A 109,366-nucleotide genomic window follows, 5' to 3' on the forward strand; every position below is an offset into this window, starting at 1 on the left:
GCCTTGGTCGAGCATTCCAGCTTGGTCATCAGCGGGTTCTGCGCGAGGTATCGCGACCTGAGCGATGGGCGGCGTCAGTATACGCAGATCAACATTCCCGGAGATTTCATCGACCTGCATGGCTTCGTGCTGAAGCGGGTCGATCACGGCGTCCGCGCGCTGACCGATTGTCTTATCGCAGAGGCCCCTCACAATCGTTTGCGAACCCTGACCGAGCAGCATCCGCATCTGGCGCGACTGTTGTGGCTGGAGACGGTGGTGGACGCCGCCATGCACCGCGAATGGCTGCTGGCGCTGGGCCGTCAGGAGGCGTTGGAACGGGCCGCCCTGCTGGTCTGTGAAATCTACGCCCGCCTTCAGACCGTCGGCCTCGCCCGCGACGGGGCGTTCCATTTTCCGATCATTCAGGCGGAGATCGCAAATCTGCTGGGCATGTCGGCGGTGCATGTGAACCGCACGCTGAAGGTTATGCGTGAGGCGGGGTGGCTGGAATGGACCGGCCCCGAGGTTCGCATCCTCGCCTGGGACCGACTGGCCGAGGCGGCCGAGTTCAATCCCTCCTACCTGCGATTGGAAAAGCTGCCGGTCTGAAGCCGGGTTCGCCCCGCCGACGACGCGGCGGGGCGGTCGGCCGTCAGGCGGCTTGCATGGCCTCCGCGTTGACCGCGGCGTCGGCGATGGCGGTCAGGTCCTCGTCCGTCTGGCTTTCCTCCTGGAGAGTCTCGTCCAGCAGTTTGACGGCGTCCTTCAACCCCAGCACCTGCGCCCACCGCTTCAGCGTGCCGTAGCGGGTGATCTCGTAATGCTCCACCGCCTGCGCGGCGGCCAACAGGCCGGCGTCGAGCGCTGCCGTGCCCTTGTAGTCATCGGCGATTTCGTCGCCCTCGGCCAAGATGCCCTCGATGGCGTCGCAGGTCTTGCCGCGGGCGGGCTTGCCGATGATCTCGAACACTTGCTGCAGGCGTTCGATCTGCCCTTCCGTCTGCTCGCGATGTTTCTCGAACGCCGCCTTGAGCTCAGGAGATTGAGCCGCGCGGGCCATCTTGGGCAGAGACTTCAGGATCTTCCGCTCGGCGTAATAGATGTCGCGCAGAGTGTCGTGAAACAGGGTCTGCAGTGTTTTCTCGGCCATGAGTGTCTCCTAAAAATGAGTGGGGATCTTCGAAGCGGCGAATACGTGAGAGTGTTCCGGCGTGTCTGCATTTAGACAGAGCCTCTGCGGACGCTCTGCTTCCGCGACGGGTTTGACGTCAGCCGGCCAAGCTGGACTGCACCTGCTTCGCGCGCTGCAGGTGCGCTTCGATCTTGGGCAGGACGGTGCGGGCGTGTTCAGAAAGCGCCGGGGCGTCCGTCTTGTCCGAAAAACCGCGATGAAGCGTGACAGCTTCCTCGTGGGCGGCGACCTGTTGGTCGATATAGGTCTTGTCGAAATTCGCCGCATCGGCCGAGCGGAGGTTATCGATCAGGCCTTGGCGACGCTGATCCAGTGCGCTTGGCACGGCGGTGTCAGGCGCGGCCTGCGCGGCGGCGGTTTTCAGGGCGGTGGCGGCGGCCGTATGATCCGCCTTGATCATCTTGGCCAATTCCTTGACCTGGGCGTTCTGCGACCGTTCCAGGGCGATGTCGGCGGCCTGGATTTCGTACATGTCGCCCATGGCGGCGTTCGGAACATAGGCGCTGACCATGTTGGCGCCCATGGTGGCGGCTGAGGTCTGACCCACCGGTTCGGAAACGGCGTCCTGAACCTTGTCGACGGCGTCAGAGCCCTGTTGCTGGTTGCAGGCCGCCAGGGTGAGAGCGGCGGCCGAAACGGCCACGACGGCGACGGCTTGTTTGATCATAAGTGTCCTCCTTGCGATGGATCAGGATTTAACGGCCATCCCCGGGGAACCGGGGGCCAGCTCTTCGGCCTGAGTTCTGGGCGGCGGACCATCGGCCTGCTGCAGCCCATCGTCAGGCACGTCTCGAATGGACAGAATGGCTTCGTGCGCCCGCATCAGGGGCGCGGCGGCGTCGGCGGCCTGTGCGTCCGTGGGCGAGGCCACCCGCAGGGTCCGCTGGGGTCCGCTGTCGCTGCCGACGACGACTTCATAGAAGCGCATGACGGCCTCCCATGACGGCGGCGGCGGGCAGGCGAGTGCGAAGTCGGTTCATTCTTTCCTCCCTGTGACAGAACGTTAAGCGGCGAGGCGCGGGGCTGTTCCAAACGGTCAAGCTCGCAACCGCCGTCACATGGCGCGCTCCAGGGGCGCCTCCGTACCCGTCATGCGCGGATCTGGAACCTTGGTCTGAGTGCGAAGAAAGCCGGTGGCGGCTGTAGCCAGATACACGACGATCAACAGCGCCAGGACGGCGCCTATAACCATCAGCAAGCGGCGCGGCTGTCGCAGGATCTGAGGCTTTTCCTTGTTCGCGAGGGGCAAGAGGGGACTCCTTTCGTCGCGAAGAGAAAGGAAAAGACGCGCCCCCTGTTCCGTATGGCGCCGGTCGCTTCTGGATTTTCGGGCGCTACGGATAAGAGTCGTCGTCACGCTGGCGAGTTGAACTGGGCGGGGAACGCTCGCCGCGGGTGCGACTTAGGTTGGCACGCCTTCAGTCGTTAAGAGGAGCCGCAATGTCCGACCGCCTGACCATGCAGGACCCCCGTCATCAGTATCCGCGCCCGCCGTTTCCGCGTCAGCCCCAGTCTGCGCCAGGCCTGGTCGCCAGTATGGAGCCCAAGCCGGATCACGGGGAGAAAAGCTATCAAGGCCACGGGCGGCTGAAAGGGCGACGCGCCCTGATCACCGGCGCGGATTCCGGGATCGGGCGCGCAGTCGCCATCGCTTACGCCCGTGAGGGCGCCGACGTGGCGATCTCCTATCTGCCTTCGGAAGAAGCCGACGCGCGGGAGGTGATCGCCCTGATCGAGGCGGAAGGCGTCAAGGCGCTGGCTCTGCCCGGGGACGTACGCGACGAGGCGTGGAACGCCACCATGGTCGCGCGCACGCTGGACGCTTTCGGAGGCTTGGACATCTTGGTCGTTAACGCGGGCCGACAGCAGTTCCGCGAGAATGTCGAAGAGGTGTCGACCGATGATTTCGACGCGACCATGAAGACCAACCTCTACGCTTTGCACTGGCTGTGTCAGGCGGCGGCGCCCCATCTGCCTCCGGGCGCGGCGGTCATCACCACGGCTTCGATCCAGGCCTATGAGCCGTCGGACATCCTGCTGGACTACGCCACCACCAAGGGCGGGATCGTCACCTACACCAAGGCCCTGGCCAAGCAGTTGATCGAGAAGGGGGTGCGGGTGAACGCCGTGGCGCCGGGGCCCTTCTGGACGGTTCTGCAGCCCAGCGGCGGCCAGCCCCAGGAGAAGGTGGAGAAATTCGGCGCCCACAGCGCCTTCGGTCGCCCAGGCCAGCCGGTCGAGATCGCGCCCGTCTATGTGCTGCTGGCCTCGCAGGAAGCCAGCTTCGTCACAGGCGAGGTCTGGGGCGTGACCGGCGGGGCCGGGATCGCCTGAGCCTTCAGACCTCGAACACGCGATACGGGGTATCGCCCAGCGTCCGCAGCACGGGCAGGGCGACGTTGTAGACCGGGACGCCGCGCGCCGTGCGGCCTTCCGGGGCCCCACGATGAGCGTGGCCGTGCAGCACCAGCTTGACGTTCTCATAGCGGTCGACGACCTCGGCCAGGCGCGACGAGCCTAGGAAGGCGTGAATCTCGGGCGGCTCGCCGATCACCGTATCCACGACCGGGGCGTAGTGGAGCAGCACGACGCTCCGCTCGGTGCGTAGGGTGCGGATCGAATTCTCGATGAGGTTGGCGTCTTCCACCGCCTCATTGACGAAGGTCTTGACCGAGGCCTCGCCGAAGGAGCTGAGCATGTAGCGGCCGAAACCGCCGACGAAGCCCTTGCCCCCGGCGAAGCCGACGCCGTCGATCTCATAGGCTTCGCCGGTCAGCATCTTGACCCCTGCGTCGGTCAGCATGCGGCTGACTTCCAGCGGCTGGCCGCACTCATGCTCGTGATTGCCCAGGACGCCGACCATGGGGATGCGGCAGGCGCGCAGGTCTTCCAGAAGGTTCTCAACCTCGACCGTCTTGCCGAAGTTGACCAAGTCGCCGCACAGGCACAGCACGTCTGCGTCCTCATGCACCCGGTCGAACAGGTCGCGATAGGCGCGATGCGAGGTTTCGCCGACGTGCAGGTCGGCCACGGCGGCGACGCGCAGCTTCTTCTTCGGCCCGGACTCCATGCCCGGCTGGGGCGTCTGACCCTCGACGGGAGGCGCTGCTTCAGACGTGTCAGGCGACGGGGTCATGGCGCTCCTCAAGGCCCTTGCCCACCACGTCGCCGAAGCCCCATTCGGAGATGTCGGCGATATAGTCGCGCGGGCTGAACAGACGCCCGCGACACACCTTGACGCGCGGCGGCGGCAGATCGACCTGGGCCTGCAGGCGGCCGATCAGTTCGGTCATCAGCCAGGCGGGCACCAGACCGCGCTCGGTCGGATAGGCGAAGCGGAAGTTGAGCAGGTGCGCCATCAGCACCTCCCAATAAAGGTCCATCTGATCCAGCAGCGACTTCCAGTCGATGGCCTCGGCCTGCTTCAGGATGACGTGGTTCACGTCCGCGCCGTCGTAGCGATAGCGGTCCTGGATAAAGGCCTTGGACAGGATCAGGGCGGTCGGCGGGGTGATCGTCACCTCATGCCCGTAGACGGTGATGCGGTCCGGTCCGAACCAGCTGTCGGACACGGCGATGGTGCCGTTCGACATGGCGAAGATGACGTCGAAGAAGTGCTTGTCATCCTTCCAGACCTTGGCGATCCAGCGTTCGTCCTCCACGTCGGTGCGATAGCCGCGCGCCTGGAAGAAGGCGAGGATTCGAGGGTAATCGCCAGGCTTGCAGAAGACATCGAGATCCTTAGTCGGCCGACGGATTCCCGTATAGGCGGTAACCGCATAGGTGCCCGACAGAAGGAAGGGCACGCCGGATTCCTTCAGCAGGCGCAAGGCCTCCTCGTAGAAGGCCTGGGCTTCGGGCGGTGGTTCAAAGGCCGGGTCGGCGATCGTGTCGGACATGGGATGCGGTTCCTAAACAGGGCAAGGGAACGGCGCATCGCCAAGCCGGGTTCCGCCCGGCGCTTGCGGGGACTGCGCGGTCGCTGACAAGCGCCCCGGCCTGGGCTCGTTGGTCTTCATTTGCGCGGGCAGGACGCCTGGCGACCCGGTTGGCCCGGGACGCCGGTGCTCGAACTTCCACAGGTTGGGTTTCGATGTTCCGGCGACCGAAACGAAGTCATCTGGGCGGGAACCTGGCGGAGATTTAGGCTTTGCCAGTGCATGGCTTCCGGCATCATCTATGGGCGCATTCCAGCCTCTGCGGTGCATCTATGCGTGGACATGCAGCGGATGTTCGCAGAGGAAACAGCCTGGCGGACGCCCTGGATGCCCCGCGTGCTGCCGGTCGTCGTGCGCCTGTGCGAGCGCCGGGCTGATCGCACGTGCTTCACCCGCTTTATCCCCGCGCGCTCGCCGGGCGATGGGCGGGGAGCCTGGCGGCGATATTGGCGTCGATGGGAGTCGATCACCCTCGACAACCTGGGGGAGGAGGGCGTTGAGCTCTTGCCCGAGCTTCAAACCTTCATTCCGCCCGCCCGTGTCTTAGACAAGGCGCACTACTCGCCTTGGATGGGGACGAATCTGGCGTCAACACTTGCGGCGGGACAGGTGGACACGCTTGTGGTGACGGGGGCCGAGACGGATATGTGCGTCCTTGCAGCCGTACTGGGCGCCGTGGATCTGGGCTTTCGCGTGATCGTGGTCTCCGACGCGGTGTGCAGCTCGTCAGATCAGGCGCACGAAGCTCTGCTCAATCTCTACCATGACCGTTTCAGCCAGCAGATCGAAACGGCGGAATGCGATGAGGTGCTGGACGCCTGGACCTAGCCGCCTTTCCGCCTATCCCGGTCGGGATCCCAAATCCAATCGCCGTGCGTGATCGTATATCATCAGCAATGCTGCTGGAGGTCGTCTATGAATATCGCGATTGCCTATCTTTCCACGCTGATCGTGTTCGCCATCATCGACACCGCCTGGTTAGGCAGTATGGGCGACCGGCTCTATCGTCCTTTTATCGGTTCGATGTTGGCCGATAACTTCAGGCTGGCGCCCGCGATCGCCTTCTATGCTCTCTATGCGGCGGGATTGACCCTTTTCGCCGTCTGGCCTGGGCTGGCTGAGGGCGGCTGGAAGAAGGCGCTCTTGTGGGGCGGCCTGTTCGGCCTGTTCGCTTACGGGACTTATGACCTGACGAACCTGGCGACGCTGAAGACCTGGAGCCTGAAACTGTCGTTGATCGACATGGCCTGGGGCGTATGCGTCAGCGCGGGGTCGTCGGCGATCGCGTGCGCCTTCGCTGCGCGACTGTTCCGCATGCTTTAAGGCCTTGGCGGCCGGGGAAAGAAGACGCTGGTGCGGGCGGCGTAGGCCGCGAAGGCCTCGGGGCGCGAGCGACGCATGTGGGCCTCGAGCAAGGGCACGCCCGACACCCGGGTCAGCAGCCAATAGATGTAGGCCGGCCCGCTCAGCGCCAACCACCCCCACGGCCAGCCGCCGCTCAGGTTGAGGGCGAAGATCGGCCAGGCGCACCAGCCGAGCCATTCGAAGAAGTAGTTGGGATGCCGGGACCAGGCCCAGAGGCCGGTGTCGCAGACTTCGCCGCGATTGGCCGGATCGGCCTTGAAGCGGCTCAATTGACGATCAGCCAGACCTTCGCCGCACAGGGCGGCCACGAACACGACGGTCGCAAGGGCGTCCTGGAAATTCAGGCCCGGCGCCGGATTACGGGCGGCGACCAGGATGCTGAGCGCCAGGAGGGCGGCGGCCCCCGCCTGCAGCATCAGGAAGCCGAACATCCGGGGCTGAAAATGCGGCCCCCAATCCTGTCGCAGGCGGGCGTAGCGCGGGTCTTCGTGCGACGAGCGGGCGCGGGCGGCGATGTGCAGGCCTAGACGCAATCCCCAGGCGCCGATCAGACAGGCCGCGAGGGTCTGGCGGGCGGACGGCGCGGCGCTGTCGAGCGGGAAGAGGGCCACCAACACTCCCGCTGCGCCCAGGCCCAGCGACCAGAAGGCGTCCGCCCATCCCCCCTGACCTGTTCGGCGCTGAACCAGCCAAGCGGCCGCCATCACCAGAACCAGGAACAGCGCCGCCCCGGCCCAAAGCGCCAGCAGGGCGCCGATCACAGCCGCACGAAGGGCTGCATCAGGCGGCCCATCCAGCCGTCGAGCTGTATCTGGCCATCCAGAGCCACCACGCAGAGGCAGGGCTCGTCCGAGACCACGCGCGGCCGGTGCAGCACGTCTTCATCAGCTTCTTCCAAATCCCCGACCCCGAACCATTCCTTCTCGGTGGCGTAAGCGCCGGACAGAACGCAGGTCAGCTCGACCCCGCCGTGGGTGTGGCGGGGCGTTTCACGGCCCGGGTCGATTTTCAGCAGGATGACGCGGCAATCGCCGTCGCGCGGCGCATGAACATCGCGCATCCGCATCCCTGGTCCGATCCAGCGCCATGGACCCAGGGCATACCGCCGCAAGGGCTTTGGCAGTTCAGGCATGTCGTTCAGCGGCGGCTGAACCCGGACTTCGCCGGCGTCGGTTTCAATCCGCGCCATGGCTCGGGACAGAGCGCCGTCCGACAGGACCGAGGGGGGCGTCGCTTCCAGAAACTCGCCGCCGACGGACTGCAGCCGGCGGACCCAGGCGTCGTTGGCGGGGCGCAAGGCCAGGTGGGCGGCGACGACCACCGCCTCAGGCGGGCTCAGCGTGCCGGCGGCATAGGCCAGCAGACGCTCTTCGGAAGGGTTGCGGGCGGGGATCACCGGGAGGCCTCCTCGGACGGTTCGAGGAGAGCGCGCAGCTTGATCATGGCGTTGCGGATGCGGGACTTCACCGTGCCCAGCGGCAGGTTCAGCCTTTGCGCGATTTCCGAATGGGGGCTGTCCATGAAAAAGGCCAGGCGCAGGACCTCGACCTGATCGGGCTTCAGCAGCGTTAAGGCCTCGCGCACTCGGCGGGCGTCGTCACTCATGACCAGTATGGCGTCAGGCCGCATTGATTCGTCTTCGTGGGGCTCGATTTCAGGCATGGGCAGGGCGCGAGCGTCGCGTCGCAGCATGTCCAGCCGGCGGTTGCGGGCGATGGTGAAAATCCAAGTCGCGGCGCGCGCCTTGCGGGCGTCGAACAAGTCGGCCTTCCGCCAGACCGTCAGCATGGCGTCCTGGGCGAAGTCTTCGGCCGCCGCCGCGCTGGCGCCGGATTTCATCAGCCAGGCTTTCAGGCGCGGGGCGAAATGTTCAAACAAAAGGGCGAAGGCCTCGCGGTCGCGGCGGAGGGCCACCGCTTCGATCAGCCGTTCGTGCGCAAGCAGATTTTCGGCTCCGTCGCTCATGGCGCCGACGCGCTTTTCAGAGGGTGCGAAAGACGAAGCCTCGACATGCATGGATCCTAATACGCTTTGCGCAAAAGTTTGGATCAATCGTCATCCGTCCGACCGCTCCGCTCGTATCTGTCGCCGAACCTGCATCGCTTTTGATCGTGGGCCGGAGCTCTTATGTCCTTACCGAGTGCTGTCCCTTCTAACGCGCCGCTGAAGGTCGCCGTCGTGGGTTCGGGCGTGGCCGCCTTGTCTTCGGCCTGGCTGCTGTCTCAGAAGCATCTCGTCACCCTCTACGAGAAGGCCGAAAGGCTGGGCGGTCACTCCAATACGGTGACGGCGGGCGCGCTCGGCGCCGAGGTTCCCGTAGATACAGGCTTCATCTGCTTCAACGACGCCACCTATCCCAACCTGATCGCGCTATTCCAACATCTTGGAGTCCAGACCCGCGCTACGGATATGTCTTTCGCCGTGTCGCTGGATCAGGGGCGGTTTGAATACGCGGCGCCGGGATTGTTCGCCCAGCGTCGCAACCTGTTTCGGCCGCGCTTCTGGTCGATGTTGGGCGAAATCCTGCGCTTCTACCGCCAGGCCCCGGTCGATCTGGCCGGGTTGACGGATCCCCGGCTGACCCTCGGCGATTATCTGAAGCGACAGGGCTTCAGCGAAGCTTTCCGTGATGATCACCTGCTGCCGATGGCGGCAGCGATCTGGTCATCCCCGGCGCACACTTTGTTGGACTATCCGGCCGAGGCTTTCATACGCTTCTGCGGCAACCACGGCCTGCTGAAGCTGGTCGGACGGCCGCTTTGGCGCACGGTCGAGGGAGGCAGCCGCGTCTACGTCGAGCGTCTGGCGCGGGCGATCTCCGACATTCGCCTGGACCGCGGCGTGACGGCGGTGCGGCGCACCAGCGAGGGCGTCATCGTCCACGACAGCCAGGGCGGGGCCGAGCGGTTCGACCATGTGGTGATCGGCGCCCATGCGGATCAGGCCCTGGCCATGTTGGCGGACCCGACGGAGCGTGAAACCCAGGTGCTAGGCGCCTTCCGTTACAGCCGCAACCTGACGGTTCTTCATACGGACCAGACCCTGATGCCGCGCCGCCGACGGGCCTGGGCCAGTTGGAACTATATCGGGGCCGACGACGGTCTGTGCGTCACCTACTGGATGAACCGTCTTCAGGGGCTTCAAGGCCAGGACCTGTTCGTCACCTTGAACCCGCCGCGTCCGCCGCGCACGGGCTCCTTGCTGCGCAGCGAACTTTACGAGCACCCGATCTTCACCCCCGAGGCCATCCAGGCTCAGAAGCAGCTGTGGAGCCTGCAAGGGCAGGGCGGCGTGTGGTTCTGCGGCGCCCATTTCGGCGCTGGCTTTCACGAGGACGGCCTACAGTCTGGACTCGCCGTCGCGGAGCAGTTGGGCGGCGTTCGCAGGCCCTGGGCTGTCGAGAACGAGAGCGGACGCATCCATCTGCCCATGTCCGCGCCCAGCGTGCTTGAGGCGACGGCGTGACCTATGGTTCGGCCCTTTATCGCGGAGTTGTCGCCCACAGGCGGCTTCGGCCGCGCGAGCATCGGCTGAACTACCGCGTGTTCTGGCTGCTGCTGGACCTGGCTGAGATCGACGCCCTGGATCGGCGGCTGCGTCTGTTCTCGCGCAATCGCTTCAACCTGCTGTCCTTTCATGACCGGGATCACGGCGATGGCGCGGGCGGGCCGCTGCGGCCGCAGATCGAGGCCTATCTGGGCCGGGCCGGGATAGACATCGAGGGCGGGCCGATCCGCTTGCTGACCATGCCGCGTGTGCTGGGTTATGTCTTCAATCCGATCAGCCTCTATTACTGTCACGGGGCCGACGGTCGGCTCGCGGCGGTGGTCTATGAGGTCACCAGCACCTTCGGCGTGCGGCACGCCTATGTCATTCCCGTCCCGGCGGAAGATCAGGCGGCCGGCCGGATCCGTCAGGGCGCGGCCAAGGCCCTGTACGTCTCGCCCTTCATGGGGATGGAGATGGATTATGAGTTTCGCGGCCATGCGCCGGACGAGCGTCTGAACCTGACCATCGACGGCCTGGACGTCCAAGGCGTGTTGATCACGGCGGCCATGTCGGGAGAGCGTCGCGACCTGACCGACGCGAACCTGTTGTCGGCGGCCGCCGCCATGCCGTTGCTGACGTTCAAGGTCATGGCCGCCATCCACTGGGAGGCGCTGAAGCTCTGGCTCAAGCGTATTCCTCTCACCCGGCAACCGCCGCCGGCCTGGGATCCGGTCACCATTCAGCGTAAGGCGCGAGAGAGTCGTCTTGGCCGGTGACGCCGCGACCCCCGTCATCCTGTGGTTTCGCCGCGACCTGAGGCTGGGCGATAATCCCGCCCTGGCCGCCGCGCTTGCCGCGAAACGGCCGATCCTTCCCGCTTATATTCTTGACGAGAGCGGGGAGGGGCGTGGTCCCGGCGGCGCCTCCCGGTGGTGGCTGGACAAATCCTTGCGCGCCCTCGACGCCGCGCTGCGCCAGCGCGGAGGGCGGCTCATCCTGCGCCGCGGCGACAGCGAGGCTGAACTTCGCCGCCTGATTGACGAGACCGGCGCCGACCAGGTCTTCATGAACCGCCGGTTCGAGCCAGAGGCCTTCGTCCGCGACGCCGACATCGCCCACGACCTGCAGGAAGAGGGTGTCGCCTGCCACGGTTTCAACGGCAGCCTGCTGACACGCCCGGGCGCTGTCCTGACCGGCGCGGGAAAGCCGTACCGGGTGTTCACCCCCTTTATGAAGGCGCTGGTTCAGGCTGCGCCCGAGCGGCCCGCGACGCCCGCGCCGGAAACCCTGGTCACGCCCGAGGGGCCGGCCGGAGAGGACATCGACGCCTGGGGGCTTCATCCCTGCGCGCCGGACTGGTCTCGAGGCTTTGACTGGACGCCCGGAGAGGCCGGCGCTGCCGCCGTCTTGGCGACGTTCATCGAGAGCGGTCTGGCGGACTACGCGGTCGGCCGCGACGTGCCGGGCCGCCGGGGCACGTCGCGCCTGTCGCCGCACCTGCACTGGGGCGAGATCAGCCCGCGCGGGGTGGTGCGGGCCGTCCGCGCGGCGGTCGCCCACGACCGCGTGGCCCCCGCCCAGGCGGACAAGTTCATCGCCGAGATCGGCTGGCGCGAGTTCTCGGCCCATCTGCTGCATCAGTTTCCCTACATGGCCGAGCGCGCTTTCCGGCCCGAGTTCGACGCCATGCCCTGGCGGGCCGATCCCGAGGGGCTTCAGGCGTGGAAGCAGGGGCGCACCGGCTACCCGTTGGTCGATGCGGGGATGCGTGAGTTGTGGGCGACCGGCTGGATGCACAACCGCGTGCGGATGGTGGTCGCCTCCTTCCTGGTCAAGCATCTGCTGATCGACTGGCGCGAGGGCGAGGCCTGGTTCTGGGACACCCTGGTGGACGCCGACCAGGCCAGCAATGTGCAGAACTGGCAGTGGGTCGCAGGCTCTGGAGCCGACGCCGCGCCCTATTTCCGTATCTTCAACCCGGTGACCCAAGGCGAGAAGTTCGACCCTGCCGGGCGCTATGTGCGTCGTTGGGTTCCTGAGATCCGGGCACTGCCGGATCGCTGGCTGCACGCGCCCTGGTCGGCCCCCGCCGCTGTCCTGGCCGAGGCCGGGGTGAGGCTGGGCCGCACCTACCCGCGCCCGATCGTGGATCACGCGGCGGCGCGAGCGCGGGCGCTGGACGCCCTGAAATCGCTCGCCGCGCGACCCTTGGATGAAGAGCCGACATGATCCTTTTTGCCCACAAAGGCCTTATGACGCCATGACTACGACCTTCTACGGCGGCCAGGACGAGAAGAGGGGGGCTTCGCCCGTTCTCGATCTGCTGCTGCGCCTGCTATCCTCGAACTGGACCTGGGGACGCCTGACGCTCGTCCTGCCGGACGGGACGAACCGACAACTGAGCGGTCGATCCACGGGACACGCCGCAGTTCTGGTCATCCGCGACCCGCGCTTCGCCGCTCGGGTGTTGAGAGGCGGCGATATCGGCTTCGCCGAGGGCTATATGGCGGGCGAGTGGGACACCCCCGACCTCGCGGTCCTGCTGGAGACCCTGGTCAACAATTACGACCACATCCGCCGGCTGTTCGACGGAAATCCGCTGATGAACGCCGTAAACTGGGTCGGGCATAGGCTGAACCGCAACAGTCGACGCGGCTCGCAACGCAACATCCACGCCCACTACGATCTGGGCAACGCCTTCTACGCCGCCTGGCTGGATCCTTCGATGACCTATTCCTCGGCGCGGTTCGAGCGGCCCGACCAGCCGTTGCAGGAGGCGCAGCAGGCCAAATACGCCGCCCTGGCGCGCCTGATGGACCTCAAGCCCGGCCACCGCGTGCTGGAAATCGGCTGCGGCTGGGGCGGCTTCGCCGAGTTCGCCGCGCGCGAGGTCGGCGCCCTCGTCACCGGCGTGACGATCTCACGGGAACAGCATGACTACGCCCGCCGCCGCATGTTCGAGGCGGGGCTGGCCGAACGCGCGGACGTTCGCCTGCTGGACTATCGCGATGTGCAGGGGCGCTTTGACCGCGTCGCCTCAATCGAGATGTTCGAGGCTGTAGGCCGGGAATACTGGCCGACCTATTTTCAGAAGATACATGACGTTCTTGAACCCGGCGGACGTGCGGGCCTGCAGGTCATCACCATTCAGAACAGCCTGTTCGAGGAATACGACGCGCGCACGGACTTCATCCAGAAATACGTCTTTCCGGGCGGCTCTCTTCCGTCCGAGGACCGGATGGCCCCGGTGATCGAAAAGGCAGGCCTGAAGCAGACGGCGGTCGATCGTTTCGGTCTCGATTACGCCGACACTCTGGCCGAATGGACGCGCCGGTTCGACGCCGCCTGGTCGGACATTCGGAGCAAAAGCGAGGCGTTCGATAGTCGTTTTCATCGTCTGTGGCGTTTCTACCTGGCCTATTGCGAGGCCGGGTTCCGTTCCGGTCGAACCGATGTCATCCAAATCGCCCTGGATCGGGGCGTCTGAAACCTTTTGAGCGCGGAGCCAGCCATGAACCTGAAACGAACCAGCCTCGTTGTTCTGTTCGCCGTCGGGACCGCCGCCACCTTGTCGGCGTGCGCCACGTTGCAGCGTGGTCCGGTCGGCAACCCAGCCGTGCCCCAACCCGCTAAGGCGGTGGACCTGAACCGATACGCAGGCCTGTGGTACGAGATCGGTCGCTATGAGAACGGCTTCGAACGCGGCTGCGAAGCGGTGACGGCGGAATACGGTCTGCGTGACGACGGCCTGGTCAGCGTGCTGAACACCTGTCGCCAGGGCGCTGTGGACGGACCCGTCAAGACGGCCCAGGGCAGGGCCAAGGTGACGCCCGGTTCCGACAACGCCAAGTTGAAGGTCTCGTTCTTCGGCCCCTTCTATGTGGGCGATTACTGGGTGCTGGATCGGGCGGACGATTATTCCTGGTCGATCGTCGGCGAACCCTCGGGTCGATACCTGTGGCTGCTGAGCCGTAATCCCCAGCCGGACCAAGCGACGCGAGCCGCCATCATGGAGCGGACGAAGGCGCTCGGATATGATCTTTCCCTGGTCAGAGACGTTCGACACTAGGCTGGGCGCGATCCGACGACCCTTCTGCCGCGTAATGGTCTAAAGCAGGAGAAGACGCATGGATTTCAGGATTGCGCGGCTCGCCGTCGCAGCAGCGGGCCTGTCGGCCGCGCTGGGCGCTTGCGCGACCACCGAGGTCAAGCCGGGATCGGGTTTCCTGTCCTCCTACGAAGGACTTGAGCCTCGCACCGACGTGGTGAGGGCTTCGGTTCTGCAGCGTCGCGATGAAGCATTGACCGCGACGGTCGACCGAGTCTGGGTCGCGCCGGCCGAGGTGTTCGGCGTTTCAGACCCGGTGCTTTCGCCGGAGGAGCGGCGGCTGGTCTTGACGGAGGTCGATCGTCAGCTTTGCTATGAACTGAGCGAGCGATACCAAATCGCTGAACAGCCGGATCCAGGCGCCGGGACCGTGCGGGTCGGGGTGACGCATATCCGGCCCACGCACCAGGCGGGCTCTGCGGCTGCAGCGGTTGCGAACTTCTTTATTCCAGGGCCGATCAAGGTCCGAGCGCCCGGCGGACTGGGCGGGCTAGGGGCCGAGGCCGAGCTGTTGACGCCGGACGGGCGGCAGGCCGCAGCGATTGTCTGGCGACGCGACGCCATGCTTGTGGGCACGGACAAGCCTTCCCTTTCTCGAGTCGGCGATGCGCACCAACTGGCCGAGCCCTTGGGCGACATGGTTGCTGACGCCCTTGCGCCGGAAAATCGCGAAGCACGCCCGGCGCCCGCGCCCGATCCGTGTCGACGGTTCGGTCCGCGAATTCGGCCCGAAGGCTTCATCGCCGGCATAGCGACGGGCCTGTACCAGCCCGAGTGGAGCGGCGGACGCGCCGTACCGCCTGACTCGGACTGACGCCAAGGGAGAACGCCCAGGGGGCGGGCGCAGCTCTATGACGCCGCTCTCCGCTTGGCTTGTCGAAGGATGGCGAAAGACAAAAGGCCCGGCGTCGCCGCCGGGCCTCTGTTCAGTCGGGTCTTGGCCTTACAGCCGTTCGACCTTGAACCCGCGCGCCGTCAGCATGTCGATGACGCTGTCCTGATCCATCAGGTGGGCGGTGCCGACGGCGACGAAGGCCGTGCCGGAACCCTGCATCATCGCTTCGATCTGGTTGGTCCAGTCGGCGTTGCGATCGATCAGGGCCGCGCGGTGGATGTCTTCATGAATGTCGCGGGTGTTGATGCGGTTCAGGCGGCCCGCCTCGGCGGCGTCGCCCTTCAGCCAGGCGGCGACGGTGGCATCCAGATTGGCGACGATGCCGTCGGCGTTGCGGACATAATTGTTCAGATAGGCGACCTGCGCCTCTTCGCTCATGCCCGCGATCAGGCGCACCTGGATGTCGGCGGTTTCAAAGCCGTGCAGCGCCTTGCCCTGCGCCCTGGCGCGATCCATCAGCGTCTTGTCCACGCCTGCTTCGGACCGATAGCCCGCGTTGGTCGGGCCCGACATGGAGATCATGAAGGCCGCCAGCCAGGGGCGATAGGCGTCCAGCGCGGCGCCTGACGCGCCATTGGCCTGGGCGGCCTTGTCGAAGGCGGCGAACTCCTCGGTCGATAGGATCGACGACAGAGGGCGGGAGGGATCGACGCCATGCTGCTGGATAACCGGCATGACCACGGCCTGATCGTCCTGATCGGCGACCTCGACCCAGATGTCCGAGGCGCTGGCGAAGGCGGCGTCCACCTTGTCCGAGCCCCAGGCCGTGCCGGGACGCAGCACATGGACCGTGCCGAACAGATAGACGGTGGAGTCCGCGTCCCTGACCACCCACAGCGGCGGGCCGGCGCCCTCGGCGCGAGGGATGGGCGCGGCGGCCGGAGCGGGCGCCGCCTGTTCAGCGTGAGCGGCCCCAGGCGCGGCGGCGAGGGCGGCGGAGGCGGCCAGGGCGGCCAGCAGTCCGGCGGCGAAGCGCGAGACACAGTTGGCCGACTGGCCCATGCGGTGTGCGAGGGTCATTGCAAAGTCCTTGGATTTTAGGGGTTTGGATTAAGGTGAGGCTGGATCAGGCGATGAAGATGGCTTCGATCGGCTGGCCGAAGAGGCGGGAAATGCGGAAGGCGAGGGGTAGGGAGGGGTCGTAGCGGCCCTTCTCCAGCGCCTGGATGGTCTGGCGCGAGACGCCCAGGCGCTCGGCCAGATCGGCCTGGGTCCAGTCGCGCTCGGCGCGGAAGACCTTCAGGCGATTGACGAAGGCGCTGGTCATCGACGGGCGATCCACCAGCCGCACCAGGCGACGCCATAGCCGACGGCCTGGGCGGCGAAGGCGGCGGCGACGCCCAGGGCGATCAGGGCCGCATCGGTGTGCGGCACGGCGGCGGGCAGCAGGTTCACGCCTGCGACGGCGGCGATGACGACGGCCGCGCCGCCGACGACGAAGCCCAGATTGCCGCCCCACCACCAGGCCCATTTGTGCGCCTCCTTGGCGGCCTCATCCAGGCCGCGCCACCAGTAGAGGGTGTGCAGGGCGGTGAAGACGGCCAGTCCGGCGGCCAGGACGACGACGCCGATCGACGGTGCGCGGCCCCAGGCGTCTGGCCAGAAGGGCGTGGCGGCGGTGGCGCTGACGCCCACCACAGTGAGGGCGCACAGAACGACGGTCAGGTCGTCCATCTTCTTCTTGTTACGGGCGGCGGCTGCGCCGGCGGTGGTGATCTCGGTATTCATGACAAGCTCCCCTGTCGTGTTGACAAGTGAGCTTTACCAACGAGGCCGCGTTTACGTCAAGCGCCTTTTACACCGAGACAAGCAGATTTTCCGTTCTTTCGAATTCAGCCTTACAAATCAGGGATCCAGTCGGGCTTCTCGACCCGGACGGGGCGGCCCTCGACGGTCAGATCGCCGTCCATGCGGTCCAAGCGCATCAGGGCGATGGCGCGCCCCTCGGCGCCGGTCATGACTTCGCCCGCCCGCAAGTCCCCGTTCAGCACCTCGGCGCCGCGTTCGGGGGCGGGGCCGTCGAAGGCGATGGCCATCATGCGGTTCTTGATCGTGCCGCGCCGCTTCATGCGCGAGGTCGTCTCCTGACCGATGAAGCAGCCTTTGTGGAAGTCGATGCCGTTCAGCAGGTCGAAGTCCGCCTCGATCGGATATGTCTTGTCCTGCAGCGTGTCGGCCGTGGGGTCCGGCACGCCCAGCGTCAGGCGGTGCGCCTGCCAGTCGGCCTCGGTGGCGTCGGTCTCGCTCTGATCGCCCCAGCGGCGGCCGCCCAGCGCCGGCAGGCGGGGATCGTCGACAAAGCCGTCCGGCCTGTCGGCGCCCCAGGCGACGAAGACGGCGTCGGGAATGGCCATCACATCCACGCTGGAGCGCAGCCTGTACATCGACAGGCGCTGGAGCAGGGCGTCGCGCCGGTCGGCCGCCACATCCAGGATGACGCCGTCTTCCTCGCCCCAGGTGAACAGGTCGAACATCAGCCGTCCCGGCGGCGACAGCAGAGCGCCGAAGCGCAACTCGCCGGGCTGCAGCGTCTCCACGTTCTGGGTGAGCAGATTATGCAGGAAGGGGCGGGCGTCGGGGCCGCTGATGCGGATCAGGGCGCGACTGTCGAGGCGGGCGATGGGCATAAGGCCTAGATAGGCGGCCCGAGCCGCTTCCTCCAGTGCGTCACGCGGCGCCCCCGCCTTATCAGGCGAGACATCTGCTCACGGATTGTTGCGCCTGCAGCCTCGCCTTCGCAGGTGCAGCGCGCTAGTGAGGGCGTCCGTAAGGCGGGACTCAGAATATACCCGCACCCTTATACATATGCGGGGCTGGCACCCGCAGTCAGACCACGGTTCAGGAACTGCGAAATGACCAAGTGGGTGTACGGCTTTGGCGGCGGATCCGCTGACGGCGACGCTTCGATGAAGAATCTTCTCGGCGGCAAGGGGGCGAACCTGGCCGAGATGTCGTCCCTCGGCCTGCCGGTGCCGCCGGGATTCACCATCACGACCGAGGTCTGCACCTGGTATTACGCCAATGAAGAGGCCTATCCGACCGACCTGACCGATCAGGTCAAGGCCGCCCTGGCCCATGTCGAGGGCGTGGTGGGCAAGACCTTCGGCGACGCCGCCAACCCGCTGCTGGTCTCGGTGCGCTCGGGCGCCCGCGCCTCGATGCCGGGCATGATGGACACCGTCCTGAACCTGGGCCTGAACGACCAGACGGTCGAGGGGCTGGCCCAGCTGTCGGGCGACCGCCGCTTCGCCTTCGATTCCTATCGCCGCTTCATCACCATGTACTCCAACGTGGTGCTGGGTCTGGGCCACGACTATTTCGAAGAGGTGCTGGACGACCACAAGGACCGTCTGGGCGTCTCGGTCGACACCGAACTGACTGCCGAGAACTGGGAGAAGGTGGTCGCGGACTACAAGGCTCTGGTCGAGCGCGAACTGGGCCAGCCCTTCCCGCAGGACCCCCAGGCCCAGCTGTGGGGCGCCGTCGGCGCCGTGTTCGAAAGCTGGATGAACGACCGGGCGAAATTCTATCGCCGCATGCACGACATCCCCGAAAGCTGGGGCACGGCCGTCAACGTCCAGTCGATGGTGTTCGGCAACATGGGCGAGACCTCGGCCACCGGCGTCGCCTTCACCCGCAACCCCTCAACCGGCGAGAACAAGCTGTACGGCGAGTTCCTGATCAACGCCCAGGGCGAGGACGTGGTGGCGGGCATCCGCACGCCGCAGTCCCTGACCAAGGCGGGCCGCGAGGAGATGGGCGAGACGGCTCCCTCGATGGAAGAGGCCATGCCGGAGGTCTTCGCCCAGTTCGTGGACGTGGTGGGGCGGCTGGAAAGCCACTACCGCGACATGCAGGACATCGAGTTCACGGTCGAGCAGGGCCGCCTGTGGATGCTGCAGACCCGCAACGGCAAGCGCACGGCCAAGTCGGCGCTGAAGATCGCCGTGGACCTGGCCTCCGAAGGCGTGATCTCTCAGGACGAGGCCGTCAGCCGCGTCGAGCCGGCCGCGCTGGACCAGTTGCTGCACCCGACGCTGGACCCCAAGGCGGCCCGCACCGTGGTGGCGGCGGGCCTGCCCGCCTCGCCGGGCGCGGCGACCGGCAAGATCGTGTTCGATTCCGATGAGGCGGAACGTCTGGGCCAGCAGGGCGACGCCGTCATCCTGGTCCGCGACGAGACCAGCCCTGAGGACATCCACGGCATGCACGCGGCGCGCGGGATCGTCACGGCGCGCGGCGGCATGACCAGCCACGCGGCGGTGGTGGCGCGCGGCATGGGGCGCCCTTGCGTCTCGGGCGCGGGCGAAATCTCGATCGACGAGAAGGCCGGAACCTTCACCGCGCGCGGCCGCACCTTCAAGGCGGGCGAGATCATCACCATCGACGGCGGCAAGGGCGAGGTGCTGGACGGCGCCGTGGCCATGATCGAGCCGGAGCTGACGGGCGACTTCCAGACCTTGATGAGCTGGGCCGACGGCATCCGCCGCCTGAAGGTCCGCGCCAACGCCGAGACCGCTCTGGACGCCAAGACCGCGCGGGGCTTCGGCGCCGAGGGCATCGGCCTGTCGCGCACCGAACATATGTTCTTCGACGAAGACCGTATCGCCGCCGTGCGCGAGATGATCCTGGCCGACGACGAGGTGGGCCGCCGCGCCGCCCTGGCCAAGATCGCGCCGTTCCAGAAGGCCGATTTCACCGAACTCTTCGCGATCATGAGCGGCCTGCCGGTGACGGTGCGTCTGCTGGACCCGCCGCTGCACGAGTTCATCCCGCACACCGAGGCTGAGATCGACGCCCTGGCCGTGCATCAGGGGCTGGACGCGGCCAAGCTGAAGCGCCGGGCCAAGGAGCTTCAGGAAACCAATCCCATGCTGGGCCACCGCGGCTGCCGCCTGGGCGTGGCCTATCCGGAAATCTATGAAATGCAGGTCCGCGCCATCCTTGAGGCGGCGCTGCAGGTGAAGGCGTCCACCGGCGTCGCCCCGATCCCGGAGATCATGCACCCGCTGGTCGCCCTTGGTCTGGAGATGAAATATCTGCGCGAGCTGACCGACCGCACGGCCAAGGCCGTCTTCGCCGAGGCGGGCGACAGCGTGGACTATCTGGTCGGCACCATGGTCGAGCTGCCGCGCGCCGCCCTGCGCGCGGCCGATCTGGCCGAATACGCCGAGTTCTTCAGCTTCGGCACCAACGACCTGACCCAGACGACCTTCGGCATCAGCCGCGACGATTCCGGCCGCTTCCTGCAGGTCTATCTGGACAAGGGCATCTTCGAGAACGATCCCTTCGTCCGTCTGGACCAGAACGGGGTGGGCGACCTGATCCGCATCGCCGAGGAGCGGGGCCGCGCGGCCAAGCCGGGCATGAAGATGGGCATCTGCGGCGAACACGGCGGCGACCCGTCGTCCATCGCCTTCTGCGAAGAGGTGGGGCTGGATTACGTCTCCTGTTCGCCCTACCGCGTGCCGATCGCCCGTCTGGCGGCCGCGCAGGCGGCGCTGTCCGCCCGCTCGGGCGTAGAACGCGAGAAGGATCGCTAGGGTTCGCTCTCAGCATCGATAAGGAAAGGGCGATCCGAAAGGGTCGCCTTTTTCTTGTCTTATAATAGTCGCTCTTGAAGGAACGTCGTGTGTGCTTCCTATTGCACAGTCATCGACTTCTTCATGAAGGGCAAGGAACGTCTGCGGGCGTGCGAGCTTTGTTTCTCCGCAAGGTGATCAGGCCAGTCCTGCTCATCGCAATAAGGAGTGATTGAAGCTCATGCGTAATGTTATTCTCACCGCCGCCGCGCTGTCTGTACTTGCCCTGCCGGCTGCGGCCCAGGTCGTGCAGCCGGGCGGCCCCACCTATTACGGTACGCTCGGCTATTCGCAACTGGACCATTCTGATGGGGACCTGGGCGCGGTGACCGGTCGTCTGGGCGCCAAGTTCAACCCCTATTTCGGCGTCGAGGGCGAGGGCTCGATCGGGGTGAAGGACGACGACTTCACCGTCGCCGGCGCCGAGGGCAAGATCAAGCACGACTATGATCTGGCCGCCTATGCGGTCGGCACGCTGCCGCTCACGCCCAACTTCGAACTGTTTGCACGCGGCGGTTACGGCACGACCCGTATCAAGGGCGAATTGGCCGGGTTTGAGAGCAAGGCCGACGGTGAAAGCTGGAACTACGGCGTCGGCGCCAACTACTACTTCGACGCTCAAAACGGCCTGCGCGGCGATTGGACCCGCCGTGACTTCACCGACGATGGCGGCGAGGTGGATATCTATTCGGTCAACTACGTCCGTCGTTTCTAAGCCGACTTATCAGCGACCGGATGGGGCGCGCTTCTCGGCGGAGCGCGCCCTTCTTTTTGAGATATAGATGTAACACCGTATGTGTCATTGGTGCACCATCGATCTGTATCTTTGATGATGGGTATGGAACGCCAAGTCCCGCCTACCCATTTATCTCTGTGTTGGATGGGGCATGTGATCACAGAAGTCACATCATCTAAGGAGTATGAAATAATGCGTAACGTTATTCTCGCCGCCGCCGCTATGTCTGTTCTTGCCGTTCCGGCGTTTGCTCAATCGAATCCTGAGCCGCGCGGCTATGGCTCGCTGGGCTACACGCACATGGAAGGCGACGCCGCCCAGACCGGCGCGGTCAGCGGTCGCCTGGGCGTCGATCTGAACCGCTACCTGGCCGTCGAGACGGAAGTCGGGGTCGGGGTCAAGAATAAGGACATCACCGTCGCCGGCGTCGATGGCCAGATCAAGCACGAGTGGGACGCTGCCGGTTATGTCGTCGGCAAATACCCGATCGGCGACAAGCTGGAGCTGTTTGCGCGCGGCGGCTACGGCCACACCGAGCTGAAGCAGGAACTGGCCGGCGCCGAGACCAAGGTCGGCGGCGACAGCTGGAACTATGGCGTCGGCGCCAACTACTACCTGGACGGCGTGAACGGCGTCCGCGCTGACTGGACCCGTCGTGACTTCCGCGACGACCGCGGCGAGGCTGACGCCTATTCGGTCAGCTACATCCGACGCTTCTAAGAGCGCTCGCTCTTAAAATGACGAAGGCCCGCTCCGGTCGGAGCGGGCCTTTTTCGTTGACGGAACCCTTAAGGCGTCAGGCGACGTCAGGCGCCAGGGCCCAGCGCAGGGAGCCTTCGCCAAACGGGCGCACGAACAAGTCCCGATATCGCTCGAACACCTCGATGATCTTCATCTTGAGGTCGTGAGTGACCGACTCGCCGCGTTGGCGCTTCAGCGCTGCGACGCAGTTGATGACGATATCCTGATGGGCGGAGCCGCCCATGCGTTGCAACACCGTGGCCACGTCGTGCGCCAGCGGATCACTGAGTTTTTCAGCCCAAGGCAAAGCTGTCTGAGTCATTCGGGCTTCATCCCCCCTGTTTCTCGACGCGTAACGGTTTGCAAAATTTTCCGAACAGTGCAAGCGCCGCCGGAAATAATGATTCCTGATTGGCGGAATCAGGGCCGCTTTTGCACAAAAACCGTGCCCGCTGAATAACCTGCGCCGAAGCTGCAGATCAGACCCGTATCGCCCGGCTCGAAGCCGTCGTTGTGCAGGTGGAAGGCGATGATTGACCCCGCCGAGGAGGTGTTGGCGTAATCGTCCAGGATGATGACGTTCTCGCCGGGCTCAGGCTCGCGACCCAGCACCTTCCTGCCAATCAGGGTGTTCATGTTGATGTTGGCCTGGTGCAGCCACAGGCGCTTGAGCCCATGCGGGTCCAGGCTCAGTTCGGCGGCGTGGTCGAGGATCATCTCCGACACCATCGGCACGACTTCCTTGAACACCTTGCGGCCCTGCTGGACGAACATCTTGTCGCTCAGGCCATCGGCCGCGACCGGCTCATGCCCGTCAGTCGGCAGGGCGGCGCGGTTCAGGAAGCCGAAATTGTTGCGGATGTTGTTCGAGAAGCTGGTCTTCAGCTTGGTCCCGACAATGTCCCAGCCACCCGGTCCGGCCTGATCCTCGGCCTCGATGATGACGGCGGTGGCGACGTCGCCGAAGATGAAGTGGCTGTCGCGATCCTTGAAGTTCAGGTGCGCCGAACAGATTTCCGGGTTCACCATCAGCACGGCTTTGACCGAGCCTGAAGCCACGAAGTCCGCCGCCGTCTTGATGCCGAAGGTGGCGGAACTGCAGGCCACGTTCATGTCGAAGGCGAAGCCCTCGATCCCCAGCGCCTGCTGCACCTCGATGGCCATGGCGGGGTAGGGGCGCTGCATGTTGGACGCGGCGCAGATGACGGCGCCGATCTCGCTGACTGGCTTGCCCCAGGCCCTGATGGCGTCTTGCGCGGCCTTCACCGCCATTTCGGCCAGGATCGACAGCTCGTCGTCGCCGCGCGCGGGCAGATTGGGCAGCATCCGCTCGGGGTCGATGATGCCCGACTTGTCCATGACGTAGCGCGCCTTGATGCCCGAGGCCTTCTCGATGAAGGCTTCGGACGAGGGCGTCTTGGCCTCCAGCTCTCCGGCGGCGATGGCCTGCGCGTTGGCCGCGTTCCAGCCTTCCGCCCATGCGTTGTAGGCGCCGACCAGCTCCTCGTTCGAGATCGACTGTTCCGGGGTGAACAGGCCGGTTGCGGAGATGACGGCTTTTTTCACTGTATGGTTCCCTGACGCTCGGCGCGCGGCGCCTCGCTGCATGAGGAAACATGGAGTCCCCGGCGCTCGACAAGCCTTATGTCGGCGCCTCGCGGCGAAGTTCGGGCGCCTCGCGGGCCGGACTCAGTCCGTTGCGATGACGAACCTCCTCAATAGGCCGGGGGAAGGCTGCGGTCGAGACTGGCCTTTATGCCCCTCCACCAGCGATTGATGCGGCCGCGCGGCGGGGCGGGCAGGGGATGGTCGCGCGCGGCGATCAGGGCCTCGACCAGATCCTCGGCCTCGCACGGCCAGCCGTCCGGCGTGACATAGACGGGATAGCCGATCAGGGCCGCGTGGATCAGGCTCTGCAGGGAGGCGCGACGGGTGCGGCGCTCGAACGTCAGCTTGTCGTCGGTCAGGCCCCATCCGGCATAGAAGGGACGGCCATAGACGCTGACCGGCTTGCCCCGCATCAGGGCCTCGAACCCGGTCAGGGAGGTCAGGGTCGCCAGCCGGTCGCAGGCGTTCAGGCAGTCGATGATGTCCAGATCGTCGGCCGAGGCGTCGACCTCTTCCATCGCCGCATGGTCCAGCAGGCCGGGCCGGTTGCCCGCCGTCACGTCCGGGTGGTTGCGATAGATCAGGAAGGCGTCGGGATGATCGGCCCGAGCCGCCTTCACCAGGCCGGAGTTGGTGCGGATGTCCGGGCCGCAGCCCATCAGGATCGAGCGGTCGTTCTCGACCTGACCCACGACCAGCAGGATCGGCCTTTCAGTCGGCCAATGCACCGGGACGCCCGCGCCCTTCAGATTGTATTTCGACAGGCCCGCCTCGACCACGCGGGCGCGAAGGCGCTCGGCCCGCGCCGCCTGATCCGGCGAAGGCTCGCCCGCCTCGATCAGGCTCTCCAGACGGCTGGGCCGGGTCGGGTCGTAGTAGACGCCCTGATCGTCCAGGGCGACCGACAGGGCGCCGAAGAAGTCGGACCCTAGGCCGCGCGAGCGGATGAAGCCGTCCTCCATGCGCACGACCGGCCCTTCGAAGGCGTCGGCGGCGGCGCGGATCTGCGGCGTCTCCTTGCCGGCCCACCAGATCAGCTTGCCGCCCGTCGCCCGCGCATGGGCGACGGCGGCGGAGGCGCGCCAGAAGTAGCGGACGCGGCCCTTGGGCGAGTTCAGCAGACGGCGCACCGGCGGCCGCTTGGCCGGGGCGAAGCCGACCGCCGCCCAGTCGCCCGCCAGCCGGTCGGCCCGGTCGCGAAGGGCGATCAGACGCTCCAGCGCCTGTTCGGCCTCGCATCGCTGGCCGGTGACGGGATCGACATAGCGGGTGTAGGCGATCAGGGCCGCCGCCGCGACCTGATCCAGATCGCGCGGTACGCCGCGCCGCCCGGTCTGAACCGCATCCGCGGTCAGCCCCCAGCCGGAATAGAAGGGCGCGCCGAAGCAGCGCACCGGCAGGCCGCGCAACAGCGCCTCGAACCCCAGCGCCGAAGTCACGACATAGACCGCGTCCACCGCCGCCAGCAGGTCGGCCGGCCGCACGTCCGTGTCGATCAGGGTGACGCCTTCAAGCTGGTCCGCCGGGATGCAGCCCGATTTGCGCCCCGCCGCCACGGCCGGGTGGCGCTTGACGATCAACTGGGCCTCCGGCTCGTCGCGCCGGGCGGCCGCCAGCATGTCCGAGAAGCTCTGCTCGGTCGCCAGCCCATAGCCGATGGAGGCGTCGCCGAAGGTCTGGTCCACGAGCAGCACCCGGCGGCCCGGCTTCAGCAGGCTCGTGTCCAGCGGCCCGCCCATATTAGTCTTGGACACGCCCGACGCCACGATGCGGTCGATCAGACCGCGCGCGCGGGCCTTCACGGCGGCGTCGCACCAGTCGGGGGCGGTCTGGATCAACTGCTCCAACCGACTGGGCCGGGTCGCATCGTAATAGACGCCCAGATCATCGACGATCAGGCTCAGGCTGGTCGCCCCGCTCTCGCCGATGCCGACCGAGCGCAGGAAGCCATCCTCCAGCGCGACGTAGGGTTTGCCGTGCTTCGCCGCCCAGCGTCGTCCTGTCGCCGCCGTCGGCTTCATGCCCCAGCCGAGGACGGCCTCGGTCGACAATCCCGGCAGGGCGGACAGATCGTAATCGGGCAGGAAGGCGGAGAGGAACGGCACCTTCAACACCCCCGGCGCACAGACCCAGGCGCGGGTTTTAGACGAGGGCGGAAGCGGTGCGATCATGAGGCTGTGTCTAAGGTCTGCCGTAGAAGGATGCCACCCCGCTCTTCCTTCTCCCCTTGTGGGAGAAGGTGGCAGGCGGAGCCTGACGGATGAGGGGTGTGTGCGGTCCCCTATCCGAAAAGGGCTCCAAGCGACGCCGCCAATCTTCCGCCGTCGCGCCGACACCCCTCATCCGAGCGCCTCCGGCGCCCACCTTCTCCCACAAGGGGAGAAGGGTCAGAGGTCGGCCAGAAGGGCCTGCGCCTGCCCCAGATGCAGCCGCTCCACCATCTCGCCCTCGACGCGGATGACGCCCAGCCCCGCGGCTTCGGGCGTGGCGAAAGCGGCGACGACCTTGCGCGCCCATTCCACCTCCTCGACCGACGGGCCGAACGCCGCGTTGGCCCTCTCGATCTGCGAAGGGTGGATCAGGCTCTTGCCATCGAAGCCATACAGCCGCCCTTGCGCGCACTCGGCGGCGAACCCCGCCTCGTCCTGAATGCGGTTGAACACCCCGTCGATGACGCTCAGCCCGTTGGCTCGCCCATGGGCCACGACCGCCGCCAGCCAGGGCTTCAGCGGCTCGCGGTCGGGCGAGGCGCCGGTCTTCAAATCCTTGGCCAGGTCGTTGACGCCCAGCATGAGGCCGCTCAGCGCGCCGTCCGCTTCGGCGATCTCGCCAAGGTCCACCAAGGCGCGCGGCGTCTCGATCATGGCCCACAGGGCGGCGCCGGGGCGCATTCCCTCCGACAGGGCGTGGACCATGGCCGCGCTCTTGACCTTGGGCGCGACGATCAGGTCGACGGGCGCGTCGCGCAGGGCCTTCAGGTCGTCGGCGCCCCAGGGGGTGTCCAGGCCGTTGATCCGCACGCCCAGCCGGGGGCCGAAGCCGCCTTCGCGCGCCGCCGCGACGGCAGTGGCGCGCGCCTCGGCCTTCATCTCGGGCGCGACCGCGTCCTCCAGGTCCAGCACCGCCACGTCGCAGGGCAGGGTGCGGGCCTTCTGCACCGCCCGCGCATTGGACGCAGGCAGATAGAGGACGCTGCGCGCCCGCATCAGACCTTGCCCGTGACGGGGATCAGGGCCCCCGTGACCGCCCGCGCCTCGGGCGAGGCCAGGAACAGGATGACCGCCGCCAGGTCGGCCGGCGCGACCCACTTCGACGGATCGGCGTCGGGCATGTCGGCGCGGTTGGCCGCCGTGTCGATGATGGAGGGCAGGACGGCGTTGACCGTCACCGAGGTCGACTTCAGCTCCTCGGCCAGAGCCTCGGTCAGGCGGTGGACCCCGGCCTTGGAGGCGGCGTAGGCGCCCATGCCGTGCCCGGCCTTGATCGCCCCGTTGGCGCCCACGTTGACGATGCGCCCCTCGGCCGAGGCCTTCAGATGGGGCAGGGCGGCGCGGCTGGCGTTCAGCGTCGTCTTGAGGTTGAGGGCGTGCATCCGGTCGAATTCGTCGCCGTCGCCCTCGACTGGGCTCCAGACGAAGCCGCCGGCGATGTTCAGCAGGGCGTCCAGACGGCCGAAGCGGGCGACGACGGCGTCGATTGCGCTCTTGGCCTGGGCGGGGTCGGTCAGGTCGACGCCGCCGACCTCCAGCACGCCTTCGGGGACGGCGTGGCCGCTGGCGTGGTCGATGACGGCGACGGTCCAGCCTGCGGTCAGCGCGGCCTCGACCACGGCGCGGCCCAGGGCGCCGTGCCCGCCGGTGAGTGCTGCAACCCGTTCGCCCATCGTCTCGCTCCTGAATGGTTCGGCGCGGACCATAGCGGGGCGCGCGGCCCAATCAATCAGGGATCAATCGTCCCACAGCCGCGCGGCGCCGCGCACCCCTGAGGAATCGCCCCACTTCGCCGGAACGATCCGTCCCTCCCAGTGGTCGGAGAAGACATGGCGGGCCACGACCTGCGGCAGGCGATCGTAAAGCTCGCCCACATTCGACATCCCGCCGCCCAGCACGAAGAGCTCCGGGTCGGCCAGATTGACCACCATGGCCAGCCCGCGCCCCAGCCGGTCGATGTAGCGCTCAAGCGCGGCGGCGGCCTGCACGTCGCCCTTGCGGGCGGCGTTGATGATGGCCTGCGCCTTCCACGCCCGCCCGGTCGCAGCTTCATGATCGCGCTGGAAGCCCGTCCCGGACACCCAGGTCTCCAGACAGCCGCTCAGGCCGCACCAGCAGGCGGGGCCGGGCGCTTCGTCCGCTGCGGGCCAGGGCAGGGAGATGTGGCCGATCTCGGCGGCGACCCCGTGCGCACCCTCGACCAGCTTGCCGTCGATGACCAGGCCTCCGCCGCAGCCGGTGCCGAGGATGACGCCGAACAGGCTGGCGGCGCCCGCGCCTGCGCCGTCGGCGGCCTCCGACAGGGCCAGGCAGTTGGCGTCGTTGGCCAGCCGCACCGGGCGGCCGAGCGCGGCCTGCAGATCCTCGGCGAAGCGGCGGCCGTTCAGATAGGTGGAGTTGGCGTTGCGGATCAGACCGGTGCGCGGCGAGGGCGATCCGGGAATGGCCAGGCCGACCGAGCGCGCCGGCCCTGCCTCGGCCTCGACCCGGCGCACCAGGTCGGCGACCAGGGCCAGGGCGGCGTCATAGCTCCCGGGGTTGGGCTCCCGGATGCGCGCGGCGAAGGCGCCGGCCGCGTCCAGCGCCGCCGCCTCGATCTTGGTGCCGCCGAAGTCGATTCCGATCCTCATGCGAGGGAGGTAGCACGCGCGGGGGGCAGGCGTCGTGTGCGGAGCCCTCTCCCAATGGGAGAGGGCTTGAGCCTCCAAGAGCCGAAGGCGATTGGTATAGGCGAAAGGGAGAGGGTTCGCGGGGGAAGTCGGCCGAAGGCCGTCGCGCCACGGCTTACGCCGACTGACGAGACAAACCCCTCACCCTTTCGCGCAAGGACGATCGCTAGCGCTCTCGTGCGCTCAAGCCCTCTCCCGTCGGGAGAGGGTGAATGCCCTCAGCTCGCGCCGAACACCTTGGCCATCAGCCGCTCCAGCGCCTCGGCGTCCACGGCGTCGAAGGCCGCCTTCTCGGTCGCGTCCACGTCCAGCACGGCGATCAGGCCGCCCGCCGCGTCCAGCACCGGGACCACGATCTCGCTGGCCGAGCGGCTGTCGCAGGCGATGTGGCCGGGGAAGGCGTGGACGTCCTCGACCACCTGGGTCTGGCGCGTCTTGGCCGCCGCGCCGCAGACGCCGCGCGCGAAGGGGATGCGCAGGCAGCCCAGCGTCCCCTGATAGGGGCCGACCACCAGCTCCTCGTCCTTGGCCGCGTCCACCACGTAGAAGCCGGTCCAGAAGAAGGCCGGGAAGGCGTCGGCCAGCATCGACGCCACGGTGGCCATGCGCGCGGTCAGGTTCGACTCCCCGTCCAGCACGGCCATAATCTCGGCCTCGACCTCGGCATAGCGTTCGGCCTTGTCGGCGGGGCGGTCGTCACGGGCGACGTAGGACATGAAGCAGGCTCGGCGAAATCAGGACAGGTTGAACGCGCCGCGATCGAGCCGCGGCGTGTCGGCAACATAGGTCTTTGCCGCCGGATCGAAAGGGGGGCGGGCGTCAGTCCTCTGGGGGACCGTCGGGCTCGCCGTCCTGATCCTTGTCCGCAGCGCGCCGAGGTCCAGTGATCGCGCGATCCAGCCCGGTGAGCAGGACCGCCAGCAACAGAACGCCGAAGAAGAAAAGGCCAAGGTTCATGTGGTTCAGAACGGTCTTTGGTTTGCCGAGGTTCCCCTGAACGCGGCGCAGGGGAAGCGGGATCGGCGAGGCGCTCGGCGTCTTCCGCGCCGCGCCGAAACCCGGGCCGCTTATGGAGCCTTCGCCTCTTGAATCAGCGCAGCGGCTGACCGGAGCGGATGCGGGCGATCACGGCCTCCAGCTGGGCCTGGGGGATTCCGCCAGGGATCAGATTGCCGTTGATGACGAAGGCCGGCGTGCCGTTAAGGGCGAGGGCGGCGGCCTCTCGGCTGTTGAGCAGCAGGACGGCGTCGATGTCCTCGCGATGGGCGGCCAGGTCGCGGTCCAGCTGCTGCATGTCGACACCGGCTTCCGTGGCGAGCTGACGCGCCTTCTGATTGGTCTGGATGCGATCCGGCGCGCTCATGAAGGCGTTGTGCACCGCGTGGTATTTGTCCTGATAGCCGGCGGCCAGCGCGATGCGCGCCAGGTTCTCGGACACCGGGCCGAAGATCGGCCATTCCTTGTACAGCACCCGCACCTTCGGATCGGCTTCCATCAGGCCGTTGAGCTCCGGGATCATCATTTTGCAGTAGGGGCAGTTGTAATCCATGAAGCCGATGATGGTGATGTCGGCCTGTTCGGCGCCGATGAAGGGCGTCGCCGGATTCTTCAGAAGGTCGCTGAAGCCGACCTCTGCGATCATGGGCATGTCCTGCGCGGCGCTGGCGTCGGCCGGACCACAGGCCGCCAGGCTCATCGTCGCGGCGATCATCAGGGCGAGCGCGGGCTTGTTCATGATCAGACTTCTCCGGGTGATGTGACGGCCATCCAGGGCCATGATCTTGGCGAGGCGCGCGCCTCAAAGGTGTGGGCTTCGTCCACGCCCGGTCTTAAGTCAGGCTTAAGACGCAGACGGGTCTGGGATGTTTCGTTTCAGTCCAGTCGCGCGATTTCGGCGGCGATGCGCTCCGGCCCGATCTCGCCCAGATGCGCCTTGGCCAGCCGTCCGTCGCTTCCAAGGAAGAAGGTGATGGGCAGACCGACCGTGCCGTAGTGGCGCGGCAGATCCATGTGCGGGTCAAGCAGGACATGCTCCAACGTCAGGCCCTCGCGCGACAGATAGGTCCGCACCGTCGCTTCGCCCTCGCCCTGATTGACGAACAGGAAGCGCACGTCGGGATGGGCCTTCTGGGCGGCGGCCAGGGCCGGCATCTCGCGGCGACAGGGCGGGCACCAACTGGCCCAGACGTTGATGACTGTCGGGCGACCGGAGGGCGCGGCCAGGTCGAGCGGGGCGCCGTCCAACTGCGCCAGGGTGATTTCGGCGGGAGGCAGGGGCTCGGTCGCGGACGCCAGCTGATGCGCCGCGACCCAGGCCAGGGCGCTGACGGCGACGGGGGCCAGAGCCCAGGCGCGTTCCCTGGCGGTTTTTAGCAGCACCGCCGTCGCCAGCACGACGACTGGGATGACCCAAAGCCAGGCGAACCCGCCCTGCCAGACGGCGAAGGCGCGCAAGGGGTCGGCCTGAAAGTGCGGCCAGTTGGCGGCCACATAGGCCAGACGCGCGACCAGAACGCCGCCGAAGACGACGACAGTGCTCCATGCGTTGAAGCGGATGCTCACCCGGCTGGCCAGAAGGCCCGAGCCGATGACGAAGACGAAGATGCCGATGATGATGGAAAGCCGCTCGCCGGACAGGACGAGGGGGCCGAGCTCTAGCGCGTTCATCGGGCGGCCTGCGTGCTGTCGAGCGAGGCCAGCACCTTGCTCACGGTGGTCTTGCCGACAAGACGGGTGGACGCGGGCTCCTGCGATGCGGGGGACAGGAAGATCAGCGTCGGGGGGCCGACCACGCCGTAGGTCTTCATCAACTGGCGCGTTTCCGGGGTATTGTTCGTCACATCAACCTTGATCAGATCGACGTTCTGCAGGGCGGCGAAAACCTGGCCGTCGACGAAGACGTCCCGGTCCATCTGCCGACAGATGACGCACCAGTCGGCGGTGAAGTAGATCATGGCCGGGCGAGAGCGGGCGCCTGCATCGCTAATGGCGCGCTCCAGCCCGGCGGGGTCAACGACCACGGCGGCCGGGACCGGCGCCGCCCCAGGCCCGGCGTCGCCGGGCGCCGAGCGGGATGCGATCGGGGCCAGCGGGCGCCAGGGATCGGCGGCGCCCATGCTGAGGCCGATCAGAAGCATGATCCCCCAGGCGGCGACGGCTAATCCGGCGGCGCGGGCGAGCCCCGCCGGACGGCTGGTCGCGGGGCCGCTGAACAGGCCAAGGGCGGCGGCGGCGGCCAGAGCCAGCATCGCGCCCAGCGCCAGCACGACGGTCGGCGGCAGGATGCGGCTCGCCAGCCACCATGCCATGCCCAGGAAGATGAAGCCGAACAGGGTCTTCACCCGATCCATCCAGGCCCCGGCCTTGGGCAGGAAGCGGGCGCCGGCCGTGCCGAAGACGATCAGCGGCGCGCCCTTGCCCAGCCCCAGGGCGAACAGAGCGGCCGCGCCGAGCCCGGCTTCGCCGGTCTGGGCGATGTAGAGCAGGGCGCCCGCCAGCGGGGCGGTCACGCAGGGACCGACGATCAGGGCCGAGGCGAAGCCCAGCCCGGCGGCCGACCCGACGGAGCGCCGCCCGGTCCCGGTGTCGCGCGAAAAACGGCTGGTCCAGGCGGACGGCAGTTGCAGCTCGAAACCGCCGAACATCGAGGCGGCCAGTAGCAGGAAGATGATCGACAGGGCGCCGACGGCCCAGACCGATTGAAGCGCCATCTGCAGATTCTGACCGGACCAGGCGGCGACGACGCCCAGCAGGCCGAAGGCCGTGGCCAGTCCCAGGACATAGGCCGTGGAGAGCACCAGCCCGCGCTGGGTCCCGCGGCCATCGACGCCCCGTCCGATCACGCCGGCCAGGATCGGATACATGGGGAAGACGCAAGGCGTGAAGGCCAGCAATACGCCGAAACCGAAGAAGGCCAGCAGGACCCAAGCGAACCCTCCCTGATCCGCCAGCCGATCGACGAAGCCTGCGTTCTGGTCCAGCCGGACGGCGGGCGCGGGCGCTGCATCGGCGGCTTCAGCGACAAGGGATGCTTCGGGCTCTGAAACCGGCGAGGCGGCAGGGGCAGGCTGGGCCTCGGGCGCAGGCGGCGCCTTCAGGGCCAGTGCGGCGGCCGGTTCGGCAGGGGGCTGGGCCGCGCCGTCCCCGGCCTGTCTTGCCGCGCGCGGCAGGGCGGGAACCGTAACGGTCCGCGTGGTCGGCGGATAGCAGATCGAGTCTTCCTTGCACCCCTGATAGGTGATGTTGATCGAGCCCGGCGCGCCCGCGCGCTCCAACGTCGCCGCCGACAGGCGCGCCCGTCCGGCCGAGCGCCAGATGTCGACCACGCCGAAGCCGGGGTCGTCCTTCTTCTCGCCGGGCTGCAACTGCAGGCTGAGGCTCTCCTCGCCGCCCGGCGCCGTGGCGACGGTGTGATCCCGATAGAGGTAATGCCCCGCAGCTATGGTCCAGCGGAAGGCCAGATCGCCGTTGGTCTCACGCGAAACCTTGAGCGTGAAGGCCTGGTCCGGGGACAGGAAGGACTGGTCCAGGGCCGGGAAGGCCTGGGCGCGCCCGACAGCCGGGGCGGCCAGCATCAGGGCGAACAGGATCGCCAGAAGGCGCCAGGAAATGAACTTCATGCGTCACGGGTCGGCGTAAGAGCTTAAGTCAGGCTTAAGCCGGGCGGCGGAAGGCATAAGGCATGAGACTGCTCATAGTGGAAGATGATCCGGTACTTTCGGACGGCCTTCAGGTCGGCCTGACGGCTTGCGGCTGGACGGTCGAGGCCACGACGCGCATCGAGGACGCCCTGGCTGCGCTTGAAAGCTCGGCGTTCGAAGCTGTCGTCCTGGACCTCAATCTGCCCGATGGCGACGGTCTTCAAGTCCTGCGCTTCGTGCGACAGCGCGACATGGACGTCGGGGTGGTCATTCTGTCGGCGCGCGACGAAAGCCGGGATCGGATCGGCGGTCTGGACGCGGGCGCCGACGACTATGTGGGCAAGCCGTTCGATCTGGACGAACTGGCGGCGCGGCTGCGGGCTGTGCGGCGTCGGCTGCTGGGGCGGTCGCGCCCGGCTCTGACTTACAAGGACGTTACGCTGGACCCGAAGGCGCGGCTGGCCTGGCGCGGCGAAGAGGATTTGCCGCTGTCGCGCCGCGAGTTCGCCATCCTGGAGGCTCTGATGGAAAGGCCGTCGGCTGTGCAGTCGCGGAGCCAGCTGGAAGAGCGTCTGTATGGCTGGCAGGAGGAGATCGGCTCTAATGCCGTGGAGGTTCACGTCCACCACCTGCGGGCCAAGCTGGGTTCCGCCTTCATCCGCACGGTGCGCGGCGTGGGATACACCCTGCGATGACCTCCATCCGGCTTAGATTGTTCGCCATTCTGGCCGTTGTGACCGCATTGGTATGGGGCGCAGCGGTGGTCTGGGTGGAGGTCCATACCCGCCATGAGGTCCAGCGCGTGCTGGACCGGCGTCTGATGGAATCGGCGCGCATGGTCTCGTCCCTGATGCGCACGGGCGAGATGACGCCGGTGGCGAGCCCGGCCCTGCCGGGGCCTGTTCCGGCCTATGACCGGCAGCTGTCGTGTCAGATCTGGACCATGAACGGCGAGTTGATCGCGCGCTCCCAGAACGCCCCCGCCGAGAGCCTGGCGCCGGACGAAGACGGCTTTTCAGAGCGGGTGATCGAAGGCGAGCGCTGGCGGGTCTACACCGTCAATGCGCCCGAGGGCGGCTATCGGGTGATGGTCGGCGACAGTCTGACGATCCGCGAGCATCTGGTCAGCAGCGTGGTCGCGGGTTTGCTCGGCCCGGCGGCCCTGGGGTTGGCGGCCCTGGGCGTGCTGATCTGGTGGTCGGTGGGGGCTGGGCTGCGGCCGGTCCGCCAAATGACCCGCATCCTCACCGAAAGGGACGCTGACGACCTGTCGCCAATCGGCGTGGCGCCCGGAGTGTCTGACCTTCAGCCCTTCGTGCAGTCTCTGGACGCCCTGATGGACAGGGTGCGCGCGGCCCGATTACGGGAGACGGAGTTCACGGCCGCCGCCGCGCATGAGTTGCGCACGCCGCTGGCGGGGCTGCGTATCCAGGCCCAGATCGCCGCCGCGACCCGAGACGAACGAACGCGCCGACATGCGCTGGAGCAGATTCAGGTCTCGGTAGACCGAACCGCGCGTCTGGTCGCCGGCCTGCTGGCCCTCGCGCGGGAGGATGTGACCGCCATCGACGATCGCGAAAAGCGGTGGACGGGGCTGGCGGCGCCTTTCCAGGCTCAGGGGCCGGAACCCCGCCTTGAGGCGCCGCAGGGCGGGATGGAGGTCTTCGCCGAGCCTGACCGTTTCAATCTGGTGGCGGCCAATCTGATGGCGAACGCGCAACAGTTCGCCCGCAGCCGCATCCGCGTGTCGGCTGAAGGAGAGGGGCCGTCCGCCGTCATCGCCATTGATGACGACGGCCCCGGCGTCGCCGCCGCTGATCTTGAGAGGCTGGGCCAGCGATTTTTCCGACCGGCAGGCAGCCCCGGCGGCGGCAGCGGACTGGGCCTGTCGATCGTGGCGTCGGCGATGAAGGCGCACGGGGGCGAGGTTCGCTTCGTTCCCTCGCGGTTGGGCGGCTTGCGGGTGGAACTGCGCGGTCTGCCGGTCAGGACGCGACCGGAACACAGCTGAAAAGCGACCGCCGCCCCTCCGGCGGACGGGCGGCTGCTTGCAGGCCAGCGTTCAAGGCCGGATTTTAGGTGATTTTCTTGGCCACTGTGAAGCCAAGCACCAGGAAGATCGCAAAGATGATCAGCGCCAGAACAGCCAGGAATTTGGCGATGCCCGCCGCGGCGCCCGCGATGCCGCCGAAGCCCAGCAGGCCGGCCACTATGGCGATAATGGCGAAGATGATGGCCCATTTGATCATGTCGTTCTCCTTCGTACCCGAGCGCAACGGGAGGGGACGCTGAGGGTTCCGCCTGGCTTGGCCGTTGGCAAAACAGGAAGCCGCTTGCCTATCGGATATCCAGATACATTATTCGATCGAGGCGCGCCTTCGGCTTGCGCTTGCGGGCGTTCAGTGTTCTGAACGCCCTGTTAAAACCGTCGGAGGGGGAAGCCGATGTTACGCAAGGTTCTGCTGGCGAGCGTCGCCGGTCTGGTGATGTTCGGGGCGTCGGCTCAGGCGACAGCGCAGTCTACGCCCCCGACAGCGGCGGCCACAGCCGCCTGGCAGGACGGCCTGTTCGGCGTGCGGCTGGACCGGGAGAAGGGGCGGGTTCTGGCGCGTCTGTCGCCGCCGGACGCTGAGGGCGTGATCGGGCGATACCTTTATCAGCCGGGGCTGTCGGCGGGACTGGGCATGGACAATGCGGGGCTGGACCGCTCGGGTCTGGGCCAGACGCAGATCGTGGCCTTCCACAAGGTCGGCGGCCGGGTGTTCGCCCGGTTCGAGAATCACCGCTTCCGCGCCTTTGACGCCAGCGACGACGAACAGAGGGCGGTCGCCGCCTCCTTCGCCCCCTCGACCGTCTGGGCGACGGATGTGATCGAGACAGGCGCCGACGGCTCGGTGGTCGTCGATCTGTCCGGCTTCCTGACCCGCGATGCGGTCAATATCGCCGGGCGACTGAAGCGGGCCAGCCTCGGTTCGTTCAAGCCGGCGCAGGATCTGGGGCATCTGGCGCTGGATCAGACCCTGGTCTTCCCCGACAACGTCGAACTTCAGACTGTCCAGACCTTCACCAGCGACGAGCCGGGCGGCGAGCTGTTGCGCATCGCGCCGGATTCGCGCGCCGTCACCCTGACGGTCCAGCACTCCTTCATCCGTCTGCCGGACGACGGCTTCCAGCCCGTGCCGCACGATCCGCGCGGCGGCAGCGTCGGCCAGGCGATGGCCGTCGACTTCGCCGCGCCTCTGGATCTGCCGGTGATGAAGCGGATGGCGCGCCGCTTCCGGCTGGAGAAGACCGATCCCTCGGCCGCCCGTTCGCCGGTCAAGAAGCCGATCGTCTTCTACGTCGACCGGGCCGCGCCGGTCGCCATCCGCGAAGCCCTGATCGAGGGCGGCAATTGGTGGGCGCAAGCCTTTGAAGAGGCGGGGTATCAGAACGCCTTCCGGGTCGAGGTGCTGCCTGAAGGGGCGCATCCGATGGACGCACGCTACAGCATCATCGCCTGGGTCCACCGCGAGACGCGCGGCTGGTCCACCGGCAGCACCGTCAGCGATCCGCGCACCGGCGAGATCGTGCGCGGCGTCGTGCAACTGGGCTCGCTGCGGGACCGGCAGGACAAGATGATCATCGAGGGCCTGGTCGGCGCCGCCCGCGCCGGAACGGGCGGCGAAGATGATCCCGACCGTCTCGCCTATCACCGCCTGCGCCACCTGTCGGCGCACGAGATCGGCCACTCCATCGGCCTGGCCCACAACTTCGCGGCCTCGACCTATGAGGGGCGCGCCTCGGTGATGGACTATCCGGCGCCCTGGGTGATCGCCGACGGCGACCGGCTCGACTTCAGCCAGGCCTATACGACCGGCGTCGGGGCCTGGGACCGCTACGCCATCGACTGGCTGTATGGCGATGCGCCGGGCCGGGACCCGCAGGCGCGTCGCCTGGCCCTGGCCGCAGAGGCGCAAGCCAAGGGTTATCGCTTCGTCGGCGACGGCGACACCCGTCCCCTGGGCAGCCTGCAGCCCTACGGCGCCATGTGGGACAACGGCGAAGACCCGGTGGCCGAGTTCGCCAACACTCTGGCGGTGCGCCGCATCGCCCTGTCGCGTTTCGGCCTGGGCAATCTGCCGGCGGGGGCGCCGGCGGCGGACCTGCGCCGGGTCATTGTGCCTATCTATCTGTATCACCGCTATCAGACCACGGCGGTCGGGCGTCAGATCGGCGGCGTGGACTACAGCTACGCCGTCAGCGGCGCCGGGCATGAGCGGGCCGAGGTCGTGCCCGCCGACAAGCAGCGCGCGGCGCTGGAGGCCCTGATGCAGGCGCTGTCTCCGGCCGAGTTGGACCTCAGGGACGACCTGATCGACCTGCTGTCCTCGGTCCAGTCGGGCAATCCGGATCGCCAGACCCAGATCGAGCTGTTCGAGGGCAAGACCGACGCCGTGTTCGACCCGTCCTCGGCGGCGGCTGCAGCGACCGAGGTGGTGTTCGAGACCCTGCTGGCGCCCGAGCGGGTGAATCGTCTGATCGAACAGCAGCGCCGCGATCCGGGCCAGCTGGGCCTGGTCGAGACGCTGGATCGGGTGGCGCTGGCCGTCGGCCCGGGCGCCGTCCTCAGCTCGCGACAGGCCGAGCTGCGGCGCGTGGCCCGCGCCCGCTACGCCGCCCATCTGTCGGCCCTGATGCAGGGCAAGGACCTGTCATCGACCGCTCAGGGCGTGGTGCGAGACAGCGCCCGCCGCTTCGGCGAACAGTTGAAACGCTGCCGTGGCGATCGGCTGGAGACGGCGCAGTGCGCCTATCTGGCCGACGCCCTGACAGGACCGGTCGAGGGGCTGAAGGCGCTCAGCGCGACCCTTCCGGTCGCTCAGCCGGTTCCGCCGGGTGCGCCGATCGGCGGCGGCGAGTGGCATTGACGCAGGCCCAGGCTTCGGCCGACGCCCGCGCTGGTAAGAATAGGAACAGTATCATGAGAACCCTGCTGCTGACGGCCTGCGCCGTTTCGTCCCTTCTGGTCGCGTCGGTGCCGGCGGCGGCGTTCGCCGCCGAGGCCTCCCCGTCCGCCGTGCCGATGCAGCAGGCCGGAGCGCGGCTGAAGGCGCTCTATGAGGCGGAAACGGAAACCAGCATGGCCCGCACCGGCCGGGTCAAAGGCGCTGACGGCGAGTATGGCCCGGCCGACCGTCTGGCCGACGTCAGCCCGGCGGCCCAGCAGCAGCGCCTGACCTATGTGCGCGAGCTGTTGCAGCAACTGGACGGCATTTCTCTGGACGAACTGTCGGACGAGGACCGCATCAACGCCGCCGTCTTCCGCACCAATCTGGAGCACGCCCTGATCGACGGTCAGGCCCGCCAGTGGGAGATGCCGTTCAACAGCGACAGCTCTTTCTGGACCTATCTGGACCAGTCGCGCAGCCTGCGCACCGCCGAGGACTACAGCGCCTTTATCTCGCGGATGCGCGACATCCCGCGCTATTTCGACCAGCAGAAGGCCAATATGCGCGACGGTCTGGCGCGCGGGTTCAGCGTGCCGCGCGTGACGCTGGAAGGCCGCGAAGCCTCCATCACCAACTTCATCACCGACACGGCCGAGGCCAACGCCTTTTACGCCGCCTTCCGCCAGATGCCCTCGACCGTTTCGGCGTCCGACCAGGCGCGCCTGCGCGCCGAGGCCGCGACTGTCATCAATGAGGCGGTGATCCCGGCCTATCGGTCGCTGCTGGACTTCTATCTGAACGAGTATCAGCCGCGCGCCCGCACCACCTTGGCGGCCCGCGACATGCCCGACGGCGTCGCCTTCTACGAATCCCAGGTCCGCAAATATACGACGCTGGAACTGAGCGGCGAAGAGATCCACCAGATCGGCCTGTCCGAGGTCGCCCGCATCCAGGCCGAGATGCGCCAGACGATGGCCGACGCGGGCTTCACCGGCTCGTTCGACGAGTTCCTGCATTTCCTGCGCACGGATCCGCAGTTCTACGCCAAGACGCCGGACGAGCTGATGATGGTGTCGGCCTGGGTCGCCGTGCGGGCCGATGGCGAGATCGGCAAGCTGATCGGCAAGCTGCCGCGCCGTCGCTACACCATCATTCAGGTGCCTGAGGCGCTGGCCCCCTTCTACACGGCGGGGCGCGGCGGGCTGGAAGCCTGCCAGATGAACACCCATAACCTGCCTAGCCGGCCGCTGTACAACATCCCGGCCCTGACCCTGCACGAATGCGCGCCGGGCCACAGCTTCCAGATGGCGCTGGCCGAGGAGCAGGACGCAGGGCCGACCTTCCGTCGCCACACCTACTTCTCCGGCTATGGCGAGGGCTGGGGCCTCTATACGGAATGGCTGGGCGTCGAGATGGGCATCTATCGCACGCCCTACGAGAACTTCGGCCGCCTCAGCTACGAGATGTGGCGCGCGGCGCGTCTGGTGATCGACACCGGCGTGCACCTGAAGGGCTGGTCGCGCGAACAGGCCATCGACTATCTGGCGGGTCACACCGCCCTGTCGCGCCACGAGGTCGAGACCGAGGTGGACCGCTACATCAGCTGGCCTGGTCAGGCCCTGTCCTACAAGCTGGGCGAGCTGACCATCCGCCGCCTGCGCGGCGAGGCCGAGGTCGCCCTGGGCGAGCGTTTCGATCCGCGCCCGTTCCACGACGAAATCCTGGCTTTGGGTTCGGTGCCGCTGAACACGCTGGAGGAGCATATGCGCGCCTTCATCGCGCGCGGCGGCAAACCCGCTGAGACGGCCAAGGCGGTCGCCGCTCAATAAATACGGGCGACAGACGAAAGAAGGCGAGGGCGCGTCAGGGCTTGGACGCGCCCTTAGTCTTCTGGTCGATCAGAACGGCCTGCTGCCATCGGCTGGGGGTCTTGTCGGTGCGATGGATGCAGCCCGCCCAGCAGCAGGGACGGCGCTTGCCCTCTCGCAGTTCCTCTACGGTCCGCCGGATGCGTCGCTGGCGCGTGGCAGGTTGTTTGGCGTCATCGACCCAGCAGATGAACTCGTTACGGCCCAGCGGGGTCAGGTTTCGCCACAGGTCGAAGACCTCGTCGTCTGCTTTCAGGGCGTCCTGAAGGTCGGCGGCCGCCTGATGCACGGTTCCCTGCGGAAAACCGTCTGGCATGAGTGGCCTCCTGGAGCTTGCGACCGATCTGTCGGCCTCTCGGGAATATAAGGGGGAAGCCGATCGCGACCGCAAGATCGGGGCGCGCGCCAGACGAGACTTAAGCCTTCGCAGTGGTGAGGGGCAGCGCCAGCTCCACCGCCAGTCCCGGCTGATTGTCGTCCAGTCGAAGCTCGCCGCCATGGGCCCGCGCGACGGCCGCCACCATGGCCAGACCCAGACCTGCCCCGGACGTATGGTCGCTCGCGCCCTGATCCAGGCGATAGAAGCGGCGCAGGACCTTGTCGCGCTCGGTTTCCGGCACGCCGGGGCCGTGGTCGGCGATGCGGATGATCGCCCGGCCGCCCTCGCTGGTCGTGGATACCTCGATCTGCCCGCCGCCGTGGAAGACGGCGTTCTCGATCAGATTGGCCAGCGCCTGTTGCAGCAGGGCAGGGTCGGCCTCGATCGTTCCTGTTGGGGCCAAGGCGATGATCAGGCGCCCGCCCGCCTCTTCGACGAAGGGGCTGTAGATGTCTGCCACCGTGGCGGCCAGGGCGGCGAGATCCAGCCGTTCGGTCTGCAAGGCGGCGTCGTCGCTCTCGATCCGCGCCAGGGTCAGCAAGGCCTCGAACAGGGCGCTGACCTGGTCCGTTTCTTCAAGCGCGCGCTCGACAGCGGCTTCGCGCGCCTTGGCGTCATCCAGATTGGCGGCCAGGTCCTCCAGCCGGTGGCGAACCCGGCTCAGCGGCGCGCGCAGTTCGTGGGCCACGCCCTCGGACAGGGTCTTCAGCGTCGTCAGCGCCGCCTCCTGCCGGTCCAGCATCCGGTTGAGGTTGGCCGACAGCTCATTGAACTCCCGCCCCAGGCCGACGGCGGGCAGGCGGGCCGAATCCTGACCGGCGATGATGCGGCCGACCGCCTGATTGACGTCCTCCAGCCGCCGCAGGAACAGCCGGCCGGCGAACCAGCCTCCGGCCAGGGCCAACAGGATCAGCACGATCCCGCTCATCAGGGCATAGCGGCGGATGCCGCCGCGCAGTTCGTCCAGATGCTGGATGTCGCGTCCGACCGCCAGCAGGCCGCCGTCGGACGCCCGCGCGCTCAGCGTCAGCATGTTCGGCGTCTGGTCGGGCCAGCGGGCGGGACGCGCCTTGTTCGGCAGGTTGCGGCGAAAGCCGGTCTCATTGACCGCCAGCCGCGTCAGACCGTTGGAGAAGGTGCGGCCGTCCGGCGCCTCCACCAGCAGCAGATAGCGCCGGGCGTCGCGGTTGCGGGCCTCGGCGTTCAGCTCCTGCACCAGTTGGGCCGTGCCGTGCCGGTTGGCGTCGGCCCGCATGACGTCCATCTGGTGGTTCAGCCCGTCGCGGACCTCGGCCTCGGCGAAGCGCATCAGCCCATAGTCCACGCCCGCGATCATCCCCGCAGCGCCCAGGCCGAACAGGAGCGAGAAGGCGGCGGCGTAGCGCAGGCTGGCGGTGGACCAGACGGAGGGGCGCTTCGGCTCAGTCCGGGGCCTTGAGGACATAGCCCACCCCCCGGATGGTGTGGATCAGCTCCTGATCGAAGCCGCGATCGACCTTGGCGCGCAGGCGGCTGATGTGGGCGTCGATCAGATTGGCGCGCGGGTCGAAGTGGAAGCCCCACAGGCTTTCCAGCAGCATGGTGCGCGTCACCGCGTGACCGGCGTTGCGGGCCAGCCGCTCCAGCAGTTTGAACTCATGCGGGGTCAGGTCCAGCGTCCGGCCCGCGCGGGTCGCCCGGTGGGCGGCGACGTCGACCTCAAGATCCGCCACGCGATGCCGCGTCGATGTCTCGGCCAACGGCGGGCGGCGCACCAGGGCCTGAAGCCGTGCGCTCAGCTCGCTGAAGGCGAAGGGCTTGACCAGATAGTCGTCGGCGCCCGCGTTCAACCCCGCCACCCGATCGTCCACCGAACCTAGCGCCGTCAGCATCAGCACCGGCGTCTTCAGCCCGCCTGCGCGCATGGCCTGGACGGCCTCCAGGCCCGGCAGGCCAGGCATCATACGGTCCACGACAAGGGCGTCGTACTGGCCCTCCATCGCCATGTGCAGGCCCGTCTCTCCATCGCCGGCTTCATCGACGATGTGCCCCTGCTGGCGCAACCCTTCGGCCACGAAGGCGCGGGTTCGGGCATCATCGTCAATGACTAGCATTCGCATGAGCGCCCTTCTAAACCTCTGCGGCGAAACGACCAGACCGGCTTGGAATTAATCTGGCCGCAAGACAACGCGAAGGTTGCTCCGCTATAGGCCGATTGTTGCGAATGATATGCAACAGCTTGAGTGCAGCAGGGATCAGCATGGAGTTGAGAGTAGCGGAGTTTTGGGGCGCGCCCGATCTGTCGGTTCAGATCGGCGGCGGCGCATCCGAACGGCAAGAGGCCGCCGCTCCCAAGGACGACATGGACTGGGCCTTTGGACTGAGCACGCCGGAGCTCCGCCTTTTCACCACCGGTCTGAGGCAGCGCCTGACGCCGGGGCCGGCGGCGACGCTGGGGGCGCGCGTGCGCGGCTTCTTCGCTGATCTGCCCGTCCCGCCGGAAACCGATGAGCCGTCGCCGCGCCTGCTGGTCGGCGCGCTTCCGTTCGACCGCCGCGCCGACGACTGCCTGTTCCTGCCCGAGCGCGCCGCCAACCGTATCTGGGATGTGCGCTCGAGCGCGCCGCGCCCCTCGATCCGCGCCCTGACGCCCGAGCCCTCGCGCGCGGCCTATGAGGCGGCGGTGAGGCAGGCGCTTGCGGCCATGCGCGCTTCTCACGGCGGCGCTGAACCGATCAATAAGGTGGTGCTCTCGCGCAGCCTGAAGGTTCAGGGCGACGGCGCGATCGACCCCTTCACCCTGTGGCGCGACCTGAAGGCCGACCCGACCGCCGCGCGCTTCCTGACGCCGCTGGGCGAGGGCGCTGGCGGGGCGATGCGCCGTCTGGTCGGCGCCACGCCGGAACTGTTGGTCTCCAAGCGCGGGCCCGCCGTCTTCTCTCACCCCCTGGCCGGGTCGGCGCGTCGCAGCGTCGACGTGGTGCAGGACGAGGCGGCGGCGCAGAGCCTTTTGGCTTCGGACAAGGACCGCCGCGAACACGCCCTTGTGGTCGAGGCCATCATGGATCTGCTGGCGCCCTATTGCAGCGACCTGCGCGCGCCGCCGGGACCGGCGCTCGTCTCGACCCGGACCATGTGGCACCTGGGCACGCGCATCGAGGGGCGGCTGCATCGCCCCGATGAAACCTCCGCCGCCGAACTGGCCGCCCTGCTGCATCCGACGCCGGCCGTCTGCGGCTCGCCGCGCGACCGGGCGGCTGAGATGATCCGCGCGCTTGAAGGCTATGACCGGGGCTTCTATGCCGGGGCCGTGGGCTGGACCAACGCCTTCGGCGACGGCGCATGGTACGTCTCGCTGCGCTGCGCCGAGACGTGCGGCGATCAGGCGCGTCTCTATGCCGGGGCGGGCGTTGTCGAAGGCTCCGACCCCGCCGCCGAGGCGGACGAGACGTCAGGTAAGTTCCAGGCCGTCCTGCGCGCCCTGGGCGTGGATGAGGCGAGCGTATGATTCCCCTGCAGCAGGTCTGGCCGGACGATCTGGCGGCCCTTTATCGCGCCAAGGGCTATTGGCGTGGAGAGACCTTCTCCCAACTGCTGCGCGATCGCGTCGAGGCGACCCCCGACGCCGTCGCCGTGGTCGGCATGGACCAGCGCTGGACCTATGGCGAACTGCTGGAAAAGGCCGAGACGGCCGCTGCCGGGTTCCTGGCGCTGGGGCTGAAGCCGGGCGACCGGGTCGTGGTGCAGTTGCCGAACCTGCCCGAGTTCCTCAGCGTGATCTTCGGTCTGTTCCGGGCCAGGCTGATCCCCGTCTATGCGCTGCCGGCGCACCGCTCGACCGAGATTGTCCACTTCCTGCGCCGGGCCGAGGCCTCGGCCTATGTCGTGGCCGACCGACATGAGGGCTTCGACTACCGCGTCCTGGCCCGCGCCGTTCAGGCCGAGGTTCCCGAACTGCGCCATGTGGTCGTGGTGGGCGAGGCGGAGGAGTTCGCATCCTTCGACGCCTTCCGCGCCGATGCGGCCTCCTTGCCGACCGAGGACGCCGATCCGTCCGACGTCGCCTTCCTGCAGATTTCGGGCGGCTCGACCGGCCTCTCCAAACTGATCCCGCGCACGCACGACGACTATCTGTACAGCGTGCGCGAAAGCGCGGTGATCTCGAAACTCAGCGCGTCCAGCGTCTATCTGACGGCCCTCCCGGCCGCGCATAACTTCCCGATGAGCTCGCCGGGCTATCTGGGCGCCCTCTATGTCGGGGCGACGGTGGTGATGTCGCCGTCGCCGTCGCCGGACGCCTGCTTCCCCCTGATCGAGCGCGAAGGGGTGACGATCACTGGCCTGGTCCCGCCGCTGGCCTTGCTGTGGATGCAGGCGGCGCCGCGAAAGACCCACGACATCTCCAGTCTTGAGGTGCTGTTGGTCGGCGGCGCAAAGTTCCTGCCAGAGGCGGCGCGGCGCGTGCGCGCCGAACTGGGCTGCACCCTGCAACAGGTGTTCGGCATGGCCGAGGGGCTGGTCAACTACACCCGGCTGGACGACCCCGAGAGCTTGATCGTGGAAACGCAAGGACGCCCGATCAGCCCTGACGACGAAATCCTGATCGTCGACGATGCGGGCGCGCCGGTCGCCGAGGGCGAGCCGGGCAACCTGCTGACGCGCGGCCCCTATACGATCCGCGCCTATCACAACGAACCAGCGGCCAATGCGCGGTCCTTCACCGACGACGGCTTCTATCGCACCGGCGACGTGGTGCGCCGCACGCCCGAGGGCTACCTCGTCGTCATGGGGCGGGCCACCGACCACATCAACCGCGCGGGCGAGAAGATCTCGGCCGAGGAGGTCGAGGATCACCTGCTGGCCCACCCGTCCGTGTTCGACGCCGCCGTGGTGTCGGTGCCGGACGACTATCTCGGCGAGCGTATCTGCGCCTTCATCATCCCCAACGGCGCCGCGCCGCGCGGCGTCGAGCTGAAGGCCTGGATGCGCAAGCGCGACATCGCCGACTTCAAGGTGCCGGATCAGATCGTCTTCGTGGAAGACTTCGCCGTGACGGCTGTCGGCAAGGTCAGCCGCCGCGAGCTGCGCGCCGCCCTGCGTAAGCGCATTCTGGAAGACGAGGGCAAGGCGTGACTGCATCAAAGGGCCTGCCCACCGTCCCGGCCTATGCCCTGCCGACCGAGGCGGAGATTCCCGCCTCGCGCGCCCTGTGGACGCTGGAGCATGATCGCGCCGCCCTGCTGGTCCACGACATGCAGCGCTATTTCATGCGCCCCTATGCGCCGGGCGCCGAGCCGCTGCCAGGGCTGATCGCCAACATCGCCCGCCTGATCGCGGCGGCGCGGGCGGCGGGCGTTCCCGTCTTCTACACCGCCCAGCATGGCGATCAGGATCGCCGCGATCGGGGCCTGCAGGCCGACCTGTGGGGACCGGGCATGCGCCGCGCGCCCGAGCATGAAGACATCCTGCCGGAACTGGCCCCGGCGCCGGGCGACTTCCCTCTGGTCAAGCACCGCTACAGCGCATTCCAGCGCAGCAACCTCGAGACGCTGATGCGCGCGCGGGGGCGGGACCAGCTGATCGTCTGCGGCGTCTACGCCCACATCGGCTGCCAGCTGACGGCCGCCGAGGCGTTTCAGCGCGATATCGAACCCTTCTTCGTCGCCGATGCGCTTGGCGACTTCTCGCGCGACAAGCATATGGGCGCGGTGGCCTGGGCCGCCGACACCTGCGCCGTGGCCCTTTCGACGGCGCGCGTTCTGGAACGACTGACATGACCAAGCTGACCCCGCAGGATCTGACGCTGGAGCGCATGCGCGCCGATGTCGCCGCCGTGCTGCACGAAACGCCGGACTCCATTCTGGACGACGACAATCTGATGGACCTGGGCGTCGACTCCTTACGCGCCCTCAACCTGTCGCTGGCGTGGAGCGAGGCCGTGCCGCTGGAGTTCAGCGAACTGGCCGAACACACCACGCTCGCAGGCTGGTGGAGCGTGGTTCAGGCGCGCCTGCGCGCCGCCGGCCACGACGCTTGACCTGACGTCATGGACGACGGACGCATGGCGGCGGCGCTGGAACACCCGCTGACGGAAGCCCAATCCGGCCTGTGGTTCGCCCAGAGGCTGGACCCGGCCAACCCGATCTTCAACACGGCCCACTATCTCGACATCCGGGGCGATCTGGACGTCGAGGCCTTCCGCGCCGCCGTCGATCAGACCGCCGCCGAGGCCGAGGCCCTGTCGCTGCGTTTCGTTGAGAAGTACGGCGAGGTGTTCCAGACTCTCGACCCAGCCCATCGTCCGCTGCTTCAGATCGTCGACGTGTCCGCCGCCGCCGATCCGGTCGCCGAGGCCATGGCCGCTATGCGCCGCGATCACGAGACGCCGCTGGACCCGACGCGCGACCCGCTGGCCGCCAACATCCTGTTCCTGATGGGGCCGCAACGCTTCCTGTGGAGCCTGCGCGTTCATCATCTGGCCACCGACGGCTTCGGCATGGCCCTGCTGACCAACCGCACAGCCGAGCTTTACAACGCCGCGCGCGGCGGCCCGGCGTCCGGTCCGGTCTTCAACCCCATCGCCAAGGTGTGGGAGGAAGACGCCGCCTATCGCGTTTCGGACAAGCGCACGGCCGACGCCGCCTACTGGCGCGAGATCATGGGCGACGCGCCCGAGGTCGCCTCTCTGGCGCCCGGCAAGGCGACGACCGCCCACCGCTTCCACCGCATCGAGCGCGCCCTGCCGCCGCAGGTCACGGCCCGCCTGCGCGCCCGCGCTGACGCCGGGCGCCTGTCCTGGCCCGACGTGTTGACCGCCATCGGCGCCGCCTATGTGCGCCGTTTCTCGGGCGCTGAAGAGGCTGTGATCGGCGTGCCGTGGATGGGGCGCATGGGCAGCGCCTCGGCGCGCACGCCCGCCATGATCATGAACGTCCCGCCGCTGCGCCTGACGCTGGACGAGGACGCGCCGCTGGACGAGCAGCTGATCCTGGCCTCCAAGGCGCTGATCAAGACCCGCCGCCACGGCCGTTATCGCAGCGAGCAACTGCGGCGCGACCTGGGTCTGATCGGCGGGGCGCGGCGTCTGTATGGGCCGCTGGTCAACGTCCTGCCGTTCGACCTGCCGCCGCGCTTTGCGGGACTGGACACGACGCTGAAGGTGCTGGGCACCGGCCCTGTCGACGACATCAGCTTCACCTTCCGCGGCGACGCCGCCCCGGTCCTGACGCTGGAGGTCGACGCCAACCCCGACCTCTACACGCTGGAGGAGGCCGGGGCTCACGCAGAGCGTCTGGCCGCCTTCCTGACCAATGCGCTCCACGCTGAGACGCTGGGCGAGGTTCCCATCGCCACGCCGAGCGAGGCCGTGCGCGAACTGGAAGTCTTCAACGCCACCGCCCATCCCGTGCCTGACACGACGCTGACCGCCCTGCTGGAGGCGGCCATGCAGGCGACGCCGGACGCCTCGGCGCTGACCTTCGGCGAGCAGACCCTGACCTACGCCGAACTGGACCGCCGCACGGCGGCGCTGGCCTCGGCGCTGGCGGCGCGCGGCGTGGGGCGCGAAAGCCTCGTCGCCGTGGCCCTGCCGCGTTCGCTGGAGTTGGTGATCGCGCTTGTCGCGACCCTGCGCGCAGGCGGCGCCTATCTGCCGCTGGATCTGGAGCATCCGGCCGAGCGGATCGCCGCCATCGTCCGCGCCGCCGGGCCGAGCGTCGTGCTGGCTCATGAAGATATCGGCGGCGCGTTTGGCGAGGCCCTGCTGGCGCCCGCCAAATGGCCGCTGGACGGGGCTGCGCCTGCCGTGGCGCAAGCGGGCGATGACGCGGCCTATGTCATCTACACCTCGGGGTCGACCGGCGATCCCAAGGGGGTGCTGGTCGAGCATCGGGCCATCGTCAACCGCCTGCTGTGGATGCAGGCCGAATACGGCATCGGCGCCCACACCCGCATCCTGCAGAAGACGCCCGCCACTTTCGACGTGTCTGTGTGGGAGTTCTTCCTGGCGCTGATTTCCGGCGGCGAACTGGTCGTGGCCCCGCCCGGCGCGCACCGCGATCCGGCCGCCATCGCCGGGCTGATCCGTCGCCATGCGATCACCGACCTGCACTTCGTCCCCTCCATGCTGTCGGCCTTTCTGGCCGATCCGGCGGCCAAGGGGATCACGGTCGCCCACGTCTTCTGCAGCGGCGAGGAGTTGCCCGCCGAACTGCGCGACCGCTTCCATCAGACGGTCAGCGCCGAACTGCACAACCTCTACGGCCCGACCGAGGCGGCGGTGGACGTCAGCTATTGGGCCGCCGGGCCGGAGGATACGTCCCGCCCCATGCCGATCGGCTGGCCGGTGTGGAACACCCGGCTGGTCATCCTGGACGAGCGGCGGCGCCCCGTGGCGCCCGGCATGGGCGGCCACCTGCATCTGGGCGGCGTCCAGTTGGCGCGCGGCTATCTGAACCGGCCCGACCTGACCGAGGCCGCCTTCATCCCCGACCCGCACCATCCGGGCCAGCGCCTGTATCGCACCGGCGACGTGGCGCGCCGGCGCGCCGACGGGGCGGTGGTCTATCTGGGCCGCAGCGACCATCAGGTGAAGATCCGCGGCCTGCGCATCGAACTGGGCGAGATCGAAGCCGCCGTCATCGCCAGCGGTCTGGCGCGCGAGACGGTGGTGCTGGCGCGCGAGGACCGGCCGGGAGAGCGCCGTCTGGTCGCCTATCTGGTCCCGTCCGAGGGCTACAACCCCGCCACGCTGAAGGCGAAGCTGGCCGCGCGCCTGCCTGACTACATGGTCCCCGCCGCCATGGTGGCGCTGGACGCCCTGCCGACGACCTCCAACGGCAAGCTGGACCGCAAGGCGCTGCCCGCCCCGGTGTTCGAGGCCGCAGCGGGCCGGGCGGCCGAGACGCCGACCGAGAAAGTCATCGCCGAACTTTTCGCCGAGACGCTGGGCCGGGCCGAACCGGCGGGCGCGGACGACGACTTCTTCACCCTGGGCGGCGACTCCCTGCTGGCCGTGCATCTGATGATGCTGATCCGCGAGCGGTTGGGGCGCGATCCAGGCCTGGGCGCCCTGTTCGACCGACCGCGCGTGGCGGAACTGGCCGCCCTGATCGACGCGGAGGCGCTGGACTTCGACAACGGGCTGGGCGTCCTGATCCGTCTGGCCGAGGGCGATGCGGCCCTGGCGCCGCTGTTCCTGATCCACCCGGCAGGGGGGCTGTCGTGGGGCTATCGCACCCTGGCGCGCGCCCTGTCGCCGCGCCGCACGGTGTGGGGCGTGCAGTCGCCCGCGCTGGACCCCGATAACGCCTTGCCGGACGGGATCGACGCCCTGGCGTCGGTGTATGTCGATCATATTCTGGCCTTGGGCGCGCCCGGCCCGGTCCATATCGCCGGCTGGTCCGTGGGCGGCATCATCGCCCAGGCGGCGGCGGTCGAGCTGGAGCGGCGCGGGGTCAAGGTCGGCCTGATGGCCATGCTGGATTCCTATCCGGCCGAGTGCTGGCGCGCCGAGCCTGAGCCCGACCCGGTGGACGCCCTGCGCGCGCTTCTGGCCATCGCCGGCTACGACCCGACCCAGTATCCCGAACTGCGCAGCCGTGCGGCCATCCTCGCCTTTTTGAAGGCGGGCGACAGCGCGCTGGGCGGCCTGCCCGAGGCGGCTCTGGACGGGGTCATCCGCGTGGTGATGGACACCAATCGGCTGGTGCGCGAACACCATCACAAGCCTTTCGGAGGCCGCACCACCCACGTCCGCGCGGCTCTGGATCACACGGAGCGCGACCTGACGCCGGGCCTATGGCGCCCCTACGCCGCCGATCTGGACGTGGTCGAGGTTCCCTTCCTGCACCCGCAACTGACCGGCCCGGCGGCGACGGCCCTGATCGCCCCGGCGCTGGACGCCCGCATGACCGCCGCAGAGGATACGACACGATGAGAGACAGCGGACTGTCCGGCCGTCTGGCCCTGGTCACGGGCGCGGGGGGCGGCATCGGCGCGGCCGTGGTGCGCCTGCTGGTCGAGGAGGGCGCGCGCGTGGTCGCCACCGACCTGCCGTCCACCGCACTGTCAGGTCTGGCCTTCCTGAAGGGCGTCCGCATCGAGCCGCTGGACGTATCCGACGGCGCGGCGGTCGAGGCCCTGTTCGAGCGCATCGAGGGCGAGGACGGCCCCATCGACCTGGTGGCCAGCGTGGCGGGCGTCCTGTCCAATGTGACGGTGGATCAGACCTCAGACGCCGAATGGCGCCGAGTCTTCGCGGTCAATACGGATGGGCCTTTCCACCTGGGCCGTGAAGTTTCGCGCCGGATGGGCGAGCGGGGCAAGGGGGCCTTCGTCACCGTCAGTTCCAATGCTGCGGGCGTGCCGCGTCATGCGATGGCGGCCTATGCCGCGTCCAAGGCGGCGGCGACCATGTTCACCCGCTGTCTGGGGCTGGAGTTGGGGCCGAAGGGCGTCCGCTGCAACATCGTCGCTCCCGGCTCGACCCTGACGCCGATGCAGACGGGCATGTGGGCGGATGAAGACGGCGCCGCCCGCGTCATCGCCGGCTCGCCCGAGACGTTCAAGGCGGGCATCCCGCTGCAGAAGCTGGCGACGCCGGAAGACATCGCCGAGGCTGTGGTCTTCCTGCTGTCCGACCGGGCCGCCCACATCACCATGACGGACCTGTACGTCGACGGCGGGGCCACGCTGCGGGCCTGAACTGCAGCGGAGCCGTTTCAGGACATGGGCGGGGGAGGCGGCGTGCGGTCGGGCGGCAGGGGGATGAACTCCTGATCGTCCATGTCGGGCAGCTTCATGCGCCCGGCGCGCCAGTCGGCCTTGGCCTGTTCGATCCGGTCCTGCGACGAGGAAACGAAGTTCCACTCGATGAAACGCTCGCCCACCGGCTCGCCGCCCAACACCATGACGGTGGTTGGCTGCAGGGCGTGGATGACCGATGGCGATCCCTTGGACAGCACCGCCATCTGGCCGTGACCCAGGGGCCTGCCGTCGTCGATCTCGACCAGCCCCTGAACGACGTAGACGGCGCTTTCGGAATGGTCGGTCGGGGTCTGGAACCGGGCGCCGGGCTCAAGCTCCAGGTGCAGGTAGTGCAGGGGCGAGAAGGTGCTGACGCCCGCCTTCATGCCCATGGTCTCGCCCGCGACCAGACGGCCTTTGACGCCGTTCTCGATCCAGGTCGGCAGGTCGCCGGGGACGACGTGCTGGAAGGACGGATCGATCTCTTCCTGACCATTGGGCAGGGCGACCCAGGCCTGGATGCCCTCAAGACGCAGGCCTTCCATCCGCGCCCGCTCGAAGCGTTCGGAGTGGGTGACGCCGCTGCCCGCCGTCATCCAGTTGACCTCGGCCGGACGGATGTCCTGCTGGACGCCCAGGCTGTCGCGGTGGGTGATCTCGCCGTCGAATAGATAGGTCAGGGTCGAGATGCCGATGTGCGGGTGCGGACGGACGTCGACCGTCTTGGGAATGCCCGCAGGCATATCCACCGGGCCCATGTGGTCGAAGAAGACAAACGGGCCGACCATGCGGCGTTTGGCGTAGGGCAGGACACGGCCGACTTCAAAGCCGCCGAGGTCTTTGCGGCGCTGGTCGATGACGAGTTCGATCATGGGGGGCCTCCTTGAAAGGGGGGGCGGCCCGGCGCTGGCCGGGCCGCCTGTTGCTCAGTGTGTCACGCTGCGGCGGGGATGTCGCCGAAGCGGCCGCTGTTGAAGTCCGTGATGGCGGTGCGGATTTCGTCCTCGCTGTTCATCACGAAGGGGCCATAGCCGACGATGGGCTCGTCGATCGGCTCACCGGTCAGGATCAGCAGGGTCGTGTCGGCATCGGCGCTCAGGGTCACGCTGTCGCCTTGGCGGTCCAGCAGCAGGGCCTCGGCGGCGCCGGCCGGCTGGTCGCCGTTGACCGTGACATGACCCGACAGAACCACCACCATGGCCGTGTGGCCTTCGGGCAGATCCAGCGTCGTCTCGGCGTCCCGGTTCAGCCGCACGTCCCACACATTGATGGGAGTGAAGGTCGTGGCCGGTCCTTTCGAGCCCTTCATCGCGCCGGCGATGATCCGCGCGGTTCCTGCATTGTCAGGCAGGGAAACGGTCGGAATGTCGGCGTTCAGGATCGACTGGTAGCCGGGACGGGTCATCTTGTCCTTGGCGGGCAGGTTGACCCAGAGTTGAACCATGCGGAACGGGCCGCCGGTGCGCGAGAAGGCCGGAGAATGGAACTCCTCGTGCAGGATGCCGCCGCCCGCCGTCATCCATTGGACGTCGCCGGGGCCGATGATCCCGCCCTGGCCGGTCGAGTCGCGGTGCTCGACCTCGCCGTCATAGACGATGGTCACGGTCTCGAAGCCGCGGTGCGGATGCTGGCCCACGCCGCGCCGCTCGGTCGTCGGCTCGAAGTTGTACGGACCGGCGTAGTCGAGCAGCAGGAAGGGGCTCACTTGCTTGCCTGCGGCGTTGTAGGAAAACAGCGAACGGACGGGGAAGCCGTCGCCGACCCAGTGGCCGCGCTCGTTGCCGTAACGGCCCAGAACCTTCTTCATGGTTTAGTCTCCATTAGTTGGATCGGCCGCTGGGGGCAGGGCCGATCGCGTTGAAGACTTTATGACGCTGGAACGCCGACAGGGACAGATTGCGAAATCGCCTCGCTGCGTCCTATCAATAGGACGATGAGAGACCTCAACGACCTCTATTATTTCGTGCAGGTGGTGGACCACCACGGCTTCGCTCCGGCGGCGCGGGCGCTGGGGATGCAGAAATCCAAGCTCAGCCGCCGCATCGCTGCGCTGGAAGACCAGTTGGGCACGCGGCTGATCCAGCGGTCCTCGCGCAAGTTTTCCGTCACCGAGATCGGCCAGGCCTATTACCAGCACTGCCTCGCCATGCTGGTCGAAGCCGAGGCCGCTCAGGCCCTGATCGACGGCGCCCGGTCCGAGCCGTGCGGCACGATCCGCGTCGCCTGCGCGCCGGGTCTGCTGACCTATCAGATGAGCGGGCTGATCGTGCGCTTCATGGCCCTGTATCCCGAGCTGGAGGTGCAGCTTCACAGCACCAGCCGTCGGGTGGACGTCATCGGCGAAGGGTTTGATCTGGCCATCCGCGTGCGCGAGCCGCCGCTGGAGCAGACCGATCTGGTCATGCGTAAACTGGACGAAAGCGTGCATCGCCTGGTCGCCAGCCCGGACCTGATCGCCCGCATGGGGCTGCCGACCGGTCCGGCCGATCTGGCGGGCTGGCCCAGTGTGGATTTCGGTCCGGCGCATCGTGATCATGTGTGGGCGCTGAACCATAAGGACGGCATGACGGCGTCGGTGCGCCATGCGCCGCGTCTGGTCACCGACGACCTGCACATGCTGCACGAAGGCGCCTTGAACGGCCTGGGCGTGGGTCTGCTGCCCAGCGTGGCGGTGATGCGCGACCTGGAGGCGGGGCGGCTGATCGACCTCTTGCCGGACTGGCGGCCCAAGAAGTGGATCGTCCACGCGGTCTTCCCGTCGCGGCGGGGGCTGCTGCCTTCGGTGCGCATGCTGCTGGATTTTCTGGTCGAGGGTTGCGCCGAGCAGCAAATTCACGGCGAAAGGCTGTCGTCGCCCGATAAGGCGACGCTAGCGGAGACGAAGGACTGAAATGCGTCTGGTCGGACTGTCGGGCAGCCTGAGGGCGGCCTCCTACAACAGCGCCTTGCTGCGCGCGGCGCAGGAGACGGCTCCGCCGGATGTGGAGCTGATCGCCGCGACCATCCATGGCATCCCTCTTTATGACGGCGATCTGGAGGCCGAGCAGGGCCTGCCCGACGCCGTGGTCGCGCTGAAGGATCTGATCGCCGACAGCGACGGACTGATGCTGTTCACGCCCGAATACAACAACTCCATCCCCGGCCCGTTCAAGAACGCCATCGACTGGCTCAGCCGGCCCAGTTCAGACATCGCACGGGTGTTCGGCGGGCGGCCGGTAGCGGTGCTGGGCGCCTCGCCCGGACCGTTCGGGACGCTGATGAGCCAGGCGGCCTGGCTGCCGGTGCTGCGCACCCTGGGCGCGGCGCCCTGGTTCGGGGCAAGGGTGATGGTCACACGCGCGGGCGACGCCTTCGACGCCGAGGGCCGCCTGATCGACGCAGATGCGCGCCGTCGCCTGACCGCCTTCGTCGCCGGTTTCGCGGATCACTGCCGGGGGGCGCCGGCATGAGCGGGGAAGCCTTCGCCATCGTCGCCTATCGGCCAGATCATCGCGACGCCTGGCGCACCCTGAACGAAGCCTGGCTGGCCGAGGGCGGCTTCGCCATCGAAGCCAAGGACCGCAAGGTGCTCAGCGACCCCGAGGGGCAGATCCTGACGCCGGGCGGCCGCATCTTCTTCGTCGAGCAGGCGGGTCAGGCCGTCGGCTGCTGCGCCCTCATGGCGATGGACGACGGGGGTTTTGAGGTCGCCAAGATGACTATTGCGCCGTCCGCGCGCGGTCAGGGGCTGTCGCGCCGACTGCTGGACGCCTGCGAGGCGGCCGCCCGTGAGGCGGGCGCGCATCGCCTCTATCTGGAGACCAGTTCGACGCTCGGCCCCGCGCTGGCGCTTTATGACAGCTTCGGCTTTGTCCGCCTGCCGCCGCGCGACACGCCCTATGTTCGGGCCGACGTCTTCATGGAGAAGGCGCTGGGTTTCTCCTCCCCATGACATGGGGAGGTGGATCGGCGGCGTAGCCGCCGAGACGGAGGGGCCGCTTGGTTCCGTAGCCCTAAGCCCCTCCACCGCTACGCGGTCCCCCTCCCCACGCAGTGGGGAGGAAAGACTCTACTCCTTCGACAGGTCCTGCCGCTGAAACCACGCCAGGGCCAGAAGGAAGGGGCCGAAGCTCCACAGCGCTAGTCCCGCGATGGCGCGCCAGGCGGCGCCTGCGGGTACTAGGGCGGCCTCCATGCCGCCCTTGATCAGAACCTTCAGCACTTCGAAGGCGTCGCCGGGCAACAGCAGCATCGTCGCCCAGTCGCCCATCTGCCAGCCGAACAGCGGGCTCAGCTTGGCCAGGAAGAACTGGCCGACGCCGATGACCAGGGGCACGAATAGCGCCGCCAGCAGGGACCGCGTCACTGTCGCCGCCAGCAGGCCGAGCAGCAGGAACTGCACCACCCGCACATAGGACAGAAGCGCCAGCAGGCCGAACGCCTGCGCCTGTTCGCCGCCGAAGCCGAAGGTGAAGCTGCGCCCGAAGATCACGCCCTTGGCGACATCAGCGCCCAGGCCGGCGATCAACAGCAGGAACAGCCCGGCAAGGGTCATCAGCTTGACCGCGCCCACCTTGCCCATGATCAGGTTCGGCCGGGTGTTGCGCGCCGTGATCAACCGCCAGGTCTCCCAGCGGTAGTCGCCGGCGAAAACGGTGGCCGCGCCGATCAACAGGAAGGCCAGCGCGCCCGGATTGGCCAGCCCGCCCGCCGCATCGACCAGCGACTGGCCCAGATCGACGGCGCTGGCGGTCAGTTTCAGTTCGACCGGCAGGGTCTGCATCGCCCCGTCCATCTTGGACCGAATGAACAGGAAGCTTGCGGTCGCCAGCCCCAGCGAGATCAGGGGCACGAAAACGACGCTCCAGAATACCGCCGTGCGGTTCTGCAGCAGGCGCCAGGTTTCGGCGCGGATGGCGTCGGCCAGCATCATGGGCGGCCTCCCTCGACGGAAGAGGTTTCGGTCATGAAGACGCTTTCCAGATCGGCGCCGACCCAGCGGGCCTCGTCGATGTCCACGCCCTGTTCGATCAGGGCGCGCAGCAGGGCAGGGGCCTCGGCGCGGGAAATGGCGGCCATGACGGCGTCGTCCTGAACGCTGCCCCGCTCGCCCAGCACGGCCAAGACCTTGGCCAGGGGCGTGGCCGACAGGCGCAGCCGCTCGCCCGAGGCGGTCAGGTCGCTGACCCTGCCCTCGGCCGCCAGCTTGCCCCGGTTCAGGATGGCGACGCGGTCGCAGACGCGCTGGACCTCCAGCAACTGGTGGCTGGCCAGAACGACGGTGACGCCGTCGTCGTCGGCCAGACTGCGGATCAGGGCGCGCATCTCCTGAATGCCGGGGGGATCCATGCCGCTGGTCGGTTCATCCAGGATGACCAGATCGGGCCGGGTCATCAGGGCGGCGGCGACGCCCAGTCGCTGCATCATGCCGACCGAGAAGCCGCGCACCTTGCGGTCCGCCGCCTCGGACAGGCCGACACGATCCAGCCAGCGGTCGGTCTCAGCGTCAGCGCCCATGCCGTGCGCCAGCGCCAGCCAGTGCAGCGCCTGACACGCGGTTAGATAGGGCGGATAGCGCGGCGTCTCGATCATCGAGCCCATGCGCCGGGTCACGGCCGGATCGCCGGCGTGCTGGCCCATCACCCGCACCTCGCCCGCTGTGGGCCGGATCAGGCCCAGCAGGATGCGGAATAGGGTCGACTTGCCCGCGCCGTTCGGCCCCAGCACCCCATAGACCCCGCCGCGCGGTATGCTGAGACTGAGGCCGTCAAGGGCGCGCACCGCGCCATAGGTCTTGGTCAGGCCGTTCGTTTCGATAACGCTGGTCATGAAGGGGAACGTGGCCCGCGGTTGAAAAACCGGCAAGCCGTCTTCTGTCTGTCGCGGATTAAGCTTAGGCAATGTTCGCGAAGTCGGTTTGTCGGGAGTTCCTCATGTTTGATCGTCTGTTCGGGCTGGCGCGCGCCGCCGTCCTGACGCTGGCCGTCGCCGCCTGCGCCACCACGCCGCCCCCGCCGCCGGTCGAAACGGCTCAGGCGCCGAACGTCATCCTGATCTCCATCGACGGCTTCCGCGCGGACTATCTGCAACGCGGGGCGACGCCGGTGCTGGCGCAGCTGGCGGCCGAGGGGGCGTCGGGGCCGATGAAGCCCTCCTTCCCCAGCGTGACCTTCCCCAACCACTATACGCTCGTCACCGGCCTGCACCCCGATCACCACGGCATCGTCGGCAACAACATGGTCGACGCCGAACTGGGCCGCTTCTCGCTTGGCAACAAGCAGGCGGTCACCGATCGCCGCTGGTGGGATCAGGGCGAGCCGATCTGGGTCTCGGCCGAGCGGCAGGGCGTGAAGACGGCCACCATGTTCTGGCCGGGCTCCGAGGCCGACATTCGCGGCGTGCGTCCCACCTATTGGACGCCTTTCGACCAGTCGATGCCGGGCGACGCCCGCGTTGATCAGGTGCTGGCCTGGATGGACCTTCCCGCCGCCCAGCGCCCGGCCCTGACGACCCTCTATTTCGACATCGTCGACACCATGGGCCACAACCACGGCCCCGACGCGCCGCAGACGTTGGAAGCGTTGCGTTCGGTCGACGCCTCCGTCGGGCGTCTGGTCGAGGGGCTGAAGGCTCGGGGCCTGTATGACAACACCATGGTGGTGGTGGTGTCGGACCACGGCATGGCGGCGACTTCGCCCGACCGCGTCACCGTGCTGGACGACATTATCGATCCCGAGGCGGTGCAGATCGTCTATTCGGGCGCGGTCGCCTTCCTGAACCCCGTCGCGGGCCGCGAGGCCGAGGTCGAGCAGGCCCTACTGGGCTCGCGCCCTCACCTGGACTGCTGGCGCAAGAGCGAGATTCCGGCGCGCTTCGTCCTTGGCTCCAACCCGCGCGTCTCGGCTATCGTCTGCGCGTCCGAGCCCGGCTGGCTGCTGGCGACCAAGGCGCGGCCGGTGACCAAGCCCGGCGGCGCCCACGGGTATGACAACGCTGCGCCCGAGATGCAGGCCGTCTTCATCGCCCACGGTCCCGGCGTGATCGCGGGGCGGCGGTTGCAGAACCTGGACAGCGTCGACGTCCAGCCCTTCCTGGCGCGCCTGCTGGGCGTGACCGCGCCGCGCGGCGACGGCGATCCGAACGATACCCTGCCAGTCACGGTGCGCTGATCGGCGATCTCTCGGCACGCGGCGGAACGGGACGGGGTCACGTCCGTTTGATCGCCGCCGCGCCTTTGAGCGAACGAGGGCCTTGATCCTGTCGAAAAGCCGAGGCGGAATGAACGAAACGCCCAAGCTTGATAAAAATCGGGACGAGATGAAAACTTCCAGACTGGCCATCGCCGCCGCCCTGATCCTGTCCGCCTGCGGCCAGCCGCAGCCCACCAAGGCGCAGGAAGGCGTCTTCGCCGAACAGCCCCGCGTCGCCCCGCGCGACGCCGGGGCGCTGAAGACCAGCTTCGCCCCCGTGGTGCGCGAGGCCGCCCCCGCCGTGGTGAACATCTCGGCGCGCGGCATCCAGCAGGTGCGTGATCCCTTTTTCGAACTGTTCGGCGGCGGGCCGCAGTCGCGCGTCACCGGCTCCATCGGTTCGGGCGTGATTGTGCGCCCCGACGGGATCGTGGTGACCAACAACCACGTCATCCAGAACATGCAGCAGATCCGCGTCACTCTAAATGACCGGCGCGAATATCCGGCCAAGGTGCTGCTGGCGGACGAGCGGTCCGACATCGCCGTACTGCAACTGGAAAACCTGGACGGCGACCTGCCGGTCCTGCGCATCGACGATCAGGAACAGCAGCAGGTCGGCGATCTGGTGCTGGCCATCGGCAACCCGTTCGGCGTCGGCCAGACTGTGACCAACGGCATCATCTCGGCCTTGAACCGGACCGAGACGGGCATCAGCGATTCCGGCTCCTTCATCCAGACCGACGCGCCGATCAATCCGGGCAACTCGGGCGGCGCCCTGGTGGACATGGACGGCGAACTGATCGGCATCAATACGGCGATCTTCTCGCGCTCGGGCTCGTCCAGCGGCGTCGGCTTCGCCGTCCCTGCGGCCATGGTCAAGCGGGTGGTGGACTCGGCGGTCGGCGGGGCCAAGGCGGTCGAGCGCGCCTGGCTGGGCGTCAAGGGCGACACCGTCAGCGCCGACATCGCCCGCAGCCTGGGCCTTGAGCGACCGCAAGGATTGATGGTCACCGACGTTTACCCCGGCGGCCCGGGCGCGCGCGCAGGCATTCAGCAGGGCGACGTGATCACCGCCATCGACGGCGCCGAGGTCAATGATCAGGGCGGCCTGAACTTCCGCGTCGGCACCAAGTCGCCGAACTCGACGGTCGCCGTCACCGTGCTGCGCGACGGTCGGACCCAGACGCTGAACGCCCGCGTCTCGACTCTGCCGGGCGATGCCGATCCGGGGCAGGGAACGGTCGTGGGGCAGGGGGCTCTGGCGGGTCTTCAGGGCGTGGCGCTCAACCCGGCGCTGGCGGACCGTCTGGGCGGCGATCCCTTCACCAGCGGCGTGGTGGTGACGGGCCTGCAGCGCAACAGCATCCCGGCCCGCATCGGCCTGCGTCCCAATGACCTGGTGGTGCAGATCGACGGCCGCGCCGTCACGACGGTCGCCGCCCTGGGCCGGGCGCAGCGGGGCTCGGAGCTGGTGATCGTACGCGGCGGGCGCCGTCTGACCGGGCGCCTGCCGTAAGCCTCCGAGTTTTCCTCCCCACTATGTGGGGGAGGGGGACCGCGAAGCGGTGGAGGGGCCTTGCGACGGCGTAACCAAGAAGCCCCTCCGTCTCGTCGGCTGCGCCGCCGATCCACCTCCCCATGAAATGGGGAGGAGAAGCCTAGCCCTTCACCGGCCCGCCGATGCTCCACAGGTGGCCGAACGGATCGCGGACCTGGCCGTAGCGGTCGCCCCAGAACTGGTCCTCCAGCGGCATGACCGGGATGGCGCCGTTGACCAGGGCGCGGCCCCACCATTCGTCGGCGTCGTCGACCTGAAGATGCAGGCTGACGCCGACCGGCTTGATGTCGGCCTCGCCGGTCCATTCGGGGAATTCGTCGGCCAGCATGAGGCTGCCGCCGTTGATGCGCAGATGGGCGTGCATCAGGCGCTCGCCGTCCTCGGCGGGCATCCGCATGACTTCCTCGGCTCCGAAGGCGCGGGCGTAGAATTCGATCGCTGCGGCCGCGCCGCGCGAGGGAATGGTCAGATGGGGCGTCACCCCGCCGCGCGGTCCCTGATCGGGCTTGGGTTCTGTCATGCGATTCCTCCTTGGAGGCGTTGTAGCGGGTGCAGTCGCCCGAACGAACGCCTATCTAGAGCGTTCCATGACTGATTTGTTCGAAGCCTCCGGCATTCATCCTCCCGACGCGCCGCTCGCCGACCGTCTGCGCCCGCAGGCGCTGGACCAGGTGGTGGGCCAGGATCACCTGCTGGGCGAGGGCGGCCCCATCCGCCGCATGATCGAGGCCGGGCGCCTCGGCTCCATGATCCTGTGGGGGCCGCCGGGGACGGGAAAGACCACCATCGCCCGCCTGTTGGCCAAGGCGGCGGGCTATGAATACCAGTCCATCAGCGCCGTCTTCTCGGGCGTGGCCGACCTGAAGAAGGCGTTCGAGGCGGCGCGGATGCGCCGAGCGGCGGGGCAGCAGACCCTGCTGTTCGTCGACGAGATCCACCGCTTCAACCGCGCCCAGCAGGACGGCTTCCTGCCCTTCGTGGAGGAGGGGATCGTCACCCTGGTCGGCGCCACGACGGAGAACCCCAGCTTCGAGTTGAACGGCGCCCTGCTGTCGCGCAGCCAGGTCTATGTGCTGAAGCGGCTGGACGACGCCTCTCTGGACCGGCTGCTGGACCGGGCCGAGGCGCTGATGGGCAAGCCTCTGTCGCTGACGCCGGAAGCGCGGCAGGCCATGCTGGCCCTGGCGGACGGCGACGGCCGCTACCTGCTGACCATGTCCGAGGTGCTGTTCGATCTGACAGACGTGCAGCCGCTGGACGTGCAGGCCCTGGCGGGCGTGCTGCAGAAACGCGCCCCCGCCTACGACAAGTCGCGCGAGGAGCACTACAACCTCATCTCGGCCCTGCATAAGTCGGTGCGCGGCTCGGACCCGGACGCGGCGCTCTACTGGCTGGCGCGAATGCTGAACGGGGGCGAGGACCCGCTGTATCTGGCGCGGCGCATCGTGCGCATGGCGGTCGAGGACATCGGTCAGGCCGACCCCCTGTCCATCCTGGTCGCCAATGCGGCCAAGGATACCTACGATTTTCTCGGCAGCCCCGAGGGCGAGCTGGCCCTGGCGCAGGCGGTGGTCCATCTGGCCACCGCGCCCAAGTCGGTTGGCGTCTACGAAGCCTTCAAGGCGGCGAAGAAGGCGGCCCACGAGACCGGTTCTCTGATGCCGCCGGCGCATATCCGCAACGCCCCGACCAAGCTGATGAAGTCGCTGGGCTACGGCAAGGGCTACCAATACGACCCCGACACGCCCGAGGGCTTCTCGGGCGCCGACTTCTTCCCCGACGAAATGGAGCGCCGCTCCTTCTACAAGCCCAAGGGCGAGGGCCATGAGGAGAAGGTCAAGGCGCGCCTGGAACGCTGGGCGGCGATGCGGGCGCAGATGCAGGCGGATAAGACTTAGGCCTTGCCGCTTTAGCGGGTTCTGTTCGACGGGCGCACGACTGAGCCATGGGGCGTGAGAATCATCCGAAACCCTTGTTGCGGCGACCTATTTCGGCGTAGCTATTGGCGCTCAGGCTGTGGGGGAAGAATGATGGTCGATATTTCGAAGCGCCCGACGGCGCCGTGGCATCTGTGGGCCATCGCCGCCGCCTCGGTGCTCTGGAACGGCGTCGGCGTCTGGCAATGGTACCAGAAGGTGACCGGCGCGCAGGCCTATTGGAGCGCCCTGACGATGGAGCAGGTCTTCTATCTGCGCTCGGCGCCGATGTGGACGGACGTGGCCTTCGGCGTGGCGGTGTGGTGCGGCCTGCTGGGCGCGCTGATGCTGTTGCTGCGGCGCAAGCTGGCGTTCAACGCCTTGGTCGCGGGCCTGATCGCCATGCTGGCGCACTCCGTCTATGTGCTGGCGCTGAGCAATGGGCGCGAGGTGTTGGGCGCCGCGGGGCTGGCTTCTGTCGGGGCGGTCGCCGCCGTTTTCGTCATCCAGATCGCCTATGCCCACTGGGCGCGCCGCAAGGGTCTGATCCGCTGAGAAGCATGGCGAAGCGGGCCTTGCTCGGCTAAAGGCTCGGCGGGTGAAGACTCGCCAGCCTGTTTCCCTGACCGAAGAAGAGATCGCCGCCGTCCGTTCCTGGGTGGTGCATGAAGACGCGCATCTGATCGCCTTCAACAAGCCGGCGGGCCTGTCCAGTCAGGGCGGCCGCATTCAGGCGCATACGCTGGACGACTTGCTGTGGGCCTTCGCTCGCTCGAACGGCAAGCGGCCGGAGTTGGTCCATCGGCTGGATCGAGACACCTCGGGCGTCATCCTGGCCGCAAAGACCAAGCCCGCCGCCGGTTTCTTCGGCAAGGCGATGCAGATGCGCAAGTTCCAGAAAACCTATCTGGCGCTTGTCGCAGAGGCGCCGGAGCCCAAGGCTGGCCGCATCACCTCCGCCCTGCGCCGCGAAGAGATCGGCCGTGAAAGCTATATGCGGGTCGTGGCTTTCGATGCGCCGGGCGCGCAAGGGGCCGCCAGCAGCTACCGCACTCTGGCCTCCGGTCAGGACGGGGCGGTGGTCGAACTCTCGCCCGAGACGGGGCGGATGCACCAACTTCGCGTCCACATGGCTTCCATCGGTCGACCGCTGGTCGGCGATGTGCGCTATGGCGGAGCCCTGACCTTCGCCGGGCGCGCGGCGCCGCGGCTGATGCTGCACGCGGCGAAGCTGAGTTTTCCCCACCCCGACGGCGGCCGCGTGACGGTCGAGGCGCCGGAGCCTGAAGATTTCCAGTCCCTGCGCGAGGCTGCGGGCCTTTAGCAGATGCGGTGCGCCGCGCGGCGTGACGGCCTGCTCACCCGCCGTGATCCTCGGCCTTGAACGGAGGAGGGGCCGACCTCCCGCGCGACGCGGACGCTCGACCCTCGGGTCAGCGCCGAGGATGCCGGTGGAACGGCGAGAGACGCCGGCGCCGCTTCATCCCCTATTCAGCTTCACAGCGGAACAATCCGGCCCGCCCGTGCGCTGTTCGGGCGTGGGAGACACGCGCATGAAACGCCTCGCCATCGTCACGATCGCCGCTTCGGCCTTGGCCCTGACCGCCTGCGCCAGTCTGGCGCCCTATGGCCAGCAGATGGGACCGAACGGGCAGGGCTATTCCGACCAGCAGATCGAACGCGACCGTTTCCGCGTGACCTACAGAGGCGTCGGCGCGCCCGGCCCCGTGGCGGACATGGCCCTGTTCCGCGCCGCTCAGCTGACGACCGAGCAGGGCTATGACTGGTTCGAGGTGACGCAGCGCTGGATCGACGGCCGTCCCGACAGCGCCGGGGGCGTGCGTCCCAGCGTATCGGTGGGCGCCAGCTCCGGCCGTTACGGCGGATGGTCGACCTCGGGCGTCGGCGTCGGCCTCGGCTTCGACCTTAGCGGGCCGCAGCCGACATCGACGACGCTGGAGATCGTCATGGGGCGCGGCCAGCGCCCGGACCGTCGGGAAGCCTATGAAGCGCGAGGCGTCCAGGACGCCATTCGTCCGCGCCTATAAGGGTCTGGGACCGCCCAGCGCGGGATCGCCGCAACCTGGCGGCCTTCGCAAATGACGTCGGAACAGTATAAGCCGCCAGCATGACACGTTTCTTGCTGGTGGCGATCGGCGGCGGCCTGGGGGCTATGGCCCGCTATGGGCTGGGTCTGGCGGCGGGCCGCCTGGCGCCGGGCGCGGCCTGGCCATGGGCGACCCTGACCGCCAATGTCGTCGGCGGCCTGCTGATGGGCCTGCTGACCGGCTGGCTGGCGTTGAAGGCGGGGGCGGGGCAGGAGAACATCCGCCTGTTCGCCGCCGTCGGGGTGCTGGGTGGGTTCACGACCTTTTCCGCCTTCTCGCTGGAAACGGCCCTGATGATCGAACGCCGTGAAATCGTCTCGGCTTTGGTTTATGCGGCGGGTTCGGTGGTTCTCGCCATCGCCGCCCTGTTCGTCGGCCTGATGATCGCGCGCAAACTGTTTACCGGAGTGGGCGCATGAGCCGCGAAGTCCAGACCCTCTATGTCGCCGAGGATGAAGACGACATCCGCCTGGATCGCTGGTTCAAGCGACGCTGGCCGCACCTGACCCACATCCAGGTCGAGAAGATGGCCCGCAGCGGCCAGATCCGCGTCGACGGCTCGCGCGTCAAACCGCAGGACCGCCTGACCGCCGGCGCCGCCGTGCGCGTGCCGCCGCTGCCCGAGGCTAATCCACGCAAGCCTGGCGACCTGCATGAACTGACCGAGCGCGACATCGCCTACGCCAAGTCGCTGGTGCTGTACGAAGATCACATGGTCATCGCCCTGAACAAGCCGCACGGCCTGGCCGTGCAGGGCGGCACCAAGACGACCAAGCACGTCGATCGCCTGCTGTCGGCCTGGGGCGAGGGGATGGACCGGCCGCGGCTGGTTCACCGTCTGGACCGCGACACCTCGGGCGTGCTGCTGCTGGGCAAGGGGCCGGAAGCGGCCAAGCGTCTGGCGGGCGCCTTCGCCCGCCGTCAGGCCAAGAAGACCTATTGGGCCATCGTCATCGGCAACCCCAAACCTTCGGCTGGTCAGATCGACATGGCGCTGAAGAAGACCGGCATCAACGACTTCGAGATGATGCGCCCGGCCGAGCCCAAGGATCCCAAGGGCGAACCGGCCGAGACCGCCTTCGCCACCATCAGCCGCGCCGCCCACCGCGCGGCGTGGATGGCGTTGCGCCCCTTCACCGGCCGCACGCACCAACTGCGCGCCCACATGGCCGCCATCGGCCACCCGATCCTGGGCGATCCCAAATACGGCGACGACAAGTCGCGCGAACTGTCCGGCCCGTTGAAGCTGCAGCTTCACGCCCGCCGCATTGAGCTGGACCACCCCGGCGGCGGCAAGCTGATCGTCGAGGCTCCGCTCAGCCCTGAGATGAAGGCCGGTTTCAACCATTTCGGCTTCTCCGAGGACGAGGCCGACGAGGATCCCTTCGAGGGCGTGCGGCGGATGCGATGAGCGCAAGTCCGACGGTTCAGATGCGCCTCCAGCGCGCCCAGCTCCTGGCTCAACAGGGCGACCTGGTGGGGGCGCTGGCGGAGCTGGAGCAGGCGCCGCCGGCCGAACGCGCGGGCGTCCTGTCGTTTCAGGTCGATCTGCTGAAGGCGATGGAGCGTTTCGAGGACGCGTTGGCGATCCGGCGTGAGCAGGTCGAGGCGACGCCGAACAGCGTCGCCGCACGGCACAATCTGGCCGCCCTGCTGGGCGACATGGGCCGCAATGCCGAGGCGGTCGAGACGGCGCATCAGGCATTCGCCAACGGCGGCGATGCGCCCGAGACCTGGCTGGTTCTGGCGCGCGCCCTATCCGGCTGCGCCCGTCTGGATGAGGCCGAAGACGCCTATCGCCGCGCCGTAGAACGCCGCCCCGCCTATGGCGAGGCGGTTCGCGAACTGGCCCAGCTGATCTGGATGCGCGGCGGGGATGTAGAGGCCGCCAGAGCGCCGGTGCTGAAGGCGCTGGCGACGGCGCCGGGCGACGGCGACCTGCTGACGTGTCTGGCCTTGGTGTTGATGTATGGCGGCGGCGATCCGCGCGAGGCGTGGGCCGAACTGACGCAACGGGCCAAGGCGGGCGGCGCCCGTTCCGCGTCGGTCGAACTGGCGGCCGGACAACTGGCCCTGACCTTTGATCCGGCGCTCGCGATCGGACATGCGCGCAGGGCGACCGAACTGGCGCCGCAGACGATCGATTCCTGGATCAGTCTGGCCGAAGCCCTCGTCGCCATGGGCGACGCCGACGGCGCCTTCGAAATACTGGACCAGCTTTCCGGCGCGCCGGTCGTGCATCAGAAGGTTCTGGCCCTGCACGCCACGGCCAGCCGAGTGAAGGGACAGGTCGATGCGCTGGGCCTCGATGATATGGATGGTCTGGTCAGCGCACAGACCATCGACACCCCGCCCGGCTGGAACGATCTGGACGCCTATCTGGCGGACCTGCAGGCGGCCCTGCTGGCGCAGCACGCTTATCAGAACCATCCGCTGGGTCAGAGCCTGCGTCATGGGACGCAGACCCCGGTAGATCTGACCCTGGTCGATGACCCGGCCATCCGCGCCTTCTTCACCGCCATCGACGGGCCGATCCGTCGTCATCTGGCGCGGCTGGGGCAGGGCGGGGACCCGGTTCGGCGTCGCAACAGCGGCGATTACAGGCTGAACGGCTGCTGGTCCGTGCGGCTGGCGCCCGGTGGTTTCCACGAACACCACATCCACCCCAAGGGCTGGTATTCCTCCGCCTGCTACATCGACGTGCCGCCGGTGGTCGAGGCGGGCGGTCGCGAGGGCTGGCTGGCCTTGGGTCAGCCGCCGTTCCCGACGCCGCAGCCCCTGGAGCCGCTGCGGTATGAAAAGCCGGAGCCCGGCAAGCTGGCGCTGTTCCCGTCCTGCCTGTGGCACGGCACCGTGCCCTTCACTGGCGACCAGCCCCGTCTGTCCGTCGCCTTTGACATCGTGCCTGTCTGACATGATCGCTTCCGACGCTCCCCTCGCCGTCTTCGACATCGACGGCACCCTGGTCGACAGCCGCGCCTCGATCCATCGCGCGGCCTGCGAGGCGGCGCTGGTGCTTGGCCTGCCGGAACCGGAATACGACCGAGTGCGCCAGATTGTCGGTCTGAGCCTGCCTCACGCCCTGCATGTGCTGGAGCCGGCGCTGACGGACGCCGAACTGGCGGACTTCGTCGCGGCTTTCCAGGCCAGCTTCCGCGCCATGTACGAGGCGGGGCATGAGGAGCCGCTCTATCCCGGCGTCATGGACACCCTGCGGCGGCTGAAGCGCGACGGTTGGCGTCTGTCGCTGGCGACGGGGCAGAACCGGCGCGGGGTGGCTCGCAATCTGGCGCGCCCCGAGTGGAGCGATCTGTTCCTGTCCAGCCACTGCGCCGAGGATGGACCCGGAAAGCCGGACCCGGCCATGCTGCGCGCCGCCATGCACGCTTGCGGCGCCGACGCCTCTTCGACCGTCATGATCGGGGACACCAGCCACGACATCACAATGGCCGTAGCGGCTGGGGTGCACCCGCTGGGGGTCGGCTGGGGCTTTCACACGGTCGAGGAGCAGGCCGCCGCCGGCGCGCTGCACATCGCTGCCGATTTTCCTGACCTGGAGGCGGCGCTCGATCGTTTCGCCTCGACCAAGCTGTTCGCCTAGAAGTTCATCATGTCCCACATTCCTCCGCTTGATCCCAACGTCGCCGCCCAGAAGGGCTTCCGTGAATCCGAGGAGCGCATCAAGCGCTTCTGGAAGAGCGCCGGGGTCGAGGTCCGCGACGGCGGCTGGATCGTCCTGCTGGACGGCCGCGCGCCCAAGACGCCCGCCGGAAACGCCATCGTCCTGCCGACCGAGACCGCCGCGGGACTGGTGGCTGAGGAGTGGAACGATCAGGGCGAGCACCTGCTGCCGGCCACCATGCCCGCCACCCGTCTGGCCTCGACCGCCATCGACCGGGTCAGCCAGACGCGCGGTCCCGTGGCCGAAGAGATCGCCCGCTACGCCGGGTCGGACGTGCTCTGCTACCTGGCCGAGACGCCGTCGGGGCTGATCGAGCGCCAGCAGGCGCAGTGGGGGCCGTGGCGCGACTGGGCCGCGCGCGAACTGGGCGTCGAGCTGCAACCGGTCGAGGGCATCATCCATCGGCCGCAGGCGCCGGAGGCTCTGGCGCGGGTCGAGGCCCTGGCCCTTGAGATGGACGACTTCGCCCTGACCGGGCTGGCGACGGCCGTGCCTCTGTTCGGCTCGGCGGTGCTGGGGCTGGCGGTGCAGCGCGGCGCGCTGTCGGGCGAGACGGCGCTGGACCTGTCGCGGCTGGACGAAGCCTTCACCGAGGAGCGCTGGGGCGTGGACGAAGAGGCGGCTGCCCGAACCGCTGCTCACCGCGCCGAAGCTGCATTGCTGCAGCGGTGGTTCGAGGCGCTCAGATAACTTTCCGTCCTGGAAAGTTACGACTTGACGAAGTGGAAAGTCATCGTCATTTTCCGTTCTGGAAAGTGAGGGATTCATCCATGTCAGATACGCAAGACGCTAAGGCCGCTCTGGAGCAGATTCGCCAGACGCGCGAACAGGCGCTCGGAAAGATGAACTATTGGCCGTGGTGGTATGACGCCGGCTACGCTTTGGCGTGCGGGCTTCTGGTGGCGGGGCAGGGCTTCCCGACCGCGATCGGGATGGCCTGCGTGGTTGTCGCCATCGCCATTCTGGCGACGATCATGCGGGTTTGGCAGGATCGCACAGGCGTTTGGGTGAACGGATACGCCCCGCGTCGCGCCCGCTGGGCCGCCTTTGGCCTGGCGGCGATCCTGATGGGATTGATGGGCGTCAGCATCTGGTTCGGCCGGGTGCAGGGCGTCGTCTGGGTTCCCTTCGCCAACGGTTTGGCGGCCGCCGCTCTGGGCGTCGTCGGCATGAGGGTGTGGATGCGCCTATACCGCATCGACGTGCGGAGCCTGTCGTGAAGCCGCCGGTTTTCGATCCTGTGATCCATGCGCCGGGCAGGCTGCAGATCTGCGCCATCCTGTCCGCCGCCGAAGCCGAGTTCGCGGTGGTGCGCGACGCCATTCAGGTGTCGGACTCCGTCCTGTCGAAACACGTGAAGACGCTGGAGGAGGCCGGTTACCTTGCTGTCCGCAAGGCGGCGCAGGGCGGGCGGCAGCGCACCTGGCTCAGCCTCACCGAGGCGGGCAAGGCGGCCTTCGCCTCTCATGTCGCCGAGCTGAGCCGCCTGGCGGCCATGACGGCGCCGATCAGCCCTTGATCAGCGCCGCCCGCTCGTCGGCCGTCAGCATCCGCCAGCGGCCTTCCGGCAGGTCGCCCAGCTTCACCGGGCCGATGCGGATGCGATAGAGGTCGACGACCTCCAGTCCGACCAGTTCGCACATGCGGCGGATCTGGCGGTTGCGGCCCTCGCGCAGCAGGAAGCGCAGGCGCTGGGGCTCCATCTGGGTAATGCGGGCGGGCTTCAGCTGGCGGCGGTCCAGCTCCAGCCCGTGGCGCAGTTGGGACAGTTTGGCCTCCGTCACCTGACCGGCGACGCGGACCAGGTATTCCTTGTCGAGATCCGACTGCGGGCCGATCACCGCCTTGGCCACCACCCCGTCCGACGACAGCAGCAGCAGGCCGCGCGAATCTTCGTCCAGCCGGCCGACCGGGGGCAGGGAGGCGTCGCGCGCCGGGACTTCGCCTTCACCGACCTTGTTGGCGGCGGTCAACAGGCGCGCGGCGGGGATCTTGCCGGGTTCCGGCTGGCCCGAGACGTATCCGACCGGCTTGTGCAGCAGGATGGCGACGCCCGCCGCCAGCGCCGCCTCGCCCTTGTCGTTCAGGGTCAACGTCTGGCCCGGTTCGATCTTGCGGCCCGCGTCGCGCACCACCTCGCCGTCGATGCTGACCAGGCCATCCGCGATCAGCCCCTCGGCCTCGCGGCGCGAGCAGACGCCGGTCTGGCCCAGCCATTTGTTGATGCGGACGGGTTCTGCGCCGTCATAGGTGCGGACGAAGGCCATGAGCTGACTGACTCTCTGCGATGCGATCGGCTGTGTAGGGCGGGGTTGTGGGCTCAGGCAAGGCTGGCCGCCGCTCGCCAGAGCCCAGATTGTCCGCCTTTGTGTTTCAGGTCACGTTTTCGTCGCCAAGTTGACCTTGAGCATCATAAGCCTATATCAGCAGTCACCCTGATGATTTTGACACGTTCGCTGCCGATCGATTCGGATCGCGACGTTTGCCGTGTCTGACCGAATTTCGACACGCAGGGCGCGACGGTTTTTAGGAACTGTCCGCGAATATTGATCGATAACCTTTGAAGGAGACGTTTTGTACGCTCAACGCAAGACCGCGACCGGCCCTCGTTCCCGCCAATACGGCAACCGCCCCGCACCGACCCGCCTGCGCTTCGGCCTGATCATGCGCAAGGGCATGGATTTCGGCGAATTGGGGGACATGGAGACCGCTCTGCGCTTTGAAGGCGTGTCGCTGGCTCCGATCTCGTCGGGCGAGGGCAGCTTGAATTCCGGCGGGTTGACGGTTCTGGCCACGGCGACGGCCGACGACATCACCGGCGGCCGTGTTCAGGGCGTGGTGGTTCCGGGCGGCGACTCGGACGAAGCCAGCCTGGTTCAGGTCAAGGCGCTGGTGAGCCTGGCCAAGGCGCAGGGACTGCCGGTTCTGGCTTTCGCCGACGGCGTGGCGTTGACGGCCGAAATCTTTGGCCAAGCCGCCGATGCGCCGGGCGCGGCCTTCCGCGACGGCAAGGTCGCCCTGCTGAACGACCGCGCCGAACTGACGGCCGTCGTCGCCGCCATCTAAATCCGGCGGAAGATCAGGCTCAGGTTGTTGGCGGGCATGGCTCGCCGCAGCGTCAGGGCTAGGCCATGCGACCGGGCGAGCGTTTCGACCTCGCCCCGGTCGCGTAGGCCCCAGGCCGGATCGCGCGCCTTCAGGCTCTCGTCGAAGGCCGCGTTGGACGGCGCCAGCGGAACCTCAGTCTCGCGATAGGGGCCATAGAGATACAGCAAACCGCCGGGACGCGTCAGCGACCGCTCGGCCAGTTGCATCAGGCCTTCGGCCGCCGTCCACGGGCTGATGTGGATCATGTTGATGCAGACGATGGCGTTCAGCCGCTGCGACGGCCAGCTGGCCTCGTCCAGCATGTCGACGGCTTGTGCAGGGTGCAGGTTTGCGACTCCTGTATGCGTCCGCCACGCCTCGATGCTGGCGCGGGCCTGAGGGCTGGGGTCGCTGGGGATCCAGTCCAGGCCAGGCAGGGCGGCGGCGAAGGCGGCGGCGTGCTGACCCGATCCGGCGGCGATCTCCAGCACCCGGCCCTGGGCGGGCAGATGGGCGCGCAGAACCTGAAGTATCGCCGCGCTGTTACGTTCGGCTGCCGGCGAAATCAGCGCGTCAGGCGCGCCCGCCGATGTCGATATTGCAGAATCCATCGTCTTCACGCCGAAGGAGATAGCCCTTGGGGCGCGCTCTGACGATTTAATTGTGCGCGTGGGCGGCCTGGCCCGGATAACGGGGGAATGAAACGTGCAGCGGTTGACCTTACGTCCCGTCGGGTTCATTGCCCGCGTAACACAGCGTGATCAGCTTATTGCGTGACGGCGACGACAGATCGGCGCGCGCAGCTTCAGGAGAGCAAGACGTGACGCAATCGATTCCCGGACTCCATCCGGCGCCCACCGAACACAAGGGCCTTGTCGCCTGGGTGGAGCAGATCGCCGCCCTGACCAAGCCGGACCGTGTTCACTGGTGCGACGGCTCGGACGCCGAGAAGTCGGCCATCGTGGCCGACCTGATCGGCAAGGGCACGCTGAAGGAACTGGATCAGGCCAAGCGCCCCGGCTGCTACTACGCCGCCTCGGATCCCAAGGACGTGGCCCGCGTCGAGAGCCGCACCTTCATCTGCTCGCAGGACGAGGCTGACGCCGGCCCGACCAACAACTGGTCCGATCCGGTCGAGATGCGCGCCCGTCTGGACGGCCTGTTCGACGGCTGCATGAAGGGCCGGACGATGTATGTCGTTCCGTTCTGCATGGGGCCGCTGGGCTCCAAGATCTCCGCCCTGGGCGTCGAGATCACGGACAGCGGCTATGTCGCCGTGTCGATGGGCATCATGACCCGCATGGGCAAGGGCGCGCTGGACATGCTGGGCGCCGACGGCGTCTTCGTCCCGGCCGTGCACACCTTGGGCGCGCCGCTGGCCGAGGGCCAGGCCGACGTGCCGTGGCCCTGCAACGACGACAAGTGGATCGTCCACTTCCCCGAGACGCGCGAAATCTGGTCCTACGGCTCGGGCTACGGCGGCAACGCCCTGCTGGGCAAGAAGTGCTACGCCCTGCGCATCGCCTCGATCATGGCCCGCGACGAGGGGTGGCTGGCCGAGCACATGCTGATCCTCAAGCTGACCAGCCCCGAGGGCGTGTCGAAGTATGTGGCGGCCGCCTTCCCGAGCGCCTGCGGCAAGACCAACCTGGCCATGCTGCAGCCGGCGCTGGACGGCTGGAAGGCCGAGACGGTCGGCGACGACATCGCCTGGATGCGCTTCGGCGACGATGGCCGCCTGTACGCCGTGAACCCGGAAGCGGGCTTCTTCGGCGTGGCGCCGGGCACCAGCCGCAACACCAACAAGAACGCGCTGGAGACGCTGGCCAAGGACACCGTCTTCACCAACGTCGCCCTGACCGCCGACGGCGACGTCTGGTGGGAAGGCCTGACCAAGGAAACGCCCGAAGGCCTGACGAACTGGAAGGGCCAGCCGCACGATCCTGCCTCGGGCGAGCCCGCCGCCCACCCGAACGCGCGTTTCGCCGTCTGGGCCGGTCAGTGCCCGTCCATCGCGCCTGAGTGGGAAGACCCGGCGGGCGTGCCGATCGACGCCATTCTGTTCGGCGGCCGCCGCGCCTCGGCCGTGCCGCTGGTGACGGAAGCCTTCGACTGGGAGCACGGCGTCTTCCTGGGGTCGACCGTGGCCTCGGAAGGCACCGCCGCGGCTGAGAACAAGGTCGGCGAACTGCGCCGCGACCCCTTCGCCATGCTGCCCTTCTGCGGCTACAACATGGGCGACTACTTCGGTCACTGGCTGAAGATGGGTCAGAAGACCGACGCCGCGAAGCTGCCGCGCCTGTTCTTCGTCAACTGGTTCCGCAAGAGCGACGAAGGCAAGTTCGTGTGGCCGGGCTTCGGCGATAACGCCCGCGTGCTGAAGTGGATCGTCGAGCGCCTGGAAGGCAAGGCCGAGGCCGTGGACACCCCGGTCGGCCGCGTGCCGTCCAAGGATGCCCTGGACCTGTCGGGCCTGACGCTGTCAGACGCCGATCTGAAGATCCTGCTGGACGTCGACGCCGACGTCTGGACCGAGGAAGCCGCCCTGATCCCCGCCTTCTACGAGAGGTTCCGCGATCGCCTGCCCAAGGCCCTGTGGGACCAGCACGCCGCCCTGACCAAGCGTCTGGAAGAGGCGCGCGCGGCCAAGCTGGCTGCTGAATAAAAGACCGCCATCGACGGTTGAAATCGGGGCGCGGGAGGTCGAAGGACATCCCGTGCCCCTTTCTAATTCTCCCGAACCTTCCTTCGACGCCGTGGTCATTGGCGCGGGCGCTCTGGGCCTGTGCGTGGCGGCGGAGCTAAGGCGACGCGGACGCCGCGTGGCGGTGGTCGACCCCGGCGGCGTCAACGCCTCGGCGGTGGCGGCGGGCATGATCGCGCCCGCGATGGAATGCGCCATCGACGATCTGTCGCCGGAAACGGCGCAGGTGCTGCGGCGAGCGCGCGACCTTTGGCCAACCTTCGCCAAGGCGACCGGCGTGCGGCTGTATGGCGATGTGGCTGAATGGCGCGGCGGGAACGTCGCCGAACTGGCGGCGCGGATGGCGGCGCTGGGTTTTCAGCATGACTACGACGAAGCCTATGCGCGCCTGACCACGCATGAGGACGCCAAGGTCGATCCCCCTCAGGCCCTGGCCGCCCTGGCGCAGGGGCTGACCCTGATCGAGGCGCCGGCGCAGCGCGTGGCGCGAGACGACAAAGGCTGGCGCGTCGAAACCCCGGCGGGCGCCTTCCGCGCCGATCATCTGGTGTTGGCGACCGGGGCCGAACCGGCGCTGGCGGGCCTGCCGTCCGAGGCGCAGGCGCTCGTGGCGCTCGTCACGCCTGTTCGCGGCCAGATCGGCCTGGTTTCGGAGGCTCTGGTCGACCACGTGGTGCGCGGCCCGGGCGCCTATGTCGCGCCTATGGGCGAGGGCAGCGTGATCGGGGCGACGATGGAGCCGGGCGAGCGGTCCCTCACCCCCGACGCCGCGCGCTGCGAAGCCATGCTGGCTGCGGCATGGCAGGTGCTGGGGCAGACGCCGCGCCCGCTGACGATCCACTGGCGCGCAGGGGTGCGGGGGACGACGCCGGACGGCCTGCCGATGGCCGGGCAGGTCGCGCCGGGTCTTCATGTTGCGCTGGGGCCGCGTCGCAACGGCTGGCTGCTGGGTCCGCTGATCGGCGCCGTCATCGCCGATGCGACAGAGGGCCGGCCCGTCGCCGAGCCGACCCTCCATCCCTCGCGGTTTCTTTAGCCTTTGGGCGGGTCGAAGCGGATGGCCATGGTGACGCGGGCGCCGTCGACCGCCTGGCCGTCCACCGTGCGCGGGCTGAGGCGGAAGTAGCGGCTCAGGCTGACCGCCGCCCGGCCGAATCCCTGATTGCCGGGCGTCTCTGACGTGACCGAACAGCCGGTCAGGCTGCCGTCCACGCGCACCAGACAGGACAGTTCCGCCACCCCGCCGACGCCGCGCGCCTCGGCGGCAGACGGATAGGCGCGCATCAACTGATCCGCCGTGGGCCTGCGCACCCAGTCAGGCTGGGTGATGACCGGCGCGGGCTTGGGCGGTTCGGGCGTGGCCGCCGTTCCGGTCGAAGGTTCGTCCGCAGGCGCGGTGATGTTGATGGCCGGCCCGGCGTCAGGGCTGACGACCGGGGCGACCGGGACCTCCAGAGGCGCGACATCGCTGGGCGTGACCTGCGTCGGCCGATGGATCGGCGGCGTCGGCGCAGGCGAGGCCAGAGGCGTCGTCTGCGGCTTGGGCGGCAAGGGCGGACGGATCAGATCGATGATGGTGGGCGGCGGCTCTGCCGGCGCGGGCGGGGCTTCGGCCAGTTCAAACCGTTGCTGATACAGCCAGACTCCGGCGCCGACGTGGACCAGGGCCGAGGCGCCGATCATCGCCCACATCAAGGGGGACAGCGGCTTTCGGCGTTGTTGGAAGTCGAGGGGGCTGACCACGCCGTGGCCGCCCGCGATACGCATCATCATGACTTACGCGCCTCCTGTCGCGGGCCCTCCCCAGCGCCCCACGGAACGAAGTTCGCGCTTGGCTTGCGGCCTTATTGTGGCGCTTCGAATTGTTAACGGCGACGCTGCTGCGTTAAGGTTTGGTTTACCTAGGTTAGCGACCGTTCACACATGAGCGTGAAAGCGATTCCATCATCCGGCGGCGTGGAGGCGGCCATTCGGCGCGCCTCGACCTCGACCGGCGTGGACTTCGACTTTCTGATGAAGACCGCGCGTCGCGAAAGCGCGATGAACCCCAATGCGCGGGCGCCGACGTCTTCGGCCTCAGGCCTGTTCCAGTTTATCGAGCAGACCTGGCTGGGCACGGTGAAGCGGCACGGCGCCAAGCATGGCTATGGCCAGTATGCCGACCTGATCTATCAGGGCGGCGACGGGCGTTGGCAGGTGCGGGGGTCGGCCCGCAATGTCGTGCTGGACCTGCGCTTCGACCCCCACGCCGCCTCGACCATGGCCGGCGAATTGACCGCCTCCAACGCCGCCTATCTGCGCGGCCGCACGGGACGCGAGCCGAACGGGGGCGAGCTTTACGCCGCGCATTTCCTCGGCCCGGCGGGCGCGGCCAAGCTGATGGAAGCGATGCAGACGCGGCCCCAGTCCAGCGCCGCGGCCCTGTTTCCGGAAGCGGCATCGGCCAACCGATCGATCTTCTATCGCAACGGGCGGGCCGTATCGGTGGCCGAGGTGCACGCCAATCTGCAGCGCACGGCGGGCGAGGTCGCGCCTGCCGCAGGCGTCGGCGCCGTCAAGGCTGGTCCCGAATTAGGCGACAAGGAGCGCGCGCTGGCCGCGCGACTGGATCGTCTGAAGCAGGATCAAGGCCTGCTGGCCCTGCTGCTGGGTCAGGACGGGCAGGGTACGGGCGGAGGCTTCGGCGGCGCCTACGGACCGCCGCCGGACAGGTCGGTCTGAAGACCTTTGTTCGGCCGTTATTCCTAACGAGGCTTTAACTATGTAACGCTATGGGTGACGATTGATTCTTCGCCGCCCTGAGCCTCATCCATGACCGCCTACCGGGCCCGCCTGACGGAAAGCGACATCCGGCGCCTGATCAAGTCCGACGTCGAGGACGAACGGGCGGCGGCGGCGCACAAGCTGTTGCGCAGCATCGATCGCATGACGCTGGACGAGGCCGAACGGGCCGCGGCGCAGAAGATTCTCACAGTGCTGGCCGTCGATGCGGCTGAACTGGTGCGCCGCGCCCTGGCGGTGACGCTGAAGGCCTCCAGCCTGATGCCGCGCGACGTGGCGCGCCGCCTGGCGGCCGATGTGGACAGCGTGGCCCTGCCGGTCATCAACTGCTCGCCTGTCTTTTCCGACGATGATCTGATCGAGATCGTCCGCGCCGGGTGCGCGCTGCGTCAGGCCGCCGTGGCCTCCCGTCCAAAGGTGCCGCGCGATGTGGCGACCGTCCTGGCCGCCGAGGGGCGACAGGAGGCAGTGCTGGCCCTGGCGGCCAACGACAACGCCGACCTGTCCGAGGAAGCGCTGGGCGTGGTGGTCGATCGCTTCGGTCATGCGCCGGAGATCGTATCGGCTCTGGCCTATCGCCAGGTTCTGCCGCTGTCGGTGACCCAGCGTTTGGTGGACCTCGCCGCCGACGCCGCGCGCGAGCATCTGATCACCCGCCACGCCCTGGCGCCTGAAACCGCCATTCGGTTCGCCGATTTCGCGCGGGAGCGGGCGACCGTGGACCTGATCGATCAGGCGCGGACGGCGACCGACCTGCCTGCCTTCGTCGCACGCCTGTATGGGCGAAAGGCGCTGACGCCGTCGCTGCTGCTGAGGGCGCTGGCGCGCGGGCAGATGAGTTTGCTGGAGCACGCCCTGGCCGAACTGGCCGGCACGCCGCATCACCGCGCCTGGCTGATGGTGCACGATGCGGGGCCGCTGGGGTTCAAGGCCCTTTATGACCGGGCGGGGATGCCGCCGCGACTGTTTCAGGCGTTCCGCGCGGGCGTGGACACCTGGCGCGCGCTTCAGGCCGAGGGCGGCGACACTTCGGGCGAGCGCTTCCGTCAGCGCATGCTGGAACGCTTCCTCAGCCAGCGTCCCGACGCCGCGCGCGAAGACCTGGCCTATCTGATGGAGCGTCTGGATCGCCCGAAGCCCGAGATGCAGGCAGCGGCCGGCGCGGCATAGAAAAAGGGGCGTCCGACCGAACGCCCCTTCGTTATCTACGAGACTAAGATCTCAGCCGAGATGCTCGGCCACCCGCGCTTCCAGCGTCTCGGCCAGATCGCGTCCCACCGGGTGTTCGTCGGTTTGAATCTCATCGCGCACCACGGCCTTGATGGCGTCGATATGGGCGTCAACGAGGGGCAGGGGCGCCTGCAGCCGCTTGTCCGCGTCGTCCAGTATCCGGCACAGGGAGCCGGCGATGCGCGTCACCAACGGATATTGATAGGTCGCGCCGAGGCCTTTCAGATCATGGGCGCGGAAATACAGCGCCTCGGCCGTTTCGGCCGTATAGCCCTTTGCGCGGATGTCGGCCTGGGCCTGATCAAGCTTGGTCAGTTCGTCCTGCAGCCACTGGCCGAACTGGGACGACATCGCCTTCAGCGCCTCTTCCGCCTTGGCGATGGCGTTGGCGTCAATACCGCCGAAGCCGCCGCCCACCTTGGCGCGCAGGGCGTTGGGCGGGCGAAAGACGTTGGACGAATTGCTCACGGGCGGACTCCTGAACTGTAAAATCCAATCTGCCGCGAGAGTTCTAAAAAATCGTGACGTTCAGGAGGCGAACTGCTCGGCCATCACGCGCTCCTCATAGGACCGGCCGGCGTCGAACAGCATGGTCAGGGCGATGTCGCGACGCTCGCGCACCTCGACGCGCGTGACGCGCCGCACTTCGAAGTTGTCGGCGGTGGCGCTGACGGGGCGCTTGTCGGCCTCCAGCACCTCGAAGCGGACGCGGGCCGTGTGCGACAGCAGCGCCCCGCGCCAGCGCCGGGGACGGAAGGCGCTGATGGGGGTCAGAGCCAGGCTGGGCGCATCGAGGGGAATGATGGGCCCGTGCGCCGATAGATTATAGGCGGTCGATCCCGCCGGCGTCGCCACCAGACAGCCGTCGCAGGTCAGTTCTTCCAACCGCACCTTGTCGTTGATGCTGATGCGCAGCTTGGCGCTCTGGCGCGTCTGGCGCAGCAGGGAGACCTCATTGATCGCCAGGCCGCTGTGGACCTGACCGCTCTCGGTCCAGGCGTCCATCTGCAGCGGATGCAGCACGGTGCGATCCGCCTGGATCAGGCGATCCAGCAGGTCGTCTTCCTCATAGTCGTTCATCAGGAAGCCGACCGAGCCGCGGTTCATCCCGTAAACCGGCGTTTGCAGTTGTAGGTTGTTGTGCAGGGTTTCCAGCATGAAGCCGTCGCCGCCCAGGGCCACGATCACCTCAGCCTCGGCGACGGGAACGGAGCCATATCGTTCGGTCAGCCGCAGGCGCGCTTCTTCGGCCTCGGGCCGGTCGCTGGCGAGGAAGGTGACGGCGGTGGGGCGGAAGGGCTGGCTCACCAGCCTAGGCAAGCGGAGCCGGGGCCGCCTGTCAAACGGGATGACTGTCTTCAGGCGCCATCAGCAACTGGAATTCATAGGCCGCCTGCGCCGCCGAACGATGCGCCAGGCGCCAGTCGCCGCCATCGGGATCATGCGGGAAGCCGTTGTTCATCCGCCGCACCTCGTTCAGGACTGCAGGGAAGGCCGCGCGATCGAGGCCCGCAGCGGTGCAGGCCAGAAACAGCGGGCGGGCGGTGTCGGCCCGCAAGGCGCGACGCACCTGATCCAGATCCAGCCGGGCCAGGCGGCTCAGGGCGTGGATGAAGACCTCCAGTCGGTCTTCGCGCAGGGCGCGGATCAGGGTGGCGGGCCGAAGCTGGTCCGAGGCCTGAAGCTTGGCCGTCAGGCGGGCTGCGGCGACGTCCGCGGGCGCGGTCTCCTGTGCGGCGGCGTGCGCCGCCTCGGCCAGCCGCGCTGGATCGAGGGTGAAGCGGTCCATGATGGCCTGGCGCAGGGCCTCGCCCACCCACTGATACAGGCGCGCGCCCAGTTCAGGCGTCATCTGCGGGTGGCGGGCCAGGGGCGCGCGCAGGGCGGCCAGTTCCCGCGACCGGCTGACCAGTCGGCTCATGCCTTCGGCGCCCAGGGCCGCCGTGCGGTTCGAGGCCAGGGCCGTCAGCACGGTCGGATCGTCGGCGCTGATGATGGCGCGGGCGACGGCGGCGCCGAGGCCGGGTCTCAACGCGACCTGGATGCGGTGATCCAGCGACGCCTCGGCCAGCAGGGTCAAAAGGTCGTCGTCCTGCAGCAGGGGGCTGGCCGCGATGACCGGGCGGGCGATTTCTATGGCGTCGGCGGCCAGCATCCGCACCAGGGCGACGGGAACCCAATCCGCATCCGCCAGTCGTTCCGACAGGGCCTGGCGAATATCCGCCTCAACCACGCGGACAAGAGCGATGAAGGCGTCGCCGAGCGCCTGGGGCGCGCGATCGCGCCCTCCGGTCGAGCGATACAGATCCGCCACGCCGATCAGCAGGCCGTGCTGACGCTCCGGCGGCTGTCCCTTCGCCAGGTCGACCAGCTGTTCAAGACTGTTCAGAGGCAGGGCGCCGTGCGTCTGCGGTCCGTTGCGCGTCACATTGGTGGGTTCCACGTCGCCCTCGCGGAAGAACTGCCTGCCCCTGAGGCGAAGGCACCTTGAGGCGGGGCTGTGAAAACAGGGTTAACGAAGTCTTGGGAAAGCGCGGCCTTGCGTCTTGACGCCGACGCCTGCCGGGGGGACGTTCACCTGAACGCTGATCAGGGGAGTGGTCATGGCGGATGGGATAAGCGGGGCGCCCTCGTTGCAGGGGCGGGTTTCGGAAGACGAATGGCGCACGCGCGTCGAACTGGCGGCCCTTTATCGGCTGGTGGCGTTGCACGGGTGGGACGACATGATCTTCACCCACATCTCGGCCCGCGTCCCGGGGCCCGAGACGCATTTTCTGATCAACCCCTACGGCTGGTATTTCGACGAGATTACAGCGTCGTCGTTGGTAAAGGTCGATCTGGACGGCAACATTGTCCAAGAGACCGACAGCTTCATCAATCCGGCGGGTTTCACCATCCACTCGGCCGTCCATGCGGCGCGCGAGGACGCGCATTTCGTCATCCACCTGCACACGGTGAACGGCGTCGGGGTGGCGGCCCAGAAGGACGGCCTGCTGCCCATCAGCCAGAACGCCTGCCTGTTGCAGCATCAGGTCGCCTACCACGGCTACGAGGGTCTGGCGCTGAACCATGACGAGCGCGAGCGTCTGGTCGCGGACCTAGGCGACCGGTCGCTGATGCTGCTGCGCAATCACGGCACGATGGCGGTCGGCAACACGGCGGCGCAGGCCTGGGTCGGCATCTTCTTCCTGGAACGCGCCTGCGCCCAGCAGGTCGCCGCCCTGTCGGCCGGGCGCGACAATGTCCTGATCGCCCCGGACGCGGCTCAGGCCGAGACCAAGGAACAGGGGCGCGGCATCGGCTTCGTCTCGTCCCTGGCCTGGCCCGGCGCTCTGCGTCAGCTCCAGCGAAAATCGCCCGGCTACGACGCGTGAGACCGCTGGGGGGCGGATCAAGGCGCAGCCCGATCGGCCTTCTGGCCGGTCTGGCGTGCATCGCTGTCGGCTGCCCGGCCCATGCGGGCGCCTGGAACCTGCCCAAGGGCGAAGGGCAGGCGATCGTCAAATATGAGACCATCCGCGCGGACCAGGCCTTCACCTCCGATGGCGAACGGGTTGACCTGTCGCACGACCGGCTGGACCGCTCCCTCTCCATCTTTGCCGAGTATGGGCTGGACGACCGATTCACCCTGCAGATGAAGGGCGAGTGGCAACAGGGGCGCGACGCCTTCGTCGACTATCGGGGACGCGGCCCGATTGAGATCGGCGTGCGCTGGCAGGCCTATCGCGATACGCGCAACGCCGCCGCCGTCTATGTCGGCTACGCTCAGGGCGGCGAGGGGCGCAACGCCGGCTATGCGCCGCCCGGGGCCGGCGATCACGACTGGGAGGCGCGGGTGATGGCGGGGCGCAGCCTGGGCGCCGACGGGCAGGGCGGCTTCATCGAGGCGCAGGCGGCGCGGCTATGGCGCGCGGGGCTGAATGACGAGACGCGGCTGGACGTGACGGCGGGCCTGTATCTCGCGCCGGACTGGCTGCTGCTGGGCCAGGCCTATGCCGGAGCGGCGGATAAAGACGGGCCGCGCTGGCTTTCGCTGGAAACATCAGTCGTGCGACGACTCGGCGATTGGAGCCTGCAGGCCGGCTGGCGAACGGCGGTCGCAGGGCGCGAAACTCCTGCGGGGCAGGGGCCCGTTATCGGAATTTGGCGACGCTTTTGAAGCAAATTTACGCGACGGAATCAGAGAGGACCCTCGTTACAGATACGTTATTTGCGTAACGGCGATGACCCGTTAAGCGATAGCGCTTGTTGTCGGGGAGACTGCGTCGCGTGTTCAAACGCCATTTTTTCATTATCGGCGCGGCCTGTCTGTTAGGGCTGATGATCGTCGCGGCGGTCTTGAAGATCGCCTTCAGCGACGGCGGCGCAGGCGATCGCAAGGGTCCGCGCGGGCCCGGTGCCGGGCGCGGCCAGGTGGTCGCCGAGGTCGTGGCCCAACGTCGTGAGTTTGCGGACCAGATTCGCGTTCTGGGCGTGGCGCGGGGGCGTCGCTCGGTCAACATCACCTCCAACACCACCCAGTTGGTGACCCAGGTCATGTTCTCTGATGGGCAGGCCGTGGCGGCGGGCACGCCCCTGGTCGAGTTGCAGGCGCGTGAGGAAGACGCAGACCTGATCCGCACCCGGGCCCAGCTGGAGAACGCCCAGCGCGAGTACGACCGCTACCGCATTCTTGCCGAGCGCGGCGTAGCGCCGCGCGTCATGGCCGAGACGGCGGAAACGGCTCTGAAGACGGCGCAGGCCGCCGTGGCGGCGGCGGAAGCCCGTCGCGGCGACCGGATCCTGCGCGCGCCTTTCGCCGGCGTGCTGGGGCTGACCTCGGTGACGCCGGGGACCCTGATCTCGCCGGGTTCGGTCATCACCACTCTGGACGACATCAGCGGCGTGCGCGTCGATTTCCCGCTGCCGGAGCGCTATCTGGGCGTGCTGCCGGTGGGTGCGCCGCTGACGGCGACGACGGACGCCTTCCCTGGCGAAGAGTTCAACGGGCGCATCGCCTTGTTGGACACGCGCGTCAACGAACAGACCCGCGCGATCATCGCCCGCGCTGAATTCACCAATCCTGGCAATCGCATCCGCCCCGGCATGATGATGCGCGTCGCCGTTCAGCAGGGCCGCCGCCAGAGCCTGGCCGTGCCTGAGGCCGCCGTTCAGTATGAGGGGCAGGGCGCCTTCGTCTATCGCATCGCGCGCGGCGAAAAGGGCTCTACCGCCCAGCGGGTCGAGGTCCAGACGGGCGCCGTCGAGGGCGGCTATGTCGAGATTGTTTCGGGGCTGGCCAACAACGACCACATCGTCGCCTCGGGCCTGAACCGCATTCAGCCCGGCGCTCCTGTCACCGTCGAGGGTGAAGCCGCTCAAGGGCGTGCTCCGAGCAAGGGCGGCGCCCGCGCGACGCAGGCGGCCCGCCCATGATGCTGTCCGATGTTTCGGTTCGGCGCCCCGTCTTTGCGGCGGTGGCGGCGATCGTCCTGTGCGTCATCGGCCTGGCGGCCTTCTTCTTCCTGCCGGTGCGCGAGCTGCCGGACGTGGACCCGCCGATCGTCTCGGTCAGCACCGGCTACGCCGGGGCCTCCGCCGAGGTGATCGAAAGTCGGATCACCGAGCCGATCGAGCAGCAGATCGCCGGGATCCAAGGCGTCCAGCGTATCAACTCGACCAGTCGCGACGGCCGATCCAACGTCAACATCGAGTTTTCGCTGGATCGCAACATCGACGACGCGGCCAACGACGTGCGCGACCGCATCTCGCGCGTGCTGGGCCGTCTGCCGGACCAGGCGGATCCGCCCGAGGTGGCCAAGGCCGACTCCGACAGCCAGCCCATCCTGATCATGTTCCTGCGCTCCACGACGATGGATCGTCTGGAGCTGACCGATTACGCCCGCCGCTATCTGGTCGACCGCTTCGCCACCGTGCCGGGCGTGGCCCAGGTCAATATCTTCGGCGAGCAGCGCTACGCCATGCGTATCTGGCTGGACGCCGGGGCGATGGCCGCGCGCGGCCTGACCGTCACCGACGTCGAGACCGCCCTCAACAACCAGAACGTCGAACTGCCCGCCGGCTCGCTGGAGTCGGCGCAGAAGGACTATACCGTCCGCGTGGCGCGCAACTACGCCGACCCGGCGGATTTCGCTCAACTGCCGATCGGCACGCGCGGCTCTGCCTCGACCGCTACGGGCGCGCAGGCGTCCGGCACTCTGGGCGCGGCGTCGGCGGCCATGACCAATGGCGTCACCGGAGCCCTGATCGGCAACGCCGCCTATGTCACCCGGCTGGGCGACATCGCCCGGATCGAGGAGGCGCCCGCCGAAGCGCGCCGCCTGTTCCGCGGCAACGGCATCGACCAGATCGGCCTGGCCATCACCCGTCAGGCCCAGTCCAACGACCTGCAGATTTCTGAAGGCGTGCGTAAGCTGATGGAGGAGGTGGGCCCCAGCCTGCCGCCGGGCACGACGCTGGAGATCGGGTCGGACAACTCGGTCTTCACCTCCCACGCCATCGACGAGGTGTGGGTGACGATCGGCATCTCCATGGCCCTGGTGGCTCTGGTCAACTTCATCTTCCTGGGCAGCCTGCGCGCCGCGATCATCCCGTCGGTCGTAGCGCCCATCTGCCTGCTGGCGACCTTCATCGTCCTGGCGCCGCTGGGCTTCTCGCTGAACCTGCTGACCCTGTTGGCTCTGGTGCTGGCGATCGGCCTGGTCGTCGACGACGCCATCGTCGTGGTCGAAAACATTCAGCGCCGCCTTGACGGCGGCGAGCCGCCGCTGGTCGCGGCTGAGCGCGGGGCGCGCCAGGTCTTCTTCGCCGTGGTGGCGACGACCGTCGTCCTGCTGTCCGTGTTCGCGCCTCTTCTGTTCCTCCCGGGCTACGTCGGACGGCTGTTCGTCGAGCTGGCGGCGGCGATTGCGGCGGCCGTGGCCTTCTCGGCCTTCCTGGCGCTGAGCCTGTCGCCGATGCTGGCGTCAAAAATCCTGAAGCCGGCGCAGACCGGCGGCTGGGTCGCGCGACGCGTGGATGCAGGCATGGAAGCGCTGAAGCGGTCCTACGCCGCTTCGCTGGACGCCTTGCTGGGCCGCCGGGTCGCTGTCGGCGGGGTGGCCGCTTTGATCGTCCTGGTGGCGGCGGGCGCGACCGGCATCTTCCTGCATCTGCCCAACGAACTGGTGCCGAACGAGGACCGCGGCCGGGTCACCGTGCGGATCGCCGGGCCGGAAGGCACGGGCTTTGACTATACGCGCGAGATCATGCTGGGGCTCGAGCCGCTGCTGGCCGAGTATCGCGAGAACGGCGAGGCGGCCAACTACATGATTTCCTCGCCAGGGTTCGGCGGCTCAGGCTTCAGTTCGGGCAGCGCCGTGCTGAACCTGGCTGACTGGTCCGAGCGCGACCGCTCGGCGGACGAGATCGCACAGGAGCTGAACGGCAAGCTGCGCAATCAGACCGGCGCACAGGTCAACGCCTCGACGCCCGGCGCCTTCCAGCGCGGCGGGGGCAACTCCAACTCGATCGACATGATCGTCACGGGGTCGGAGTATTCCGCCATCTATAACTGGCTGCAGCCCATTCTGGCGGCGGCGCAGGACAACCCCGGCTTCTCGCGTCCGCGCCTGAACTATGAGCCGAACGCGCCGCGCCTGCTGGTCGATGTCGATCCGCAGAAGGCGGCGGCGCTCGGCGTCTCGTCACAGCAGATCGGCCGCACGCTGGAGACCATGTTCGGTTCGCGCCGCGCCACCACCTACATCAAGGGCGGCCAGGAATATGACGTCATCCTGCAAACCGACCGCGACAGCCGCCGCGAGGTTTCGGACCTTGAGGCGCTCTATGTCTCGACCGGCACGGCGCAGCTGGTGCCGCTGTCGGCGGTGGTCACGACCAAGACCTCGGGCGACACGCCGGATCGTCGCCGTCTGGATCGCCAGCGCGCCATCACCCTGCAGGCCGACCTGAATCCCGGCACCACCATCGACGACGCCGTTCAGTTCCTGATGGCCGAGGCCGCCAAGCAGCCGCAGGGCGTGACCAATATCCGCTGGGGCGGCGCGGCCCGCGACCAGCAGGAGGCGGGCAGCGCCGTGGGCTGGGCCTTCGCCCTGGCTCTGCTGCTGGTCTTCCTGGTGCTGGCGGCCCAGTTCGAGAGCTGGATCACCCCGGCGGTCATCATGCTGACGGTGCCGCTGGCGGCGGCGGGCGGGCTGTTCGGCCTGCTGATGGCGGGCTCCAGCCTGAACATCTACAGCCAGATCGGCCTGATCATCCTGATCGGCGTCGCGGCCAAGAACGGCATCCTGATCGTGGAGTTCGCCAACCAGCTGCGCGACCAGGGCCGGAGCATCCGCGAGGCCATCATCGAGTCCTCCAGCTTGCGTCTGCGCCCGATCATCATGACCTCGATCGCCACCGCCTTCGGCGCCCTGCCGCTGGTGCTGTGGCAAGGCGCGGGGGCGGGCAGTCGTCAGACCATCGGCGTGGTGATCTTCACCGGCGCCATGTTCGCCACGGTGCTGACCCTGTTCGTGGTGCCGGTGATCTATGGCGTGCTGGCGCGCTTCACCAAGTCGCCGGAATACACCGCCCGCAAGATCGAGGAGTGGGAAGCGCAAGAGAAGCGCCAGGGCGTCCAGCCGGACATGAGCCCGGCGGAATAGGCCGCTCTGGTCCTTGTATATGCGAAGGGCGGCGGACCTCCATGATCCGCCGCCCTTTTGCTTGTCTGGCTGTCTCGGCTCACTCGGCCTGGGGTTTGAATCCCGTCTCGACCTTCAGGAAGGCGATGACGTCGCGGCGGTCCGTGGCGTCGGGCAGGCCGGCGAAGCTCATCTTGTTGCCGGGCAGGAAGGTGCGGGGGTTCTGCAGCCAGTGGTCCAACGTCTCGGCGTCCCAGGTGAAGCCCGCCGTGCGCAGGGCGTGGGAATAGCTGTATTTTTCCTTGGCGCCCGCCTTGCTGCCGAAGACGCCATAGAGGTTCGGCCCCGTCATGTTCGGCCCGCCCGGCGTGATGGTGTGGCACGACCGGCAGCGCGCGAAGGCGCGGCGGCCGTTGTCTAGGTCGGCCTCGTTATAAGGCGCGGGCAGGGCGGCGAGCAGGGCGAGCTTCTGGGCCTCGGTGGGCGACGGCGCCTTGGGCGCTTGCGGCGCGTTGTCGGCGGCGGGCGCGGCGTCGTTCGGGCCGCAGGCGGCCAGCGTCAGCACGGCGCTCAGGGCGACAGCTGGGGCCGCGATGTTGCGGATCGAAGGAAAGGACGAAAGACGGGACATGACGCACTCCTAAGACAACGATCATGCTTACCCCATGAAGGCGCCGCCGCAATGGACAGCTTGTCCAAGCCTCGCGGCGGTCGTCAGCGCCCGGTGGTCAGCTTCACCACGACATGGGCGGTGGTTTCGATGATGGCTTCGGGCGTGTCGGCGCGGCGCATCAGGTCGAAACCGGCGGCGACAGACTCCACCAGGTTCGCCGTTTCATAGGAGGCCAGGCGGGGATTCAGGCCTTCGGGGTGCAGGCCGTTGGCGTGGGCCTGGGCGATGCGGCGCTCCAGCGCCAGGTGAAGGCGACGCAGGCGCCGGATACGGCTTTCGGCGAAGGCGGGCTCGCCCATGTCGGCCAGCATCTGTTCGACGCGCAGCACCGGCCCGTGGTCGTTCCAGAGGTTCAGCACCTCCAGCACATAGGCCCGCGCGGCCTCGAACGCCCGGTCGCCCGACCAGTCCGCGTGGATGTGGGCTGCCAGCCGCTGAAAGTCCTCGCCCGCCTCTTCGCACAGCAGTTGCAGGCCTTCCTCGACCGAGGCGAAGTAGGTGTAGAAGGTCGGCGCCGATACGCCCGCCGCCATCGCCACGTCGGCGGCGCGGATCTCGCCCAGATGCTTGGTGTTCAGCAGGGCGCGCAGGGCGTCCAGCAGGGCGCGGCGGGTGCGCGCGCCGCGCGTTCGGATCCTGTGACCCAGTTTGTTGGTCGTCTCGGACATGGGGGAGGCCGCGAGAGTGGTGCCGGTTGCAGGAATCGAACCCGCGACCTTCGGTTTACAAAACCGCTGCTCTACCAGCTGAGCTAAACCGGCGTGGCCCGCCTTATGCTGGCGGAATCTCTTTGACGCAAGCACACTGATGGAATGCCCACGCTGCCCTATCTCGCGCCCATCGTCATGCTGGCCCTGTCGAACGTCTTCATGACCTTCGCCTGGTACGGCCATCTGAAATTCGGGGCCAAGCCGTTGTGGATCGTGGTCCTGATCAGCTGGGGCATCGCCTTCTTCGAATACTGGCTGGCCGTGCCCGCCAACCGCATCGGCCATCAGGTCTATTCGGCGGCCGAGTTGAAGACCATGCAGGAGGTGATCACCCTGCTGGTCTTCGCGATCTTCTCGGTGCTCTATCTGGGCGAGAAGCTGACGGTGAATCACCTGATCGGCTTCGCCATGATCGCCGGCGGGGCCTTCTTCATCTTCAAAGGGCCGCTGTAGGAGACGCTCAGTCGAGCGCGGCGGCGATCTTCTCGGCCAGAGTTTTCAGCTCTTCGGCGTCGGCCATCGGGGCGTGGCCATGGCCTTTCATCGGGCGGTCGGACCAGCGCGGCACGATGTGGAAATGCAGGTGGAACACTGTCTGGCCGCCTGCGTCGCCGTTGAACTGCATCAGGCTGAGGCCTTCGGGCTTCAGCGCCTTCTCGACCGCGCGGGCGGTGCGCTGCACGGCGGCCGTCAGCTTGGCCAGCGCCTCGGGTTCGATCTCCAGGATGTTGCGGGCGGTCGAGGTCTTGGACACGATCAGGACGTGGCCCTCGGACTGGGGGAACACGTCCATGAAGGCCAGGACGTCGTCGTCCTCCCACACCTTCACGCTGGGCATGTCGCCGCGCAGGATCTTGGCGAAGATGTTGTCCGGGTCGTAGGCGCCGTGAAGGCTCATGGAGGTCTCCTTCGGGATAGGACGCCCAGCCTAGCAGGCGATCCGGCCCGACGCACGGAGCGGAACGCCGCGATATGCGCTTATATGGTCAAGGTTCAACCGACGGAGGCGTCATGCTGGGTTTCATCGTTCAGGCCGTGGTCACGGCGATCGGCCTGTGGGCTTCGGCCAAGCTGGTGCCGGGAGTAGAGTTCACCTCGACCGGCTCGCTGGTCGCGGCGGCGATCATTCTGGGCCTGGTCAACGCCTTCGTGCGGCCGTTGATGGTGATCCTGACTTTGCCGCTGACCATCGTCACCTTCGGCCTGTTTCTGCTGGTGGTGAACGCGGCCATGATCGGGCTGACGGCCATGTTCCTGGGCGGCTTTGTCGTCGACGGTCTGTGGGCGGGGATCGGGGCGGCGATCGTCACCGGCGTCGTCAGCTGGATCGCCGGCGCCCTGTTCGGCGGCATGGCTGATCGGGCCTGACGATCTATCCTGAAGGCCGCCGTCCCGGCCCCCGCGACAGGATCCGACCGGCCTCGTCCACGCTCATTCAGGACAAGGCCGGGGCGCCCGGAAGCGCCGCCTTAGCTGGGACGCACCACCATGCAGGTGACGCGGCGTTCCGACAGAGCCTCGCACGCCGCCTCGGCCGCCTGCTGGGTCATGCCGGTGAAGCGCGAGCGATACCAACCGTTGGCTGTCTGCACGTCACGTTGGGCGTTCGAGAATTGGCCGGAGAAGCGGCGGCTGATGTTGTTCAGCCAGTCGCGGGCCACGGCTTCTTCGCGGAAGGCGCCGACCTGGACGGTCCAGCGACCGGCCGGAGCAGGGGCGGCGGCCCGCGCGGGGGTGTTGCGGGTCGCACGGGCAGGGGCCGCCGACGTCGCAGCCGATCCGCCGTTCAGCGCGGCGGTGAGGTTTTCGGGCGGGCGGTTCTCGGCGCGGCGGGCCGACGGCGGCGGCGTCACCTCGGTCGGCAGGCTGCGCGGCGGCGGACCGGAGACATAGGCCACTTCGGTCGAGCCGCTGACGCCTTCGCCGTCCTCGTCGGATAGGGAGGCGTAGGCGACCGTGGCGGCAGGCTCGCTGCTGATCCCATAGCCGCGCTGTTCGAAGAAGGCCTGAGCCAGTTGGATGGTCTCGCCCTGACTGCGGCGACGTTGGACCTCGAACCCGGTGTCCATCAGCTCAGCAACGTGAGCGTTGCGGCTGGCGGTCGAGCGCCCGCCCATGACGATGGTGATCAGCCGCTTGCCGTCGCGCACGGAAGACGCCGCCAGATTATAGCCCGAGGCGTTGGTGAAGCCGGTCTTGATGCCGTCATAGCCGCGCCCGGTGGCCAGCAGGCCATTGGTGTTGCGGTAGTCGCGGCCCTTGTAGAACCAGTCGTGCAGGCCGAGGTAGCGATAGTATTGCGGATAGTCGCGCATCACCGCGCGGCTGAGGATCGACAGGTCGCGCGCCGTGGTCGCCTGGCGCGTGTCGGGCAGTCCGTTGGCGGTGGTGAAGCGGGTGTGCTCCATCCCCAGCTCGCGCGCCTTCTCCGTCATCATCTGGGTGAAGCGGCCCTCGGAGCCGCCAATGTGTTCGGCGATCACCACGGCCATGTCGTTGGCGCTGCGGACGGCGGTGGCGCGCATGGCGTCGTCGAGACTGATCGTCTGGCCAGCCGCCAGGCCCAGCTTGGACGGCGGCTGAGAGGCCGCCCGGGGCGAGACGGTCAGGTTGTCGTCCAGCTTGACCTTGCCCGACTCCAGCGCCTCGAACGCCAGATACAGGGTCATGACCTTGGTGATGGAGGCGGGATATCGGCGGGCGTCGGCAAAGCGTGAGAACATCACCTCGCCCGAGGCGGCGTCCACCACAATGGCCGCGTATCGGCTGTCCGAGGACTGGGCTTCCGGAGGAGCGACGCCGACCGTCGGCGTCAGGACGATGCCCCCCAGGACCAGGGCGGCCAGGAAGCGACGGCGGAAGAGGGCGTTCATGGGCAAGCTACTAGCCTCGTCACTGTGGCGCGAAGACGGCTGCGATCACGCACGTTACAAACGCTAACATCGGCTCGCCCGGTTTCGAGAGGGTTAACGGCGCGTCAACAGACTTGTGATCGCTCCTGCGAAGTCGGCAGGAAGGTTATCAATGATAATATTGTGCAGTGCACAAATTTCACTTGAAGTCTCTTCGCAAGTGCACCATATCGCCGTTGTCGCGATGGGCTCCGCCTGTCGCAAGAAACCTTTCGCTTCAGGAGACTCCCCATGGCTGACGCCGCTGAGACCGTGAAGAAGACCGTCGAACAAACGACCGCCAAGGCCAAGGCCCAGGCTGAATCCATCCAGGCCGCCGGCGCCCAGGCGTTCCGGGAAGGCGTGGACAAGTCCGTCGCCTCGCTGAGCGAGCTGAATGCGCACGGCAAGAAGAACCTGGAAGCCGTGGTCGAATCCGCCGCCGCCGCCCAGAAGGGCGCCGAGGCCCTGTCGCAACAGGCCGTGGCCTACGGCAAGAAGTCCTGGGAAGACGGCGTCGCCGCCGCCCAGTCCTTCTCGCAGGCCCGTTCGATGCAGGAACTGTTCGAACTGCAGACCAACTGGGCCAAGTCGGCCGCCGAGGCCTATCTGGCCGAGTTCGGCAAGGCGACCGAGACCATGACCGCCTCGGTCAAGGACAGCTTCAAGCCGATCAACGAGCGCGTTTCGGCCGCTGTCGAGCAGTTCCAGGGCGCCCGCTAAGCCGCGCCTCCGTAACTCAGACTTTCGGAAAGGCCCCGGTGGAAACGCCGGGGCTTTTTCACGTTTAGCTATCAACTGGGCGTGCGTGAGCGTCTGCAGGCTGGACGCCTCTACAAATCAGGCCATCATTCCCTATCTGATCCTCGACACTCCCCGATTACGGACCACGAATGCCTAACAGACGGCCAGGTGAACAAGGCGGAGGCGCAGGCGCCGCCGTCGTCACCGAGACAAAGCCGAAACTTCAGCGCCCCTCGCTTTATCGGGTGCTGATCCTGAATGACGACTACACCCCCATGGAGTTCGTCATCTACGTGCTGGAGCGGTTCTTCCAGAAGAGCCGCGAGGACGCGACCCGCATCATGCTGCACGTGCACCAGCATGGCGTCGGGGTCTGCGGCGTCTTCACCTACGAAGTGGCCGAAACCAAGGTCGCCCAGGTGGTCGAGACGGCGCGGCGCCACCAGCACCCCCTGCAATGCACGATGGAAAAGGACTGAGAGGAACCTGCCATGCCTTCGTTTTCCCGTCCTCTCGAAGAGACCCTGCACCGCGCGGTCCACTACGCCAACGAGCGCCGGCACGAATACGCCACGCTTGAACATCTGCTGCTGGCCCTGATCGACGATCCGGACGCCTCGGCCGTGATGACGGCCTGCAACGTCGATCTGGGCGCGCTGAAGGCTGCGCTCGGCTCCTATGTCGACACGGACCTGGCCGCCCTGGCCACGGCCGATGGCGACGACGCCAAGCCGACGGCGGGCTTCCAGCGCGTGATCCAGCGCGCGGTCATCCATGTGCAGTCGTCCGGCCGCGAGGAAGTGACCGGCGCCAACGTCCTGGTCGCCATCTTCTCCGAACGCGAAAGCCACGCCGCCTATTTCCTGCAGGAGCAGGACATGACGCGCTACGACGCGGTCAACTTCATCGCTCACGGCATCGCCAAGAAGGCCGGGGCCAACGAGGCCCGATCGGTGCGCGGCGCCAGTCCTGAAGAGGCCGAGGACGGCTCGGTCGTCAAACAGGGCGGCGAGGCGCTGGAGGCCTATTGCGTCGACCTGAACGAGAAGGCCAAGAGCGGCAAGATCGACCCGCTGATCGGGCGTCAGGCCGAGGTCGAGCGCTCGATTCAGATTCTGTGCCGCCGCACCAAGAACAACCCGCTGCTGGTCGGCGACCCCGGCGTCGGCAAGACCGCCATCGCCGAGGGTCTGGCGCGCAAGATCGTCAACGGCGAGGTGCCGGAAGTCCTGAAGGACGCGACGATCTACAGCCTCGACATGGGCTCGCTGCTGGCGGGCACCCGCTATCGCGGCGACTTCGAGGAGCGGCTGAAGCAGGTCGTCAAGGAGCTGGAGAGCCACGACAACGCGGTCCTGTTCATCGACGAGATCCACACGGTGATCGGCGCGGGCGCGACCTCGGGCGGGGCTATGGATGCGTCGAACCTGCTGAAGCCTGCCCTGGCGTCCGGCAGCCTGCGCTGCATGGGGTCGACCACCTACAAGGAATATCGCCAGCACTTCGAGAAGGACCGCGCCCTGGTGCGCCGCTTCCAGAAGATCGACGTCAATGAGCCGACGATCGAGGACACGGTGAAGATCCTCAAGGGCCTGAAGACGACCTATGAGACGCACCACAAGCTGCGTTTCACCGACTCGGCCATTCGCACGGCGGTCGATCTGTCGGCGCGCTACATCACCGACCGCAAGCTGCCGGACAAGGCCATCGACGTGATCGACGAGGCGGGGGCGTCGCAGATGCTGCTGCCGGAATCGAAGCGCAAGAAGGTCATCGGCCAGAAGGAGGTCGAGGCCGTCATCGCCAAGATGGCCCGCATCCCGGCCAAGTCGGTGTCGAAGTCGGACACGGAATCCCTGCGTGAGCTGGAGACCGATCTGAAGCGCGCCGTCTTCGGTCAGGAACAGGCCATCGATCAGGTCTCGTCGGCGATGAAGCTGGCGCGGGCGGGTCTGCGCGATCCGAACAAGCCCATCGGCGCCTTCCTGTTCAGCGGCCCGACCGGCGTCGGCAAGACCGAGGTGGCCAAGCAACTGGCCGCCACCCTCGGCATCGAGATGCAGCGCTTCGACATGAGCGAATACATGGAGCGCCACACGGTCAGCCGCCTGATCGGCGCGCCTCCAGGCTATGTCGGCCATGATCAGGGCGGCCTGCTGACTGACGCCGTGGACCAGCATCCGCACTCCGTCGTGCTGCTGGACGAGATCGAGAAGGCGCACCCCGACGTCTACAACATCCTGCTGCAGGTGATGGACAACGGGACGCTGACCGACGCGGTGGGCAAGAAGGTCGATTTCAGGAACGTCATCCTGATCATGACGACCAACGCGGGCGCCGCCGACAACGCGCGCGCGGCCATCGGCTTCGGCCGGGGCAAGGTCGAGGGCGAGGACGAAAAGGCCATCCAGCGCCTGTTCGCCCCTGAGTTCCGCAACCGTCTGGACGCCATCGTGGCCTTCAAGCCGCTGGGCGCCGAGACGATCCGCTCGGTGGTCACCAAGTTCGTGCTGCAGCTGGAAGCCCAGCTGGCGGACCGCAACATCACCATCGAACTGACCGACGAGGCGGCCGACTGGCTGGCCAAGAACGGCTTCGACGAACTGTATGGCGCGCGTCCGCTGGCCCGTGTCATTCAGGAGCACATCAAGAAGCCGCTGGCCGACGACATCCTGTTCGGCCGCCTGACCCGCGGCGGCCACGTCAAGGTCGAGCTGAAGGACGGCAAGATCGCCTTCGACATCACCCCGGCCAAGGGCGCGGCGGTGAAGGAAGCGGAAGAAGAAACGGCCTGATTTCGATCAGGCGCAAAGCGAAAGGCCCGGGCATAACGCCTGGGCCTTTTTTTATATCCTTCTCCCTTTGAGGGAGAACGCGGCCCGTCCGGGCCTGGATGACGGGTCTCGCGACGCAAAAAGGGGTTGCGAGACTTGGATGCCTCGCAACCCCTCATCCGTCTCGCTTCGCCAGCCGCCTTCTCCCGCAAGAGGAGAGGGCTTTGTTTAACGGCGACGGCCCAGAGCGCCCAAGAGCATCGCCGCGCCGGCGATGATGCCGGTGGTCAGCAGGGGTTTGCGGCGGGCGAAGTCCAGACCCTTGCGGGCCGGGTCGCGCAGGTCGACGGGGGCCTTGTCGACCATGCCGTCGAGGCCGTCGATGACACGGCCATAGGCGTCGAGCGCCTTGCCCTTGACTTCGTTCAGCTTGCCTTCGACTTGGAGCTTGCTGTCGCCGGTCAGGCGGCCGAGGCCGTTCTGGGCCTTGCCTTGCAGTTCGGTCGCGACGCCTTCGATACGTTGATCGGTCATGGTGATTCCTGATGTGAGGAGAATACTCACAGGGAAAGCGTATTGCGACGCAGCAAGTTCCGTAGAAATTCGCGATGCGACGCCCTGTCAGCGGGCGCGATAGGGCGACAGATCCGCCGTCATCGCGTCCATCTCGGCCTCGACCGCCGGGCGCTCGTTGTCGAGGTAGCGGGCGACAGGATCGCGCAGCGCCGGATCGGCGATGAAATGGGCCGAATAGACCGGCGAGGGCAGGTAGCCGCGCGCGATCTTGTGCTCTCCTTGCGCCCCCGCCTCGACCCGCGACAGGCCGCGCGCGATGGCGAAGTCGATGGCCTGATAATAGCAAAGCTCGAAATGGAGGAACGGCCGGTCGACCAGCGTCCCCCACTGGCGGCCGTATAGGGCGTCCCGTCCGATGAAGTTCAGCGCCCCCGCCACGGGCATCTCGTCTTCGAACGCCATCACCAGGGCGATGCGGTCAGCCATGGCGGCGCCGACGCGGGCGAAGAAGTCGCGCGTCAGATAGGGCCGCCCCCACTTTCGGTCTCCGGTGTCCATGTAGAAGGCGAAGAAGGCCTCCCAATGCGCCTGCGTGATCTGGGCGCCCGTCAGGACGCGAATGTGGAGGCCCGCTTGCGCCTCACGCCGCTCGCGCCGGATGGTCTTGCGCCGGTTGGAAGACAGGGCGGCCAGGAAGTCGTCGAAGCTCTGATAGCCGTCGTTGCGCCAGATGAACTGGATGTCGCGGCGCGGCAGCAGGCCCGCTTCGGCCATGGCGCGCCATTCGGCCTCTAGGGGAAAGTTGACGTGCAGCGACGACACGCCCAGCCGCTGCGTCAGGGTCAGCGCGCCTTGCAGCAGGGCTTCGCGCACCACGACGGCGTCCGTCCCCGGCGCATTCAGAAACCGCGGCCCCGTCGCGGGGGTGAAGGGCACAGCCCCCAGCAGCTTGGGATAGTAGCGCCCGCCTGCGCGCTGATAGGCGTCGGCCCAGCTGTGGTCGAAGACGTACTCGCCCTGGCTATGACCCTTCAGATAAAGGGGCATGACGCCGATCACGGCCCCGTCTTCATCGTGCAGGGACAGGTGGCGCGCCGCCCAGCCTTCAGACGGGACGGCGCTGCCGGACGCCTCGCAGGCGTCGAGGAAGTCGTAGGAGACGAAGGGATCGCCGGTCGGGGCCGCGCAGGCGTCCCACACGTCCCGGCCTATGGCGGCGATCCCGTCGTGAACCTGAAGGGTGAAGTTCACTTCACCTCGATGACGGCGTCCACTTCGACGGCGAAGCCGAGCGGCAGCTTGTAGACGCCGACGGCCGAGCGCGAGTGCTTGCCCGCGTCGCCGAAGACCTGGACCATCAGGTCCGAGCAGCCGTTGATGACCGCGGGGATGGCCTCGAAGTCCGGCCCGGCCTGGACGAAGCCGCCCAGCTTGACGATGCGGACCACGCGATCCAGGTCGCCGTCGACGGCGGCGTTGATCTGGGCCAGCAGGTTGACGCCGCACAGGCGGGCGGCCTCGGCGGCCTGCTCCGGGGTCACGTCCACGCCGACGGTGCCCTTGATGCCGCCATTGGCGTCGTTCGACAGCTGGCCCGAGATGAAGATCTGCTCGCCCGAGCGGACGTAGGAGACATAGCTGGCGACCGGCTTGGCGGGCTCGGGCAGGGTGATGCCGAGTTCAGCAATGCGGGCGTGAATGCTCATGGGGCGACTCCGTATGAAAGGGTGCAGGGGGTTTAGCGCGGCGCGGCGGCCGCGTCATCCGGGGCGTTCGTTGGGACGTTTCAGCGCGCGCCCGGCGACGACGGCGCCCGCCCCGAACTTGTCGCGTAGGGCGTCGATGGCGGTCTCGGTCTTCAGGGCGCGGGTCTCGGCCGTGGCGAACAGGCTGGCTGGCGCGTCGTGGGCGTCGGCGATGTCGGCCATGCCGATGCCGATCAGCCTGTAGGGCACGCCGATTTCGGGTTTCAGCAGGTCTCGCCCGGCGGCGAACAGGGCCCGCGCCGTCTGCACGGGCTCAGCCAGGGTGATGCGGCGGGTGACGATCTTGAAGTCCGTCTTGCGCAGCTTCAGCACCAGCACGCGGCTGGCCACGCCGTCTCGGCGGGCCTTGGAGGCCAGCTTCTCGCACAGGGGCCACAGTTCGGCCTCCAGCGCTTCGGCGGTGATCAGGTCTTCGTTGAAGGTGGTCTCGGCGCTCATGCCGCGGCGGTCGTGGTCGGGGTTCACCGGGCGGCTGTCGCGGGCGTGGCTGAGATCGTGCAGCCGCAGGCCCGTCTCGCCATACCGCCGGGCCAGATCCTTCACCTCGGCGGCGGCCAGATCGCCGATGGTGGCGAAGCCGTCGGAGCGCAGGGTGCGGCCGAACACTGGCCCGACGCCGGGCAGGGTGGTCACAGGGCGCGGCGCAAGCAGACCCTGCGCTTCCGCCGCGCCGATGACGGAAAAGCCGCGTGGCTTGTCCAGTTCAGACGCGATCTTGGCCAGGAAGCGGTTGGGCGCCAGGCCGATGGAAACGCTCAGCCCCGTCTCATCCTCGATCCATTTCTGCAGGCGCGCCAATTGGAAGGCGGGCGGCCCGCCGTTCAGCCGCTCGGTGCCCTTCAGATCGATCCACGCCTCGTCCAGCGACAGGGTCTGAACCAGCGGCGTCAGGCGCTGCACGGCGCCGAAGATGCGCGCGCTCTCCGCCTTGTATTTGGCGAAGTCCGGCTTGATGACCACGGCGTCGGGACAGGCCTTCAGCGCCTTGAACATCGGCATGGCCGAGCCGACACCGTACAGCCGCGCCACATAGCACGCGGTGGAGACGACGCCGCGCTTGCCGCCGCCGACGATCACGGGCTTGTCGCGCAGTTCGGGTCGGTCGCGCTTTTCGACCGAGGCGTAGAAGGCGTCGCAGTCCAGGTGGGCGATGTGCAGATCGCTCAGTTCATCGTGGGCGATCACCCGGCGCGACGCGCACGACGGGCACCGCGCGACCTTGCGGTCGCCGGTCCACAGGCAGTCGCGACAAAGGGCCGTTATGGCCAAACCCGAACTCCGTTTCCTCAGCTTCACGTCAACTTAAGACTGACGCGCCGACAGTGCACCCAAGAAGGCCTAACAGCCCGACGCGAAAGCGAATGAACCAGAGGCGCAACAGCCGGGTGGCGGATGTCCAAGAAGATCCTCATCGTCGAGGATAACGAGCTGAACATGAAGCTATTTCATGATCTGCTCGATTCTCAGGGGTACGAAGTGCTGCAGACCCGCGAAGGGCTGCAGGCGCTGGCGATTGCGCGCGAGCATCGCCCTGATCTGATCCTGATGGATATCCAGCTGCCGGAGATTTCGGGGCTCGAAGTGACCAAATGGCTCAAGGACGATGAAGAGCTGAACCATATACCCGTCATCGCCGTTACAGCCTTCGCCATGAAGGGTGATGAAGAACGAATTCGTCAGGGGGGGTGCGAGGCCTACATCTCCAAGCCGATTTCGGTCATCTCCTTCCTGGAAACGGTGCGGAAGCACCTGGGGTAGGGGATGAGTGCGCGAATTCTCGTGGTCGACGACGTAGAGGCGAACGTCCGTCTGCTCGAAGCCAAGCTGACTCTTGAATACTATGACGTCCTGACCTGCGGCGACGGGACCTCGTGCCTGCGCATCGCCCAGGACGAACAGCCCGACCTGATCCTGCTGGACGTCATGATGCCCGGCATGGACGGGTTCGAGACCTGCCGCCGCCTCAAGGCCGCCGAGGAGACGCGTCATATCCCGGTGGTGCTGGTGACGGCCCTGGACGGGCGTCATGACCGCATCCGGGGACTGGAAGCAGGCGCTGACGACTTCCTGTCCAAGCCGCTGGACGACGTGATCCTGATGGCGCGGGTCAAGAGCCTGACGCGTCTGAAAATGGTCATGGATGAACTGCGTGAGCGCGAGGAAAGCAGCCGCCGCCTGGGCATGGACGCAGGCGGCGTCGGCCATCTGAAGGGCTCGGGCGGCCGGGTTCTGGTCGTCGACGACAATGAGCTTCAGGCCGAGATGATCGCGCGCGAGCTGTCGATCGAGCACCGTCCGATGATTGCGGACACGCTAGCCGACGGTCTGGATGCGGCGCGCGGATCGGTCGATCTGGTGATCGTCAATGTGTCGTCCGAAGGGTTCGACGGCCTTCGACTGATTGCTCAGCTGCGGTCCAAGGAGGCGATGCGCCGCATCCCCATCCTGGCGCTGATCGACACCCATGACCGGCCGCGTCTGCTGAAGGCGCTGGATCTGGGCGCGCACGACATCCTCGCCCGCCCCGTCGACCCCGAAGAGATGTCGGCCAGAGTGCGCACTCAGGTGAAGCGCAAGCGGTACGGCGACTTCCTGCGCGATAAGCTGGATTACAGCCTGGAATTGGCGCTCACCGACCCCCTGACGGGTCTGCACAATCGCCGCTACATGACCGGCCAGCTTCAGGCTCTTGTCGCCCGCGCCGCGCGGGGCGGGGACCCGGTGGCGGTGCTGGTGCTGGACATCGACCACTTCAAGGCTGTGAACGACACCTTCGGGCATGACGTGGGCGACGAGGTGCTGCGCGAGTTTTCGGTGCGGCTGGCGACCAATGTGCGCGCGGTCGATCTGCCCTGTCGGTTCGGCGGCGAGGAGTTCGTGGTGGTCATGCCGGGCACGACGCTGGAAGACGCACATCGCATCGCCGAACGTATTCGCCGCGACGTGGCGGCGGCCCCCTTCCGTATCAGCGGCGGGGATGTGCTTGGCGTGACCGTCTCGGTCGGCGTGGCGGCCAGTCTGGGCGTGGACGACACGCCCGAGGCGCTGCTCAAACGGGCCGATGAGGGCGTCTATGAGGCGAAAGCTCAGGGGCGCGACCGCGTCGTAGCTCGGGCCGCCTGACGCAGCCTCGCCCTAACAAACGACCAAAGAAAAACGCCCGGTCGTGCGACCGGGCGTTTCGATTCTTGCAGATTCAAGCGGAGGGCGAAGCCCTTACTTGATCTTGCCTTCCTTGAACTCGACGTGCTTGCGGACGACCGGGTCGTACTTCTTGACGACCATCTTCTCGGTCATCGTACGGGCGTTCTTCTTGGTGACGTAGAAGAAGCCGGTGTCGGCGGTGGAGTTCAGGCGGATCTTGATGGAAGCCGGTTTGGCCATCGGAATTAACCTCTGCGACGGCGAAAGCCGCTTGAAATAAGAGGCGCGGAACATACTCAGGACAGGCTCAAAGTCAACGGCTTCGATGTCGCGTTGAGCCTGGCCATACAGACGCTAGTGTTTCGCCATGAAAAAGCCCTGCTTCAAGCCCGCCCCCGCCCTTTCCGCCGCCGTTCTCGCCGCTGGTCTGGCCCTTTCCGCCTGCTCGTCCGAGCCCGCCGCTCCGGCGGCTGCGACTGCTGAGGCCCCGGCGTCGGCGCAGGACGCCTTCTTCGCCAATCTGACCGCCCTGTGCGGCCAGCGATTCGAGGGCAAGGTCGTCACCAACGAGGCCGCCGATTCCGATTTCGCCGGCAAGCGCCTGCTGATGCACGTGCGCGACTGCTCGGCGGACGAGATCCGTATCCCCTTCTGGGTCGGCGAAGACCGCTCGCGCACCTGGGTGGTGACCCGCACCGATTCGGGCCTGCGCCTGAAGCACGATCACCGCCAGCCGGACGGCAAGACCGATCCGCTGCACTGGTACGGCGGCGACACGGCGAACGAAGGGACGGCCGAGCGTCAGGAGTTCCCGGTCGATCAGGAATCCATCGACCTGTTCAACGCCAACGACGCCTCGGTCTCGACGACCAACGTCTGGGCGATGGAGGTCCATCCCGACAAGACCTTCACCTATGAGCTGCGCCGGCCGAACCGTCACTTCCAGGTCGATTTCGACCTGACCAAGCCGGTCGCCGAATAAGGCCTTGAGGCCGCCGCGTCAGTCCTGATGGTCGATGACGTGGCGGCCGCGCGCCATATGCACGAAGGGCAGGGGGCGCTGAGGCGTCTCCAGCCGCTCGGCCACCTCGCTGAGCACGAAGCGGGTAATGGCGGGCAGGTCCAGCCCTTGCGCCTCGTCCAACGCAATCCAGGCGATCTCGTCCAGTTCGCCTGAGCCTTCGATGCGGTCCGGGTCGCGCAGGGCCTCGACCGGCGCCATGAAGAAGCGGGCGTCGAAGCGGCGCGATCGGCCCGGCGGCGTGATGGCCCGCGCCACATAGGACAGCACCGACAGATCGGGCAGGGCGCCGGCCTGGCGATACTCCCGCCACGGCCCGGCGACCGAGGCCGCCGGCGCGGGGCGCCCCAGGATCAGCCCCGTCTCTTCAAACGTCTCGCGTACGGCGGCCAGGGCCAGGGCGCGGGCGCGCCGGGCGGGCATCTCCGCCTCCAGCCGGCGTGCAGCGTCATGCGATAGGGGGCCGGCGTCCGCTGCGGTGAAATCCGCCCGCTCGATGCGCCCGCCCGGAAACACCCATTTCGACGCCATGAAGACATGGCCCGGCGCGCGGCGGCCCATCAGCACTTCGGGCCGTTTTGCCCCGCGCGTCAGGATCAGGGTGGCGGCGTCCTTAGGGCGTTGGGCGCCGCCGGTGCGGGGCGCGTCGGCCAGGTCTTGGGCCGCGTCGAAGGGGAGAGGTTTCATGGATGTCCTTCTCCCCTCGGGGGAGAAGGTGGCTCGCGCAGCGAGACGGATGAGGGGGACGCTGGCTGCGTCGTCACCATCAGTCGTTTTGCTTGCGGATAGAGCCCCCTCATCCGACCTGCTTCGCAGGCCACCTTCTCCCCCGAGGGGAGAAGGGACATGAGATTATTCAACGCCGCTTGCCCTTTCTGACGCCCTTCAGGCCGCCGGAGGGCTTGGCGCCGTTGCGGGGTTTGGGCCCGCCGGGGCGGCCTTTCCCACGCTTGGGCGGGCCGTCGCCGCCTCTTCCGCGCATGCCATAGCGCGGCGCCGGGGCGTTGGGGTCGCGCGGGTCCGGTTCGGACAGCATTTCCAGCACCAGACCGCCGGTGACGGGCGTGGCTTCCATCAGCCGCACTTCGACGCGGCGCCCCAGCGGGAAGCGCTTGCCGCTGCGCTCGCCGACCAGGGCGTGGGCGCGGTCGTCATGGGTGAAGTATTCGTCGCCTAGCGTCGAGACCGGGACCAGCCCGTCGGCGCCCGTCTCGTCCAGCCGGATGAATAGGCCGAAGCGGGTCACACCGGTGATCCGTCCGCTGAAGGTCGCGCCGACGTGCTCTTCAAGGAAGGCGGCGATGTAGCGGTCCATCGCATCGCGCTCGGCCGCCATCGAGCGGCGCTCGGTCTCGGTGACGTGCTCGGCGATGCCGCCCAGTTCGGCGATTTCCCGGTCCGTCAGGCCGTCCGACCCCAGCTTCAGCCCCCGGATCAGGCCGCGATGGACGATCAGGTCGGAATAGCGCCGGATCGGCGAGGTGAAGTGGGCGTAGCGGTCCAGGTGCAGGCCGAAGTGGCCGACGTTCTCAGGGCTGTAGATGGCCTGCATCTGGGTGCGCAGGACGACTTCGTTGACCACCTCGGCGTGTGGGGTGTCGCGGGTTTCCTCCAGCAGCTTGTTGAAGCGCTTGGTGTTCGGCGCCTCGCCCTTGTTCCAGGGTTTTCCAATGGTGTGCAGGAAGTCGGCCAGGTTGAAGATCTTTTCCTGACTGGGCGTGTCGTGGACGCGATAGATCAGCGGCGTGTGCGTTTTCTCCAGCGTCTCGGCGGCGCAGACGTTGGCCTGGATCATCATCTCTTCGATCAGGCGGTGGGCTTCCAGCGACTTGCGCGGCTCGATGCCGGCGATGCCGCCGTCGGGCGACATGATGATGCGGCGCTCCGGGCTTTCGATGGCCAGGGGGCTGCGGCGCTCGCGGCCCTTCAGCGTGGTGCGATAGGCGTTCCACAGCGGATAGAGGATGGCCTCCATGATTGGCCCGGTGGCGTCGTCCAACAGGCCGTCGATGGCGGATTGCGCCTGTTCGTAGGACAGCTTGGCGTGGCTGCGCATCAGCCCGCGCGTGAACTTGTGCCCGGTCTTGCGGCCGTCCTTGTCGAAGACCATGCGCACGGCCATGCAGGCGCGGTTCTCGCCCTGCTTCAGGCTGCACAGGCCGTTGGACAGGACCTCGGGCAGCATCGGCTCGACCCGGTCAGGGAAGTAGGTCGAGTTGCCCTTGGCCCGCGCCTCGCGGTCCAGCGCTGTGTTCGGGCGCACATAGGCGGCGACGTCGGCGATGGCGACCCAGACGATCCAGCCGCCTGCATTGGCCGGGTCTTCGTCGCGCTCGGCATAGACGGCGTCGTCATGGTCGCGCGCATCGGCGGGGTCGATGGTGATGAAGGGGACGTGACGCAGGTCCTCGCGCCCCTTCAGCGTCGGCACGTCCTGATCCTCGGCCTCGCGCTCCACGGCTTCAGAGAAGCCGGTCGGCACGCCGTGGGCGTGGATGGCGATGATGGAGGCGGCGCGCGGGTCGTCCTCGCGACCGATGTTCTCAAGGATCTTGCCGCGTTTGGGGCCGTAGCGATGCTCGCCCTTTTCGATGGCGGCCAGCACCAGATCGCCGTCGCGCAGGTCCGCCGCCTGGGCGGCCGGCACAAGCAGAACATCCTTGGAGCGTTTGTCGACCGGCTCGACCCGCGTCTCGCGCCCGCCCTTGCGGATGACGCCCAGAACCCGGTTTCCGCCGGTGTCCAGCCGTTTGACCAGACGCGCCTCCCAGCCGTCGACGCCCTGGCTGAACTTGACCAGCAGGCGGTCGCCCATGCCGGGCGCCGGGCCGCGCCCCTCGCGGTCGGGCATCAGGATCGCACGCGGCGCGTCCTCGCCGCCCTTGACCAGTTGAACGTAAAGCTCGCCGTCGGCGTCGCGATCCACCACGTCGGCGACGCCGACCGGGGGCAGGGCGCCGACCTCGGAAAAGCCCTTGCGGCCGCGTTTGCTGAGCCGGCCCTCGGCCTCCAGCTCCTTCAGCATTTCGCGCATCTGGCGCCGTTCGGCGCCCTTCAGGCCGAAGGCGCGCGCGATGTCGGCCTTTTCGGCTTCTCCGGCCTCACGCAGGAAGGCGATCAGGGATTCTTTGTCGGGCAGGCCCGCAGCGGGGCGTTTCGGAGTCTTGACCATTGCGCCCTTTCTAACGCGCTTCGCGCCGAAAGGGTGAAAACTTGCAGGAGTTGACCGCAGAGGGGCGGACGCCCAGCTTCACAAGTCACCCGTGCAACGGAGCCTGCTCTCATGTCGATGACCGACGCCCCTGTTCTCAGCCGTCCGGCCAAGTCCCTGCTGGACCTGATCGGCAAGACGCCGATGGTGGAGGTGACGCGGATCGACACCGGGCCATGCCGCCTGTTCCTGAAGCTGGAGAGCCAGAACCCCGGCGGCTCCATCAAGGACCGCATCGCCCTGTCGATGATCGAGGCCGCCGAGAAGGCGGGCTGGCTGAAGCCCGGCGGCACCATCGTCGAGGCCACGGCGGGCAATACCGGCCTGGCCCTGACCCTGGTCGGCAAGCAGAAGGGCTACAAGGTTCTGCTGGTCATCCCCGACAAGATGTCGAAGGAGAAGATCCAGCACCTGCGAGCCATGGGCGCCGACGTGCGCCTGACTCGCTCGGACGTGCCGCATGGCCACCCCGAATACTACACCGACATGGCCGAGCGCCTGGCCCAGCAGATTCCGGGCGGCTATTTCGTCAACCAGTTCGCCAACGACGCCAACTCCGAGGCCCACTTCAGGACGACCGGCCCCGAGATCTTCGAGCAGATGGAAGGTCAGGTCGACGCCTTCGTCGCCGGTATCGGCTCGGGCGGCACCATCACGGGCATCGCCCGCTATCTGAAGGCGCAGGGCTCGGACGCCAAGATCATCCTGGCCGATCCGGTCGGCTCGGCGCTGGCGGGCCTGATCAACGAAGGCGTGCCGGGGCCGGACGGCAGCTATACCGTCGAAGGCATCGGTCAGAACTTCATGCCCGAGACGACCGATCCCGACCTGATCGACGTCGCCTATTCCATCCCCGACGCCGAGGCGATCGCCACGGTGCGCGAGCTGTTGCTGAAGGAAGGCATTCTGGCGGGGTCATCCTCGGGCACCCTGATCGCCACGGCCCTGCGCTGGTGCCGCGAGCAGACCGAGCCGAAGCGGGTCGTGACCTTCGTCTGCGACACCGGCGCCAAATATCTGTCCAAGGTCTATAACGACGCCTGGCTGGCCGATCAGGGGCTGGCCGAACGCGAACTGCACGGCGACCTGTCGGACCTGATCAACCGCAAATACGCCGCCGGCGACGTGGTGGTGATCGGGCCTGACGACACCTTGGACACGGCCTTCAAGCGGATGCGCGGCGACGGCCTGTCGCAACTGCCGGTCATTCAGGACGGTCGTCTGGTCGGCATTCTGGACGAGAGCGACATCGTCCACATCATGAACACCGACGACATCACCCGTCAGGAGCGTTTCGCCAAGCCGGTCGCCTCGGCCATGACGCGCGATCTGGACACGCTGCAGGTGACTGAGTCTCTGGACGCCTTGATCCCGGTCTTTGATCGAGACCGCGTCGCCATTGTGCTGGACGGCGAGGCCTTCGTCGGCCTGATCACCCGCACCGACCTGATCAACCACCTCAGCCTGAACCGGTAAACCCATGTCTGAACTGAAGAACCGCCAGGGCTTCTCGACCCGCGCCATCCATGCGGGCCAGCGGCCGGACCCGACGACGGGCGCGGTGATGACGCCGATCTACGCCACCTCGACCTATGCGCAGGAAAGCCCCGGCGTGAACAAGGGCTATGAATACGCCCGCGGCAAGAACCCGACGCGCGAGGCCTTCGAGGCCTGCATCGCCGATCTGGAAGGCGGGGTTCAGGCCTTTGGCTTCGGCTCGGGCATGGCGGCGACCTCGACGGCGCTGGAGCTGCTGGACGCCGGGTCGCACATCGTCACTGGCGATGACCTCTACGGCGGTTCGTGGCGGCTGTTCGAGCGGGTGCGGCGCCGGTCCATGGGGCTGGACTTCAGCTACATCGACCTGACCGACCTGGCGGCCGTCGAGGCGGCGATCACAGACAAGACGCGGATGCTGTGGGTCGAGACGCCGACCAATCCGCTGATGAAGCTGGCCGACATCGCGGCCCTGTCGAAAATCGCCAAAGCGCACCAACTGATCCTGGTGGTCGACAACACCTTCGCCACCCCGTGGAGCCAGCAGCCGCTGGCGCTCGGCGCCGATGTGGTCATGCACTCGGCGACCAAATATCTGAACGGCCACTCTGACATCGTCGCCGGGGTTCTGGTGGCCAAGGACGCCGAGATGGCGGCCCAGATCAAGTTCCTGCAGAACTCCATCGGCGGCGTCATGGGGCCGTTCGACGCCTTCCTGGCCAATCGGGGGCTGAAGACGCTGGGCCTGCGCATGAAGGCGCACAATGAGAACGCCCTGGCCGTGGCCCGCTGGCTGGAAGACCGGGCCGATCAGAAGAATGGCGGCGTCGCCAAGGTGCTCTACCCGGGCCTGATCAGCCACCCGCAGCACGAACTCGCCGCGCGCCAGATGAACGGCCGCTTCGGGGGCATGGTCACATTGCTGATCGACGGCGACCTGGAGCGCACCAAACGCGTGCTGGAACGGGTGCAGGTCTTCACCCTGGCGGAATCGCTGGGCGGCGTCGAAAGCCTGGTGAACCACCCGGCCATCATGACCCACGCCAGCGTGCCGAAAGAGGTGCGCGAGGCGGGCGGCGTCACTGACAACCTGATCCGCCTGTCGGTCGGGGTCGAGGACATCGACGACCTGATCGCCGATCTGGATCAGGCCATCGGCTGAGACTGATTGAGGCGCCGGGGTTCAAATCCCCGGCCAGCCTGCCTAGGCTGGGGACATGTTTAATTTTGACGCCATGCGCGAGCGCCTCGCGGAGTTCCCGACGGCGGAGATGCTGATCGGGCTCTGTCTTCTTGTCCTTGTCGCCCTTATTGCGGACTTTGTCGTCCGCCGAGTCCTGACCCGACTGATCCTGAAGGTCGTCGGGCGGGCGGCGCAGGATCTCGATGTCCTGCTGCAGCCGGTGGTGCGCAGCTTCACCCGCGTCGTTCCAGCCATCATCATCTACCGGGGCATCGGCGGCGTGCCCCATCTCTCGCCCGGCGTCGTCACCCTGGTCCAGAATGTGGCTGGGGCCTTTATGATCGTGGCGGTGGCTGTCGGCATCGGCGCCGCGCTGGACATGGCCAACGCCATCTACGCCCGCTCGCCACGCGCGCATCGACGCAGCATCAAGGGCTATCTTCAGGTCCTGAAGATCGTCATCTACGCCGTCGCCACCATCCTGGTGATCGCGGCGCTGATCGACCGCTCGCCGTTGCTGCTTCTGTCGGGTCTGGGGGCGCTGGCGGCGGTGCTGATGCTGGTGTTCAAGGACACGATCCTGTCGCTGGTGGCGTCGGTTCAGTTGAACTCCAACGACATGCTGCGCGTCGGCGACTGGATCGAGATGCCTCAGGTCAACGCCGACGGGGACGTCATCGACATCGCCCTGCATACGGTGAAGGTTCAGAACTGGGACAAGACCGTCACCACCATCCCCACATGGCGGATGATCAATGAGTCCTACAAGAACTGGCGCGGGATGCAGGAAAGCGGCGGGCGCCGGATCAAGCGCGCCCTGCTGATCGACCAGACCAGCGCGCGCTTCCTGACCGAGGCCGAGCGCGATCGGATGCGGCGCTTCCTCCTGATCGACGACTACTTGGCCGACAAGGCCGTCGAGATGGCCGACTGGAACGCCAAGCTGGTCGCGGCGGGGCGGGATCCCGTCAATATGCGCCGCTCGACCAACATCGGCGCGTTCCGGGCCTATGTGCAGAACTATCTGGAGAACCATCCCCGCATCCGCCAGGACATGACCCTGCTGGTGCGCCAGCTGCAGCCGACGGAGACGGGCCTGCCGCTGGAGATCTACGCCTTCACCGCCACGGTCGCCTGGGCCGAGTATGAGGCGATCCAGGGCGATATCTTCGATCACCTGCTGGCGATCCTGCCCGAATTCGGTCTGCGCCTGTTCCAGTCGCCCAGCGGCGCCGACTTCAGCCAGTTGAAACCCGCATAAGAAAAGCGCGCAGAGGGCGACCTCTGCGCGCTTCAATCCTTGTCGCCTACGCCCGTCGTTGCCGACGGGGAGGGGACGGCTGGATCAGCCTTCGGTCTTCAGTTGACCGGCCGATTCCTTGCCCGAGCGACGGTCGCGCTCGATTTCGTACGAAACCTTTTGGTTTTCGTCCAGGCCGCGCAGGCCGGCTTGCTCGACGGCCGAGATGTGGACGAAAACGTCCTTGCCGCCGTCATCCGGCTGGATGAAGCCGTAGCCCTTGGTGGAGTTGAACCATTTAACAGTGCCGGTAGCCATTTTCAGGACCTCCGCTAGAAGTTGGCCTCAGAGAACGTCCCTGATGGCCTGTCGGGTCTGTATGGATCGGCTTAGACCTCGGTGCGCGGGGCAGAAGGCAGAGCGTTACGCAGTGAGATCGACCCCGATAAAGTGGACCGTTCCTCGTCCTAATGCAAGGGGCGCGGTTCAGGGCTCGGCGGTTTCGGGGGGCGAGACCCAGTTCTCCTGACATAATTTACGCAGGGCCGAGGTGATGGTCGAGCCGTACAGGGCATCCTGGATCCGCTCATACCCCTCGGTCTTCAGGGCCTGTTTCACATCGCCTACCGTCCGGCAGGCGCCGCTTTGGGCCAGTTGGTACGCACGTTCCAAAGTCGTCGGTCGAAAAGTCATGGCGTCAGCCTAAGCCTTTTCGCGGCAAAGATGAAACCGGCGCCTGAAACGCGGCGCGGCCGGTCAGAAATAGACGCTGATTCCGGCCACCAGGGCGTCGGCGTATTGCTCGCCCGGAACCTTGGCGTTCGTGCCGTGCCAGCGCAGTTCGGCCTCCAGGTTGGACGTCAGGGCGTAGGTCGCGCCGATGTTGTAGCCGGTGTAGTCGACGCTCTCGTCCTGCTCGCGGCGGCCGATCTCGGCCGAGACGTTCAGCTTGTCGGTGAAGTCCCAGCCGCCGCGCAGGGCGACCCAGGTCCAGGCCTTCACCGAACCGGCGCCGTCGGGCGAGTGCTGCAGCCGCAGGCGGGCGCTGGCCGGGCCGATCGAGCGCTTCATGTCGGCCGTGAATTCCCAGGCGTTGGCGTCATAACCGGGGGCGGCGTCCACCCGCCACTTGTGCGCGGCGTTCAGGTCGAAGTCGAAGCCGGCCCACTGCGGACGCACGCCGCCGGTCAGCTCCAGTTCCAGCTCCGAGCCGCCGCTCTTGATCGTTTCGGCGGCGGGGCTGACGTAGAAGAGGCCGCTGTCGCTTTCCCATTCCGCGGCGCCCCAGACGAAGGGATCGCCGTCGGACTTGGAGGCGTCCTTGGAGCGGTTGTCGCTGGCGGCGCCCGCGCTGAAGCTCCAGCGGCCGGGCATGTCCTGGGCCTGGGCCGCCGAGGCCAGGATCAGGAGCGGGGCGGTCGCCAAAAGGGCGGTCGTCAGGATGCGCATGGTCGGCCTCGTCAGGGGAGTGTCGAGGCCGCTTCCTAGAGACGCTTCTTGTCGAATTTATCACAGGCCTGCGAAAACTCGTCCGTCAGCCGAGCGACAAGCTGGGCCGTGGTCGGCACGTCGTGGATGGCGCCCGAACCCTGACCGGCCGACCAGACGGTCTTCCACGCCTTGGCCTCTTCGCCCATGTCCAGCTTGTGCTCGGGCAGGGACTTGGGGTCGATGTTGTTCTCGACCAGCGACGGGGTCAGGAAGTTGGCCGGAATGCCCGAGACGGCGGGGGTGTAGGTGATGTCGGTCGAGCCCGCCTGGATGATCATCTCCTTGTAGTGGGGCTGGGCCGCGCTCTCGGTCGTGGCGATGAAGCGGGTGCCCATATAGGCGAAGTCGGCGCCCATCATCAGCGCCGCCGCCACGTCCTGGCCGGTCGAGATGGCGCCTGCCAGGATGATGGTCCCATTGTAGAAGCTGCGCACTTCGTTGATCAGGGCGAACGGGTTGACCACGCCCGCGTGTCCGCCCGCGCCATTGGCGACCAGGATCAGGCCGTCGACGCCGGCCTCGGCGGCCTTGCGCGCATGACGCACATTGGCGATGTCGTGGAAGACCACGCCGCCATAGCCG

At 67.6% G+C, this 109,366-nt stretch carries 113 protein-coding genes and 1 tRNA gene (2 of these 114 running past the window's edge); 59 read left to right on the forward strand and 55 right to left on the reverse strand.

From position 1 onward, the window contains the following. Nucleotides 1–591, forward strand: partial view of a Crp/Fnr family transcriptional regulator gene (locus ACLBV5_RS06155; protein WP_134581390.1) — the 3' portion only. Its footprint begins 138 nt before the window's first position; 591 of the gene's 729 nt are visible here — the last part of the coding sequence; its start codon lies beyond the left edge, outside the window; the stop codon is at nucleotides 589–591. Between the two features lie 43 nt (nucleotides 592–634). Here the strand turns inward: ACLBV5_RS06155 and ACLBV5_RS06160 are convergent, their stop codons facing one another. The 4 genes from ACLBV5_RS06160 to ACLBV5_RS06175 form a co-directional block, all read right to left on the reverse strand. After that, nucleotides 635–1,132, reverse strand: coding sequence for a YciE/YciF ferroxidase family protein (locus tag ACLBV5_RS06160; protein ID WP_134581389.1), 498 nt, complete (start codon nucleotides 1,130–1,132; stop codon nucleotides 635–637). 118 nt (nucleotides 1,133–1,250) lie between these two features. Further along, the gene (locus ACLBV5_RS06165) at nucleotides 1,251–1,841 is read right to left on the reverse strand and encodes a DUF4142 domain-containing protein (RefSeq protein WP_029972582.1); all 591 of its coding nucleotides are present in this window, start codon (nucleotides 1,839–1,841) and stop codon (nucleotides 1,251–1,253) included. A gap of 21 nt (nucleotides 1,842–1,862) precedes the next feature. After that, nucleotides 1,863–2,102 carry a hypothetical protein gene (locus ACLBV5_RS06170; RefSeq protein WP_447605124.1) on the reverse strand — a complete coding sequence of 80 codons (240 nt, stop codon included), beginning with the start codon at nucleotides 2,100–2,102 and terminating at the stop codon, nucleotides 1,863–1,865. A gap of 126 nt (nucleotides 2,103–2,228) precedes the next feature. Continuing rightward, nucleotides 2,229–2,423, reverse strand: a complete 195-nt coding sequence (locus ACLBV5_RS06175; RefSeq protein WP_134581387.1) for a hypothetical protein — start codon at nucleotides 2,421–2,423, stop codon at nucleotides 2,229–2,231. 191 nt (nucleotides 2,424–2,614) lie between these two features. Between ACLBV5_RS06175 and ACLBV5_RS06180 the strand changes: the two genes are divergently transcribed. Next, nucleotides 2,615–3,508 (forward strand): SDR family oxidoreductase, encoded by an 894-nt coding sequence (locus ACLBV5_RS06180; protein WP_303683790.1) that lies wholly within the window; start codon nucleotides 2,615–2,617, stop codon nucleotides 3,506–3,508. A 4-nt stretch (nucleotides 3,509–3,512) separates the two neighbouring features. Here the strand turns inward: ACLBV5_RS06180 and ACLBV5_RS06185 are convergent, their stop codons facing one another. Both ACLBV5_RS06185 and ACLBV5_RS06190 read right to left on the reverse strand, forming a co-directional pair. Then, complete coding sequence (locus tag ACLBV5_RS06185; protein ID WP_025977676.1) at nucleotides 3,513–4,310, reverse strand: metallophosphoesterase family protein; 798 nt, start codon at nucleotides 4,308–4,310, stop codon at nucleotides 3,513–3,515. After that, complete coding sequence (locus ACLBV5_RS06190) at nucleotides 4,294–5,073, reverse strand: nucleotidyltransferase family protein (protein ID WP_025977675.1); 780 nt, start codon at nucleotides 5,071–5,073, stop codon at nucleotides 4,294–4,296. Before ACLBV5_RS06190 ends, ACLBV5_RS06185 begins: the two co-directional genes overlap by 17 nt. A gap of 261 nt (nucleotides 5,074–5,334) precedes the next feature. On the opposite strand from ACLBV5_RS06190, the gene ACLBV5_RS06195 reads away from it, so the two are divergent. Together ACLBV5_RS06195 and ACLBV5_RS06200 are read left to right on the forward strand one after the other, a co-directional pair. Further along, nucleotides 5,335–5,940, forward strand: coding sequence for a cysteine hydrolase family protein (locus ACLBV5_RS06195; RefSeq protein ID WP_447605125.1), 606 nt, complete (start codon nucleotides 5,335–5,337; stop codon nucleotides 5,938–5,940). Nucleotides 5,941–6,027: 87 nt separating this feature from the next. Next, complete coding sequence (locus tag ACLBV5_RS06200) at nucleotides 6,028–6,435, forward strand: DUF2177 family protein (RefSeq protein WP_447605126.1); 408 nt, start codon at nucleotides 6,028–6,030, stop codon at nucleotides 6,433–6,435. On the opposite strand, the gene ACLBV5_RS06205 is transcribed toward ACLBV5_RS06200, so the two are convergent. Genes ACLBV5_RS06205 through ACLBV5_RS06215 form a run of 3 tightly spaced genes read right to left on the reverse strand, consistent with a single transcriptional unit; the run spans nucleotide 6,432 to nucleotide 8,442 of the window. Beyond that, nucleotides 6,432–7,238, reverse strand: a complete 807-nt coding sequence (locus ACLBV5_RS06205; RefSeq protein WP_447605127.1) for a DUF1295 domain-containing protein — start codon at nucleotides 7,236–7,238, stop codon at nucleotides 6,432–6,434. The two genes, ACLBV5_RS06200 and ACLBV5_RS06205, sit on opposite strands and share 4 nt — an antisense overlap. Beyond that, nucleotides 7,235–7,873, reverse strand: a complete 639-nt coding sequence (gene chrR, locus ACLBV5_RS06210; protein WP_447605128.1) for a cadmium/peroxide/UV radiation responsive anti-sigma factor ChrR — start codon at nucleotides 7,871–7,873, stop codon at nucleotides 7,235–7,237. The genes ACLBV5_RS06205 and chrR overlap by 4 nt, the downstream gene beginning before the upstream one ends. Further along, nucleotides 7,870–8,442: a sigma-70 family RNA polymerase sigma factor gene (locus tag ACLBV5_RS06215; RefSeq protein ID WP_447605129.1), complete on the reverse strand. Its 573-nt coding sequence runs from the start codon at nucleotides 8,440–8,442 to the stop codon at nucleotides 7,870–7,872. The genes chrR and ACLBV5_RS06215 overlap by 4 nt, the downstream gene beginning before the upstream one ends. A 162-nt stretch (nucleotides 8,443–8,604) precedes the next feature. On the opposite strand from ACLBV5_RS06215, the gene ACLBV5_RS06220 reads away from it, so the two are divergent. From ACLBV5_RS06220 to ACLBV5_RS06245, 6 genes are read left to right on the forward strand one after another with little or no spacing between them, the layout of a single operon-like run. Further along, a complete protein-coding gene (locus tag ACLBV5_RS06220; protein WP_447605130.1) occupies nucleotides 8,605–9,942 on the forward strand; it encodes an NAD(P)/FAD-dependent oxidoreductase in 1,338 nt (445 codons plus the stop codon). Next, nucleotides 9,939–10,742: a DUF1365 domain-containing protein gene (locus ACLBV5_RS06225; RefSeq protein ID WP_025977668.1), complete on the forward strand. Its 804-nt coding sequence runs from the start codon at nucleotides 9,939–9,941 to the stop codon at nucleotides 10,740–10,742. Before ACLBV5_RS06220 ends, ACLBV5_RS06225 begins: the two co-directional genes overlap by 4 nt. Beyond that, nucleotides 10,732–12,195 carry a cryptochrome/photolyase family protein gene (locus tag ACLBV5_RS06230; protein ID WP_447605131.1) on the forward strand — a complete coding sequence of 488 codons (1,464 nt, stop codon included), beginning with the start codon at nucleotides 10,732–10,734 and terminating at the stop codon, nucleotides 12,193–12,195. The genes ACLBV5_RS06225 and ACLBV5_RS06230 overlap by 11 nt, the downstream gene beginning before the upstream one ends. A gap of 31 nt (nucleotides 12,196–12,226) precedes the next feature. Then, the gene (locus ACLBV5_RS06235; RefSeq protein ID WP_447605132.1) at nucleotides 12,227–13,453 is read left to right on the forward strand and encodes a class I SAM-dependent methyltransferase; all 1,227 of its coding nucleotides are present in this window, start codon (nucleotides 12,227–12,229) and stop codon (nucleotides 13,451–13,453) included. A gap of 24 nt (nucleotides 13,454–13,477) precedes the next feature. Continuing rightward, the gene (locus ACLBV5_RS06240) at nucleotides 13,478–14,035 is read left to right on the forward strand and encodes a lipocalin family protein (RefSeq protein WP_447605133.1); all 558 of its coding nucleotides are present in this window, start codon (nucleotides 13,478–13,480) and stop codon (nucleotides 14,033–14,035) included. A 58-nt stretch (nucleotides 14,036–14,093) separates the two neighbouring features. Then, nucleotides 14,094–14,888 (forward strand): DUF3313 family protein, encoded by a 795-nt coding sequence (locus ACLBV5_RS06245; protein WP_447605134.1) that lies wholly within the window; start codon nucleotides 14,094–14,096, stop codon nucleotides 14,886–14,888. A gap of 129 nt (nucleotides 14,889–15,017) precedes the next feature. Here ACLBV5_RS06245 and ACLBV5_RS06250 read toward each other — a convergent pair whose 3' ends face one another. From ACLBV5_RS06250 to ygfZ, 4 genes are all read right to left on the reverse strand, one after another. Beyond that, nucleotides 15,018–15,989 carry a TraB/GumN family protein gene (locus tag ACLBV5_RS06250; RefSeq protein ID WP_447605135.1) on the reverse strand — a complete coding sequence of 324 codons (972 nt, stop codon included), beginning with the start codon at nucleotides 15,987–15,989 and terminating at the stop codon, nucleotides 15,018–15,020. A gap of 46 nt (nucleotides 15,990–16,035) precedes the next feature. Further along, entirely contained in the window at nucleotides 16,036–16,236 is a 201-nt protein-coding gene (locus tag ACLBV5_RS06255; protein WP_024353899.1) for a helix-turn-helix transcriptional regulator, read from the reverse strand. Further along, entirely contained in the window at nucleotides 16,233–16,697 is a 465-nt protein-coding gene (locus ACLBV5_RS06260; RefSeq protein WP_447605136.1) for a hypothetical protein, read from the reverse strand. The genes ACLBV5_RS06255 and ACLBV5_RS06260 overlap by 4 nt, the downstream gene beginning before the upstream one ends. A 110-nt stretch (nucleotides 16,698–16,807) precedes the next feature. Beyond that, a complete protein-coding gene (gene ygfZ / locus ACLBV5_RS06265; RefSeq protein WP_447605137.1) occupies nucleotides 16,808–17,596 on the reverse strand; it encodes a CAF17-like 4Fe-4S cluster assembly/insertion protein YgfZ in 789 nt (262 codons plus the stop codon). A 225-nt stretch (nucleotides 17,597–17,821) separates the two neighbouring features. Between ygfZ and ppdK the strand changes: the two genes are divergently transcribed. The 3 genes from ppdK (at nucleotide 17,822) to ACLBV5_RS06280 (ending at nucleotide 22,007) form a co-directional block, all read left to right on the forward strand. After that, nucleotides 17,822–20,512 (forward strand): pyruvate, phosphate dikinase, encoded by a 2,691-nt coding sequence (gene ppdK, locus ACLBV5_RS06270; RefSeq protein ID WP_447605138.1) that lies wholly within the window; start codon nucleotides 17,822–17,824, stop codon nucleotides 20,510–20,512. Nucleotides 20,513–20,732: 220 nt separating this feature from the next. After that, a complete protein-coding gene (locus ACLBV5_RS06275; RefSeq protein ID WP_025977659.1) occupies nucleotides 20,733–21,266 on the forward strand; it encodes a porin family protein in 534 nt (177 codons plus the stop codon). Nucleotides 21,267–21,479: 213 nt separating this feature from the next. After that, nucleotides 21,480–22,007 carry a porin family protein gene (locus ACLBV5_RS06280; protein WP_025977658.1) on the forward strand — a complete coding sequence of 176 codons (528 nt, stop codon included), beginning with the start codon at nucleotides 21,480–21,482 and terminating at the stop codon, nucleotides 22,005–22,007. 76 nt (nucleotides 22,008–22,083) lie between these two features. Here ACLBV5_RS06280 and ACLBV5_RS06285 read toward each other — a convergent pair whose 3' ends face one another. From ACLBV5_RS06285 to dsbD, 11 genes are all read right to left on the reverse strand, one after another. Continuing rightward, a complete protein-coding gene (locus ACLBV5_RS06285; RefSeq protein WP_025977657.1) occupies nucleotides 22,084–22,350 on the reverse strand; it encodes a hypothetical protein in 267 nt (88 codons plus the stop codon). Nucleotides 22,351–22,448: 98 nt separating this feature from the next. Next, complete coding sequence (locus tag ACLBV5_RS06290; protein WP_447605139.1) at nucleotides 22,449–23,594, reverse strand: beta-ketoacyl-ACP synthase III; 1,146 nt, start codon at nucleotides 23,592–23,594, stop codon at nucleotides 22,449–22,451. Nucleotides 23,595–23,743: 149 nt separating this feature from the next. After that, on the reverse strand, nucleotides 23,744–25,807 hold the full coding sequence (locus ACLBV5_RS06295; RefSeq protein WP_447605140.1) for a capsular polysaccharide biosynthesis protein: 2,064 nt from the start codon (nucleotides 25,805–25,807) through the stop codon (nucleotides 23,744–23,746). Nucleotides 25,808–26,023: 216 nt separating this feature from the next. Next, the gene (locus ACLBV5_RS06300; protein WP_447605141.1) at nucleotides 26,024–26,842 is read right to left on the reverse strand and encodes an HpcH/HpaI aldolase/citrate lyase family protein; all 819 of its coding nucleotides are present in this window, start codon (nucleotides 26,840–26,842) and stop codon (nucleotides 26,024–26,026) included. Then, nucleotides 26,842–27,519, reverse strand: coding sequence for an SDR family NAD(P)-dependent oxidoreductase (locus ACLBV5_RS06305; protein ID WP_447605142.1), 678 nt, complete (start codon nucleotides 27,517–27,519; stop codon nucleotides 26,842–26,844). The genes ACLBV5_RS06300 and ACLBV5_RS06305 overlap by 1 nt, the downstream gene beginning before the upstream one ends. A 63-nt stretch (nucleotides 27,520–27,582) precedes the next feature. Next, nucleotides 27,583–28,476 (reverse strand): ROK family protein, encoded by an 894-nt coding sequence (locus ACLBV5_RS06310; RefSeq protein WP_447605143.1) that lies wholly within the window; start codon nucleotides 28,474–28,476, stop codon nucleotides 27,583–27,585. A 257-nt stretch (nucleotides 28,477–28,733) separates the two neighbouring features. Next, nucleotides 28,734–29,231: a GAF domain-containing protein gene (locus ACLBV5_RS06315; protein WP_392354124.1), complete on the reverse strand. Its 498-nt coding sequence runs from the start codon at nucleotides 29,229–29,231 to the stop codon at nucleotides 28,734–28,736. 103 nt (nucleotides 29,232–29,334) lie between these two features. Beyond that, nucleotides 29,335–29,472, reverse strand: a complete 138-nt coding sequence (locus ACLBV5_RS06320; RefSeq protein WP_167309484.1) for a hypothetical protein — start codon at nucleotides 29,470–29,472, stop codon at nucleotides 29,335–29,337. Between the two features lie 133 nt (nucleotides 29,473–29,605). After that, nucleotides 29,606–30,250, reverse strand: a complete 645-nt coding sequence (locus ACLBV5_RS06325; protein ID WP_253122757.1) for a DsbA family protein — start codon at nucleotides 30,248–30,250, stop codon at nucleotides 29,606–29,608. Between the two features lie 137 nt (nucleotides 30,251–30,387). Then, nucleotides 30,388–31,182, reverse strand: a complete 795-nt coding sequence (locus tag ACLBV5_RS06330; RefSeq protein ID WP_447605144.1) for a prolipoprotein diacylglyceryl transferase family protein — start codon at nucleotides 31,180–31,182, stop codon at nucleotides 30,388–30,390. Continuing rightward, entirely contained in the window at nucleotides 31,179–33,134 is a 1,956-nt protein-coding gene (gene dsbD, locus ACLBV5_RS06335) for a protein-disulfide reductase DsbD (RefSeq protein WP_447605145.1), read from the reverse strand. Before dsbD ends, ACLBV5_RS06330 begins: the two co-directional genes overlap by 4 nt. A gap of 62 nt (nucleotides 33,135–33,196) precedes the next feature. On the opposite strand from dsbD, the gene ACLBV5_RS06340 reads away from it, so the two are divergent. Both ACLBV5_RS06340 and ACLBV5_RS06345 read left to right on the forward strand, forming a co-directional pair. Next, nucleotides 33,197–33,850, forward strand: a complete 654-nt coding sequence (locus ACLBV5_RS06340) for a response regulator transcription factor (protein ID WP_392354119.1) — start codon at nucleotides 33,197–33,199, stop codon at nucleotides 33,848–33,850. Beyond that, a complete protein-coding gene (locus tag ACLBV5_RS06345; protein WP_447605146.1) occupies nucleotides 33,847–35,166 on the forward strand; it encodes an ATP-binding protein in 1,320 nt (439 codons plus the stop codon). Before ACLBV5_RS06340 ends, ACLBV5_RS06345 begins: the two co-directional genes overlap by 4 nt. 64 nt (nucleotides 35,167–35,230) lie before the next feature. Here ACLBV5_RS06345 and ACLBV5_RS06350 read toward each other — a convergent pair whose 3' ends face one another. Then, the gene (locus ACLBV5_RS06350) at nucleotides 35,231–35,404 is read right to left on the reverse strand and encodes a DUF1328 family protein (protein WP_025977645.1); all 174 of its coding nucleotides are present in this window, start codon (nucleotides 35,402–35,404) and stop codon (nucleotides 35,231–35,233) included. A 195-nt stretch (nucleotides 35,405–35,599) separates the two neighbouring features. Here ACLBV5_RS06350 and ACLBV5_RS06355 point away from each other — a divergent pair, with 195 nt between their 5' ends. Together ACLBV5_RS06355 and ACLBV5_RS06360 are read left to right on the forward strand one after the other, a co-directional pair. Further along, nucleotides 35,600–38,065 (forward strand): zinc-dependent metalloprotease, encoded by a 2,466-nt coding sequence (locus ACLBV5_RS06355; protein ID WP_447605147.1) that lies wholly within the window; start codon nucleotides 35,600–35,602, stop codon nucleotides 38,063–38,065. 53 nt (nucleotides 38,066–38,118) lie between these two features. Next, complete coding sequence (locus tag ACLBV5_RS06360; protein WP_447605148.1) at nucleotides 38,119–39,915, forward strand: DUF885 domain-containing protein; 1,797 nt, start codon at nucleotides 38,119–38,121, stop codon at nucleotides 39,913–39,915. A gap of 34 nt (nucleotides 39,916–39,949) precedes the next feature. Here the strand turns inward: ACLBV5_RS06360 and ACLBV5_RS06365 are convergent, their stop codons facing one another. The 3 genes from ACLBV5_RS06365 to ACLBV5_RS06375 form a co-directional block, all read right to left on the reverse strand. Next, nucleotides 39,950–40,270 carry a YdeI/OmpD-associated family protein gene (locus ACLBV5_RS06365; RefSeq protein ID WP_447605149.1) on the reverse strand — a complete coding sequence of 107 codons (321 nt, stop codon included), beginning with the start codon at nucleotides 40,268–40,270 and terminating at the stop codon, nucleotides 39,950–39,952. A 100-nt stretch (nucleotides 40,271–40,370) separates the two neighbouring features. After that, a complete protein-coding gene (locus tag ACLBV5_RS06370; RefSeq protein WP_447605150.1) occupies nucleotides 40,371–41,777 on the reverse strand; it encodes a sensor histidine kinase in 1,407 nt (468 codons plus the stop codon). Next, entirely contained in the window at nucleotides 41,755–42,432 is a 678-nt protein-coding gene (locus ACLBV5_RS06375) for a response regulator (protein ID WP_208542125.1), read from the reverse strand. Before ACLBV5_RS06375 ends, ACLBV5_RS06370 begins: the two co-directional genes overlap by 23 nt. Nucleotides 42,433–42,551: 119 nt before the next feature. On the opposite strand from ACLBV5_RS06375, the gene ACLBV5_RS06380 reads away from it, so the two are divergent. The 6 genes from ACLBV5_RS06380 to ACLBV5_RS06405 are packed head-to-tail and all read left to right on the forward strand — an operon-like array spanning nucleotide 42,552 to nucleotide 51,016. Then, complete coding sequence (locus ACLBV5_RS06380) at nucleotides 42,552–43,820, forward strand: isochorismate synthase (RefSeq protein ID WP_447605151.1); 1,269 nt, start codon at nucleotides 42,552–42,554, stop codon at nucleotides 43,818–43,820. Further along, nucleotides 43,817–45,445 (forward strand): (2,3-dihydroxybenzoyl)adenylate synthase, encoded by a 1,629-nt coding sequence (locus tag ACLBV5_RS06385; protein WP_447605152.1) that lies wholly within the window; start codon nucleotides 43,817–43,819, stop codon nucleotides 45,443–45,445. Before ACLBV5_RS06380 ends, ACLBV5_RS06385 begins: the two co-directional genes overlap by 4 nt. Then, nucleotides 45,442–46,089, forward strand: coding sequence for an isochorismatase family protein (locus ACLBV5_RS06390; protein ID WP_313633173.1), 648 nt, complete (start codon nucleotides 45,442–45,444; stop codon nucleotides 46,087–46,089). Before ACLBV5_RS06385 ends, ACLBV5_RS06390 begins: the two co-directional genes overlap by 4 nt. Then, nucleotides 46,086–46,349, forward strand: coding sequence for a phosphopantetheine-binding protein (locus ACLBV5_RS06395; RefSeq protein WP_024353927.1), 264 nt, complete (start codon nucleotides 46,086–46,088; stop codon nucleotides 46,347–46,349). Before ACLBV5_RS06390 ends, ACLBV5_RS06395 begins: the two co-directional genes overlap by 4 nt. 9 nt (nucleotides 46,350–46,358) lie before the next feature. Further along, the gene (locus ACLBV5_RS06400; protein WP_313633172.1) at nucleotides 46,359–50,249 is read left to right on the forward strand and encodes an amino acid adenylation domain-containing protein; all 3,891 of its coding nucleotides are present in this window, start codon (nucleotides 46,359–46,361) and stop codon (nucleotides 50,247–50,249) included. Next, the gene (locus ACLBV5_RS06405; protein ID WP_025977634.1) at nucleotides 50,246–51,016 is read left to right on the forward strand and encodes a 2,3-dihydro-2,3-dihydroxybenzoate dehydrogenase; all 771 of its coding nucleotides are present in this window, start codon (nucleotides 50,246–50,248) and stop codon (nucleotides 51,014–51,016) included. Before ACLBV5_RS06400 ends, ACLBV5_RS06405 begins: the two co-directional genes overlap by 4 nt. A gap of 17 nt (nucleotides 51,017–51,033) precedes the next feature. Here the strand turns inward: ACLBV5_RS06405 and ACLBV5_RS06410 are convergent, their stop codons facing one another. Then, the gene (locus ACLBV5_RS06410; protein WP_025977633.1) at nucleotides 51,034–51,930 is read right to left on the reverse strand and encodes a pirin family protein; all 897 of its coding nucleotides are present in this window, start codon (nucleotides 51,928–51,930) and stop codon (nucleotides 51,034–51,036) included. A gap of 62 nt (nucleotides 51,931–51,992) precedes the next feature. Then, nucleotides 51,993–52,865: a pirin family protein gene (locus ACLBV5_RS06415; protein ID WP_447605153.1), complete on the reverse strand. Its 873-nt coding sequence runs from the start codon at nucleotides 52,863–52,865 to the stop codon at nucleotides 51,993–51,995. Nucleotides 52,866–52,991: 126 nt separating this feature from the next. Between ACLBV5_RS06415 and ACLBV5_RS06420 the strand changes: the two genes are divergently transcribed. Genes ACLBV5_RS06420 through ACLBV5_RS06430 form a run of 3 tightly spaced genes read left to right on the forward strand, consistent with a single transcriptional unit; the run spans nucleotide 52,992 to nucleotide 54,989 of the window. Next, a complete protein-coding gene (locus tag ACLBV5_RS06420) occupies nucleotides 52,992–53,948 on the forward strand; it encodes a LysR substrate-binding domain-containing protein (protein WP_447605154.1) in 957 nt (318 codons plus the stop codon). Nucleotide 53,949: 1 nt separating this feature from the next. After that, nucleotides 53,950–54,507: an NADPH-dependent FMN reductase gene (locus ACLBV5_RS06425; RefSeq protein ID WP_447605155.1), complete on the forward strand. Its 558-nt coding sequence runs from the start codon at nucleotides 53,950–53,952 to the stop codon at nucleotides 54,505–54,507. Beyond that, nucleotides 54,504–54,989 carry a GNAT family N-acetyltransferase gene (locus ACLBV5_RS06430; RefSeq protein WP_447605156.1) on the forward strand — a complete coding sequence of 162 codons (486 nt, stop codon included), beginning with the start codon at nucleotides 54,504–54,506 and terminating at the stop codon, nucleotides 54,987–54,989. The genes ACLBV5_RS06425 and ACLBV5_RS06430 overlap by 4 nt, the downstream gene beginning before the upstream one ends. Nucleotides 54,990–55,106: 117 nt before the next feature. On the opposite strand, the gene ACLBV5_RS06435 is transcribed toward ACLBV5_RS06430, so the two are convergent. After that, complete coding sequence (locus ACLBV5_RS06435; RefSeq protein WP_447605157.1) at nucleotides 55,107–55,970, reverse strand: hypothetical protein; 864 nt, start codon at nucleotides 55,968–55,970, stop codon at nucleotides 55,107–55,109. After that, a complete protein-coding gene (locus ACLBV5_RS06440; protein ID WP_447605158.1) occupies nucleotides 55,967–56,866 on the reverse strand; it encodes an ABC transporter ATP-binding protein in 900 nt (299 codons plus the stop codon). Before ACLBV5_RS06440 ends, ACLBV5_RS06435 begins: the two co-directional genes overlap by 4 nt. Before the next feature lie 104 nt (nucleotides 56,867–56,970). Here ACLBV5_RS06440 and ACLBV5_RS06445 point away from each other — a divergent pair, with 104 nt between their 5' ends. Both ACLBV5_RS06445 and ACLBV5_RS06450 read left to right on the forward strand, forming a co-directional pair. Further along, complete coding sequence (locus tag ACLBV5_RS06445; protein ID WP_447605159.1) at nucleotides 56,971–58,206, forward strand: alkaline phosphatase family protein; 1,236 nt, start codon at nucleotides 56,971–56,973, stop codon at nucleotides 58,204–58,206. 148 nt (nucleotides 58,207–58,354) lie between these two features. Next, the gene (locus ACLBV5_RS06450; RefSeq protein ID WP_278069370.1) at nucleotides 58,355–59,743 is read left to right on the forward strand and encodes a Do family serine endopeptidase; all 1,389 of its coding nucleotides are present in this window, start codon (nucleotides 58,355–58,357) and stop codon (nucleotides 59,741–59,743) included. A gap of 142 nt (nucleotides 59,744–59,885) precedes the next feature. Here the strand turns inward: ACLBV5_RS06450 and ACLBV5_RS06455 are convergent, their stop codons facing one another. Continuing rightward, complete coding sequence (locus tag ACLBV5_RS06455; RefSeq protein ID WP_024353942.1) at nucleotides 59,886–60,305, reverse strand: VOC family protein; 420 nt, start codon at nucleotides 60,303–60,305, stop codon at nucleotides 59,886–59,888. 67 nt (nucleotides 60,306–60,372) lie between these two features. Between ACLBV5_RS06455 and ACLBV5_RS06460 the strand changes: the two genes are divergently transcribed. The 11 genes from ACLBV5_RS06460 to ACLBV5_RS06510 all read left to right on the forward strand — a co-directional run bounded on the left by ACLBV5_RS06460 (nucleotide 60,373) and on the right by ACLBV5_RS06510 (nucleotide 69,010). After that, complete coding sequence (locus tag ACLBV5_RS06460; protein ID WP_447605160.1) at nucleotides 60,373–61,683, forward strand: replication-associated recombination protein A; 1,311 nt, start codon at nucleotides 60,373–60,375, stop codon at nucleotides 61,681–61,683. A gap of 132 nt (nucleotides 61,684–61,815) precedes the next feature. Further along, nucleotides 61,816–62,256 carry a hypothetical protein gene (locus ACLBV5_RS06465; protein WP_447605161.1) on the forward strand — a complete coding sequence of 147 codons (441 nt, stop codon included), beginning with the start codon at nucleotides 61,816–61,818 and terminating at the stop codon, nucleotides 62,254–62,256. Nucleotides 62,257–62,299: 43 nt separating this feature from the next. Further along, nucleotides 62,300–63,025 carry an RluA family pseudouridine synthase gene (locus ACLBV5_RS06470; protein ID WP_134581347.1) on the forward strand — a complete coding sequence of 242 codons (726 nt, stop codon included), beginning with the start codon at nucleotides 62,300–62,302 and terminating at the stop codon, nucleotides 63,023–63,025. A gap of 229 nt (nucleotides 63,026–63,254) precedes the next feature. Continuing rightward, nucleotides 63,255–63,749 carry a CC0125/CC1285 family lipoprotein gene (locus tag ACLBV5_RS06475; protein ID WP_447605162.1) on the forward strand — a complete coding sequence of 165 codons (495 nt, stop codon included), beginning with the start codon at nucleotides 63,255–63,257 and terminating at the stop codon, nucleotides 63,747–63,749. Nucleotides 63,750–63,829: 80 nt separating this feature from the next. Then, the gene (crcB, locus tag ACLBV5_RS06480) at nucleotides 63,830–64,228 is read left to right on the forward strand and encodes a fluoride efflux transporter CrcB (protein WP_134581345.1); all 399 of its coding nucleotides are present in this window, start codon (nucleotides 63,830–63,832) and stop codon (nucleotides 64,226–64,228) included. Beyond that, nucleotides 64,225–65,220 carry an RluA family pseudouridine synthase gene (locus tag ACLBV5_RS06485; protein WP_313633164.1) on the forward strand — a complete coding sequence of 332 codons (996 nt, stop codon included), beginning with the start codon at nucleotides 64,225–64,227 and terminating at the stop codon, nucleotides 65,218–65,220. The genes crcB and ACLBV5_RS06485 overlap by 4 nt, the downstream gene beginning before the upstream one ends. Beyond that, nucleotides 65,217–66,722, forward strand: a complete 1,506-nt coding sequence (locus ACLBV5_RS06490; protein WP_447605163.1) for a putative 2OG-Fe(II) oxygenase — start codon at nucleotides 65,217–65,219, stop codon at nucleotides 66,720–66,722. The genes ACLBV5_RS06485 and ACLBV5_RS06490 overlap by 4 nt, the downstream gene beginning before the upstream one ends. 1 nt (nucleotide 66,723) lies before the next feature. Further along, nucleotides 66,724–67,410, forward strand: a complete 687-nt coding sequence (locus ACLBV5_RS06495; RefSeq protein ID WP_447605164.1) for an HAD-IA family hydrolase — start codon at nucleotides 66,724–66,726, stop codon at nucleotides 67,408–67,410. A 9-nt stretch (nucleotides 67,411–67,419) separates the two neighbouring features. Beyond that, on the forward strand, nucleotides 67,420–68,181 hold the full coding sequence (locus tag ACLBV5_RS06500; RefSeq protein WP_447605165.1) for an ATP12 family chaperone protein: 762 nt from the start codon (nucleotides 67,420–67,422) through the stop codon (nucleotides 68,179–68,181). A gap of 80 nt (nucleotides 68,182–68,261) precedes the next feature. Next, complete coding sequence (locus ACLBV5_RS06505) at nucleotides 68,262–68,711, forward strand: hypothetical protein (protein ID WP_447605166.1); 450 nt, start codon at nucleotides 68,262–68,264, stop codon at nucleotides 68,709–68,711. After that, nucleotides 68,708–69,010, forward strand: coding sequence for a winged helix-turn-helix domain-containing protein (locus tag ACLBV5_RS06510; RefSeq protein ID WP_025977614.1), 303 nt, complete (start codon nucleotides 68,708–68,710; stop codon nucleotides 69,008–69,010). The genes ACLBV5_RS06505 and ACLBV5_RS06510 overlap by 4 nt, the downstream gene beginning before the upstream one ends. Here the strand turns inward: ACLBV5_RS06510 and ACLBV5_RS06515 are convergent. Further along, nucleotides 69,000–69,758, reverse strand: a complete 759-nt coding sequence (locus ACLBV5_RS06515; protein WP_447605167.1) for a pseudouridine synthase — start codon at nucleotides 69,756–69,758, stop codon at nucleotides 69,000–69,002. The genes ACLBV5_RS06510 and ACLBV5_RS06515 overlap by 11 nt on opposite strands. A 307-nt stretch (nucleotides 69,759–70,065) precedes the next feature. On the opposite strand from ACLBV5_RS06515, the gene ACLBV5_RS06520 reads away from it, so the two are divergent. Beyond that, the gene (locus tag ACLBV5_RS06520) at nucleotides 70,066–70,557 is read left to right on the forward strand and encodes a hypothetical protein (protein ID WP_235599195.1); all 492 of its coding nucleotides are present in this window, start codon (nucleotides 70,066–70,068) and stop codon (nucleotides 70,555–70,557) included. Here ACLBV5_RS06520 and ACLBV5_RS06525 read toward each other — a convergent pair. Further along, entirely contained in the window at nucleotides 70,554–71,189 is a 636-nt protein-coding gene (locus ACLBV5_RS06525) for a DUF938 domain-containing protein (RefSeq protein WP_025977611.1), read from the reverse strand. The genes ACLBV5_RS06520 and ACLBV5_RS06525 overlap by 4 nt on opposite strands. A 209-nt stretch (nucleotides 71,190–71,398) precedes the next feature. Between ACLBV5_RS06525 and ACLBV5_RS06530 the strand changes: the two genes are divergently transcribed. Both ACLBV5_RS06530 and ACLBV5_RS06535 read left to right on the forward strand, forming a co-directional pair. Next, nucleotides 71,399–73,243: a phosphoenolpyruvate carboxykinase (GTP) gene (locus ACLBV5_RS06530; protein ID WP_447605168.1), complete on the forward strand. Its 1,845-nt coding sequence runs from the start codon at nucleotides 71,399–71,401 to the stop codon at nucleotides 73,241–73,243. A gap of 52 nt (nucleotides 73,244–73,295) precedes the next feature. Then, nucleotides 73,296–74,318 (forward strand): NAD(P)/FAD-dependent oxidoreductase, encoded by a 1,023-nt coding sequence (locus tag ACLBV5_RS06535; protein ID WP_447605169.1) that lies wholly within the window; start codon nucleotides 73,296–73,298, stop codon nucleotides 74,316–74,318. Here ACLBV5_RS06535 and ACLBV5_RS06540 read toward each other — a convergent pair. Further along, nucleotides 74,315–75,055: a TonB family protein gene (locus tag ACLBV5_RS06540; protein WP_447605170.1), complete on the reverse strand. Its 741-nt coding sequence runs from the start codon at nucleotides 75,053–75,055 to the stop codon at nucleotides 74,315–74,317. The genes ACLBV5_RS06535 and ACLBV5_RS06540 overlap by 4 nt on opposite strands. A gap of 150 nt (nucleotides 75,056–75,205) precedes the next feature. On the opposite strand from ACLBV5_RS06540, the gene ACLBV5_RS06545 reads away from it, so the two are divergent. Both ACLBV5_RS06545 and ACLBV5_RS06550 read left to right on the forward strand, forming a co-directional pair. After that, nucleotides 75,206–76,003 (forward strand): transglycosylase SLT domain-containing protein, encoded by a 798-nt coding sequence (locus tag ACLBV5_RS06545; RefSeq protein ID WP_025977607.1) that lies wholly within the window; start codon nucleotides 75,206–75,208, stop codon nucleotides 76,001–76,003. A gap of 90 nt (nucleotides 76,004–76,093) precedes the next feature. After that, nucleotides 76,094–77,233, forward strand: coding sequence for a DUF2336 domain-containing protein (locus ACLBV5_RS06550; protein ID WP_447605171.1), 1,140 nt, complete (start codon nucleotides 76,094–76,096; stop codon nucleotides 77,231–77,233). Between the two features lie 51 nt (nucleotides 77,234–77,284). On the opposite strand, the gene ACLBV5_RS06555 is transcribed toward ACLBV5_RS06550, so the two are convergent. From ACLBV5_RS06555 to ACLBV5_RS06565, 3 genes are read right to left on the reverse strand one after another with little or no spacing between them, the layout of a single operon-like run. Further along, nucleotides 77,285–77,761: an Hpt domain-containing protein gene (locus ACLBV5_RS06555; protein WP_134581334.1), complete on the reverse strand. Its 477-nt coding sequence runs from the start codon at nucleotides 77,759–77,761 to the stop codon at nucleotides 77,285–77,287. 60 nt (nucleotides 77,762–77,821) lie between these two features. Next, on the reverse strand, nucleotides 77,822–78,601 hold the full coding sequence (locus tag ACLBV5_RS06560) for an NAD kinase (protein ID WP_025977604.1): 780 nt from the start codon (nucleotides 78,599–78,601) through the stop codon (nucleotides 77,822–77,824). Nucleotides 78,602–78,632: 31 nt separating this feature from the next. Then, a complete protein-coding gene (locus tag ACLBV5_RS06565) occupies nucleotides 78,633–79,736 on the reverse strand; it encodes a DUF2336 domain-containing protein (protein WP_025977603.1) in 1,104 nt (367 codons plus the stop codon). 160 nt (nucleotides 79,737–79,896) lie between these two features. Between ACLBV5_RS06565 and ACLBV5_RS06570 the strand changes: the two genes are divergently transcribed. From ACLBV5_RS06570 to ACLBV5_RS06585, 4 genes are all read left to right on the forward strand, one after another. Then, entirely contained in the window at nucleotides 79,897–80,667 is a 771-nt protein-coding gene (locus tag ACLBV5_RS06570) for a class II aldolase/adducin family protein (RefSeq protein ID WP_025977602.1), read from the forward strand. Next, nucleotides 80,664–81,452 (forward strand): hypothetical protein, encoded by a 789-nt coding sequence (locus tag ACLBV5_RS06575; RefSeq protein WP_447605172.1) that lies wholly within the window; start codon nucleotides 80,664–80,666, stop codon nucleotides 81,450–81,452. Before ACLBV5_RS06570 ends, ACLBV5_RS06575 begins: the two co-directional genes overlap by 4 nt. Nucleotides 81,453–81,562: 110 nt before the next feature. After that, nucleotides 81,563–82,708: an efflux RND transporter periplasmic adaptor subunit gene (locus tag ACLBV5_RS06580; RefSeq protein WP_025977600.1), complete on the forward strand. Its 1,146-nt coding sequence runs from the start codon at nucleotides 81,563–81,565 to the stop codon at nucleotides 82,706–82,708. After that, nucleotides 82,708–85,944: an efflux RND transporter permease subunit gene (locus ACLBV5_RS06585; protein WP_035302429.1), complete on the forward strand. Its 3,237-nt coding sequence runs from the start codon at nucleotides 82,708–82,710 to the stop codon at nucleotides 85,942–85,944. The genes ACLBV5_RS06580 and ACLBV5_RS06585 overlap by 1 nt, the downstream gene beginning before the upstream one ends. 79 nt (nucleotides 85,945–86,023) lie before the next feature. On the opposite strand, the gene ACLBV5_RS06590 is transcribed toward ACLBV5_RS06585, so the two are convergent. The 3 genes from ACLBV5_RS06590 to ACLBV5_RS06600 form a co-directional block, all read right to left on the reverse strand. After that, nucleotides 86,024–86,554 carry a c-type cytochrome gene (locus tag ACLBV5_RS06590; RefSeq protein ID WP_447605173.1) on the reverse strand — a complete coding sequence of 177 codons (531 nt, stop codon included), beginning with the start codon at nucleotides 86,552–86,554 and terminating at the stop codon, nucleotides 86,024–86,026. 83 nt (nucleotides 86,555–86,637) lie between these two features. Beyond that, the gene (locus tag ACLBV5_RS06595; RefSeq protein WP_134581330.1) at nucleotides 86,638–87,264 is read right to left on the reverse strand and encodes a TetR/AcrR family transcriptional regulator; all 627 of its coding nucleotides are present in this window, start codon (nucleotides 87,262–87,264) and stop codon (nucleotides 86,638–86,640) included. Nucleotides 87,265–87,281: 17 nt separating this feature from the next. Then, a tRNA-Thr gene (locus ACLBV5_RS06600) sits at nucleotides 87,282–87,357 on the reverse strand. Nucleotides 87,358–87,408: 51 nt separating this feature from the next. On the opposite strand from ACLBV5_RS06600, the gene ACLBV5_RS06605 reads away from it, so the two are divergent. Then, on the forward strand, nucleotides 87,409–87,759 hold the full coding sequence (locus tag ACLBV5_RS06605) for a DMT family protein (RefSeq protein WP_303684488.1): 351 nt from the start codon (nucleotides 87,409–87,411) through the stop codon (nucleotides 87,757–87,759). Nucleotides 87,760–87,766: 7 nt separating this feature from the next. On the opposite strand, the gene ACLBV5_RS06610 is transcribed toward ACLBV5_RS06605, so the two are convergent. Then, entirely contained in the window at nucleotides 87,767–88,204 is a 438-nt protein-coding gene (locus tag ACLBV5_RS06610; RefSeq protein WP_253122341.1) for an HIT family protein, read from the reverse strand. A 113-nt stretch (nucleotides 88,205–88,317) separates the two neighbouring features. Here ACLBV5_RS06610 and ACLBV5_RS06615 point away from each other — a divergent pair, with 113 nt between their 5' ends. Further along, entirely contained in the window at nucleotides 88,318–88,674 is a 357-nt protein-coding gene (locus tag ACLBV5_RS06615; RefSeq protein WP_025977594.1) for a phage holin family protein, read from the forward strand. Between the two features lie 101 nt (nucleotides 88,675–88,775). Here the strand turns inward: ACLBV5_RS06615 and ACLBV5_RS06620 are convergent, their stop codons facing one another. After that, the gene (locus tag ACLBV5_RS06620; protein WP_134581329.1) at nucleotides 88,776–90,179 is read right to left on the reverse strand and encodes a D-alanyl-D-alanine carboxypeptidase; all 1,404 of its coding nucleotides are present in this window, start codon (nucleotides 90,177–90,179) and stop codon (nucleotides 88,776–88,778) included. Nucleotides 90,180–90,449: 270 nt separating this feature from the next. Here ACLBV5_RS06620 and ACLBV5_RS06625 point away from each other — a divergent pair, with 270 nt between their 5' ends. The 3 genes from ACLBV5_RS06625 (at nucleotide 90,450) to clpA (ending at nucleotide 93,736) form a co-directional block, all read left to right on the forward strand. Beyond that, nucleotides 90,450–90,920, forward strand: a complete 471-nt coding sequence (locus tag ACLBV5_RS06625) for a phasin family protein (protein WP_278069353.1) — start codon at nucleotides 90,450–90,452, stop codon at nucleotides 90,918–90,920. A gap of 170 nt (nucleotides 90,921–91,090) precedes the next feature. Beyond that, entirely contained in the window at nucleotides 91,091–91,420 is a 330-nt protein-coding gene (gene clpS, locus ACLBV5_RS06630) for an ATP-dependent Clp protease adapter ClpS (RefSeq protein WP_003164443.1), read from the forward strand. Between the two features lie 12 nt (nucleotides 91,421–91,432). Further along, nucleotides 91,433–93,736, forward strand: a complete 2,304-nt coding sequence (clpA, locus tag ACLBV5_RS06635; protein WP_134581328.1) for an ATP-dependent Clp protease ATP-binding subunit ClpA — start codon at nucleotides 91,433–91,435, stop codon at nucleotides 93,734–93,736. 207 nt (nucleotides 93,737–93,943) lie between these two features. Here the strand turns inward: clpA and ACLBV5_RS06640 are convergent, their stop codons facing one another. The 4 genes from ACLBV5_RS06640 to ACLBV5_RS06655 form a co-directional block, all read right to left on the reverse strand. After that, nucleotides 93,944–94,249 carry a CsbD family protein gene (locus ACLBV5_RS06640; RefSeq protein ID WP_178826095.1) on the reverse strand — a complete coding sequence of 102 codons (306 nt, stop codon included), beginning with the start codon at nucleotides 94,247–94,249 and terminating at the stop codon, nucleotides 93,944–93,946. An 87-nt stretch (nucleotides 94,250–94,336) separates the two neighbouring features. Then, a complete protein-coding gene (locus ACLBV5_RS06645) occupies nucleotides 94,337–95,482 on the reverse strand; it encodes a GNAT family N-acetyltransferase (RefSeq protein ID WP_447605174.1) in 1,146 nt (381 codons plus the stop codon). Further along, on the reverse strand, nucleotides 95,479–95,937 hold the full coding sequence (locus ACLBV5_RS06650; protein WP_025977588.1) for a RidA family protein: 459 nt from the start codon (nucleotides 95,935–95,937) through the stop codon (nucleotides 95,479–95,481). Before ACLBV5_RS06650 ends, ACLBV5_RS06645 begins: the two co-directional genes overlap by 4 nt. A gap of 54 nt (nucleotides 95,938–95,991) precedes the next feature. Next, a complete protein-coding gene (locus ACLBV5_RS06655; RefSeq protein WP_447605175.1) occupies nucleotides 95,992–97,266 on the reverse strand; it encodes a DNA polymerase IV in 1,275 nt (424 codons plus the stop codon). A 123-nt stretch (nucleotides 97,267–97,389) separates the two neighbouring features. Between ACLBV5_RS06655 and ACLBV5_RS06660 the strand changes: the two genes are divergently transcribed. Then, nucleotides 97,390–97,755 (forward strand): response regulator, encoded by a 366-nt coding sequence (locus tag ACLBV5_RS06660; protein WP_003167338.1) that lies wholly within the window; start codon nucleotides 97,390–97,392, stop codon nucleotides 97,753–97,755. 3 nt (nucleotides 97,756–97,758) lie between these two features. Next, complete coding sequence (locus tag ACLBV5_RS06665; RefSeq protein ID WP_447605176.1) at nucleotides 97,759–99,120, forward strand: PleD family two-component system response regulator; 1,362 nt, start codon at nucleotides 97,759–97,761, stop codon at nucleotides 99,118–99,120. 93 nt (nucleotides 99,121–99,213) lie between these two features. Here the strand turns inward: ACLBV5_RS06665 and rpmG are convergent, their stop codons facing one another. Next, on the reverse strand, nucleotides 99,214–99,381 hold the full coding sequence (rpmG, locus tag ACLBV5_RS06670; protein WP_003164451.1) for a 50S ribosomal protein L33: 168 nt from the start codon (nucleotides 99,379–99,381) through the stop codon (nucleotides 99,214–99,216). 127 nt (nucleotides 99,382–99,508) lie between these two features. On the opposite strand from rpmG, the gene ACLBV5_RS06675 reads away from it, so the two are divergent. Then, complete coding sequence (locus ACLBV5_RS06675; protein ID WP_278069349.1) at nucleotides 99,509–100,123, forward strand: hypothetical protein; 615 nt, start codon at nucleotides 99,509–99,511, stop codon at nucleotides 100,121–100,123. Between the two features lie 18 nt (nucleotides 100,124–100,141). On the opposite strand, the gene ACLBV5_RS06680 is transcribed toward ACLBV5_RS06675, so the two are convergent. Both ACLBV5_RS06680 and rnr read right to left on the reverse strand, forming a co-directional pair. Then, nucleotides 100,142–100,849 (reverse strand): NUDIX hydrolase, encoded by a 708-nt coding sequence (locus ACLBV5_RS06680; protein ID WP_025977584.1) that lies wholly within the window; start codon nucleotides 100,847–100,849, stop codon nucleotides 100,142–100,144. Nucleotides 100,850–101,018: 169 nt separating this feature from the next. Next, complete coding sequence (rnr, locus tag ACLBV5_RS06685; protein WP_447605177.1) at nucleotides 101,019–103,334, reverse strand: ribonuclease R; 2,316 nt, start codon at nucleotides 103,332–103,334, stop codon at nucleotides 101,019–101,021. A 111-nt stretch (nucleotides 103,335–103,445) separates the two neighbouring features. Between rnr and ACLBV5_RS06690 the strand changes: the two genes are divergently transcribed. The 3 genes from ACLBV5_RS06690 to ACLBV5_RS06700 are packed head-to-tail and all read left to right on the forward strand — an operon-like array spanning nucleotide 103,446 to nucleotide 107,314. Beyond that, nucleotides 103,446–104,849, forward strand: coding sequence for a pyridoxal-phosphate dependent enzyme (locus ACLBV5_RS06690; RefSeq protein ID WP_253122366.1), 1,404 nt, complete (start codon nucleotides 103,446–103,448; stop codon nucleotides 104,847–104,849). 4 nt (nucleotides 104,850–104,853) lie between these two features. Next, nucleotides 104,854–106,032, forward strand: a complete 1,179-nt coding sequence (locus ACLBV5_RS06695) for a trans-sulfuration enzyme family protein (protein ID WP_447605178.1) — start codon at nucleotides 104,854–104,856, stop codon at nucleotides 106,030–106,032. 55 nt (nucleotides 106,033–106,087) lie between these two features. Next, on the forward strand, nucleotides 106,088–107,314 hold the full coding sequence (locus tag ACLBV5_RS06700) for a mechanosensitive ion channel family protein (protein WP_392354072.1): 1,227 nt from the start codon (nucleotides 106,088–106,090) through the stop codon (nucleotides 107,312–107,314). A gap of 84 nt (nucleotides 107,315–107,398) precedes the next feature. Here ACLBV5_RS06700 and ACLBV5_RS06705 read toward each other — a convergent pair whose 3' ends face one another. From ACLBV5_RS06705 to ACLBV5_RS06720, 4 genes are all read right to left on the reverse strand, one after another. Further along, on the reverse strand, nucleotides 107,399–107,611 hold the full coding sequence (locus ACLBV5_RS06705; protein ID WP_003164457.1) for a cold-shock protein: 213 nt from the start codon (nucleotides 107,609–107,611) through the stop codon (nucleotides 107,399–107,401). 168 nt (nucleotides 107,612–107,779) lie between these two features. Continuing rightward, a complete protein-coding gene (locus ACLBV5_RS06710) occupies nucleotides 107,780–107,986 on the reverse strand; it encodes a hypothetical protein (protein ID WP_025977579.1) in 207 nt (68 codons plus the stop codon). Nucleotides 107,987–108,049: 63 nt separating this feature from the next. After that, the gene (locus ACLBV5_RS06715) at nucleotides 108,050–108,742 is read right to left on the reverse strand and encodes a TorF family putative porin (RefSeq protein ID WP_253122372.1); all 693 of its coding nucleotides are present in this window, start codon (nucleotides 108,740–108,742) and stop codon (nucleotides 108,050–108,052) included. Between the two features lie 35 nt (nucleotides 108,743–108,777). Continuing rightward, nucleotides 108,778–109,366: the 3' portion of an NAD(P)H-dependent flavin oxidoreductase gene (locus ACLBV5_RS06720; protein ID WP_447605179.1), read on the reverse strand. 338 nt of this gene lie beyond the right edge of the window; 589 of the gene's 927 nt are visible here — the last part of the coding sequence; its start codon lies beyond the right edge, outside the window; its stop codon occupies nucleotides 108,778–108,780.

This window comes from Brevundimonas sp. M1A4_2e (assembly GCF_053345555.1).

Coding starts and splice junctions, on each gene's coding strand:
- ACLBV5_RS06160 (WP_134581389.1), bottom strand. CDS start 1,132: ATGGCCGAGAAAACACTGCAGACCCTGTTTCACGACACTCTGCGCGAC.
- ACLBV5_RS06165 (WP_029972582.1), bottom strand. CDS start 1,841: ATGATCAAACAAGCCGTCGCCGTCGTGGCCGTTTCGGCCGCCGCTCTC.
- ACLBV5_RS06170 (WP_447605124.1), bottom strand. CDS start 2,102: ATGCGCTTCTATGAAGTCGTCGTCGGCAGCGACAGCGGACCCCAGCGG.
- ACLBV5_RS06180 (WP_303683790.1), top strand. CDS start 2,615: ATGTCCGACCGCCTGACCATGCAGGACCCCCGTCATCAGTATCCGCGC.
- ACLBV5_RS06185 (WP_025977676.1), bottom strand. CDS start 4,310: ATGACCCCGTCGCCTGACACGTCTGAAGCAGCGCCTCCCGTCGAGGGT.
- ACLBV5_RS06190 (WP_025977675.1), bottom strand. CDS start 5,073: ATGTCCGACACGATCGCCGACCCGGCCTTTGAACCACCGCCCGAAGCC.
- ACLBV5_RS06195 (WP_447605125.1), top strand. CDS start 5,335: ATGGCTTCCGGCATCATCTATGGGCGCATTCCAGCCTCTGCGGTGCAT.
- ACLBV5_RS06200 (WP_447605126.1), top strand. CDS start 6,028: ATGAATATCGCGATTGCCTATCTTTCCACGCTGATCGTGTTCGCCATC.
- ACLBV5_RS06215 (WP_447605129.1), bottom strand. CDS start 8,442: ATGAGCGACGGAGCCGAAAATCTGCTTGCGCACGAACGGCTGATCGAA.
- ACLBV5_RS06220 (WP_447605130.1), top strand. CDS start 8,605: ATGTCCTTACCGAGTGCTGTCCCTTCTAACGCGCCGCTGAAGGTCGCC.
- ACLBV5_RS06235 (WP_447605132.1), top strand. CDS start 12,227: ATGACTACGACCTTCTACGGCGGCCAGGACGAGAAGAGGGGGGCTTCG.
- ACLBV5_RS06240 (WP_447605133.1), top strand. CDS start 13,478: ATGAACCTGAAACGAACCAGCCTCGTTGTTCTGTTCGCCGTCGGGACC.
- ACLBV5_RS06245 (WP_447605134.1), top strand. CDS start 14,094: ATGGATTTCAGGATTGCGCGGCTCGCCGTCGCAGCAGCGGGCCTGTCG.
- ACLBV5_RS06250 (WP_447605135.1), bottom strand. CDS start 15,989: ATGACCCTCGCACACCGCATGGGCCAGTCGGCCAACTGTGTCTCGCGC.
- ACLBV5_RS06255 (WP_024353899.1), bottom strand. CDS start 16,236: ATGACCAGCGCCTTCGTCAATCGCCTGAAGGTCTTCCGCGCCGAGCGC.
- ACLBV5_RS06260 (WP_447605136.1), bottom strand. CDS start 16,697: ATGAATACCGAGATCACCACCGCCGGCGCAGCCGCCGCCCGTAACAAG.
- ygfZ (WP_447605137.1), bottom strand. CDS start 17,596: ATGCCCATCGCCCGCCTCGACAGTCGCGCCCTGATCCGCATCAGCGGC.
- ppdK (WP_447605138.1), top strand. CDS start 17,822: ATGACCAAGTGGGTGTACGGCTTTGGCGGCGGATCCGCTGACGGCGAC.
- ACLBV5_RS06275 (WP_025977659.1), top strand. CDS start 20,733: ATGCGTAATGTTATTCTCACCGCCGCCGCGCTGTCTGTACTTGCCCTG.
- ACLBV5_RS06280 (WP_025977658.1), top strand. CDS start 21,480: ATGCGTAACGTTATTCTCGCCGCCGCCGCTATGTCTGTTCTTGCCGTT.
- ACLBV5_RS06285 (WP_025977657.1), bottom strand. CDS start 22,350: ATGACTCAGACAGCTTTGCCTTGGGCTGAAAAACTCAGTGATCCGCTG.
- ACLBV5_RS06295 (WP_447605140.1), bottom strand. CDS start 25,807: ATGATCGCACCGCTTCCGCCCTCGTCTAAAACCCGCGCCTGGGTCTGT.
- ACLBV5_RS06300 (WP_447605141.1), bottom strand. CDS start 26,842: ATGCGGGCGCGCAGCGTCCTCTATCTGCCTGCGTCCAATGCGCGGGCG.
- ACLBV5_RS06305 (WP_447605142.1), bottom strand. CDS start 27,519: ATGGGCGAACGGGTTGCAGCACTCACCGGCGGGCACGGCGCCCTGGGC.
- ACLBV5_RS06310 (WP_447605143.1), bottom strand. CDS start 28,476: ATGAGGATCGGAATCGACTTCGGCGGCACCAAGATCGAGGCGGCGGCG.
- ACLBV5_RS06315 (WP_392354124.1), bottom strand. CDS start 29,231: ATGTCCTACGTCGCCCGTGACGACCGCCCCGCCGACAAGGCCGAACGC.
- ACLBV5_RS06320 (WP_167309484.1), bottom strand. CDS start 29,472: ATGAACCTTGGCCTTTTCTTCTTCGGCGTTCTGTTGCTGGCGGTCCTG.
- ACLBV5_RS06325 (WP_253122757.1), bottom strand. CDS start 30,250: ATGAACAAGCCCGCGCTCGCCCTGATGATCGCCGCGACGATGAGCCTG.
- ACLBV5_RS06330 (WP_447605144.1), bottom strand. CDS start 31,182: ATGAACGCGCTAGAGCTCGGCCCCCTCGTCCTGTCCGGCGAGCGGCTT.
- dsbD (WP_447605145.1), bottom strand. CDS start 33,134: ATGAAGTTCATTTCCTGGCGCCTTCTGGCGATCCTGTTCGCCCTGATG.
- ACLBV5_RS06340 (WP_392354119.1), top strand. CDS start 33,197: ATGAGACTGCTCATAGTGGAAGATGATCCGGTACTTTCGGACGGCCTT.
- ACLBV5_RS06345 (WP_447605146.1), top strand. CDS start 33,847: ATGACCTCCATCCGGCTTAGATTGTTCGCCATTCTGGCCGTTGTGACC.
- ACLBV5_RS06350 (WP_025977645.1), bottom strand. CDS start 35,404: ATGATCAAATGGGCCATCATCTTCGCCATTATCGCCATAGTGGCCGGC.
- ACLBV5_RS06355 (WP_447605147.1), top strand. CDS start 35,600: ATGTTACGCAAGGTTCTGCTGGCGAGCGTCGCCGGTCTGGTGATGTTC.
- ACLBV5_RS06360 (WP_447605148.1), top strand. CDS start 38,119: ATGAGAACCCTGCTGCTGACGGCCTGCGCCGTTTCGTCCCTTCTGGTC.
- ACLBV5_RS06365 (WP_447605149.1), bottom strand. CDS start 40,270: ATGCCAGACGGTTTTCCGCAGGGAACCGTGCATCAGGCGGCCGCCGAC.
- ACLBV5_RS06370 (WP_447605150.1), bottom strand. CDS start 41,777: ATGTCCTCAAGGCCCCGGACTGAGCCGAAGCGCCCCTCCGTCTGGTCC.
- ACLBV5_RS06375 (WP_208542125.1), bottom strand. CDS start 42,432: ATGCGAATGCTAGTCATTGACGATGATGCCCGAACCCGCGCCTTCGTG.
- ACLBV5_RS06385 (WP_447605152.1), top strand. CDS start 43,817: ATGATTCCCCTGCAGCAGGTCTGGCCGGACGATCTGGCGGCCCTTTAT.
- ACLBV5_RS06395 (WP_024353927.1), top strand. CDS start 46,086: ATGACCAAGCTGACCCCGCAGGATCTGACGCTGGAGCGCATGCGCGCC.
- ACLBV5_RS06400 (WP_313633172.1), top strand. CDS start 46,359: ATGGACGACGGACGCATGGCGGCGGCGCTGGAACACCCGCTGACGGAA.
- ACLBV5_RS06405 (WP_025977634.1), top strand. CDS start 50,246: ATGAGAGACAGCGGACTGTCCGGCCGTCTGGCCCTGGTCACGGGCGCG.
- ACLBV5_RS06410 (WP_025977633.1), bottom strand. CDS start 51,930: ATGATCGAACTCGTCATCGACCAGCGCCGCAAAGACCTCGGCGGCTTT.
- ACLBV5_RS06415 (WP_447605153.1), bottom strand. CDS start 52,865: ATGAAGAAGGTTCTGGGCCGTTACGGCAACGAGCGCGGCCACTGGGTC.
- ACLBV5_RS06420 (WP_447605154.1), top strand. CDS start 52,992: ATGAGAGACCTCAACGACCTCTATTATTTCGTGCAGGTGGTGGACCAC.
- ACLBV5_RS06425 (WP_447605155.1), top strand. CDS start 53,950: ATGCGTCTGGTCGGACTGTCGGGCAGCCTGAGGGCGGCCTCCTACAAC.
- ACLBV5_RS06430 (WP_447605156.1), top strand. CDS start 54,504: ATGAGCGGGGAAGCCTTCGCCATCGTCGCCTATCGGCCAGATCATCGC.
- ACLBV5_RS06435 (WP_447605157.1), bottom strand. CDS start 55,970: ATGATGCTGGCCGACGCCATCCGCGCCGAAACCTGGCGCCTGCTGCAG.
- ACLBV5_RS06440 (WP_447605158.1), bottom strand. CDS start 56,866: ATGACCAGCGTTATCGAAACGAACGGCCTGACCAAGACCTATGGCGCG.
- ACLBV5_RS06445 (WP_447605159.1), top strand. CDS start 56,971: ATGTTTGATCGTCTGTTCGGGCTGGCGCGCGCCGCCGTCCTGACGCTG.
- ACLBV5_RS06450 (WP_278069370.1), top strand. CDS start 58,355: ATGAAAACTTCCAGACTGGCCATCGCCGCCGCCCTGATCCTGTCCGCC.
- ACLBV5_RS06455 (WP_024353942.1), bottom strand. CDS start 60,305: ATGACAGAACCCAAGCCCGATCAGGGACCGCGCGGCGGGGTGACGCCC.
- ACLBV5_RS06460 (WP_447605160.1), top strand. CDS start 60,373: ATGACTGATTTGTTCGAAGCCTCCGGCATTCATCCTCCCGACGCGCCG.
- ACLBV5_RS06465 (WP_447605161.1), top strand. CDS start 61,816: ATGGTCGATATTTCGAAGCGCCCGACGGCGCCGTGGCATCTGTGGGCC.
- ACLBV5_RS06475 (WP_447605162.1), top strand. CDS start 63,255: ATGAAACGCCTCGCCATCGTCACGATCGCCGCTTCGGCCTTGGCCCTG.
- crcB (WP_134581345.1), top strand. CDS start 63,830: ATGACACGTTTCTTGCTGGTGGCGATCGGCGGCGGCCTGGGGGCTATG.
- ACLBV5_RS06485 (WP_313633164.1), top strand. CDS start 64,225: ATGAGCCGCGAAGTCCAGACCCTCTATGTCGCCGAGGATGAAGACGAC.
- ACLBV5_RS06490 (WP_447605163.1), top strand. CDS start 65,217: ATGAGCGCAAGTCCGACGGTTCAGATGCGCCTCCAGCGCGCCCAGCTC.
- ACLBV5_RS06495 (WP_447605164.1), top strand. CDS start 66,724: ATGATCGCTTCCGACGCTCCCCTCGCCGTCTTCGACATCGACGGCACC.
- ACLBV5_RS06500 (WP_447605165.1), top strand. CDS start 67,420: ATGTCCCACATTCCTCCGCTTGATCCCAACGTCGCCGCCCAGAAGGGC.
- ACLBV5_RS06505 (WP_447605166.1), top strand. CDS start 68,262: ATGTCAGATACGCAAGACGCTAAGGCCGCTCTGGAGCAGATTCGCCAG.
- ACLBV5_RS06515 (WP_447605167.1), bottom strand. CDS start 69,758: ATGGCCTTCGTCCGCACCTATGACGGCGCAGAACCCGTCCGCATCAAC.
- ACLBV5_RS06525 (WP_025977611.1), bottom strand. CDS start 71,189: ATGGATTCTGCAATATCGACATCGGCGGGCGCGCCTGACGCGCTGATT.
- ACLBV5_RS06540 (WP_447605170.1), bottom strand. CDS start 75,055: ATGATGATGCGTATCGCGGGCGGCCACGGCGTGGTCAGCCCCCTCGAC.
- ACLBV5_RS06545 (WP_025977607.1), top strand. CDS start 75,206: ATGAGCGTGAAAGCGATTCCATCATCCGGCGGCGTGGAGGCGGCCATT.
- ACLBV5_RS06550 (WP_447605171.1), top strand. CDS start 76,094: ATGACCGCCTACCGGGCCCGCCTGACGGAAAGCGACATCCGGCGCCTG.
- ACLBV5_RS06570 (WP_025977602.1), top strand. CDS start 79,897: ATGGCGGATGGGATAAGCGGGGCGCCCTCGTTGCAGGGGCGGGTTTCG.
- ACLBV5_RS06585 (WP_035302429.1), top strand. CDS start 82,708: ATGCTGTCCGATGTTTCGGTTCGGCGCCCCGTCTTTGCGGCGGTGGCG.
- ACLBV5_RS06590 (WP_447605173.1), bottom strand. CDS start 86,554: ATGTCCCGTCTTTCGTCCTTTCCTTCGATCCGCAACATCGCGGCCCCA.
- ACLBV5_RS06595 (WP_134581330.1), bottom strand. CDS start 87,264: ATGTCCGAGACGACCAACAAACTGGGTCACAGGATCCGAACGCGCGGC.
- ACLBV5_RS06605 (WP_303684488.1), top strand. CDS start 87,409: ATGCCCACGCTGCCCTATCTCGCGCCCATCGTCATGCTGGCCCTGTCG.
- ACLBV5_RS06610 (WP_253122341.1), bottom strand. CDS start 88,204: ATGAGCCTTCACGGCGCCTACGACCCGGACAACATCTTCGCCAAGATC.
- ACLBV5_RS06615 (WP_025977594.1), top strand. CDS start 88,318: ATGCTGGGTTTCATCGTTCAGGCCGTGGTCACGGCGATCGGCCTGTGG.
- ACLBV5_RS06620 (WP_134581329.1), bottom strand. CDS start 90,179: ATGAACGCCCTCTTCCGCCGTCGCTTCCTGGCCGCCCTGGTCCTGGGG.
- ACLBV5_RS06625 (WP_278069353.1), top strand. CDS start 90,450: ATGGCTGACGCCGCTGAGACCGTGAAGAAGACCGTCGAACAAACGACC.
- clpS (WP_003164443.1), top strand. CDS start 91,091: ATGCCTAACAGACGGCCAGGTGAACAAGGCGGAGGCGCAGGCGCCGCC.
- clpA (WP_134581328.1), top strand. CDS start 91,433: ATGCCTTCGTTTTCCCGTCCTCTCGAAGAGACCCTGCACCGCGCGGTC.
- ACLBV5_RS06640 (WP_178826095.1), bottom strand. CDS start 94,249: ATGACCGATCAACGTATCGAAGGCGTCGCGACCGAACTGCAAGGCAAG.
- ACLBV5_RS06650 (WP_025977588.1), bottom strand. CDS start 95,937: ATGAGCATTCACGCCCGCATTGCTGAACTCGGCATCACCCTGCCCGAG.
- ACLBV5_RS06660 (WP_003167338.1), top strand. CDS start 97,390: ATGTCCAAGAAGATCCTCATCGTCGAGGATAACGAGCTGAACATGAAG.
- ACLBV5_RS06665 (WP_447605176.1), top strand. CDS start 97,759: ATGAGTGCGCGAATTCTCGTGGTCGACGACGTAGAGGCGAACGTCCGT.
- rpmG (WP_003164451.1), bottom strand. CDS start 99,381: ATGGCCAAACCGGCTTCCATCAAGATCCGCCTGAACTCCACCGCCGAC.
- ACLBV5_RS06675 (WP_278069349.1), top strand. CDS start 99,509: ATGAAAAAGCCCTGCTTCAAGCCCGCCCCCGCCCTTTCCGCCGCCGTT.
- ACLBV5_RS06680 (WP_025977584.1), bottom strand. CDS start 100,849: ATGAAACCTCTCCCCTTCGACGCGGCCCAAGACCTGGCCGACGCGCCC.
- rnr (WP_447605177.1), bottom strand. CDS start 103,334: ATGGTCAAGACTCCGAAACGCCCCGCTGCGGGCCTGCCCGACAAAGAA.
- ACLBV5_RS06690 (WP_253122366.1), top strand. CDS start 103,446: ATGTCGATGACCGACGCCCCTGTTCTCAGCCGTCCGGCCAAGTCCCTG.
- ACLBV5_RS06695 (WP_447605178.1), top strand. CDS start 104,854: ATGTCTGAACTGAAGAACCGCCAGGGCTTCTCGACCCGCGCCATCCAT.
- ACLBV5_RS06700 (WP_392354072.1), top strand. CDS start 106,088: ATGTTTAATTTTGACGCCATGCGCGAGCGCCTCGCGGAGTTCCCGACG.
- ACLBV5_RS06705 (WP_003164457.1), bottom strand. CDS start 107,611: ATGGCTACCGGCACTGTTAAATGGTTCAACTCCACCAAGGGCTACGGC.
- ACLBV5_RS06710 (WP_025977579.1), bottom strand. CDS start 107,986: ATGACTTTTCGACCGACGACTTTGGAACGTGCGTACCAACTGGCCCAA.
- ACLBV5_RS06715 (WP_253122372.1), bottom strand. CDS start 108,742: ATGCGCATCCTGACGACCGCCCTTTTGGCGACCGCCCCGCTCCTGATC.